This is a genomic window from Pseudomonas fragi (assembly GCF_900105835.1).
In the GTDB taxonomy this organism is placed as follows: domain Bacteria; phylum Pseudomonadota; class Gammaproteobacteria; order Pseudomonadales; family Pseudomonadaceae; genus Aquipseudomonas; species Aquipseudomonas fragi.
Genome location: NZ_LT629783.1, coordinates 3,295,083 through 3,407,314 on the forward strand (window position 1 = coordinate 3,295,083; position 112,232 = coordinate 3,407,314).

The 112,232-nt window shown below is 59.8% G+C and carries 107 protein-coding genes and 1 pseudogene (2 of these 108 cut by a window edge); 59 read left to right on the forward strand and 49 right to left on the reverse strand.

What is annotated here, in order from left to right:
* The 8 genes from BLU25_RS14990 to BLU25_RS15025 form a co-directional block, all read left to right on the forward strand.
* Positions 1 to 295, forward strand: the 3' portion of a protein-coding gene (locus BLU25_RS14990) for a gamma-glutamyl-gamma-aminobutyrate hydrolase family protein (RefSeq protein ID WP_083369700.1). It extends 482 nt beyond the left edge of the window; the window shows 295 of its 777 coding nt (coding positions 483-777); the start codon falls outside the window, past its left edge; its stop codon occupies positions 293 to 295.
* Between the two features lie 36 nt (positions 296 to 331).
* Positions 332 to 1,690, forward strand: a complete 1,359-nt coding sequence (locus BLU25_RS14995) for a glutamine synthetase family protein (RefSeq protein WP_016782817.1) — start codon at positions 332 to 334, stop codon at positions 1,688 to 1,690.
* A 61-nt stretch (positions 1,691 to 1,751) separates the two neighbouring features.
* On the forward strand, positions 1,752 to 3,116 hold the full coding sequence (locus BLU25_RS15000; protein ID WP_083369701.1) for an aspartate aminotransferase family protein: 1,365 nt from the start codon (positions 1,752 to 1,754) through the stop codon (positions 3,114 to 3,116).
* Positions 3,117 to 3,300: 184 nt separating this feature from the next.
* Positions 3,301 to 4,413, forward strand: coding sequence for a polyamine ABC transporter substrate-binding protein (locus tag BLU25_RS15005; RefSeq protein ID WP_016782815.1), 1,113 nt, complete (start codon positions 3,301 to 3,303; stop codon positions 4,411 to 4,413).
* Between the two features lie 237 nt (positions 4,414 to 4,650).
* Entirely contained in the window at positions 4,651 to 5,745 is a 1,095-nt protein-coding gene (locus tag BLU25_RS15010; protein ID WP_029611644.1) for a polyamine ABC transporter substrate-binding protein, read from the forward strand.
* A gap of 69 nt (positions 5,746 to 5,814) precedes the next feature.
* Positions 5,815 to 6,957, forward strand: coding sequence for a polyamine ABC transporter ATP-binding protein (potA, locus tag BLU25_RS15015; protein WP_016782813.1), 1,143 nt, complete (start codon positions 5,815 to 5,817; stop codon positions 6,955 to 6,957).
* Positions 6,954 to 7,874, forward strand: coding sequence for an ABC transporter permease subunit (locus tag BLU25_RS15020; RefSeq protein ID WP_029611643.1), 921 nt, complete (start codon positions 6,954 to 6,956; stop codon positions 7,872 to 7,874). The genes potA and BLU25_RS15020 overlap by 4 nt, the downstream gene beginning before the upstream one ends.
* Positions 7,871 to 8,761 carry an ABC transporter permease subunit gene (locus BLU25_RS15025; RefSeq protein ID WP_016782811.1) on the forward strand — a complete coding sequence of 297 codons (891 nt, stop codon included), beginning with the start codon at positions 7,871 to 7,873 and terminating at the stop codon, positions 8,759 to 8,761. Before BLU25_RS15020 ends, BLU25_RS15025 begins: the two co-directional genes overlap by 4 nt.
* A 251-nt stretch (positions 8,762 to 9,012) precedes the next feature.
* Here BLU25_RS15025 and BLU25_RS15030 read toward each other — a convergent pair whose 3' ends face one another.
* A complete protein-coding gene (locus BLU25_RS15030) occupies positions 9,013 to 9,393 on the reverse strand; it encodes a COG4315 family predicted lipoprotein (protein WP_016782810.1) in 381 nt (126 codons plus the stop codon).
* A gap of 152 nt (positions 9,394 to 9,545) precedes the next feature.
* Between BLU25_RS15030 and phoB the strand changes: the two genes are divergently transcribed.
* From phoB to epsC, 7 genes are all read left to right on the forward strand, one after another.
* Positions 9,546 to 10,238, forward strand: coding sequence for a phosphate regulon transcriptional regulator PhoB (gene phoB, locus BLU25_RS15035; RefSeq protein ID WP_016782809.1), 693 nt, complete (start codon positions 9,546 to 9,548; stop codon positions 10,236 to 10,238).
* A 44-nt stretch (positions 10,239 to 10,282) separates the two neighbouring features.
* Complete coding sequence (phoR, locus tag BLU25_RS15040; RefSeq protein WP_016782808.1) at positions 10,283 to 11,605, forward strand: phosphate regulon sensor histidine kinase PhoR; 1,323 nt, start codon at positions 10,283 to 10,285, stop codon at positions 11,603 to 11,605.
* 99 nt (positions 11,606 to 11,704) lie between these two features.
* A complete protein-coding gene (locus BLU25_RS15045; protein WP_016782807.1) occupies positions 11,705 to 13,045 on the forward strand; it encodes a hemolysin family protein in 1,341 nt (446 codons plus the stop codon).
* Positions 13,046 to 13,311: 266 nt separating this feature from the next.
* The gene (locus BLU25_RS15050) at positions 13,312 to 14,619 is read left to right on the forward strand and encodes a CitMHS family transporter (protein WP_016782806.1); all 1,308 of its coding nucleotides are present in this window, start codon (positions 13,312 to 13,314) and stop codon (positions 14,617 to 14,619) included.
* A gap of 243 nt (positions 14,620 to 14,862) precedes the next feature.
* On the forward strand, positions 14,863 to 16,521 hold the full coding sequence (locus BLU25_RS15055) for a Na/Pi cotransporter family protein (RefSeq protein ID WP_016782805.1): 1,659 nt from the start codon (positions 14,863 to 14,865) through the stop codon (positions 16,519 to 16,521).
* Positions 16,522 to 16,604: 83 nt separating this feature from the next.
* Complete coding sequence (locus BLU25_RS15060; protein WP_016782804.1) at positions 16,605 to 17,987, forward strand: M16 family metallopeptidase; 1,383 nt, start codon at positions 16,605 to 16,607, stop codon at positions 17,985 to 17,987.
* A gap of 88 nt (positions 17,988 to 18,075) precedes the next feature.
* Positions 18,076 to 19,002, forward strand: coding sequence for a serine O-acetyltransferase EpsC (gene epsC / locus BLU25_RS15065; RefSeq protein WP_083369702.1), 927 nt, complete (start codon positions 18,076 to 18,078; stop codon positions 19,000 to 19,002).
* 134 nt (positions 19,003 to 19,136) lie between these two features.
* On the opposite strand, the gene trpA is transcribed toward epsC, so the two are convergent.
* Together trpA and trpB are read right to left on the reverse strand one after the other, a co-directional pair.
* Complete coding sequence (gene trpA / locus BLU25_RS15070) at positions 19,137 to 19,943, reverse strand: tryptophan synthase subunit alpha (protein WP_016782802.1); 807 nt, start codon at positions 19,941 to 19,943, stop codon at positions 19,137 to 19,139.
* Entirely contained in the window at positions 19,943 to 21,163 is a 1,221-nt protein-coding gene (trpB, locus tag BLU25_RS15075; RefSeq protein WP_016782801.1) for a tryptophan synthase subunit beta, read from the reverse strand. Before trpB ends, trpA begins: the two co-directional genes overlap by 1 nt.
* A 113-nt stretch (positions 21,164 to 21,276) precedes the next feature.
* Here trpB and BLU25_RS15080 point away from each other — a divergent pair, with 113 nt between their 5' ends.
* On the forward strand, positions 21,277 to 22,173 hold the full coding sequence (locus BLU25_RS15080; RefSeq protein ID WP_016782800.1) for a LysR family transcriptional regulator: 897 nt from the start codon (positions 21,277 to 21,279) through the stop codon (positions 22,171 to 22,173).
* On the opposite strand, the gene BLU25_RS15085 is transcribed toward BLU25_RS15080, so the two are convergent.
* Positions 22,170 to 22,496: an ElaB/YgaM/YqjD family protein gene (locus tag BLU25_RS15085; protein WP_016782799.1), complete on the reverse strand. Its 327-nt coding sequence runs from the start codon at positions 22,494 to 22,496 to the stop codon at positions 22,170 to 22,172. The genes BLU25_RS15080 and BLU25_RS15085 overlap by 4 nt on opposite strands.
* Before the next feature lie 154 nt (positions 22,497 to 22,650).
* Here BLU25_RS15085 and BLU25_RS15090 point away from each other — a divergent pair, with 154 nt between their 5' ends.
* Both BLU25_RS15090 and BLU25_RS15095 read left to right on the forward strand, forming a co-directional pair.
* Entirely contained in the window at positions 22,651 to 22,866 is a 216-nt protein-coding gene (locus tag BLU25_RS15090) for a dodecin (RefSeq protein ID WP_016782798.1), read from the forward strand.
* Positions 22,867 to 22,986: 120 nt separating this feature from the next.
* Entirely contained in the window at positions 22,987 to 23,211 is a 225-nt protein-coding gene (locus BLU25_RS15095; RefSeq protein WP_083369703.1) for a DUF1161 domain-containing protein, read from the forward strand.
* A gap of 119 nt (positions 23,212 to 23,330) precedes the next feature.
* On the opposite strand, the gene BLU25_RS15100 is transcribed toward BLU25_RS15095, so the two are convergent.
* Positions 23,331 to 24,335: an LLM class flavin-dependent oxidoreductase gene (locus BLU25_RS15100; RefSeq protein WP_016782796.1), complete on the reverse strand. Its 1,005-nt coding sequence runs from the start codon at positions 24,333 to 24,335 to the stop codon at positions 23,331 to 23,333.
* A 215-nt stretch (positions 24,336 to 24,550) separates the two neighbouring features.
* On the opposite strand from BLU25_RS15100, the gene BLU25_RS15105 reads away from it, so the two are divergent.
* Positions 24,551 to 24,982, forward strand: coding sequence for an OsmC family protein (locus tag BLU25_RS15105; protein WP_016782795.1), 432 nt, complete (start codon positions 24,551 to 24,553; stop codon positions 24,980 to 24,982).
* 147 nt (positions 24,983 to 25,129) lie between these two features.
* Complete coding sequence (locus BLU25_RS15110) at positions 25,130 to 25,375, forward strand: DUF1161 domain-containing protein (protein ID WP_029611642.1); 246 nt, start codon at positions 25,130 to 25,132, stop codon at positions 25,373 to 25,375.
* Here the strand turns inward: BLU25_RS15110 and BLU25_RS15115 are convergent.
* Positions 25,367 to 25,783, reverse strand: a complete 417-nt coding sequence (locus tag BLU25_RS15115) for a PA0061/PA0062 family lipoprotein (RefSeq protein WP_016782793.1) — start codon at positions 25,781 to 25,783, stop codon at positions 25,367 to 25,369. The two genes, BLU25_RS15110 and BLU25_RS15115, sit on opposite strands and share 9 nt — an antisense overlap.
* A gap of 182 nt (positions 25,784 to 25,965) precedes the next feature.
* Between BLU25_RS15115 and BLU25_RS15120 the strand changes: the two genes are divergently transcribed.
* Positions 25,966 to 27,012, forward strand: a complete 1,047-nt coding sequence (locus BLU25_RS15120; RefSeq protein ID WP_016782792.1) for an aminopeptidase — start codon at positions 25,966 to 25,968, stop codon at positions 27,010 to 27,012.
* 111 nt (positions 27,013 to 27,123) lie between these two features.
* Positions 27,124 to 29,130, forward strand: a complete 2,007-nt coding sequence (locus BLU25_RS15125) for a M3 family metallopeptidase (RefSeq protein ID WP_083369704.1) — start codon at positions 27,124 to 27,126, stop codon at positions 29,128 to 29,130.
* Between the two features lie 7 nt (positions 29,131 to 29,137).
* Here BLU25_RS15125 and BLU25_RS15130 read toward each other — a convergent pair whose 3' ends face one another.
* Complete coding sequence (locus BLU25_RS15130) at positions 29,138 to 29,779, reverse strand: dual specificity protein phosphatase family protein (protein ID WP_016782790.1); 642 nt, start codon at positions 29,777 to 29,779, stop codon at positions 29,138 to 29,140.
* A gap of 303 nt (positions 29,780 to 30,082) precedes the next feature.
* Here BLU25_RS15130 and BLU25_RS15135 point away from each other — a divergent pair, with 303 nt between their 5' ends.
* Genes BLU25_RS15135 through BLU25_RS15145 form a run of 3 tightly spaced genes read left to right on the forward strand, consistent with a single transcriptional unit; the run spans position 30,083 to position 33,879 of the window.
* On the forward strand, positions 30,083 to 30,823 hold the full coding sequence (locus BLU25_RS15135) for a gluconate 2-dehydrogenase subunit 3 family protein (protein WP_016782789.1): 741 nt from the start codon (positions 30,083 to 30,085) through the stop codon (positions 30,821 to 30,823).
* Between the two features lie 2 nt (positions 30,824 to 30,825).
* The gene (locus BLU25_RS15140) at positions 30,826 to 32,610 is read left to right on the forward strand and encodes a GMC family oxidoreductase (RefSeq protein WP_029611641.1); all 1,785 of its coding nucleotides are present in this window, start codon (positions 30,826 to 30,828) and stop codon (positions 32,608 to 32,610) included.
* 12 nt (positions 32,611 to 32,622) lie between these two features.
* Positions 32,623 to 33,879, forward strand: coding sequence for a cytochrome c (locus tag BLU25_RS15145; RefSeq protein ID WP_016782787.1), 1,257 nt, complete (start codon positions 32,623 to 32,625; stop codon positions 33,877 to 33,879).
* A 101-nt stretch (positions 33,880 to 33,980) separates the two neighbouring features.
* Here the strand turns inward: BLU25_RS15145 and BLU25_RS15150 are convergent, their stop codons facing one another.
* On the reverse strand, positions 33,981 to 34,622 hold the full coding sequence (locus BLU25_RS15150; protein WP_016782786.1) for a transporter substrate-binding domain-containing protein: 642 nt from the start codon (positions 34,620 to 34,622) through the stop codon (positions 33,981 to 33,983).
* 138 nt (positions 34,623 to 34,760) lie between these two features.
* Between BLU25_RS15150 and BLU25_RS15155 the strand changes: the two genes are divergently transcribed.
* A complete protein-coding gene (locus BLU25_RS15155; RefSeq protein WP_016782785.1) occupies positions 34,761 to 35,198 on the forward strand; it encodes a DUF4399 domain-containing protein in 438 nt (145 codons plus the stop codon).
* A 58-nt stretch (positions 35,199 to 35,256) separates the two neighbouring features.
* Here BLU25_RS15155 and serA read toward each other — a convergent pair whose 3' ends face one another.
* A complete protein-coding gene (gene serA / locus BLU25_RS15160) occupies positions 35,257 to 36,486 on the reverse strand; it encodes a phosphoglycerate dehydrogenase (protein ID WP_083369705.1) in 1,230 nt (409 codons plus the stop codon).
* Positions 36,487 to 36,692: 206 nt separating this feature from the next.
* Between serA and BLU25_RS15170 the strand changes: the two genes are divergently transcribed.
* Positions 36,693 to 38,087: an FAD-binding oxidoreductase gene (locus tag BLU25_RS15170; protein WP_016782783.1), complete on the forward strand. Its 1,395-nt coding sequence runs from the start codon at positions 36,693 to 36,695 to the stop codon at positions 38,085 to 38,087.
* A gap of 178 nt (positions 38,088 to 38,265) precedes the next feature.
* Positions 38,266 to 38,931, forward strand: a complete 666-nt coding sequence (locus BLU25_RS15175; RefSeq protein WP_016782782.1) for a fumarylacetoacetate hydrolase family protein — start codon at positions 38,266 to 38,268, stop codon at positions 38,929 to 38,931.
* Between the two features lie 48 nt (positions 38,932 to 38,979).
* Here the strand turns inward: BLU25_RS15175 and BLU25_RS15180 are convergent, their stop codons facing one another.
* The 3 genes from BLU25_RS15180 to BLU25_RS15190 are packed head-to-tail and all read right to left on the reverse strand — an operon-like array spanning position 38,980 to position 41,603.
* A complete protein-coding gene (locus BLU25_RS15180) occupies positions 38,980 to 39,951 on the reverse strand; it encodes a thymidylate synthase (protein WP_016782781.1) in 972 nt (323 codons plus the stop codon).
* 53 nt (positions 39,952 to 40,004) lie between these two features.
* Entirely contained in the window at positions 40,005 to 40,808 is an 804-nt protein-coding gene (lgt, locus tag BLU25_RS15185; protein WP_016782780.1) for a prolipoprotein diacylglyceryl transferase, read from the reverse strand.
* 12 nt (positions 40,809 to 40,820) lie between these two features.
* Positions 40,821 to 41,603 carry a sulfite exporter TauE/SafE family protein gene (locus tag BLU25_RS15190; protein ID WP_016782779.1) on the reverse strand — a complete coding sequence of 261 codons (783 nt, stop codon included), beginning with the start codon at positions 41,601 to 41,603 and terminating at the stop codon, positions 40,821 to 40,823.
* Between the two features lie 129 nt (positions 41,604 to 41,732).
* Between BLU25_RS15190 and BLU25_RS15195 the strand changes: the two genes are divergently transcribed.
* Positions 41,733 to 42,479, forward strand: a complete 747-nt coding sequence (locus BLU25_RS15195) for an NRDE family protein (protein ID WP_016782778.1) — start codon at positions 41,733 to 41,735, stop codon at positions 42,477 to 42,479.
* A gap of 198 nt (positions 42,480 to 42,677) precedes the next feature.
* Here BLU25_RS15195 and ptsP read toward each other — a convergent pair whose 3' ends face one another.
* Both ptsP and BLU25_RS15205 read right to left on the reverse strand, forming a co-directional pair.
* Positions 42,678 to 44,957: a phosphoenolpyruvate--protein phosphotransferase gene (gene ptsP, locus BLU25_RS15200; protein WP_016782777.1), complete on the reverse strand. Its 2,280-nt coding sequence runs from the start codon at positions 44,955 to 44,957 to the stop codon at positions 42,678 to 42,680.
* 21 nt (positions 44,958 to 44,978) lie between these two features.
* Complete coding sequence (locus tag BLU25_RS15205; RefSeq protein ID WP_019828104.1) at positions 44,979 to 45,458, reverse strand: RNA pyrophosphohydrolase; 480 nt, start codon at positions 45,456 to 45,458, stop codon at positions 44,979 to 44,981.
* A gap of 143 nt (positions 45,459 to 45,601) precedes the next feature.
* On the opposite strand from BLU25_RS15205, the gene BLU25_RS15210 reads away from it, so the two are divergent.
* Entirely contained in the window at positions 45,602 to 46,258 is a 657-nt protein-coding gene (locus BLU25_RS15210) for a histidinol-phosphatase (protein ID WP_016782775.1), read from the forward strand.
* Between the two features lie 55 nt (positions 46,259 to 46,313).
* On the opposite strand, the gene BLU25_RS15215 is transcribed toward BLU25_RS15210, so the two are convergent.
* Positions 46,314 to 46,742 carry a DUF2269 family protein gene (locus BLU25_RS15215; protein ID WP_016782774.1) on the reverse strand — a complete coding sequence of 143 codons (429 nt, stop codon included), beginning with the start codon at positions 46,740 to 46,742 and terminating at the stop codon, positions 46,314 to 46,316.
* Positions 46,743 to 46,782: 40 nt separating this feature from the next.
* A complete protein-coding gene (ilvA, locus tag BLU25_RS15220; protein ID WP_016782773.1) occupies positions 46,783 to 48,297 on the reverse strand; it encodes a threonine ammonia-lyase, biosynthetic in 1,515 nt (504 codons plus the stop codon).
* A 141-nt stretch (positions 48,298 to 48,438) separates the two neighbouring features.
* Here ilvA and rpiA point away from each other — a divergent pair, with 141 nt between their 5' ends.
* Entirely contained in the window at positions 48,439 to 49,110 is a 672-nt protein-coding gene (rpiA, locus tag BLU25_RS15225; RefSeq protein ID WP_016782772.1) for a ribose-5-phosphate isomerase RpiA, read from the forward strand.
* Positions 49,111 to 49,215: 105 nt separating this feature from the next.
* Here the strand turns inward: rpiA and BLU25_RS15230 are convergent, their stop codons facing one another.
* The 3 genes from BLU25_RS15230 to BLU25_RS15240 all read right to left on the reverse strand — a co-directional run bounded on the left by BLU25_RS15230 (position 49,216) and on the right by BLU25_RS15240 (position 52,222).
* Complete coding sequence (locus BLU25_RS15230) at positions 49,216 to 50,124, reverse strand: SdiA-regulated domain-containing protein (RefSeq protein ID WP_029611640.1); 909 nt, start codon at positions 50,122 to 50,124, stop codon at positions 49,216 to 49,218.
* A 125-nt stretch (positions 50,125 to 50,249) separates the two neighbouring features.
* A complete protein-coding gene (locus tag BLU25_RS15235) occupies positions 50,250 to 51,164 on the reverse strand; it encodes an SdiA-regulated domain-containing protein (protein WP_029611639.1) in 915 nt (304 codons plus the stop codon).
* A 125-nt stretch (positions 51,165 to 51,289) separates the two neighbouring features.
* A complete protein-coding gene (locus BLU25_RS15240) occupies positions 51,290 to 52,222 on the reverse strand; it encodes an SdiA-regulated domain-containing protein (protein WP_029611638.1) in 933 nt (310 codons plus the stop codon).
* Positions 52,223 to 52,713: 491 nt separating this feature from the next.
* Here BLU25_RS15240 and BLU25_RS15245 point away from each other — a divergent pair, with 491 nt between their 5' ends.
* The 8 genes from BLU25_RS15245 to BLU25_RS15280 all read left to right on the forward strand — a co-directional run bounded on the left by BLU25_RS15245 (position 52,714) and on the right by BLU25_RS15280 (position 60,864).
* Positions 52,714 to 53,478 carry a hypothetical protein gene (locus BLU25_RS15245; RefSeq protein ID WP_016782768.1) on the forward strand — a complete coding sequence of 255 codons (765 nt, stop codon included), beginning with the start codon at positions 52,714 to 52,716 and terminating at the stop codon, positions 53,476 to 53,478.
* A gap of 219 nt (positions 53,479 to 53,697) precedes the next feature.
* Positions 53,698 to 54,939, forward strand: coding sequence for an SfnB family sulfur acquisition oxidoreductase (locus tag BLU25_RS15250; protein WP_016782767.1), 1,242 nt, complete (start codon positions 53,698 to 53,700; stop codon positions 54,937 to 54,939).
* A gap of 14 nt (positions 54,940 to 54,953) precedes the next feature.
* On the forward strand, positions 54,954 to 56,150 hold the full coding sequence (locus BLU25_RS15255) for an SfnB family sulfur acquisition oxidoreductase (RefSeq protein WP_083369706.1): 1,197 nt from the start codon (positions 54,954 to 54,956) through the stop codon (positions 56,148 to 56,150).
* Positions 56,150 to 57,511 (forward strand): LLM class flavin-dependent oxidoreductase, encoded by a 1,362-nt coding sequence (locus BLU25_RS15260; protein ID WP_016783598.1) that lies wholly within the window; start codon positions 56,150 to 56,152, stop codon positions 57,509 to 57,511. The genes BLU25_RS15255 and BLU25_RS15260 overlap by 1 nt, the downstream gene beginning before the upstream one ends.
* Positions 57,512 to 57,643: 132 nt before the next feature.
* The gene (locus BLU25_RS15265) at positions 57,644 to 58,435 is read left to right on the forward strand and encodes a MetQ/NlpA family ABC transporter substrate-binding protein (protein WP_083369707.1); all 792 of its coding nucleotides are present in this window, start codon (positions 57,644 to 57,646) and stop codon (positions 58,433 to 58,435) included.
* Positions 58,436 to 58,437: 2 nt separating this feature from the next.
* Positions 58,438 to 59,559 (forward strand): methionine ABC transporter ATP-binding protein, encoded by a 1,122-nt coding sequence (locus BLU25_RS15270; RefSeq protein WP_083369708.1) that lies wholly within the window; start codon positions 58,438 to 58,440, stop codon positions 59,557 to 59,559.
* Complete coding sequence (locus BLU25_RS15275) at positions 59,549 to 60,193, forward strand: methionine ABC transporter permease (RefSeq protein ID WP_016782764.1); 645 nt, start codon at positions 59,549 to 59,551, stop codon at positions 60,191 to 60,193. The genes BLU25_RS15270 and BLU25_RS15275 overlap by 11 nt, the downstream gene beginning before the upstream one ends.
* Positions 60,194 to 60,234: 41 nt before the next feature.
* Complete coding sequence (locus tag BLU25_RS15280) at positions 60,235 to 60,864, forward strand: class I SAM-dependent DNA methyltransferase (RefSeq protein ID WP_016782763.1); 630 nt, start codon at positions 60,235 to 60,237, stop codon at positions 60,862 to 60,864.
* A gap of 102 nt (positions 60,865 to 60,966) precedes the next feature.
* Here the strand turns inward: BLU25_RS15280 and BLU25_RS15285 are convergent, their stop codons facing one another.
* The 4 genes from BLU25_RS15285 to BLU25_RS15300 all read right to left on the reverse strand — a co-directional run bounded on the left by BLU25_RS15285 (position 60,967) and on the right by BLU25_RS15300 (position 64,752).
* A complete protein-coding gene (locus BLU25_RS15285; protein ID WP_016782762.1) occupies positions 60,967 to 62,196 on the reverse strand; it encodes a nucleoside recognition domain-containing protein in 1,230 nt (409 codons plus the stop codon).
* Between the two features lie 104 nt (positions 62,197 to 62,300).
* Positions 62,301 to 63,620, reverse strand: a complete 1,320-nt coding sequence (gene gltP, locus BLU25_RS15290; protein WP_016782761.1) for a glutamate/aspartate:proton symporter GltP — start codon at positions 63,618 to 63,620, stop codon at positions 62,301 to 62,303.
* 610 nt (positions 63,621 to 64,230) lie between these two features.
* A complete protein-coding gene (locus tag BLU25_RS15295) occupies positions 64,231 to 64,395 on the reverse strand; it encodes a DUF1328 domain-containing protein (RefSeq protein WP_019828122.1) in 165 nt (54 codons plus the stop codon).
* Positions 64,396 to 64,467: 72 nt separating this feature from the next.
* On the reverse strand, positions 64,468 to 64,752 hold the full coding sequence (locus BLU25_RS15300) for a hypothetical protein (RefSeq protein WP_016782760.1): 285 nt from the start codon (positions 64,750 to 64,752) through the stop codon (positions 64,468 to 64,470).
* Positions 64,753 to 65,300: 548 nt separating this feature from the next.
* Here BLU25_RS15300 and algB point away from each other — a divergent pair.
* Together algB and BLU25_RS15310 are read left to right on the forward strand one after the other, a co-directional pair.
* Entirely contained in the window at positions 65,301 to 66,647 is a 1,347-nt protein-coding gene (gene algB, locus BLU25_RS15305) for a sigma-54-dependent response regulator transcription factor AlgB (RefSeq protein WP_016782759.1), read from the forward strand.
* A gap of 7 nt (positions 66,648 to 66,654) precedes the next feature.
* The gene (locus tag BLU25_RS15310) at positions 66,655 to 68,445 is read left to right on the forward strand and encodes an ATP-binding protein (protein ID WP_083369709.1); all 1,791 of its coding nucleotides are present in this window, start codon (positions 66,655 to 66,657) and stop codon (positions 68,443 to 68,445) included.
* 4 nt (positions 68,446 to 68,449) lie between these two features.
* Here BLU25_RS15310 and BLU25_RS15315 read toward each other — a convergent pair whose 3' ends face one another.
* The 6 genes and pseudogenes from BLU25_RS15315 to BLU25_RS15340 form a co-directional block, all read right to left on the reverse strand.
* Positions 68,450 to 69,229: an N-acetylmuramoyl-L-alanine amidase gene (locus BLU25_RS15315; RefSeq protein ID WP_016782757.1), complete on the reverse strand. Its 780-nt coding sequence runs from the start codon at positions 69,227 to 69,229 to the stop codon at positions 68,450 to 68,452.
* 87 nt (positions 69,230 to 69,316) lie between these two features.
* A complete protein-coding gene (locus BLU25_RS15320) occupies positions 69,317 to 71,275 on the reverse strand; it encodes a GGDEF domain-containing protein (protein WP_016782756.1) in 1,959 nt (652 codons plus the stop codon).
* Positions 71,272 to 72,150: an endonuclease/exonuclease/phosphatase family protein gene (locus BLU25_RS15325; RefSeq protein ID WP_016782755.1), complete on the reverse strand. Its 879-nt coding sequence runs from the start codon at positions 72,148 to 72,150 to the stop codon at positions 71,272 to 71,274. The genes BLU25_RS15320 and BLU25_RS15325 overlap by 4 nt, the downstream gene beginning before the upstream one ends.
* Positions 72,151 to 72,165: 15 nt before the next feature.
* The gene (locus BLU25_RS15330; RefSeq protein WP_016782754.1) at positions 72,166 to 72,804 is read right to left on the reverse strand and encodes a thiol:disulfide interchange protein DsbA/DsbL; all 639 of its coding nucleotides are present in this window, start codon (positions 72,802 to 72,804) and stop codon (positions 72,166 to 72,168) included.
* Between the two features lie 200 nt (positions 72,805 to 73,004).
* Entirely contained in the window at positions 73,005 to 73,625 is a 621-nt protein-coding gene (locus BLU25_RS15335) for a c-type cytochrome (RefSeq protein WP_016782753.1), read from the reverse strand.
* A 46-nt stretch (positions 73,626 to 73,671) separates the two neighbouring features.
* Positions 73,672 to 73,919, reverse strand: a pseudogene (locus BLU25_RS15340) (c-type cytochrome).
* A 190-nt stretch (positions 73,920 to 74,109) separates the two neighbouring features.
* On the opposite strand from BLU25_RS15340, the gene yihA reads away from it, so the two are divergent.
* Positions 74,110 to 74,760: a ribosome biogenesis GTP-binding protein YihA/YsxC gene (yihA, locus tag BLU25_RS15345; protein WP_016782752.1), complete on the forward strand. Its 651-nt coding sequence runs from the start codon at positions 74,110 to 74,112 to the stop codon at positions 74,758 to 74,760.
* Positions 74,761 to 75,091: 331 nt separating this feature from the next.
* Here the strand turns inward: yihA and polA are convergent, their stop codons facing one another.
* Positions 75,092 to 77,860 (reverse strand): DNA polymerase I, encoded by a 2,769-nt coding sequence (gene polA, locus BLU25_RS15350; RefSeq protein ID WP_016782751.1) that lies wholly within the window; start codon positions 77,858 to 77,860, stop codon positions 75,092 to 75,094.
* Positions 77,861 to 77,934: 74 nt separating this feature from the next.
* Between polA and BLU25_RS15355 the strand changes: the two genes are divergently transcribed.
* Together BLU25_RS15355 and BLU25_RS15360 are read left to right on the forward strand one after the other, a co-directional pair.
* Positions 77,935 to 78,225 carry a DUF2782 domain-containing protein gene (locus BLU25_RS15355; RefSeq protein WP_016782750.1) on the forward strand — a complete coding sequence of 97 codons (291 nt, stop codon included), beginning with the start codon at positions 77,935 to 77,937 and terminating at the stop codon, positions 78,223 to 78,225.
* A gap of 56 nt (positions 78,226 to 78,281) precedes the next feature.
* Positions 78,282 to 79,232: a homoserine kinase gene (locus BLU25_RS15360; protein ID WP_016782749.1), complete on the forward strand. Its 951-nt coding sequence runs from the start codon at positions 78,282 to 78,284 to the stop codon at positions 79,230 to 79,232.
* Positions 79,233 to 79,379: 147 nt separating this feature from the next.
* Here the strand turns inward: BLU25_RS15360 and BLU25_RS15365 are convergent, their stop codons facing one another.
* The gene (locus tag BLU25_RS15365) at positions 79,380 to 80,309 is read right to left on the reverse strand and encodes a zinc ABC transporter substrate-binding protein (protein ID WP_371836903.1); all 930 of its coding nucleotides are present in this window, start codon (positions 80,307 to 80,309) and stop codon (positions 79,380 to 79,382) included.
* Positions 80,310 to 80,366: 57 nt separating this feature from the next.
* Here BLU25_RS15365 and BLU25_RS15370 point away from each other — a divergent pair, with 57 nt between their 5' ends.
* From BLU25_RS15370 to BLU25_RS15385, 4 genes are read left to right on the forward strand one after another with little or no spacing between them, the layout of a single operon-like run.
* Entirely contained in the window at positions 80,367 to 80,849 is a 483-nt protein-coding gene (locus BLU25_RS15370) for a Fur family transcriptional regulator (protein WP_016782747.1), read from the forward strand.
* Positions 80,849 to 81,637: a zinc ABC transporter ATP-binding protein ZnuC gene (gene znuC, locus BLU25_RS15375; protein WP_016782746.1), complete on the forward strand. Its 789-nt coding sequence runs from the start codon at positions 80,849 to 80,851 to the stop codon at positions 81,635 to 81,637. The genes BLU25_RS15370 and znuC overlap by 1 nt, the downstream gene beginning before the upstream one ends.
* Entirely contained in the window at positions 81,630 to 82,418 is a 789-nt protein-coding gene (gene znuB, locus BLU25_RS15380; RefSeq protein WP_016782745.1) for a zinc ABC transporter permease subunit ZnuB, read from the forward strand. Before znuC ends, znuB begins: the two co-directional genes overlap by 8 nt.
* 37 nt (positions 82,419 to 82,455) lie before the next feature.
* On the forward strand, positions 82,456 to 83,175 hold the full coding sequence (locus tag BLU25_RS15385; protein ID WP_016782744.1) for a PA5502 family lipoprotein: 720 nt from the start codon (positions 82,456 to 82,458) through the stop codon (positions 83,173 to 83,175).
* A gap of 61 nt (positions 83,176 to 83,236) precedes the next feature.
* Here the strand turns inward: BLU25_RS15385 and katE are convergent, their stop codons facing one another.
* Complete coding sequence (gene katE, locus BLU25_RS15390; RefSeq protein ID WP_081481087.1) at positions 83,237 to 85,426, reverse strand: catalase HPII; 2,190 nt, start codon at positions 85,424 to 85,426, stop codon at positions 83,237 to 83,239.
* A gap of 201 nt (positions 85,427 to 85,627) precedes the next feature.
* On the opposite strand from katE, the gene BLU25_RS15395 reads away from it, so the two are divergent.
* The 3 genes from BLU25_RS15395 to BLU25_RS15405 all read left to right on the forward strand — a co-directional run bounded on the left by BLU25_RS15395 (position 85,628) and on the right by BLU25_RS15405 (position 88,160).
* Positions 85,628 to 86,635, forward strand: a complete 1,008-nt coding sequence (locus BLU25_RS15395; protein WP_016782742.1) for a methionine ABC transporter ATP-binding protein — start codon at positions 85,628 to 85,630, stop codon at positions 86,633 to 86,635.
* Entirely contained in the window at positions 86,635 to 87,309 is a 675-nt protein-coding gene (locus tag BLU25_RS15400; RefSeq protein WP_016782741.1) for a methionine ABC transporter permease, read from the forward strand. Before BLU25_RS15395 ends, BLU25_RS15400 begins: the two co-directional genes overlap by 1 nt.
* 80 nt (positions 87,310 to 87,389) lie before the next feature.
* The gene (locus BLU25_RS15405) at positions 87,390 to 88,160 is read left to right on the forward strand and encodes a MetQ/NlpA family ABC transporter substrate-binding protein (protein ID WP_016782740.1); all 771 of its coding nucleotides are present in this window, start codon (positions 87,390 to 87,392) and stop codon (positions 88,158 to 88,160) included.
* 138 nt (positions 88,161 to 88,298) lie between these two features.
* Here BLU25_RS15405 and BLU25_RS15410 read toward each other — a convergent pair whose 3' ends face one another.
* The 9 genes from BLU25_RS15410 to coxB all read right to left on the reverse strand — a co-directional run bounded on the left by BLU25_RS15410 (position 88,299) and on the right by coxB (position 96,651).
* Positions 88,299 to 88,934 carry an SCO family protein gene (locus BLU25_RS15410; RefSeq protein WP_016782739.1) on the reverse strand — a complete coding sequence of 212 codons (636 nt, stop codon included), beginning with the start codon at positions 88,932 to 88,934 and terminating at the stop codon, positions 88,299 to 88,301.
* A complete protein-coding gene (gene cyoE, locus BLU25_RS15415) occupies positions 88,931 to 89,830 on the reverse strand; it encodes a heme o synthase (protein ID WP_029611636.1) in 900 nt (299 codons plus the stop codon). Before cyoE ends, BLU25_RS15410 begins: the two co-directional genes overlap by 4 nt.
* A complete protein-coding gene (locus tag BLU25_RS15420) occupies positions 89,818 to 90,867 on the reverse strand; it encodes a COX15/CtaA family protein (protein ID WP_083369710.1) in 1,050 nt (349 codons plus the stop codon). The genes cyoE and BLU25_RS15420 overlap by 13 nt, the downstream gene beginning before the upstream one ends.
* Positions 90,868 to 90,878: 11 nt before the next feature.
* Positions 90,879 to 91,472, reverse strand: coding sequence for a hypothetical protein (locus tag BLU25_RS15425; protein WP_029611635.1), 594 nt, complete (start codon positions 91,470 to 91,472; stop codon positions 90,879 to 90,881).
* Positions 91,447 to 92,184 (reverse strand): SURF1 family protein, encoded by a 738-nt coding sequence (locus tag BLU25_RS15430; RefSeq protein ID WP_083369711.1) that lies wholly within the window; start codon positions 92,182 to 92,184, stop codon positions 91,447 to 91,449. The genes BLU25_RS15425 and BLU25_RS15430 overlap by 26 nt, the downstream gene beginning before the upstream one ends.
* On the reverse strand, positions 92,181 to 93,068 hold the full coding sequence (locus BLU25_RS15435; RefSeq protein WP_016782734.1) for a cytochrome c oxidase subunit 3: 888 nt from the start codon (positions 93,066 to 93,068) through the stop codon (positions 92,181 to 92,183). Before BLU25_RS15435 ends, BLU25_RS15430 begins: the two co-directional genes overlap by 4 nt.
* Before the next feature lie 11 nt (positions 93,069 to 93,079).
* Positions 93,080 to 93,652: a cytochrome c oxidase assembly protein gene (locus BLU25_RS15440; RefSeq protein WP_016782733.1), complete on the reverse strand. Its 573-nt coding sequence runs from the start codon at positions 93,650 to 93,652 to the stop codon at positions 93,080 to 93,082.
* Between the two features lie 202 nt (positions 93,653 to 93,854).
* Complete coding sequence (gene ctaD, locus BLU25_RS15445; protein ID WP_016782732.1) at positions 93,855 to 95,444, reverse strand: cytochrome c oxidase subunit I; 1,590 nt, start codon at positions 95,442 to 95,444, stop codon at positions 93,855 to 93,857.
* Between the two features lie 82 nt (positions 95,445 to 95,526).
* Positions 95,527 to 96,651: a cytochrome c oxidase subunit II gene (gene coxB, locus BLU25_RS15450; RefSeq protein WP_037001590.1), complete on the reverse strand. Its 1,125-nt coding sequence runs from the start codon at positions 96,649 to 96,651 to the stop codon at positions 95,527 to 95,529.
* A 344-nt stretch (positions 96,652 to 96,995) separates the two neighbouring features.
* On the opposite strand from coxB, the gene BLU25_RS15455 reads away from it, so the two are divergent.
* Positions 96,996 to 97,631: a hypothetical protein gene (locus tag BLU25_RS15455; protein WP_016782730.1), complete on the forward strand. Its 636-nt coding sequence runs from the start codon at positions 96,996 to 96,998 to the stop codon at positions 97,629 to 97,631.
* 115 nt (positions 97,632 to 97,746) lie between these two features.
* Here the strand turns inward: BLU25_RS15455 and BLU25_RS15460 are convergent, their stop codons facing one another.
* Genes BLU25_RS15460 through BLU25_RS15470 form a run of 3 tightly spaced genes read right to left on the reverse strand, consistent with a single transcriptional unit; the run spans position 97,747 to position 99,630 of the window.
* Positions 97,747 to 98,460, reverse strand: coding sequence for a carbonic anhydrase (locus BLU25_RS15460; protein ID WP_016782729.1), 714 nt, complete (start codon positions 98,458 to 98,460; stop codon positions 97,747 to 97,749).
* Positions 98,461 to 98,503: 43 nt separating this feature from the next.
* Positions 98,504 to 98,998, reverse strand: a complete 495-nt coding sequence (locus BLU25_RS15465; RefSeq protein WP_016782728.1) for a 2-thiouracil desulfurase family protein — start codon at positions 98,996 to 98,998, stop codon at positions 98,504 to 98,506.
* The gene (locus BLU25_RS15470; protein WP_016782727.1) at positions 98,995 to 99,630 is read right to left on the reverse strand and encodes a 2OG-Fe(II) oxygenase; all 636 of its coding nucleotides are present in this window, start codon (positions 99,628 to 99,630) and stop codon (positions 98,995 to 98,997) included. Before BLU25_RS15470 ends, BLU25_RS15465 begins: the two co-directional genes overlap by 4 nt.
* 152 nt (positions 99,631 to 99,782) lie before the next feature.
* Here BLU25_RS15470 and BLU25_RS15475 point away from each other — a divergent pair, with 152 nt between their 5' ends.
* The gene (locus tag BLU25_RS15475; RefSeq protein WP_016782726.1) at positions 99,783 to 100,535 is read left to right on the forward strand and encodes a hypothetical protein; all 753 of its coding nucleotides are present in this window, start codon (positions 99,783 to 99,785) and stop codon (positions 100,533 to 100,535) included.
* A 78-nt stretch (positions 100,536 to 100,613) separates the two neighbouring features.
* Here BLU25_RS15475 and bipL read toward each other — a convergent pair whose 3' ends face one another.
* Positions 100,614 to 101,555: a phospholipase BipL gene (gene bipL, locus BLU25_RS15480; RefSeq protein WP_016782725.1), complete on the reverse strand. Its 942-nt coding sequence runs from the start codon at positions 101,553 to 101,555 to the stop codon at positions 100,614 to 100,616.
* Between the two features lie 108 nt (positions 101,556 to 101,663).
* On the opposite strand from bipL, the gene BLU25_RS15485 reads away from it, so the two are divergent.
* The gene (locus BLU25_RS15485) at positions 101,664 to 102,251 is read left to right on the forward strand and encodes a DUF6436 domain-containing protein (RefSeq protein ID WP_016782724.1); all 588 of its coding nucleotides are present in this window, start codon (positions 101,664 to 101,666) and stop codon (positions 102,249 to 102,251) included.
* Positions 102,252 to 102,288: 37 nt separating this feature from the next.
* On the forward strand, positions 102,289 to 104,670 hold the full coding sequence (locus BLU25_RS15490) for a penicillin acylase family protein (RefSeq protein WP_083369712.1): 2,382 nt from the start codon (positions 102,289 to 102,291) through the stop codon (positions 104,668 to 104,670).
* Between the two features lie 133 nt (positions 104,671 to 104,803).
* Here the strand turns inward: BLU25_RS15490 and ubiA are convergent, their stop codons facing one another.
* Positions 104,804 to 105,694 carry a 4-hydroxybenzoate octaprenyltransferase gene (gene ubiA / locus BLU25_RS15495; RefSeq protein ID WP_016782723.1) on the reverse strand — a complete coding sequence of 297 codons (891 nt, stop codon included), beginning with the start codon at positions 105,692 to 105,694 and terminating at the stop codon, positions 104,804 to 104,806.
* A complete protein-coding gene (locus BLU25_RS15500) occupies positions 105,694 to 106,257 on the reverse strand; it encodes a chorismate--pyruvate lyase family protein (protein WP_083369713.1) in 564 nt (187 codons plus the stop codon). Before BLU25_RS15500 ends, ubiA begins: the two co-directional genes overlap by 1 nt.
* Positions 106,258 to 106,460: 203 nt before the next feature.
* Between BLU25_RS15500 and BLU25_RS15505 the strand changes: the two genes are divergently transcribed.
* The 4 genes from BLU25_RS15505 to BLU25_RS15520 all read left to right on the forward strand — a co-directional run bounded on the left by BLU25_RS15505 (position 106,461) and on the right by BLU25_RS15520 (position 108,852).
* Entirely contained in the window at positions 106,461 to 106,628 is a 168-nt protein-coding gene (locus tag BLU25_RS15505) for a rubredoxin (RefSeq protein WP_003437744.1), read from the forward strand.
* 39 nt (positions 106,629 to 106,667) lie between these two features.
* The gene (locus BLU25_RS15510; protein WP_016782720.1) at positions 106,668 to 107,816 is read left to right on the forward strand and encodes an NAD(P)/FAD-dependent oxidoreductase; all 1,149 of its coding nucleotides are present in this window, start codon (positions 106,668 to 106,670) and stop codon (positions 107,814 to 107,816) included.
* 189 nt (positions 107,817 to 108,005) lie between these two features.
* A complete protein-coding gene (locus BLU25_RS15515; RefSeq protein WP_016782719.1) occupies positions 108,006 to 108,281 on the forward strand; it encodes an HU family DNA-binding protein in 276 nt (91 codons plus the stop codon).
* A gap of 190 nt (positions 108,282 to 108,471) precedes the next feature.
* Complete coding sequence (locus tag BLU25_RS15520; RefSeq protein WP_016782718.1) at positions 108,472 to 108,852, forward strand: hypothetical protein; 381 nt, start codon at positions 108,472 to 108,474, stop codon at positions 108,850 to 108,852.
* Positions 108,853 to 108,984: 132 nt separating this feature from the next.
* Here the strand turns inward: BLU25_RS15520 and BLU25_RS15525 are convergent, their stop codons facing one another.
* Together BLU25_RS15525 and recG are read right to left on the reverse strand one after the other, a co-directional pair.
* Positions 108,985 to 110,379 carry an aminoacyl-tRNA deacylase and HDOD domain-containing protein gene (locus tag BLU25_RS15525; RefSeq protein WP_029611634.1) on the reverse strand — a complete coding sequence of 465 codons (1,395 nt, stop codon included), beginning with the start codon at positions 110,377 to 110,379 and terminating at the stop codon, positions 108,985 to 108,987.
* Positions 110,380 to 110,454: 75 nt separating this feature from the next.
* Positions 110,455 to 112,232, reverse strand: the 3' portion of a protein-coding gene (gene recG, locus BLU25_RS15530; RefSeq protein WP_029611633.1) for an ATP-dependent DNA helicase RecG. The gene runs 298 nt beyond the window's last position; 1,778 of the gene's 2,076 nt are visible here — the last part of the coding sequence; its start codon lies beyond the right edge, outside the window; the stop codon is at positions 110,455 to 110,457.

Sequence of the window (112,232 nt, forward strand, 5' to 3'; positions counted from 1 at the left end):
GCCTGGCGGCGTATTGGCCGGCCTGGGCTTGCCAGCGGAGTTCGAGGTCAATTCGATTCACACCCAGGGCGTTGATCAACTGGCCCCCGGTTTACGCGCAGAAGCCATTGCTCCGGACGGCCTGGTCGAAGCCGTGTCGGTCAAAGACGGCAAGGCTTTTGCTTTGGCGGTTCAGTGGCACCCCGAATGGCAGGTAAGCTCTAACCCGATTTACCTCGCCATCTTCCAGGCATTTGGCGATGCCTGCAGACGGCGCGCAACACAACGCGACGCAGACGCGTCAGTAAACGCCTGACTTATTCAATTCAGGACACTCAGCCCAGAGGCATTTATGAGTAACAACCTCGACCAGCTCACCGATTGGTTGAAAGACCACAAGATCACAGAAGTCGAATGCATGATCGCCGACCTTACCGGGATTACTCGCGGCAAGATTTCGCCGACCAACAAGTTCATTGCCGAAAAAGGCATGCGCCTGCCCGAGAGCGTATTGCTGCAAACCGTTACGGGCGACTATGTCGAAGACGACATCTATTACGAACTCCTCGATCCGGCAGACATCGATATGGTCTGCCGTCCCGACCAGAACGCAGTATTTGTGGTGCCGTGGGCGATTGAGCCAACCGCTCAGGTGATCCACGACACCTACGACAAGCAGGGCAACCCGATCGAGCTGTCGCCGCGCAACGTGCTTAAAAAGGTGCTCAAGCTCTACGCCGACCACGGCTGGCAGCCGATCGTGGCGCCGGAGATGGAGTTTTACCTGACCAAGCGCAGTGACGACCCGGATTACCCGTTGCAGCCGCCTGTGGGCCGCTCCGGTCGCCCGGAAACCGGTCGTCAGTCCTTCTCCATTGAAGCGGCCAATGAATTCGACCCGCTGTTCGAGGACGTCTACGACTGGTGCGAGCTGCAGGAGCTGGATCTGGACACGCTGATCCACGAAGACGGCACGGCGCAGATGGAAATCAACTTCCGTCACGGTGACGCCCTGTCGCTGGCTGACCAGATCCTGGTGTTCAAGCGCACCATGCGCGAAGCCGCGCTCAAGCACGATGTGGCCGCCACCTTCATGGCCAAGCCCATGACCGGCGAGCCGGGCAGCGCCATGCACCTGCATCAGAGCATCATCGACATCGAGACCGGCAAGAACGTGTTCTCCAATGACGATGGCAGCATGAGCCAGCTGTTCCTCAACCATATCGGCGGCTTGCAGAAGTTCATTCCAGAGCTGTTGCCGCTGTTTGCTCCGAATGTGAACTCGTTCCGCCGGTTCTTGCCTGATACCTCGGCACCGGTGAACGTGGAGTGGGGCGAGGAGAACCGCACCGTGGGCTTGCGTGTACCGGATGCCGGGCCGCAAAACCGTCGTGTCGAGAACCGCCTGCCGGGCGCCGATGCCAACCCCTACCTGGCGATTGCCGCCAGCCTGCTGTGTGGCTATATCGGTATGGTTGAAGGCATCAACCCGAGCGCACCGGTGGTGGGTCGCGGTTATGAGCGGCGCAACCTGCGCTTGCCGTTGACCATCGAAGACGCCTTGGAGCGCATGGAAAACAGCAAGACGGTCGAGAAGTACCTGGGCACCAAGTTCATCACCGGTTACGTGGCCGTCAAACGTGCCGAGCATGAAAACTTCAAGCGCGTCATCAGTTCGTGGGAGCGGGAATTCCTGCTGTTCGCCGTCTGACACGCTGGAGGGGCGAGCCAGGAAGGCGCCGTCCCTCCTCTACTGACTAAAGGAGAGCCGTATGACCAACAAGAACCCGCAAACCCTCGAATGGCAACAACTGAGCAACGATCACCACCTGGCACCGTTCAGTGACTTCAAACAGTTGAAAGAAGTCGGCCCACGTATCATCACTCACGCCAAGGGCGTGTACCTGTGGGACAGCGAAGGCCACAAGATTCTCGACGGCATGGCCGGCCTGTGGTGTGTTGCCATCGGCTATGGCCGTGACGAGCTGGCTGAAGCGGCCAGCAAGCAAATGCGTGAACTGCCGTACTACAACCTGTTTTTCATGACCGCCCACCCGCCGGTGCTTGAACTGTCCAAAGCCATCGCCGAGATCGCGCCTGAAGGCATGAACCATGTGTTCTTCACCGGCTCAGGCTCTGAAGGCAACGACACCATGCTGCGCATGGTTCGCCATTACTGGGCGATCAAGGGCCAGCCCAATAAAAAGACCATCATCAGCCGCAAGAACGGCTACCACGGCTCCACCGTGGCCGGCGCCAGCCTGGGCGGCATGACCTATATGCACGAACAGGGCGACTTGCCGATCCCGGGCATTACCCACATCCCGCAGCCGTACTGGTTCGGTGAGGGTGGCGACATGTCCCCGGAAGAGTTCGGCATCTGGGCGGCCAACCAGCTGGAAGAAAAAATCCTCGAACTGGGCGTCGACAATGTCGGTGCCTTTATTGCCGAGCCGATCCAGGGCGCAGGCGGCGTGATTGTGCCGCCCGCTACCTACTGGCCGCGCATCAAGGAAATCCTGGCCAAGTACGACATCCTGTTTGTGGCCGATGAAGTGATTTGTGGCTTTGGTCGCACCGGCGAGTGGTTCGGTAGCGATTTCTACGGCCTCAAGCCGGACATGATGACCATCGCCAAGGGCCTGACCTCGGGCTATATCCCGATGGGCGGCCTGATCGTGCGCGACGAAGTGGTGGCGGTGCTGAATGAAGGCGGCGATTTCAACCACGGCTTCACCTACTCGGGTCACCCGGTAGCCGCCGCGGTGGCGCTGGAAAACATCCGCATCCTGCGCGAAGAAAAAATTGTCGAGAAGGTCCACGCCGAAACGGCACCGTATTTGCAAAAGCGTCTGCGTGAACTGAACGATCACCCGTTGGTGGGCGAAGTGCGCGGTGTGGGCATGCTGGGTGCCATTGAACTGGTACAGGACAAGGCCACGCGCAAGCGTTATGAAGGCCGTGGTGTCGGCATGATCTGCCGGCAGTTCTGTTTTGATAACGGTCTGATCATGCGCGCAGTAGGCGACACCATGATCATTTCGCCACCCTTGGTGATCAGCAAAGACGAGATCGACGAGCTGGTGGCCAAGGCGCGTAAGTGCCTGGATCTGACCTTGGAAACTTTGCAAGGTTAACTGCTAGGCTTTTAGCGCAAGAGAACTGCAGTCTTGATGTAGGTAATTGCGCTCGAAGCCTTAAGAATCAAGGCTCTTCCCTTGAAAGCCTGCCCCGGATCTTGCCAGACTAGCCGCCGGCTTTAGTCACCTTGAGATCAGGTCGCTGAATCGGTGGTTTAAAAGAACAATTGGAGCATTACAGATGAAGGCATCAGGTTTTAAAAAAGCTGGCAAGACCCTTCTCGCCCTCTCCTTGATGGGTGTGATGGCCGGGGCAGCTCAAGCAGCAGATAAAGTGCTGCACATCTACAACTGGTCCGATTACATCGCACCTGACACCGTTAAAAAATTCGAAGACCAGACCGGTATCAAGGTGGTCTACGACGTGTTCGACAGCAACGAGACCCTTGAGGCCAAGCTGCTGGCGGGCAAGTCCGGCTACGACATCGTCGTGCCTTCCAACAATTTCCTGGCCAAGCAGATCAAGGCCGGGGTTTACCAGGAGCTGGACAAGTCCAAGCTGCCTAACTGGAAAAACCTCGACCCGGCGTTGCTCAAGGCCGTTGGCGATGCCAGCGACAAAGACAACAAACATGCCTTCCCGTACATGTGGGGCACTATCGGCATCGGTTACAACCCGGAGAAGGTCAAGGCCGCGCTGGGCGTCGATACCATCGATTCCTGGGACGTGCTGTTCAAGCCGGAGAACGCTGCCAAGCTCAAGAGCTGCGGCATAAGCTTCCTCGACTCGCCGACCGAAATGATCCCGGCCGCCCTGCACTACCTGGGCTACCCGACCGATTCGCAAGACAAGAAACAACTGGCTGAAGCCGAAGCCCTGTTCCTGAAGATTCGCCCGTCGGTGGGTTACTTCCACTCCTCCAAGTACATCTCCGACCTGGCCAACGGCAACATCTGCGTGGCCGTGGGTTACTCGGGTGACCTTGAACAGTCCATTTCCCGCGCCAAAGAGGCCGGTGACAAGGTCAAGCTCAAGTACGTGATCCCTAAAGAAGGTGCCGGCAGCTTCTACGACATGGTCGCCATTCCCAAGGATGCCGAGAACGTCGACGCCGCCTATGCCTGGATGAATTATCTGATGCAGCCTGAAGTGATGGCCGAAATCACCAACAGCGTGCGCTTCCCCAACGGTAACAAGGCTGCAACGCCGCTGGTGAATAAAGATATCTCGGGTGACCCGAGCATTTACCCGTCCGATGAAGTGAAGGCCAAGTTGTACGCCATCAGCGATTTGCCGCCGACCACCCTGCGGTTGTTGACGCGCAGCTGGACCAAAATCAAGTCTGGTAAATAACGGCCCCGCCCCTTGTAGCCGCTGCCGCAGGCTGCGATTGAGACCGGAGGGCTCATGCCTTCCGGTTTCACAAAAACCGGCGCAATGGTCGGAAAAACAAGGTGTTAGGGCAATTATTCGCGGAAAACTTTGCTGTGCAGGTTTATCGAGGGTAAGTTGCGCGCCGGTTTTGTCTTTGGCGGTTCGACTGCCGTATGACGCGGGCAACTCAGGCCCAACTATTTAGAGGACCATCACGTGTCTATATCTCTGTTTCGCAAGACCTTGCTGGTCGGAGCTGGTTTGACGCTTGCCGTCAGCGTACAAGCGGCGCCCACGGTGCATATTTACAACTGGTCGGACTACATTGCGCCGAACACGCTGGCTGATTTTGAAGCCGCGACCGGCATCAAGCCCATCTATGACGTTTTCGATTCCAACGAAACCCTGGAAGGCAAACTGCTGGCCGGGCGTACCGGTTATGACGTGGTCGTTCCGTCTAACCACTTCCTGGGCAAGCAGATCAAGGCGGGTGCGTTCCAGAAGCTCGACCTTTCGCAACTGCCGAACTATTCCAACCTCGACCCTGCCCTGCTCAAGCGCCTGCAGGCCAACGATCCGGGCAACCAGTACGCCGTGCCGTACCTGTGGGGCACCAACGGGATTGGCTACAACGTCGATAAAGTCAAAGAAGTACTGGGTGTCGACAGCATCGACTCCTGGGATGCCGTATTCAAACCCGAGAACATGAAGAAGCTGACTAAATGCGGTGTAGCCTTCCTGGATTCGGCTGACGAGATGCTGCCTACTGTCCTTAACTACCTGGGCCTGGATGCCAACAGCACCAACCCAAAGGACTACAAGAAAGCTGAAGAAGTCCTGATGTCGGTGCGTCCATACGTCACCTACTTCCACTCTTCCAAATACATTTCCGACCTGGCCAACGGCAACATCTGCGTTGCGATTGGCTTTTCCGGTGATGTGTTCCAGGCCAAGGCGCGTGCCGAGGATGCAAAAAAAGGCGTGAATATCGCCTATATCGTGCCCAAGGAGGGCGGCGCCCTGTGGTTTGACATGCTGGCCATCCCCAAGGATTCCAGCAACGTCAAGGAGGCCCACACGTTCATCAACTACCTGCTCAAGCCTGAAGTGATCGCTCAGGTCAGTGACTATGTCGGCTATGCCAACCCTAACCCGGCGGCCGACAAGGTGATGGATGAGTCCATTCGTACCGACGAAGCGGTTTACCCAACCCAGGCGGTGCTGGACAAGACATACGTCTCAACCGAGTTGCCCCCCAAGATCCAGCGTCTGATGACGCGTACATGGACCAAGGTCAAAACGGGCAAGTAATCTCGCAAGACCACCTATCCAAGGCCCGACCATCAAGGCCGGGCTGCTAAATTTGTTGGGAGTTACGTAATGGCTGTTGCCTCCGGCGCCTATAAGAAAGCCCTCGAGGGCGACCAGACACCCAAGCAGGTGCTGGTCAAAATCGACCGGGTCACGAAGAAATTCGACGAGACGATTGCGGTGGACGATGTGTCCCTGGAAATCAACAAGGGCGAAATCTTCGCCCTGCTCGGCGGATCGGGATCGGGCAAGTCCACCTTGCTGCGCATGCTCGCCGGTTTCGAGCGCCCGACTGAGGGCCGTATTTTCCTCGATGGCGTGGACATTACGGATATGCCGCCTTATGAGCGGCCGATCAACATGATGTTCCAGTCCTATGCCCTGTTCCCGCATATGACGGTGGCGCAAAACATCGCCTTCGGCCTCAAGCAGGACAAAATGTCCAATGCCGAGATCGATGCCCGCGTGGGCGAGATGCTCAAGCTGGTTCATATGAGCCAGTACGCCAAGCGCAAACCCCATCAGTTGTCCGGTGGTCAGCGTCAGCGTGTGGCCCTGGCCCGTTCGCTGGCCAAGCGCCCGAAACTGCTGCTGCTCGATGAGCCGATGGGCGCGCTGGATAAAAAACTGCGTTCGCAAATGCAGCTCGAACTGGTGGAAATCATCGAGCGCGTGGGCGTGACCTGCGTGATGGTGACTCACGACCAGGAAGAGGCCATGACCATGGCCCAGCGTATTGCGATCATGCATTTGGGCTGGATTGCCCAGATCGGCAGCCCGATCGACATTTACGAAACCCCGGTCAGCCGCCTGGTGTGCGAATTTATCGGCAACGTCAACCTGTTCGACGGCGAAGTGGTCGATGACGCTGAAGGCTATGCGCGCATCAAGTGCCCGGAGCTGGAGAACGACATCTACGTCGGTCACGGCGTGAGCACCTCGGTGGAAGACAAGCACACCACCTACGCCATTCGCCCGGAAAAAATGCTGGTTACCACTGAAAAGCCGACCTGCGAATACAACTGGTCGCGCGGCAAGGTGCATGACATCGCTTACCTGGGCGGGCACTCGGTGTTCTACGTCGAGCTGCCGAGCGGCAAACTGGTGCAGTCGTTCGTGGCCAACGCCGAACGCCGTGGCGCGCGCCCGACCTGGGATGACGAAGTCTACGTGTGGTGGGAAGACGACAGCGGCGTGGTACTGCGCTCATGAACATGCGAAAACTCAAACGCCGACTGCAACGAATAACCCCCGGTGGCCGCCATATGGTCATCGGGATTCCATTCCTGTGGCTGTTTCTGTTTTTCATGCTGCCGTTCTTCATTGTCCTGAAGATCAGCTTCGCCGAAGCGGACGTCGCGATTCCGCCGTACACCGAGATCTACAGCTACGTTGACCAGAAGATTCAGGTACTGCTGAACCTGGGCAACTACGCCATGCTGGGTGACGATGAGTTGTATATCGCCGCTTACCTGGGCTCGCTGAAGATGGCGTTCTTCAGCACGCTGCTGTGCCTGCTGATCGGTTACCCGATGGCCTATGCCATCGCCAATGCGCGCAAAGAGATGCAGACCGTGCTGGTGCTGCTGATCATGATGCCGACCTGGACCGCGATCCTGATCCGCGTTTACGCGTGGATGGGCATCCTCAGCAATAACGGCCTGCTCAATGGCTTCCTGATGTCGATGGGCTGGATCAGCGAGCCCCTGCAGATCCTCAACACCAATATCGCGGTGTATATCGGCATTGTGTATTCGTACCTGCCGTTTATGATCCTGCCGCTGTACGCCAACCTTGTGAAGCACGACACCAGCCTGCTGGAAGCCGCGTCTGACCTGGGTTCGAGCACGTTCAACAGCTTCTGGAAGATCACCGTGCCGCTGTCGAAAAACGGCATTATCGCCGGCTGCATGCTGGTGTTTATCCCGGTGGTGGGCGAGTTCGTGATTCCGGAACTGCTCGGCGGCCCGGAAACCCTGATGATCGGTAAAGTGTTGTGGCAAGAGTTCTTCAACAACCGTGACTGGCCGGTAGCGTCTGCGCTTGCCGTGGTCATGCTGGCGATCCTGATCGTGCCCATCATTCTGTTCAACCGCAGCCAGGCTAAAGAGCTGGAGGGCAAGATATGAATCGCTTCCGTTTTTCTAGCTTCATGTTGGTCGCGGGGCTGTTGTTCATCTACCTGCCGATGCTGATCCTGGTGATCTACTCGTTCAACGCCTCCAAGCTGGTGACGGTGTGGGGCGGCTGGTCGTTGAAGTGGTACGTGGGCCTGCTGGACAACACGCAACTGATGGGCTCGGTAATGCGCTCGCTGGAAATCGCCCTGTACACGGCGATTGCTGCGGTGGCGCTGGGTACGTTGGCGGCCTTCGTGCTGACCCGTATCAGCCGCTTCAAGGGCCGCACGCTGTTTGGCGGCCTGGTGACGGCGCCGCTGGTGATGCCCGAGGTGATTACCGGTCTGTCGCTGTTGCTGCTGTTCGTGGCCATGGCGCAGATGATTGGCTGGCCGCAGGAACGTGGCCTGGTGACCATCTGGATCGCCCACACGACGTTCTGCTCGGCCTATGTGGCGGTGGTGGTGTCGTCGCGTTTGCGTGAACTGGACCTGTCGATCGAAGAAGCGGCAATGGACCTGGGTGCCAAGCCGTGGAAGGTGTTCTTTTTGATCACCATCCCTATGATTGCGCCGTCCTTGGCGGCGGGGGCGATGATGTCCTTTGCCCTGTCGCTGGATGACCTGGTGCTGGCCAGCTTTGTGTCGGGCCCGGGGTCGACGACCCTGCCGATGGAAGTGTTCTCGGCGGTGCGTCTGGGGGTTAAACCCGAGATCAACGCCGTGGCCAGCCTGATTTTGCTGGCGGTATCGCTGGTGACCTTTATGGTGTGGTTCTTCAGCCGCCGTGCTGAAGAACACCGCAAAAAGGCGATCCAGCAGGCCATCGACGAATCGGCGGCCGAGTCCTGGAAGCAGCCGGACGTGCGTCGTCCGCAGTCGACCAGCGCCGTTTAAAGCAGCGTCACAAAAAACCTCGCCCCCCGTGACCGGGAGGCGAGGTTTTTTTATGGATACTCCTTGTAGATACTCGGTTGCCGGTCAAGGGCTCTTTGTAGCAGCTGACTCGCGGAGCGAGGCTGCGTCCGGCTGCGTAGCGGCCGTGAAGCCCGGGGTCGGGTCCAACTGGCACACCGCAGGTGTCTGGTTTTACGACTGCTGCGCAGCCGGACGTAGCCTCGTTCTACTCGTCAACTGCTACAGAAGTCCTAAGGCTTGGCCACCTTCCAGGCCCCGTCCATCTTGCCGTCGCCGGTCATGTCGCCAGCCTTTTTGTCCATCACGAAGGTGTACAGCGGCTTGCCGTCGTAGGCCCATTGCATATGGCCGTCATCGCGCTTGATGGCGGTCCACTTGCCCATGTCCATCGCCGTGCTTTCGGCGGCCAGTGGCGGCCAGTTGGCTGCGCACTTGTCATTGCACATGGATTTGCCGCCCGCATCCTTGGCGAAGGTGTAGAGCGTCATGCCTTTGTGGTCAACGAGCATGCCGTCCTTGGTCATTGCCGGTTCAGCCGCATACGCCAGTCCTGGCAAGGCAAAAGCTGCGGCCAACAGCAATGTCTTTAGGGAAAACGAGCTAGAGGTCATCGGAATCGTCCTTTTTGTGGTTGTACGATTTGAACCTAAAGCGTAGTTCACTAACTGTTAGCGCGCGGCCAATCCCCAAAGCTGTCACACGACTGCAATAATTGCGTTATCTAATGCGCCACAAGACAGTTTAATGACGAGAGGATTACGGCATGGTTGGCAGGAGCATTTTGATCGTTGATGACGAGGCGCCAATTCGCGAGATGATCGCCGTGGCCCTGGAAATGGCGGGCTACGATTGCCTTGAAGCCGATAATGCCCAGGATGCCCATGCCATTATCGTGGACCGTAAACCGGACCTGATCCTGCTCGACTGGATGCTGCCCGGCGGTACTTCGGGCATTGAACTGGCCCGTCGCCTCAAGCGCGAAGAGCTGACCAGTGATATTCCCATCATCATGCTTACGGCTAAAGGTGAGGAGGACAACAAGATTCAGGGCCTGGAAGTGGGCGCTGATGACTACATCACCAAACCGTTTTCGCCGCGTGAACTGGTGGCTCGCCTCAAGGCCGTGCTGCGCCGCGCCGGCCCGGCCGATGCTGAATCGCCGATCGAGATCGGCGGCTTGCTGCTCGACCCCATCAGCCACCGCGTGACCATCGACGGCACCCCGGCCGAAATGGGACCTACCGAATACCGCCTGCTGCAATTCTTCATGACCCACCAGGAGCGTGCCTACACCCGCGGCCAGTTGCTCGATCAGGTCTGGGGCGGCAATGTGTATGTGGAGGAACGCACCGTGGACGTGCATATCCGTCGCCTGCGCAAAGCCCTCGGTGAGGCCTACGAAAATCTGGTACAAACCGTGCGTGGCACCGGTTACCGGTTTTCGACCAAGGCCTGATACCGGCTTTTTCTGACTCAACGGCAAGCAAGGACCCGCGCGACGTGAATCAAAACTGGCATGGCACTCTGATTCGCCATTTGTTGCTTCTGGTCGCTGCCTGCCTGGTGGTCGGCCTGATCAGTGGTTATTACGGCTGGAGCCTGGCCATTGGCCTGGCGTTCTACCTGGGCTGGACTCTCAAGCAGTTGCTGCGCCTGCACGAATGGCTGCGCCAGCACAAACCCGACGAAGCGCCGCCCGATGGCTACGGTCTGTGGGGTGAGGTATTCGACAGCATCTACCACCTGCAGCGCCGCGACCAGCGGGTGCGCGGGCGGCTGCAAGCGGTGATCGATCGCGTGCAGGAGTCCACGGCCGCGCTCAAGGACGCGGTCATCATGCTCGACAGCGACGGCAACCTGGAGTGGTGGAACCTCGCCGCAGAGACCCTGTTGGGCCTCAAGACTCCGCAGGACAGCGGCCAGCCAGTGACCAACCTGGTACGCCACCCGCGCTTCAAGGAATACTTCGAGCAAGGCAATTACGGCGAACCGCTGGATATCCCCTCGCCGGTCAACGATCACTTGCGCATCCAGCTCTACATCACCCGCTACGGCAACAACGAACACCTGATGCTGGTGCGCGACGTGACGCGCATTCATCAGCTGGAGCAGATGCGCAAAGACTTTATCGCCAACGTGTCCCACGAACTGCGAACGCCGTTGACGGTGATCTGTGGTTATCTCGAAACCCTGCTCGATAACGTCGACGACGTGAACCCGCGCTGGAAGCGCCCGCTGTCGCAGATGCAACAACAGGGCGAGCGCATGCAGACCCTGCTCAACGACCTGCTGCTGCTGGCCAAGCTGGAGGCCACCGATTACCCCTCGGACAACCAGCCGGTGGCCGTCGACAGCTTGCTGCGCTCGATCAAGAGCGACGCCCAGGCGTTGTCCGGCCAGCGCAACCAGACCATCACCCTCGACGTCGAAGCCGATTGCGCGCTCAAGGGCAGCGAAGCCGAATTGCGCAGCGCCTTCTCCAACCTGGTGTTCAACGCCGTCAAATACACCCCCGATGGCGGCAGCGTGCGCATTCGCTGGTGGGCAGACAGCGCGGGCGCGCACCTGAGCGTGCAGGACTCGGGGGTGGGGATCGACAACAAGCACTTGCCGCGCCTGACCGAACGTTTCTACCGCGTCGATTCCAGCCGCAACGCCAACACCGGCGGCACCGGGCTGGGGCTGGCCATCGTCAAGCATGTGCTGCTGCGCCACCGTGCGCGGCTGGAGATCAGCAGTGTGTTGGGGCACGGCAGTACGTTCACCTGCCATTTCCCACCCGTTCAGGTGGCAAAACCTCAGCAAAAGTCGCTGGTCGACTAGGCCCTGTAGCCCTTTCCCACTAGGCAAGGGCTACATCAGCCGTTACATTGTTTGGCCATATCTCCCTATCTGTAACGACGGAACCCGTAAAACTCCATCATGGACCCTTCCCCTGGCTTGACCCTCGCGACACTCTTCGCCGACTTCGGCATGATTCTTTTTGCTCTGATCCTGGTACTGCTCAACGGTTTTTTCGTTGCGGCTGAATTCGCCATGGTCAAATTGCGCTCCACCCGGGTTGAGGCAATTGCCGAAGACAACGGCTGGCGCGGGCAAATCCTGCGCACCGTACATAATCAGCTCGACGCCTACCTGTCTGCCTGCCAGCTGGGTATTACCCTGGCCTCGCTGGGCCTGGGCTGGGTCGGCGAACCGGCGTTTGCGCACATCCTGGAGCCGCTGCTGGGCGCTATTGGCGTATCGTCGCCGGAAGTGATCAAGGGCGTATCGTTCTTTACCGCCTTCTTTATCATTTCCTACCTGCACATCGTGGTCGGTGAGCTGGCACCCAAGTCGTGGGCCATCCGCAAGCCCGAGACCCTGTCGCTGTGGACCGCCGTGCCGCTGTACCTGTTCTACTGGGCCATGTACCCGGCGATTTACCTGCTCAACGCCAGCGCCAACGCGATCTTGCGTATTGCCGGCCAGGGCGAGCCAGGTGCCCATCATGATCACGCTTATAGCCGTGAAGAACTCAAGCTGATCCTGCACTCCAGCCGTGGCCAGGACCCGAGCGACCAGGGCATGCGCGTGCTGGCGTCGGCCGTGGAAATGGGCGAGCTGGAAGTGGTCGACTGGGCCAACTCCCGCGAAGACCTGGTGACCCTGGACTCCAAGGCACCGCTCAAGGAAATCCTCGCGCTGTTCCGTCGCCACAAGTTCAGCCGCTACCCGGTCTACGATGCTGACACCAACACCTTTGTCGGTTTGTTGCATATCAAGGACCTGCTGCTGGAGTTGGCCGACCTCGATCACCTGCCCGAAACCTTCAACCTTGAAGAACTGACCCGGCCGCTGGAGCGCGTGTCGCGGCACATGCCGCTGAGCCAGTTGCTGGAGCAGTTCCGCAAGGGCGGCGCGCACTTTGCCCTGGTTGAAGAGGCTGACGGCAAGGTCGTGGGTTACCTGACGATGGAAGACGTGCTCGAAGTGCTGGTGGGTGATATCCAGGACGAACACCGCAAGGCCGAGCGCGGCATCCTCTCGTATCAGCCGGGCAAGCTGCTGGTACGCGGCGACACGCCGCTGTTCAAGATCGAACGCCTGCTGGGTGTAGACCTGGACCACGTTGAAGCCGAAACCGTCGCAGGCCTGATCTACGACACCCTCAAGCGGGTGCCTGCAGAAGAAGAGCAACTGGAAGTCGAAGGCCTGCGCATCATCATCAAAAAGATGAAAGGCCCGAAAATCGTATTGGCCAAGGTCCTGAAGCTGGACTGACCGCCACACAACCTGTGGGAGCGGGCTTGCTCGCGATACAAACGATGCGGTCCATCCGTTGAACCGTGTCGACTCCATCGCGAGCAAGCCCGCTCCCACATGGGTAGTGCAAATATCCCCTCCCTCTCCTGTAAGAATTTTTACAAGCGAAAGCTGGCTGAAAGTATTCCCCTCTAGCATCGAGTCATTACCGGCAACAGACCGGTTGGCCTGCCACGCGTAAAACACGCGGTCAGAGCCTTACTACAACAATAATGGTGACTGTTATGCTGACCTTCCTTGGCTTTGCCATGGTCATTACATTTATGTACCTGATCATGACCAAGCGCCTATCTGCCCTGATCGCCCTGATTCTGGTACCCATCCTGTTTGCCATTTTCGGCGGTTTTGCGCCAAAAATAGGCCCGATGATGCTCGAAGGCATCACCAAGCTGGCCCCGACCGGGGTGATGCTGATGTTCGCCATCCTCTACTTTGCCCTGATGATCGACTCCGGCCTGTTTGACCCGGCGGTGCGCAAGATCCTCAAGCTGGTCAAGGGCGACCCGCTGAAAATCTCGGTGGGCACGGCGGTGCTGGCGCTGGTGGTGTCCCTGGATGGTGACGGCGCGACCACCTACATGATTTGCGTGGCCGCCATGCTGCCGCTCTACAGCCGCATTGGCATGAGCCCGCGGATCATGGCCGGCCTGATCATCCTGGCGGGTGGCGTGATGAACATGACACCCTGGGGCGGCCCGACCGCCCGCGCGGCGAGTGCGCTGCATGTCGACCCGTCGGACATCTTTGTGCCGATGATCCCGGCCATGCTCGCAGGCTGCGCGGCGATCCTGGTTATCGCGTGGTTCTACGGCAAACGCGAGCGTGCGCGCCTGGGTGAGTTGCACCTGCACGGTGACGAAATCGACCACAGCGAAATCAGCGTTTCCCAGTACCCGGATGCCCGTCGACCAAAACTGATCTGGTTCAACGGTGCGTTGACCCTGGCGCTGATGGTTGCGCTCATTGCTGGCCTGCTGCCTTTGCCCGTGCTGTTTATGGTCGCGTTCAGTATCGCGATGATCGTCAACTACCCGTGCCTGCAGCAGCAAAAAGACCGCGTCGCGGCCCACGCTGGCAGCGTACTGGCGGTGGTCGGGCTGATTTTTGCGGCGGGTATCTTTACCGGCATCCTGTCGGGCACCGGCATGGTCGATGCCATGTCCAAGAGCCTGCTGGCGGTGATTCCACCGGCGCTCGGGCCGTATCTGGCGGTGATTACCGCGCTGGTGAGCATGCCGTTTACCTTCTTTATGTCCAATGATGCGTTCTACTACGGCGTACTGCCTGTATTGGCCGAAGCTGCCAGCCACTACGGCATTACCGCCGCCGAAATGGCCCGTGCCTCGATTGTGGGTCAGCCAGTGCATTTGCTCAGCCCGCTGGTGCCTTCTACCTACCTGCTGGTGGCCCTGGCTGGCATCGAGTTTGGCGACCACCAGCGTTTCACCCTCAAGTGGGCGATCCTGGTGTGCCTGGTCATCATGGTTGCGGCGCTGCTGCTGGGGACGTTCCCGGTGTTCAGCACGCTGTAACCCCCCCCTGTGGGAGCGGGCTTGCTCGCGATGCAAGCGACGCGGTGTTTGAGTTAAACCGTGTCGAAGCCATCGCGGGCAAGCCCGCTCCCACAGGTTCAGCATTGTCCAGAAGAGTTTCAACCCTCCGCCAGCTATGCGATGCTGGCGCTCTGCTCATTTGCCGACTACATCTTAAGAAACATCTGTAGGAACGGCCCGCAGCTATCTGATCCTTAGACACATCCAATACAGGGAGCCAGCATGCTGACCCTGCTCAATCTGCTTTCCGCCGTGGCCTTGCTCATCTGGGGCACGCACATCGTCCGAACCGGCATCCTGCGGGTCTACGGTACCAACCTGCGCCATGTCATCGGGCAAAACGTCTCCCGGCGCATGTTCGCCTTTGTCGCCGGGATCGTGGTTACGGCCATGGTGCAAAGCAGCAACGCCACGGCCATGCTGGTCACGTCCTTTGTCGGCCAGGGGTTGATGGCACTGACCCCTGCCTTGGCCACCATGCTCGGCGCCGATGTCGGGACCGCATTGATGGCCCGGGTGCTGACCTTCGACCTGTCGTGGCTGTCGCCGCTGCTGATTTTCCTGGGTGTGATTTTCTTTTTGACCCGCAAGCAAACCCGCGCCGGGCAATTGGGGCGGGTAGGTATTGGCCTGGGCCTGATCATCCTGGCGCTGCAACTGATCGTCGAAGCTGCCACACCCATCACCCATGCCCAGGGCGTGAAGGTGATTTTTGCTTCGTTGACCGGCGATATCCTGCTCGATGCTCTGGTCGGCGCCCTGTTCGCAATGGTGTCCTACTCCAGCCTGGCGGCCGTGCTGCTGACCGCCACCCTGGCCGGTGCGGGTGTTATCAGCCTGCATGTCGCCATCGGCCTGGTGATTGGCGCCAATATCGGCAGCGGCGTGCTGGCGTTTCTCAGTACCAATATGCAGAACGCGGCAGGCCGCCAGGTGGCCTTGGGCAGCCTGCTGTACAAGCTGATTGGCTTGCTGCTGATCATGCCCGTGCTCGACCCGCTGGTGGCCTGGATGGACAGCCTGAGCTACAGCGCCCAGGAGCTGGTGATCGGCTTTCACCTGCTCTACAACACCGCCCGCTGTTTCCTGATGTTGCCCACAGTCGGCCTGATGGCGCGTATTTGTGCCTGGCTGCTGCCCGAACGCGAGCAAGCCAACGGCGTCGCCAAACCGCGCCATCTGGACCCTGCTGCTCTTGATACACCGAGCCTGGCCCTGACCAACGCCGTGCGCGAAACCCTGCGCATTGGCGACCTGATCGATACCATGTTGGTCAATATGCTCGACGTTCTGCGCGGCAAGCAAACCGCCATCACCCAGGAAATGCGCACCTTGAGTGATGAAGTCGAAATACTCTACAGCGCGGTCAAACTGTATCTGGCGCAAATGCCGCGAGAGGACTTGAGCGAACAGGACAGTAGACGCTGGGCCGAAATTATCGAATTGGCGATCAACCTCAAGCTTGCCAGCGATGTGATCGAGCGCATGCTGCGCAAAGTCCAGCAGCAGAAAACCTCGCAGCGCCGCTCGTTTTCAGAAACAGGGCTGGAGGAACTGGTGGGCCTGCAAACCCAGTTGATTGAAAACCTGCGCCTTGGGCTCACGGTCTTTCTCAGCTCCGACCTGCAAAGCGCCCGCCAGTTGCTGCGTGAAAAACGCCGTTTTCGCGCCCAGGAGCGGCGTTTGGCCCACGCCCATGTGAGTCGCTTGCAGCGTAAAGTCACACAAAGTATCGAGACCAGTTCCATGCACCTGGAGCTGATCGCGGATATGAAACGCCTCAACTCGCTGTTTTGCGGCAGCGCTTACGTGGTGCTGGAGACCTCTGAAACCGGGGCCCTGGAGCTGGACGACGCAGCCGACACGCAACATTCGCCTTGAACGTTGTACGTTGGGCTGTTGTCAGCCGTTATGCAGCGACTAAGCTGCACGGGCTCAAGGATTCGAGAATTCAGGGATTTTTTATGCGTTGCCTGCTGTTTATCTGTTTGTTGCTTGGCGCAGCCCAAGGTTTTGCTCTGGATCGTTACAGCGTCGAGGGCTACCAACTGCCCAATGGCCTGCAACTGATCCTCAAGCCCAACAACGATCGCGGACATGTGGCCATCCGTTTGGTGGTGGGCGTTGGCCTGGACGACTTTTCGTGTGCCGATCAGCAATTGCCCCATCTGCTGGAACATCTGCTTTTCAGCGGTATCGATGACACCGGCGAAGGTGGCCTGGAGGAGCGCATGCAGGCCCTGGGTGGCGAATGGAACGCCTTTACCAGCAGCGCCGACACCACCTTTGTGATCGAAGCCCCGGCCAAAAACCAGCGCAAGATCCTCGACCTGCTGCTGGGTCTGCTGACCCGCACGCAATTGACCGAACAACGCATTAACGATGCCAAGCAAGTGGTCGAGCGTGAAGACGGTGGCCATTATTCGCATTTACAGCGCTGGCTCGACCGCCAGGACCTTGGCCACAGTGCCAGTAATCAACTGGCCGTCGAGCTGGGCCTTAAATGCGCCGAGCGGGCCGAAGTCCACGATCTTACGCGTCAGCAACTGGAGGCCGTGCGCCAGAACTGGTATGCGCCCAACAATATGACGCTGATTATCGTCGGCGACCTTGACCGGCTGCTGCCCGCCTATCTGGAGCGCACTTACGGCGCCCTTGAGCCGGTTGAGCCCAGCGAGCACCGGCCACTGGCCGGGATTGATGCCAAGGCTGAGGCCGAGCGCGAACTGGTGCGGGGCGTGGTGGGGGATACCGCGACCTTGCATTGGCTGTTCCCTGAACCTGTGATCGAAGGGCAGTCCGACGAAACCTGGATCCTGCTGCGTGATTATCTGGAGTGGGCGCTCTACAGCGAACTGCGGCTCAAGCATGGCTTATCTTACGGTCCCTGGGCCGAGCGGGAAGTATTTGGTGGCGTGAGCTTTTTAAGCCTCAATGCTGACCTTGAGCGCGAGAACGTGGCGCAAGCCCGGCAGGTGATCGAGCAACTCAAGGCGCGTCTGCTCAAGGACGGGCTGGATCCGCAGATTTTTGCCCGGCTCAAAAACACCGCCATCTCCCGCCAGGCCTGGACAGTGCAAGGCAGCAGCGCGTTGGCCGACTACTACTGGGCATCCCTGGGTGACTACGATGAGGGCCGTTTCGCCGACCCCGCCAGGCAGTTGCAAGCCATCAGCCTCAAGCAGGCCAACGTAGCGCTGCGCGAGCTGTTGGCCGAGCCAGGTTATGTGCGCATCGAAAAACCGCTGTTCAGTTACCACAGCATGAGCCTGGCCATTCTGGGTGGGCTGGCGTTGCTGATTATCGCCGTGGTGAGCTGGCGCATCTGGCGTCGGCCCAAGCGTTGATTGCCCGAGTCGTAAACGTTTTGATACCGTAAAATCATTGCCAATTTGCGGCTGGTCGATCCAGCCGCCAGCGTGCGGAGTATTCATCGTGAGTGATCGTTCCAATCCTTGGCAATTGCAAGCCATCGTCTGCCAGCTGCGCACGGCGCGAAACCAGTGGCGCACGCAGAACGGCCGGGTCAGTGGTGAACAGGGGGGCCGTGAGCTGCCATCCCGTGCGGCAATGGCCGAAATTCTTGAGGCCCTGTGTGGTGCCTTGTTCCCGATGCGTCTGGGCCCGGTGGACCTGCGTGAAGAGAGCGAAGATTTTTACGTCGGCCACACCCTGGATGTGGCGCTCAATGCGCTGCTCAAACAGGCCCGCCTGGAGCTGCGTTATGTGGCTCGCCAGGGCGGGTTGGCCGATGAGGGCGTGGATGCAACCGCGACTTTGCTGATTCAGGATTTTGCCCTGGCGCTACCCGGCTTGCGCAGCATCCTCGACACAGACGTCCTGGCGGCTTATCACGGTGACCCGGCGGCGCGCAGTGTGGATGAGGTGCTGTTGTGCTATCCAGGGATTCTGGCGGTGATTCATCACCGTCTGGCCCATCATCTGTACCGTGCAGGGCTGCCGTTGCTGGCGCGCATCAGCGCAGAGATTGCACACTCGGCCACCGGCATTGATATCCACCCTGGCGCGCAGATTGGCCGTAGTTTCTTTATCGATCACGGCACGGGTGTTGTGATCGGAGAAACCGCGATCATCGGCGAACGTGTGCGGATCTATCAGGCTGTGACCCTGGGTGCCAAGCGCTTTCCGGCAGATGAGTCGGGGCAATTGCAGAAAGGCCATCCACGCCATCCTATCGTTGAGGATGATGTGGTGATTTATGCGGGCGCGACGATATTGGGGCGTATCACCATTGGTCAGGGTTCGACCATTGGTGGCAATGTATGGCTGACCCGCAGCGTACCGGCAGGCAGCAACCTGACCCAGGCCAACCTGCTGCATGATGACGGGACACAGAAGTAAGACTTCGCAGGCCTCTTGCCCTCACCCCAGCCCTGTCCCAGAGGGAGAGGGAGCTGATCTATGGGGATTTTGAGGCCGCGTGCGGTCAGTACCCTCTCCCTCCGGGAGAGGGTTAGGGTGAGGGCGCTCTTGACCTAGCGAGCGCTGCGCACGCCTTCAGCCAGCGCAGCACACAAGCTCAGTACACCATCCACCGCCTGCTCAGGCGTTGCCGCATTTTCGATCTTGTCGATCAATGCCGAACCCACCACCACGCCATCTGCCAGGCGCGCAATGGCCGCAGCCTGTTCAGGGGTACGGATACCAAAGCCTACGCTGATCGGCAGATCGGTATGGCGACGCAGGCGCTCAATGGCCGCGCTCACCTGTTCAGTGGTGGCCGAACCGGCACCGGTCACGCCCGCCACCGAAACGTAATACACAAAGCCCGAGCTGCCAGCCAGGACGGTCGGCAGGCGCACGTCGTCCGTGGTTGGCGTGGTCAGGCGGATAAAGTCCAGGCCCGCTGCCTGCGCCGGGTCGCACAGCTCGCCGTTGTGCTCTGGCGGCATGTCGACCACGATCAGGCCATCGACGCCCGACTCTTTGGCTTCGGCAATAAAACGCGCCACGCCATAGTGGTGGATCGGGTTGAAATAGCCCATCAGCACCAGCGGAGTGTCGTCGTTACCGGTACGAAACTCACGAACCATCTGCAGGGTTTTTGCCAGGTTCTGCTTGGCGCCCAACGCACGGATGTTGGCCAGTTGAATCGCCGGGCCGTCGGCCATCGGATCGGTGAAGGGCATGCCCAGTTCGATCACATCGGCACCCGCCGCCGGCAAGCCCTTGAGGATCGCCAGCGAAGTGTCGTAATCCGGGTCACCGGCCGTGACAAAGGTCACCAGCGCTGCGCGGTTTTGTTCCTTGAGTGCGGTAAAGCGCGTTTGCAGGCGGCTCATCAGTGTTGCTCCTGTTGAGACTGTTCCATGTGGTGCATCACGGTTTGCATGTCTTTGTCGCCACGGCCTGAAAGGTTGACCACCATCAGGTGATCGGCTGGCAGGGTCGGGGCGCGCTTGAACACTTCGGCCAGTGCGTGGGCGCTTTCCAGGGCCGGGATGATGCCTTCAAGGCGGCAGCATTTGTGGAAGGCATCCAGGGCTTCGGCGTCGGTCACCGAGGTGTATTCGACGCGACCGATGTCATGCAACCAGGCGTGCTCAGGGCCGATGCCGGGGTAGTCGAGGCCGGCGGAAATCGAGTGGGCGTCGATGATCTGGCCATCGTCGTCCTGCAGCAGGAAGGTGCGGTTGCCGTGCAGCACGCCCGGCTCGCCACCATTGAGGCTGGCGGCGTGCTTGCCGGTTTCGATGCCGTAGCCGGCCGCTTCCACGCCGATGATTTCAACGCTGGTGTCATCCAGGAACGGATGGAACAGGCCCATCGCGTTGGAACCACCGCCGATGCACGCCACCAGGCTGTCCGGCAGGCGGCCTTCCTGGGCTTGCATCTGGTCGCGGGTTTCCTTGCCGATCACGGCCTGGAAGTCGCGCACCATCGCCGGATACGGGTGCGGGCCGGCCACGGTGCCGATCAGGTAGAAGGTGCTGTCGACGTTGGTTACCCAGTCGCGCAGGGCTTCGTTCATCGCGTCTTTCAGGGTGCCGGTGCCGGCCACCACGGGGATGACTTCAGCGCCCAGCAGCTTCATGCGGAACACGTTGGCCTGCTGGCGCTCGATGTCGGTGGTGCCCATGTAGATCACGCACTGCAGGCCAAAGCGCGCAGCGACGGTGGCGGTGGCCACGCCGTGCATGCCGGCGCCGGTCTCGGCGATGATGCGTTTTTTGCCCATGCGCCGTGCCAGCAGGATCTGGCCGATGCAGTTGTTGATCTTGTGCGCGCCAGTGTGGTTCAGCTCTTCGCGCTTGAGGTAGATCTTGGCGCCGCCACAGAACTCGGTCAGCCGCTCGGCGAAGTACAGCGGGCTTGGGCGGCCCACATAATCGCGCTGGAAGTAGGCCAGTTCCTTGATGAACTCAGGGTCTTTTTTCGCCAGCTCGTACTCGCGATCCAGGTCAAGGATCAGCGGCATCAGGGTTTCAGCCACATAACGGCCGCCGAATGAGCCAAACAGGCCATTGGCATCAGGGCCGGTACGCAAGGTGGATTGAGTCATGTGACGCTCCAGATAAAAAGTTACGAAGGTCTATGGGCCTGACTGTACCCGTGACAGCCCGGGATGAAAACCGATAAGATCGCCACAATCTGTCAGGAAAACTCACACATATCATGAGCCGCGACCTCCCGCCCCTCAATGCCCTGCGCGCTTTTGAAGCCACTGCCCGCCTGAGCAGCGTCAGCCAGGCGGCCGAGCAGCTGCACGTCACCCACGGTGCCGTCAGTCGGCAATTGAAAGTGCTGGAAGAGCACTTGGGGGTGAGCCTGTTCGTTAAGGAAGGGCGCGGGCTAAAGCTCACCGAGGCCGGTATCCGTCTGCGTGATGCCAGCGGCGAAGCCTTTGAACGCTTGCGCAACGTATGCGCTGAACTCACGCAAAGCCAGGTCGACGCCCCTTTCGTGCTCGGCTGTTCGGGCAGTTTGCTGGCGCGCTGGTTTATCCCGCGCCTGGGCCGCTTGAATGCCGACTTGCCGGACTTGCGCCTGCACCTCTCGGCCGGTGAAGGCGATCTTGACCCGCGTCGCCCCGGGCTTGACGCTTTGCTGGTGTTTGCCGAGCCGCCGTGGCCCGCCGATATGCAGGTGTACGAACTGGCCAGCGAGCGCATCGGTCCGGTGGTCAGCCCGCGATACGCGCACTACGAACAATTGCGCAACGCTCCGGCCAGTGCCTTGCTTGGCGAACCCTTGTTGCACACCGCGTCACGGCCGCAGGCATGGCCGAGCTGGGCGCAAAAAAACGCAATCGAGGCGAAGGATTTGCAATACGGGCAGGGGTTTGAGCACTTGTACTACTTGCTTGAAGCCGCCGTTGCGGGGCTGGGTGTGGCGATTGCCCCCGAGCCGCTGGTGGCCCAGGACCTGCAAGCCGGACGCCTGGCTGCACCCTGGGGCTTCAAGGAAACCCCGGCGCAGCTGACGTTATGGCTGCCCAAGCGCGCCGCAGACGGGCGCGCCGGGCAACTGGCGCAATGGCTCAAGGCAGAGCTTGCGCGCAGCGCAGATTAATTGCCGCGCTTGCACAACAGAAAGGCTGCCAGCAGACCCAGTGCGCCGATGGCAACGCCAGCGGTGGCGTACGGGTGCTCTTGCGCGTATTCGCGGGTAGCGATCGCGGTTTCGCGAGTTTTGTCCTTCACTTCTTCCAGCGCATCGCTGAGCAGGTGACGCGAATGCTTGAGCGCGTTCTCGGCGTTGTTCTTGAGGATGCCAAGGGTCTTTTTGGACTCGTCAGAAGCGTCGTGCTTGAGGCTTTCCAGAGACTTGAGCAGGCTCTCGATCTCTGCTTCCATGCTTTGCAATGAGGCTTTACGTAAAGAGTTGCTAGCCATTAGGGCTCTCCTGCATTGGTGAGTGAGGTGCTTGTTAAGTCCGACTCCGCGGTTTCCAGAAAGTGCAGTTGGCCTGAACTTTTCCTTTCAAATTGCCTACAAAGTATTTAGCACAATCGCTGCTAGGCTTTGATTTACGACAAAGGAGAACGTTATGTCTGACCATCACACCTACAAGAAAGTTGAACTGGTAGGCTCGTCCCCGACCAGCATAGAAGACGCCATCAGTAATGCACTGGCCGAGGCCAACAAAAGCATCAAGCATCTGGAGTGGTTCGAGGTGGTTGATACGCGCGGGCACATCAAGGACGGCAAGGTGGCGCACTATCAAGTGACACTCAAAGTCGGCTTTCGCATCGCCAGCAGCTGATCTGAAGCAAGGCTTTTGACCCGCGGACTGGCCGTTTGCCATAAAGTCCGCTACACCGTCTGGGTGCAATGCGGCATGTACGCATTGCACCCTTTTTGTTTTGACCGGGGAATGTGACCGATGAAAAAGATTTTATTGGCTGTAGGTTTGCTGAGTCTGGCAGGAACGGCGTTCGCAGCGGGCAAGCCATGCGAAGAACTGAAAAGCGAAATCGCGGCGAAGATTGAAGCCAATGGCGCCAAGCATTATTCGCTGACTGTCGTGGAAAAAGGTGCTGCCGCTGACGGCAAAGTAGTGGGCTCTTGCGAAGCCGGCACCAAAGAAATCGTCTACAAGCGCGGATAAGTCCAGCGCAGTAGTAATCTTGTGGGAGCGGGCTTGCTCGCGATGTGCACGCCGCGGTGGTTCAGATCAATCGCGTCGATACCATCGCGAGCAAGCCCGCTCCCACACTTCCCTTTGCGTCAGGCCCCTTTCATCACCTGCGACAGCAATTCATACGAATGAATGCGGTCCGCATGCTCATACAAGTCACTAGTGAAGATCAGCTCATCGGCCTGGGTCTGCTCAACCAGCACATCCAGTTTGGCCTTGATTTTCTGCGGGCTGCCCACCATCGCCAGGCCCAGAAAGCTCATGACGGCCTCTTTTTCATGGGGTAGCCACAAACCGTCCATTGTCTCCACCGGCGGGCGCTGTACCAGGCTCTGCCCGCGCATCAGCGCCAGAATGCGCTGGTACACCGAAGTGGCCAGGTACTCGGCCTGCTCGTCGGTGTCGGCAGCCACCAGCGGCACGCCAAGCATCACATAAGGCTTGTCCAGCACCGCCGAAGGCTTGAAGTGGTTGCGATAGACACGAATCGCTTCATGCATAAGGCGCGGTGCGAAATGTGAAGCAAAGGCGTAAGGCAACCCCATTTCACCGGCCAGTTGCGCACTGTACAGGCTGGAGCCCAGCAGCCAGACCGGGACCTGGGTACCGGTGCCCGGCATGGCGATGATCCGTTGGTCGGGGGTGCGTGTGCCCAGATAGCGCAGCAGTTCGGCCACATCCTGCGGAAAATCATCGGCACTGCCCGAGCGCTCGCGGCGCAGGGCGCGGGCGGTCATCTGGTCCGAGCCGGGCGCGCGGCCCAGGCCCAGGTCAATACGGCCGGGGTACAGGCTTTCGAGGGTGCCGAACTGTTCGGCGATCACCAAGGGCGCATGGTTGGGCAGCATCACACCGCCCGAACCGACACGGATGGTCGAAGTGCCGCCGGCGAGATAACCGATCAGCACCGAGGTCGCCGAGCTGGCGATGCCGTCCATATTGTGGTGTTCAGCGACCCAAAAACGGTTGTAGCCGAACTTTTCCACGTGCTGTGCCAGATCCAGCGAATTACGCAACGACTGGGCTGCGCTGCCGTTTTCGCGCACAGGGACCAGGTCGAGGGTCGAGAATTTGATGTCAGACAGTCGTTTCATCAGCCGGCTACTCCAGGTGGGATGCAGGTCAGAGTGCTCGCATGACCTGCCAGTGTTTACAGCAATATGGGCATATACCCGAGTTTCAATGGTTGGCTGGGAATTGAGCGACTAAAAATGACGATTGGTCCGATAGGGTGAACTTTGTGGCGCGAACTACCCTCACTAGTTCATTCAAGGCGTGAAACCTTCGCGCCGTTCTTCAGGAGGCACGCATGAGTATCAAAAAGAAAGCATCGGCTCATTGGGCAGGCGACCTTAAAACCGGCATCGGCTCCATCTCCACTGAAACCGGCGTACTGCGTGAAGCGCCGTATGGCTTCAAGGCGAGGTTCGAAGGCGGTAAGGGCACCAACCCCGAAGAGCTGATTGGCGCAGCCCACGCAGGCTGTTTCTCAATGGCCTTGTCGATGATTCTCGGTGATGCCGGGCTCAAGGCTGACAGTATCGACACCACGGCTGAAGTAACCTTGGATCAAGTGGAGGGTGGCTTTGCCATCACTGCCGTGCATCTGGTGCTCAAGGCCAAGGTGCCCGGTGCCACCCAGGCGCAATTCGACGAACTGACCACCAAAGCCAAAGAAGGCTGCCCGGTGTCCAAGGTGCTGAACGCCAAAATCACCCTCGACGCTACGCTGGTGAGCTGACGACACCCCTGTACCCCGCTTGCCGCAAGCGGGGTACAGTTGATGCCCGGCTGCGACAGATCAGTCCTGCACTGCGCCAAATGTGATCGAATGGTCGCCACTGGCGTCAGATCATGACTTTGCGTTCTGCCTCAAGGGAGTCTCACCATGAAACGTTTCGCTCTAGCTGTTGTTTGCTGCGCCATGGCCACATCTGTACTGGCAGCCCCCAAGCCATGTGAAGAACTCAAGACCGAAATTGAGGCCAAGATCCAAGCCAATAACGTGTCGTCCTATACGCTCGAAATCGTGAGCAATGAAGAAGTTCACGATGAGAACATGGTGGTAGGTTCGTGCGAATTCGGTAGCAAAAAAATCATCTACCAGAATAATGACCGCCAGGCGTCACGGTAAGCAGTTGACCAGCCGCTCCTCGGCCACCACCTTGCCCGTTGCGTTGTACAGCCGGGCGTAGGCATTGAAGCCCAGAGAGCGGGCTTGCAGGCGGTAGCGCTGGCCGGCCTCGAAGCCCGGATAATTGAGCGTGATGTAGCACAAGCGCTCCTGGGGATCGCTGAACATGCCCATGCCGCCGACAAACACCTCGAAATCAAAACGCACCATCAACTCGTGGCTGCCCGGCGTCACCTGAAAATAACGGCCGTCGGTCAGGCGTTGGTTGTCCAGGCGCTCGGCCATTACCAGCTTGCCGGTTTGGGTTTCAAGGTCGACCCAGGCCATGCTGGGGTTCGCCGGGGGGATCGGCGTGCTGGCGCAGGCGCTGAGCAGGCACACGGTCAACACAAGCAAAAAAGTGCGCATGATGATTACCAGATAATTTGTTGCACAAGCATAGCGCGCAATGCCGCTTCGCAGCTCAGCCCTCTGTGGGAGCCGGGCTTGCCCGCGATGGCATCGATGCGGCTTGTCTGAAGGACTGTGCTGGCTGTATCGCGAGCAAGCCCGCTCCCACACCATTGTCACTTTGCCGCCGGGATCGCTTTATGACGCCGCGTGTTCGCTGCCTGCTTGCCATTGCCCTGATACCGCTGATCAATGGCTGTTCCAGTGCTTCGTATTACTCGCAACTGGCGGGAGGGCAGTGGCAGTTATTGCAGGCCCGCGAGCAGGTGAGCACGGTCATTGCCGACCCGCAGCGCCCGGTTGAACTGCGAGACCAATTGGTAAAAGCCCAGGCCGCACGAAACTTCGCCAGTCAGCATTTGCACCTGCCGGACAACCAGAGCTATCGCCTGTACGCCGACCTCAAGCGGCCTTATGTGGTGTGGAATGTCTTCGCCACCCCGGAGTTTTCCCTCAACCCGGTGACCCATTGCTTCCCCATCGCCGGGTGCGTGGCCTACCGGGGTTATTACAGCCAGGGTGCGGCGCGAGGTGAAGCTGCCCTGCAACACCAGCAGGGCATGGATGTGTTTGTCAGCGGCGTCGAAGCCTATTCCACCCTGGGCTGGTTTGATGACCCGATCCTCAACAGCATGCTCAATTGGGGTGATGAGCGTTTGGCCACGCTGATCTTTCACGAACTGGCCCATCAGCGGTTTTATGTGAAGGACGACACTGAGTTCAATGAGTCTTTCGCCAGCTTCGTTGAACAGGAAGGCACCCGCCAATGGCGCGCCAGGCAAGGCCTGCCACCCTCCGGCAGCAGCAACCTGCAGCAACGCGAGCAATTTATCACCCTGGTGCTCGACACTCGCCAGCGCTTGAAATCTCTTTATGCACAGTCGTTGCCAGCAGCCGAGATGCAACAGCGTAAAGCCGCTGAATTTGAACGAATGCGCCGTGATTATCGTCAGTTACGGGATCAGCAATGGGCGGGAAATCCGCGCTATGACGCGTGGGTCAATGGCCCGCTGAATAACGCCAAACTGCTGCCCTTCGGCCTGTACGATCAATGGGTGCCCGCCTTCGCGGCCTTGTACAAGCACGTCGGCAATGACTGGCCAAGGTTTTATGCCGAAGTCGAACAGCTGGGCAAATTGCCCCCCGGGCAGCGCAAGACCGCCTTGCAGCAATGGGCTGGCCGCTGAGGTTTGATTCGCTGCACTACATAGATAGTGCCCTTGAAAGTTCTGCTTCTTTAGGCTGAAACCCCACAGTTACTCAGCCCGAAATGAAGCAGAACTCTCAAGGAATACAGCATGGAGCCAACCAACCCGCTGTTGAGCACTACCCTCCTGCCCCTTTACAGCGAGGTGCGTCTCGAACACCTCAAGCCGGCCATTGAACACATTGTTGCCGACAACCTGCAGACAATTAGCCGTATCGTCGCCACCCAGTCCCGGCACCCCACCTGGTCTGGACTGATTTTGCCGATGGAGACTTTGACGGCGCGGCTGGACGACGCCATAGGCGTCATCATGACGCTGGGGCAGGTATCCCGGGACGTGCCCTGGGAAACCACCATCGGCGATTGTTTCCGCGCGGCCCACGACTATAAGACCCAGGTGCTGCAAGATCGCGGTCTTTACCTTGCCTGCAAGGCGCTGGCCCACAGCCCCGAGGCCCTGGAGCTGGATCGTGCCCAGCAGGCGTTGCTGCACAAGATCCTGCTGGACTACCGGTTGGCCGGGAGTGAGCTGCCCGCCGCAGACCGAGGCGAACTGGCTCGGCTCAACCGTGAAATTTCCAGGCTGGAATGGGTGTTTTTCGAAAATGCCCGGCAATCCCGAAAGGCCTGGCGGCGGCTGGTTCACGATGAGTCATTGCTGGCGGGCCTGCCCGCTGCACTCAAGGCACAGCTGGCGCAGACGGCCAGGGCGGCCGGTCTTGAGGGCTGGCTGATTACCCTCGAAGAGCGTGACACTTACACTGAAATCATGAGCTGTTGCCAGAACAGGGCGTTGCGCGAAGAACTGTTCACCGCCTACAACACGCGGGCTTCCGAGCTGGGCCCCGCTGGCGGGCAATATGACAATGGTCCGGTGCTTAACGATCTGCTCAGCTTGCGCCATCAGAAGGCCTTGCTGTTGGGGTACGGCAACCATGCCGAGCTGAGCATCCAGAACAAGGCGGCCTCGACGGATGCAGTGCTGGGTATGCTGCGCACCCGCATTGCACAAAAATCAGCGCGTTTTGCAACGCAAACGGCGGCGTTGCATGCCCTGGCGGCCACGCTGGGGTACGACAGGCTCCAACCCTGGGATCTGTTGTTTCTGGCCCGCAGGCATGGCCGGCAGCCTGGCGCACTGAGCAACGATCAGTTGCGCGCCTGGTTCCCTTTCAATCGCGTTTTCGAGGGCATTGTGCTGGTCGTCAAGCGCCTGTTTGCGGTCGATCTGGTGGAGCAAACGTCATTCAACACCTGGCACCCGGATGTTCGCCTGTTTGAGGTAAACGAAGCCGGTGTGCTGCTGGGGCATCTTTTTATCGACCCTTATATGCGTGCCCCCAAAATCAATGGCTGCTGGATGCAGTCGGCACGCAGCCGTCGAGTCAATGCACAGGGGGAGCTGATCACCCCGGTGGCCATTGTGCATGGCAACTTTACCCCCGAAGCCGAGGGCGCGCCTGTGCTGCTGACCCATGTGCAGATGGGCACGTTGTTCCATGAGCTGGGCCATTGCCTGAAGTTGCTGCTGACCCGCAGCCCCTACAGTGCGTTTTCCCGGGTGGACAGCCTGGGCTCCGTAGCCTCGCGATTTGCAGGCAAGTGTGCAGAGCAATGGTGCTGGTCGCGGGACAGCCTGCGCTGGTATGCCCGGCACCATCAACACGACAGTGAACTGACCTATGAGCAGGTTGACCAGGCCTTGAGTGCCCGTGATACCGAGCGTTGGCTGGAAGAGGTGCAGGAACTGTCGCGTTCGCTGTTTGATTTTGAACTGCACCTGACTTGGGGCGATGGTCGCAGCGTGGAGGCGGTTTGGCGTAGCGCACAAAATCAGGTCCAGCCTTTACCCCAGGCTGAACATGAGCGTTTTGCCAATACGTTTGACTATATGGTCGCGGGGCATGACGCCAACTACTACCTGCGCGAGCAGGCCGCAGCGCTGGCCGAGCAGGTTTTTGCGCGATTCGAGCAGGAGGGTGTGTTCAGCCCGCAAGCGGGCATGGCCTACCGCGAAGCGTTTCATGCACCGGGCAGTGAATACCCGCTATCAGAGTCGTTCACATTGTTTATGGGGCGACCGCCAGCGGGTATTTGACCGTTAATCAGGATTTGGCAGATTTGAGCCAGTTTTTTACCACGCAGGTTGCAAACGGGCTGGTGCTGCACGCCCCGCTGCTCAAGGCTGTACGCAACTGTGGGATATCGGCCTTCATCATGTAGCTCTCGCCATCCTTGTGGTGCGAGTTTTCGCCAAAGCCGCCCTGGGTCATTTCCTTCAGGGCGTCTTCCTTGCTCCAGTCCTGCACCACCACGCGGTACATCGCCGCCATCAGCCCGGTGCGGTCCGAACCGTGCTTGCAATGCATCAACACCGGGCCTTGGGCTTGCGCGGTCTGAATGGCGCGCAAGGCGGCCAGCACATCAGCGTCATCCACATGGTTGGTGCGATAAGGCAACTGGACTTGTGCGACACCTGGGGTATTGAGCCAAGAACTGTCGGCATCGGGCAGGAAGTTGATCACGGTGGCGATATGCAGTTTATCCAGCAACGGCTGCGCGGCGCTGTCAGGCAATGCGCTGCGGTACAGGGTCGGGGACATTTGATACAGGTTGTACTGGGTCGCGATGGGCTGTGCCCACTGGGCTGGTCGGGCCTGGGTGGTTTCGTCGGCCTGGGCCTGAGGCAGTGCAAATGCTGCCAGCAAGGTCAGGCACAGAGCAGGAAAAAACCGGGCTTTGGGCATGTCAGTTCGACCATTAACAAGGTGTTGGGAAGGTGAGGCGCAAGATTGCGTGATGCCGAATCAAAACTATGTCGCTCAATTGTCAAAAAAACGTGATGGCGTCAGCGTAGATGGCGCTATGCCAGTAGTGCGGCAAATTTACGCATGAAACGATTCATCTGCGCGCCCGGCCTGTTAGTATTTGTAACCAAACTTTGCATGCGTGCCTGTTCCCTGGGTCGATAACGCCCTGTACCGCTGCCAAAACGAAAAGCTGCCCATGAGCGGCTGTAATCCGTGACTGCCTGATGAGGTGCCCCCTGCATGTCTGAGCAAGACAACCCCCGGCGTGAGTTTTTGCGCAAAACCCTGACCCTGATTCCAGTGGTCACTGTTGCGAGCACGGGCCTTGGTGGTTCCGTCCTGATGGCCACGCCTGACGTGCAGGCCGCCCCTGCCCCTGCGCCGTCCGTTGCCACAGCAGGCACGGCTTATGAGCCGACCTACTTCACCGCCGAAGAGTGGGCGTTCGTCAACGCCGCCGTCGCGCGCCTGATCCCGGCCGACGAGCAGGGCCCGGGCGCTCTGGAAGCCGGTGTGCCGGAATATATCGACCGTCAGATGAACACCCCTTACGCCAGCGGTGCACTGTGGTTTATGCAAGGCCCGTTCAATGCCGACGCAGCACCGGAAATGGGCTGGCAGAGCAAACTGGTGCCAAAACAGATCTACCGCCTGGGCATCGCTGCCACGGAGGAACTGTGCAAAAAGGCCTATAACTCAACATTTGCTGGGCTAGACAGCGCTACCCGAGACGAAGTGCTCAAACAGCTGGAAGCTGGCACACCGAAATTCGATAGCGTTCCGGCCAAGATGTTTTTCAGCTTTTTGCTGCAAAACACCAAGGAAGGTTTCTTTTGCGACCCGATTCACGGTGGCAACAAAGGCATGGTCGGCTGGACCATGATCGGCTTCCCCGGCGCGCGCGCTGATTTCATGGACTGGGTTGAACGCAACGAGCAATACCCCTTCCCGGCAGTTTCCATTCGCGGCGAGAGGGCTTGAGCATGTCGACCGTTATGAAAAAAGTTGATGCAGTTATCGTCGGATTCGGCTGGACCGGCGCGATCATGGCCAAAGAACTGACCGAAGCTGGTCTGAATGTTGTGGCCCTCGAACGTGGCCCGATGCAGGACACTTACCCGGACGGTAACTATCCACAGGTAATCGACGAACTCACCTACAGCGTGCGTAAAAAGCTGTTCCAGGACGTCTCCAAGGAAACCGTCACCATCCGCCATAGCGTCAATGACGTGGCTTTGCCAAATCGCCAGTTGGGCGCTTTTTTACCCGGTAATGGTGTGGGCGGTGCAGGCTTGCACTGGTCTGGGGTGCACTTTCGGGTCGACCCGATCGAACTGCGCATGCGCAGTCATTACGAAGAGCGCTACGGCAAGAACTTTATCCCCAAGGACATGACCATCCAGGACTTCGGCGTCAGCTACGAAGAACTGGAGCCGTTTTTCGACTATGCGGAAAAGGTCTTTGGTACTTCGGGCCAGGCCTGGACCGTCAATGGCCAACGGGTCGGTGAAGGCAAGGGTGGCAACCCTTACGCACCGGATCGCTCCGACCACTTCCCATTGGTGTCGCAGAAGAACACCTACTCCGCACAGCTGTTTCAGAAAGCGGCTAATGAAGTGGGCTACAAGCCTTACAACCTGCCCTCGGCCAACACCTCGGGGCCTTACACCAACCCCTACGGCGCGCAGATGGGCCCGTGCAACTTCTGCGGTTTTTGCAGCGGTTACGTGTGCTACATGTATTCCAAGGCATCGCCCAACGTCAATATTCTTCCTGCCCTGAAGCCGTTGCCGAACTTCGAGCTGCGCCCTAACGCCCATGTGATCCGGGTCAACCTGGACAGCACCAAAACCAAAGCCACTGGTGTGACCTATATCGATGCCCTGGGCCGCGAAATCGAGCAGCAGGCCGATCTGGTGATCCTTGGTGCGTTCCAGTTCCACAATGTGCGTCTGATGTTGCTGTCGGGCATTGGCAAGCCGTATGACCCGAAAACCGGTGAAGGCGTGGTGGGCAAAAACTTCGCTTACCAGAACATGGGCACCATCAAGGCCTACTTCGACAAAGACGTTCACACCAACAACTTTATCGGTGCGGGCGGCAATGGCGTGGCGATTGACGACTTCAACGCCGACAACTTCGACCACGGCCCCCACGGCTTTGTCGGTGGTTCGCCAATGTGGGTCAACCAGGCCGGTAGCCGACCGATTGCAGGTACGTCCAACCCGCCGGGTACGCCGGCCTGGGGCAGCGCATGGAAGCGTGCAACCGCCGATTACTACACCCACCAAGTGTCGATGGACGCCCACGGTGCGCATCAGTCCTACCGTGGCAACTACCTTGATCTTGACCCGGTTTATCGCGATGCCTACGGCCAACCTCTGCTGCGCATGACGTTCGACTGGCAAGAAAACGACATCAAGATGAACCGCTTCATGATGGAAAAAATGGGCAAGATCGCCGAAGCGATGAACCCCAAGGCCATTGCGCGTATCGGCAAGCAGGTAGGCGACCACTTCAATACGTCGTCGTACCAGACCACCCACCTCAACGGTGGCGCGATCATGGGCACCAACCCGAAAACCAGCGCACTGAACCGCTACCTGCAAAGCTGGGACGTTCACAACGTATTTGTGCCGGGCGCATCGGCTTTCCCACAAGGTTTGGGCTACAACCCCACAGGTCTCGTGGCGGCATTGACGTACTGGTCGGCGCGGGCAATCCGCGAGCAGTACCTGAAAAACCCCGGCCCGCTGGTTCAGGCATAAGGAGCGATGACCATGAAAGCATTTGTTATCGCGACCCTGGCCTTGTTCGCCAGCTTCTCGGCTGTGGCTGAAGAGAGTGACCCGCAGGCGCTGATCAAACAGGGTGAATACCTGGCTCGCGCCGGTGACTGCGTGGCGTGCCACACCGCCAAGGGCGGCAAGCCGTTCGCCGGTGGCCTGGCGATGGAAACCCCGATCGGTACGATCTACTCGACCAATATCACGCCGGACAAAAACGGCATTGGCAGCTACAGCTTTGAAGACTTCGACAAAGCCGTGCGCCACGGCGTCGCGCAAAACGGCAGTACCTTGTACCCGGCCATGCCGTACCCCTCGTATGCGCGGGTCAACGAGGCGGATATGCGAGCGTTGTATGCCTACTTTATGAAGGGCGTAAAACCTGTCGAACAAGCGAATCAGGAGGCAGACATTCCGTGGCCGCTGAGCATGCGCTGGCCGCTGGCGATCTGGCGCTGGCTGTTTGCCCCGGCGGTTGAAGACTTCAAGCCCGACGCCGGCAAAGACGTGGTGCTTAACCGTGGCGCCTATCTGGTGGAAGGCCTTGGGCACTGCGGCGCATGCCATACGCCACGCGCCCTGACCATGCAGGAAAAAGCCCTGAGTGCCAGCGACAGCCCGGCATTCCTGTCAGGCAGCGCACCGCTGGAAGGTTGGATCGCGAAGAACTTGCGCGGTGATCACAAGGACGGGTTGGGCAGTTGGAGCGAAGAGCAACTGGTGCAGTTCCTCAAGACCGGGCGCAGTGATCGCAGTGCGGTATTTGGCGGCATGAGCGATGTGATCGTACACAGCATGCAGTACATGTCCGACGCAGACTTGACGGCTATCGCTCGTTACCTGAAGTCGTTGCCGGCAGTGAATCCGGCGGACAAGCCCCATCAGTACGATCCGGCTGTAGCGGATGCCCTGTGGAACGGTGATGACAGCAAGCGCGGCGCGGCGGTGTACATCGACAACTGCGCGGCCTGCCATCGCACTGACGGTCACGGCTATACCCGAGTGTTCCCGGCATTGGCGGGTAACCCGGTATTGCAGTCGGCCGACCCGACATCGCTGATCCATATTGTGCTTAAGGGTGGGACATTGCCTGCGACGCATACGGCGCCGTCAACGTTCACCATGCCGGCTTTCGACTGGCGCTTGTCGGATCAGGAAGTGGCCGATGTGGTCAATTTTATCCGCACCAGTTGGGGCAACCAGGCGGCTGAGGTCAAGGCCGGGGATGTGAAGGCAATTCGTCAACCCTGAGTATTCGGTGGGAGCGGGCTTGCTCGCGATGCAAACGACTCGGTATGCCTGAATGACCGAGTCGCTCCCATCGCGAGCAAGCCCGCTCCCACATTGGGTATTCAGGGCTGTCTTGCAGCCGCCCCGAACCATTTCTGCGACAACGCCTCCAGCCTCCCGTCTGCCTTGATCCGCTGCAACGCCTTGTCCAGGCTGGCCTGGAACGCCGGGTTGCCTTTCTGGAAGGGGATCGCCAGGGCAACTTCCTCATCGGTATCTGGCGCTTTCTGCGCCACCGTCACCAATGGCCCGCGGTCGACAAACGTGTTGCCCTGAGCTACGCCTAATGTCTGGCCCTGCAACATGGCAAGGCTGCTGGGTGAGCGCGGCTGTTCCTGCCGGGCAATCGCCTGCGCTTGCAGGTGGCTGTAAGGCTCGCTGAAATCGAACCGATCCTGCAGCGCAGGGGTCAAAGCCACATGATTGATGGCGACATCGTATTTGCCGCTCTCAACCCCTGACAGCAGGTCATCGCTGTCGGTGACTAGAATGGAGGCATGCACTTCCAGTTCCTGGGCCAGCAACTCACCCAACTCGACGTCAAAGCCTGTCAGGCGCCCGTCCTGTTTGAAGCTGAACGGTGGCATATCGGCTTCAAGGGCGATGCGCAGTTCGCCACGGTCATTCACGTCGTCGATCAGTTCGGCTTGAGCAAAAGGGCTCACCAGTGGCAGTAAAAGCATCAGGCCCGGCAATAAACGCATGGTCACTCCTTTGGTTGGGATGCAAGCGAATCGCATTTAACGTTCGCTTTGCTTTATGTTGGTCACTTGCGGCGTTGGACAACGCTTTGGCTCAAAGTTGTCCGACCCTGAAGATTTTTGCAAAAACCGGAGAAAAAAATGAAAGCTCTACTGTCTCGTGTTGCGTTGGCTTCTGTGTTGATGGGCGCTTCGGTCATGGCCACGGCGGCCGGCCTGGAGTCGGAAGCGGCTCCAAAAGGCGCCAAAGTGTTTATCGTCGAACCTAAAGACGGTGCCACGGTTGATCAAACCTTCACCGTTAAATTCGGCATCGAAGGCATGCCGCTGGCGCCTATCACCGAGGCCACGCCACATGCGGGCCATCACCACCTGCTGATCGATGTCGACCAGTTGCCGGCCGAGAACGCACCGATCCCGGCTGATGCCAACCATATCCACTTCGGCAAGGCTCAGACCGAAACCCAGGTCACCCTGCCACCTGGCAAGCACACCTTGCAACTGGTGCTGGGCAACCAGGTGCATGTGCCGTTCAAGCCAAGCATCGTGTCGGAAAAAATCACGGTTAATGTGAAATAAGCGTTTTCGACGCATAAAAAAGGGAGACCCGAGGGTCTCCCTTTTTAGTGAAGCGCGTTTAGAACAACACGCGGCAACGAATGGTGCCGTTGATGGTCTGCAGCTTCTCTTGCGCCAGGTCTGAGGACTCGGCGTCGACGTCGATCACTACATAGCCAACTTTCTCGTTGGTTTGCAGGAACTGGCCGGAGATGTTGATCCCGTTTTCGGCGAAGATCTTGTTGATTTCGCTCATCACGCCCGGGATGTTCTGGTGGATGTGCAGCAGACGGTGCTTGCCTGGGTGGGCCGGCAGGGCCACTTCCGGGAAGTTCACAGACGATACCGAAGTACCGTTGTCGCTGTACTTGACCAGTTTTTCTGCCACTTCCAGACCGATGTTGGCTTGCGCTTCAGCGGTGGAGCCGCCGATGTGCGGGGTCAGGATCACGTTGTCCAGGCCACGCAGCGGGCTTTCGAACACGTCGTCGTTGGAGCGCGGCTCAACCGGGAACACGTCGATGGCGGCGCCGATCAGGTGCTTGTCCTTGATCGCGTCAGCCAGGGCGTCCAGCTCAACCACGGTGCCACGCGCGGCGTTTATCAGAATGCCGCCCTTTTTGATGGCGCGGATTTCTTTCTCGCCGATCATCCACTGGGTGGCTGCGGTTTCCGGTACGTGCAAGGTGACGATGTCGGACATGCCCAACAGCTCGTGCAGATTGCCCACCTGAGTCGCGTTGCCCAATGGCAGCTTGGTCACGGTGTCGTAGAAGAACACCTGCATGCCCAGGCCTTCAGCCAGAACCGACAGTTGGGTACCGATCGAGCCGTAACCGACGATGCCCAGCTTCTTGCCGCGGATTTCGAAGGAGTTGGCCGCGCTCTTGATCCAGCCACCACGGTGGCAGGAAGCGTTTTTCTCAGGGATGCCACGCAACAACAGGATCGCTTCAGCCAGCACCAGCTCGGCCACCGAACGGGTGTTGGAGTAAGGGGCGTTGAAAACAGCGATACCGCGTTCGCGAGCAGCGTTGAGGTCGACCTGGTTGGTGCCGATGCAGAAACAACCAACAGCGACCAGTTTCTTGGCGCAATCGAACACTTCTTCGGTCAGCTGGGTACGAGAACGGATGCCGATAAAGTGGGCATCAGCGATCTTTTCCTTCAGCTGGGCTTCAGGCAAGGAACTGGTGATGTACTCAATGCTGGTGTACCCGGCGGATTTGAGCACTTCAACAGCGGATTGGTGGACGCCTTCCAAAAGAAGGAACTTGATCTTGCTCTTATCGAGAGAAGTCTTGCTCATCTGCGTAAACCTGTGTCCCAGAGAAAAAATGGCAGGGAATGGACAGCGCGAGCTGACCTGGCCGGCGTGAAGACCGGCACCGAGAATCGTCCAGTGGCTCGATTCTGCGGGGGGGTCGTATGCTAGCATAAGCGCCCCGCTAAACACCCATTCCTGCGACGTGAAGCGTTCTCAGGATGACCATGAATTGTTCGAGAGTTCTGTTGATGACCCATCCTGCCTTGATTGATGAGCTGAAGACCCTGGTAGAGCCTGGCAAGGTTTTGACCGACGCCGACTCCCTTAATGCTTACGGCAAGGATTGGACCAAGCATTTCGCCCCAGCCCCGCTGGCCATCGTGTTCCCGAAAACCACCGAGCAAGTGCAGGCCATCGTGCTGTGGGCCAACGCCCATAACGTGGCGCTGGTGCCTTCGGGCGGCCGCACCGGTTTGTCTGCTGCAGCCGTAGCTGCCAATGGCGAAGTGGTGGTGTCGTTTGACTACATGAACCAGGTGCTGGACATCAACCTGACCGACCGTACCGTGGTCTGCCAGCCAGGTGTCGTGACTGAACATCTGCAGAACCTGGCCGAAGAAAACGGCCTGTACTACCCGGTGGATTTTGCTTCGGCAGGTTCCAGCCAGATTGGCGGCAATATCGGCACCAATGCCGGCGGGATCAAGGTGATTCGCTACGGCATGACCCGCAACTGGGTGGCCGGCATGAAAGTGGTCACCGGCAAGGGCGACGTGCTGGAACTGAACAAGGACCTGATCAAGAACGCCACCGGCTACGACATGCGCCAGCTGTTTATCGGCGCCGAAGGCACCTTGGGTTTTGTGGTGGAAGCCACCATGCGCCTGGACCGTGCGCCGAAAAATCTGACGGCGATGGTGTTGGGCACGGCAGATTTCGATTCGATCATGCCGGTACTGCACGCCTTCCAGAACAAGCTTGATCTGACGGCTTTCGAGTTCTTCTCCGACAAGGCGCTGGCCAAGGTCATGGACCGTGGCGACGTGCCTTCGCCGTTCGAGACCGACTGCCCGTTCTACGCCCTGCTGGAATTCGAAGCGACCACCGAAGAAGTGGCCAACGCTGCTCTGGAAACCTTCGAACACTGCATGGAAGAAGGCTGGGTGCTTGATGGTGTGATGAGCCAGAGCGAAACCCAGCTGCAGAACCTGTGGAAACTGCGCGAGTACATCTCCGAGACCATCTCCCACTGGACGCCGTACAAAAACGACATTTCGGTCACTGTGTCGAAAGTCCCGGCATTCCTGAAAGAAATTGACGCGATCGTCGGTGAACACTACCCGGACTTCGAAATTGTCTGGTTCGGCCATATTGGCGACGGCAACCTGCACTTGAACATCCTCAAGCCGGAAAACCTGAGCAAGGACGAGTTCTTTGCCAAGTGCGCGACGGTGAACAAGTGGGTGTTTGAAACCGTCGAGAAGTACAACGGTTCGATCTCGGCCGAGCATGGCGTGGGCATGACCAAGCGTGATTACCTGACCTACAGCCGCTCGCCGGTGGAGATCGAGTACATGAAAGCACTGAAGGCCGTGTTCGACCCTAAAGGCATCATGAACCCCGGCAAGATTTTTGCGGTTTAATTAACCACACATAACCCGTAGCAGCTGCCGCAGGCTGCGTCCGATTGCGAAGCGATCGTAAATCCTGAATACGCGGTTTGCCTGGCAAACCGTAATCACCGACTTTACGACGGCTTCGCCGCAGGACGCAGCCTGCGGCAGCTGCTACGGGATCATTAGTTATCAGCGGAGTCGGTCCATGAGCTATCAGCACCAGTATGTCGACGGTACCCGGATTCACTTTCCCATCGGTAAGGTGGTGTGCATCGGCCGTAACTACGCCGAACACGCCAAGGAACTGGATAACCCGATCCCGACCGAGCCCCTGCTTTTCATCAAGCCGGGCAGTTGTGTAGTGCCTCTGGAAGGCGGCTTTGCGATCCCCACCGAACGCGGTTCGGTGCATTACGAAGCGGAAATTTCGGTGCTGATCGGCAAGCCCCTGTCGAACAACCCGAGCGCCGAGGAAGTGCTGGACGCGATCTCCGGTTTTGCCCCCGGCCTGGACCTGACCCTGCGTGACAAACAGGCCGAACTCAAGAGCAAGGGCTTGCCGTGGGAAATTGCCAAGTCGTTCGATGGCGCCTGTGTGCTGGCCCCTTTCGTGCAGAGCAGCACCTTTGCTGACCTGGCCGATATCGGCATTCGTTTGACCATCAATGGCGAAGTGCGTCAGGACGGCAACAGCGCCCTGATGCTCAATCCAATTGTGCCGATGATCCAGCACATGGCCGCATGCTTCTCGCTGCAAGCCGGTGACGTGATCATGACCGGCACACCGGTAGGCGTAGGCCCGCTGAATGTGGGGGATGAGCTGGTGCTGGAGCTGACAGGCGTGAGCCGCTTCGAGAGTATCGTTCGCTAGCTCGGCCTGACGCGTTGATACAGCCTGTGGCAGCCACAGGCTGTTGTATTACACCGCCATCGGTGCGGTCATGGGCGCGTGGTGCTGGTAGCCTTCGAGGCTAAAGTCACTCGGCTCGATCAGGCCCAGCCATTCTGGCTGGTACACGCCGGTCTTGGCGAATTCCGGCACGCGGTCCGAGATCACCAGTTTTGGCATCGGGTACGGCTCGCGGGTCAGCTGTTCGTTGAGCATGTCCAGGTGGTTTTCATACACATGGGCATCGCCAATAAAGTAGGTGAACCAGCGCGGCGTGTAGCCGGTCAGGCGGCCGATCAGGCTCAGCAGCGCTGCGCCTTCGGTCAGGTTGAACGGCGTACCCAGGCCCAGGTCATTGGAGCGGATGTAGAGGGTCAGGGAAATTTCCTTGGTCTCGACATTCGGGTGGAACTGGTACAGCAAGTGGCACGGCGGCAGGGCCATTTCGTCGAGCTGGGCGCAGTTCCAGCCGTGGAACAGGATGCGGCGGCTGCCCGGGTCATTGATGATGGTGTCGACGCACTGGCGCACCTGGTCGATGGCCTTGTACAGCACCACATAGGCCTGGCCGTCTTCTTCGCCTTCGGCAATCTGGCGGTAACCCTGGCTCAGGCACAGTTCGATGGCGGCCGTGTTGCTGCGCTCGACTTGCTTGTAGGCTGGCCATTTGCGCCATTGCACGCCGTAGATTTCGCCCAGGTCGTCTTCGCCCTGACGGAACGGGTTGGCCAGCCACTGGGCGTTTTCGTTGGCATTCTGGTCCCACACCTTGCAACCCAGTGCACGGAAGTCCGCGGCACTGTTGACCGGGCGCAAGAAGCCGCACATCTCGCCAATGGCCGATTTGAACGCCATGCGCCGGGTGGTGATGGCCGGGAAGCCTTCCTTGAGGTCATAACGCAACATGGCGCCGGGCAGGCTGATGGTCTTCACGCCGGTGCGGTTGGCTTGCAGGGTGCCGTTTTTGATGACGTTGGCAACGAGGTCGAGATATTGCTTCATGGTTTTCCTACCGTTTGAATGCGGGGCTTTGTAAGCCCCGCCATTCGAATGTATTACGCAGCTTTTTGAGCCGCCGGATCGCGGTTATAAGCCCACCAGATAAGGAGCAGGCCGCCCGCGATCATCGGGATGCAGAGGATTTGCCCCATCGTCACCCAGCCGAACGCCAGATAGCCCAGTTGGGCATCCGGTACACGGACGAATTCGACGATAAAGCGGAAGATGCCGTAGAACAGGGCGAACATCCCGGAAACCGCCATGGTTGGCCGTGGTTTGCGCGAGTACAGCCAAAGAATCAGGAAGAGTGCCACACCTTCGAGGGCGAACTGGTAAAGCTGCGACGGATGACGCGCCAGTTGTTGTGGGTCTGTCGGGAAAATCATCGCCCACGGCACATCGCTGGCCTTGCCCCACAGTTCGGCGTTGATAAAGTTGCCAATGCGCCCCGCACCCAGGCCAATCGGCACGACAGGGGCGATAAAGTCCATGATCTGGAAGAACGACTTGCCGTTGCGCTTGCCAAAGCCCCACACCGCCAGCATCACGCCGATCAGGCCGCCGTGGAACGCCATGCCGCCCTTCCACACTTCAAAAATCAGCAGCGGGTTGGCGATGTAGGCGCTCAGGTCGTAAAACAGCACATAACCCAAACGGCCGCCGACAATCACGCCCATGGCCACCCAGAACACCAGGTCGGAGAGCTTCTCCTTGGTCCAGGTCGGGTCGAAGCGGTTAAGGCGTCGCGACAGGATCAGCCAGGCAGCGCCAATGCCGATCAGGTACATCAGGCCGTACCAATGGATTTTCAGCGGGCCGATGGCCAGTGCCACCGGGTCAATCTGCGGGTAAGGCAGCATTGCGACTCCTTGTTAGATCAGGAAACTCAAACCGACACAGAACAACAGTGCGGCAAACAGCCGTTTCAGCAGGCGTGGCGAGAGCTTGTGGGCCAGTCGCGCACCGAAACGGGCGAAAAACATGCTGGTCAGGGCAATCCCGAGCAGCGCGGGCAAGTAGACAAACCCGAGACTATGCGCGGGCAGGTCGGGGTTATGCCAGCCTATGATCATGAAACTTAATGCACCTGCCAGTGCAATCGGCAACCCGCAGGCCGATGACGTGGCTACAGCCTGCTGCATCGGCACGCTGCGCCAGCTCAGGAACGGCACGGTCAGCGAGCCGCCGCCGATGCCGAAAATCGCCGATGCCCAGCCAATAACGGTGCCGGCCAGGGTCAGCCCGACCTTGCCAGGTACTGTGCCAGTGGCCTTGGGCTGCAAGCCCAGGGCCATCTGGAGGGCGATCACCACGGCAAACACACCGATGATTTTCTGCAAGTGGGGGCCGGCAATGGCTTCTGCGGTCAGCGCGCCGATGCCGGCGCCGATCAGGATACCCAGGGTCATCCAGAGCACCAGCGGCCAGCGCACGGCGCCTTTACGATGGTGTTCGCGGATCGAGTTGATCGAGGTAAAGATGATCGTGGCCAATGAGGTGCCGACGGCCAGATGGGTCAGCACCTCGCTGTCAAACCCCTGCAAGGTGAAGCTGAACACCAGCACCGGCACGATGATAAGCCCGCCGCCGACCCCGAACAGCCCGGCCAGCACCCCCGCAAAACCTCCCAGTACCAGATAGAGCAGAAATTCCATGACGCCCCCCCAAATTTGACCCGCATGGTAACGGAGCAAGGGCTTTGGCTCCACTGCGCTGCACGGTATGGCGCGAGCCGCCTGATCAATCTATAAGTAGTGTGGTTAAAAAAACATTAAGGACTGCCCATGTGTCTGATTGTCTTCGCCTGGCGCCCCGGCCATGCACAGCCTTTGGTCGTTGCGGCCAACCGCGATGAATTCTATGCGCGCCCTGCCAAACCGCTGGCGCAGTGGGTCAATGCGCCGCAAGTGTATGCCGGGCGCGACCTTGAAGCGGGAGGCACCTGGCTGGGTATTGGTGCCGATGGACGCTTTGCGGCCCTGACCAACATCCGCGAGCCGCACAAGCCGCCTTCACGGCGCTCACGGGGCGAGCTGGTGGCAGACTTTCTCACCGGCAACCAGTCAATTGCCGAGTATTTCACCCAGGTTGGCCGACGTTCTGTCGACTATGCCGGTTTTAATCTGCTGTTGGGCACCGCAGATCAGCTCTGGCATTTCAACTCCAGGGACCTGGCGCCGCAACCGCTGAGTGCGGGGATTTATGGTGTGTCCAACGGCGGGCTGGATACGCCCTGGCCCAAACTGCTCAAGGCCAAGGCTGCGCTGGCCGAGGTGCTGGACAACCCGCAGCCACAAGCGCTGCTGGCGTTGCTCAAGGATGCGCAGACGGCCCCGTTCAGCGAACTACCGGACACCGGCGTGGGGCTGGCCACGGAGAGTTTGCTGTCGAGCGTGTTTATCGCCAGCCCAAGTTATGGCACTCGTGCCAGTACCGCGCTTATTGTGAATGCAGACGGCTCAAGGGTGATGGTGGAGCACAGCTTCGGGCCGCATGGGGGGCGGTTGGGAGAAGTAAGGATAGAGGCATGAACACGGTGTGCCTGCCAGACCGCGTCGCCTGCATCGCAGGCAAGCTAGCTCCCACAGGTTATGCATGGCCAGCAGAATTCATGGCTTGCCAGGATCCTTTGTGGGAGCGGGCTTGCTCGCGATGGCATCGCTGGGGTGTGCCTGCCAGACCGCGTCGCCTGTATCGCAGGCAAGCCAGCTCCCACATGTGACCACTTTTCAGTAAGGCTTGATCGCCGCCGGGTTCATCATGCGGGTCAGGCCCATGTTCTTCAGCGCCAGTTGAATGGTGCTGCGAATAACCTGCGGGTTGTCGATGGTCATGACTTCGGCCAGCAGTTCCTTGGCGCGACTCAAACTTACCTGACGCAGCATCCATTTCACTTTCGGCAAGTTGGTGGCGTTCATCGACAAGCTGTCAAAGCCCATCGCCATCAACAGGATCGCCGCCGCCGGGTCACCAGCCATTTCACCGCAGATGCTCGCCGGCTTGCCTTCGGCATGGGCATCGCGCACCACCGACTGCAGGGCCTGCAGCACCGCCGGGTGCAGGTAGTCATACAAGTCCGCCACCCGCGGGTTGTTGCGGTCTACAGCCAGCAGGTACTGGGTCAGGTCGTTGGAACCCACCGACAGAAAGTCGACCTGACGCGCAAGCTCCCTGGTCTGATAAACCGCCGCCGGGATTTCGATCATCACGCCAATCGGCGGCATGGGCACGTCGGTGCCTTCGTCGCGCACTTCGCCCCAGGCACGGTGCAGCAGGTGCAGGGCTTCTTCGAGTTCGTGGGTGCCGGAGATCATCGGCAACAGGATACGCAGGTTGTTCAGGCCTTCGCTGGCCTTGAGCATGGCCCGGGCCTGCACCAGGAAGATTTCCGGGTGGTCGAGGGTGACGCGGATCCCGCGCCAGCCCAGGAACGGGTTGTCTTCCTTGATCGGGAAGTACGACAGTGACTTGTCGCCGCCAATGTCCAGGCTGCGCATGGTCACCGGTTGCGGATGGAAGGCGGACAGTTGCTCGCGATAAATCGCCAGCTGCTCCTTTTCACTCGGGAAGCGCTGGTTGATCATGAACGGCACTTCGGTGCGGTACAGGCCCACGCCTTCGGCGCCCCGCTGCTGCGCCCGCGCTACATCAGCCAGCAGGCCGGTGTTGACCCACAGCGGCATGCGATGCCCGTCCGGGGTGATGCACGGCAGCTCGCGCAGGGCATCGAGCCCTTGGGACAGCTGGCGTTCTTCTTCGACCACTTCAGCGTATTGCTTGCGCAGCACTTCGCTGGGGTTGGTATAGACCTCGCCGTGGTAGCCGTCGACGATCATCTGGATGCCGTCGACCTTGGAGTACGGCAGGTCAACCACGCCCATCACGGTCGGAATGCCCATCGCCCGCGCCAGGATCGCGACGTGGGAGTTGCCCGACCCCAGTACCGACACCAGGCCCGCCAGCTTGCCCTCAGGCACTTCGCCGAGCATGGTGGCCGTCAGCTCTTCGCTGACCAGAATGGTGTTGTCGGGGTAGACCATGGTTTGCTGGCGATCATGCTGCAAATAGGCCAGCAGGCGCCGGCCAAGGTCGCGCACATCCGACGCCCGCTCGCGCAGGTAGTCGTCGTCCATCAGTTCGAAACGGTTGACGTGATCGGTCACCACCTGGCGCAGCGCGCCCTGGGCCCACTGACCGGTCTTGATCACATTTTTGACTTCGCTGCCCAGCGACGCATCGTCGAGCATCATCAGGTACACGTCGAACAGTGCCTGTTCTTCAGGGCGCAGTTGGGTGGCGAGCTTTTTCGACACCGCGCGCATGTCGTTGCGCACGCCTTCAAGGGCGGTCTTGAACAGCGCGATTTCGGCCGGGATATCGGTGATGGCCTTGTCGGGCACCACGTCCAGATCCGCCGGGGGCAGCATCACCACGGCGGTACCCACCGCGGCACCCGGCGAACCCGGCACGCCGACGAACTTGGCTTCCTGGATGCCCTTGCCCTGACGGCCCAGGCCACGAATCGAGCCCGTGGCTTCCGCGTGGGCAATAACCCCGGCCAGCTGGGCGCTCATGGTCACCAGGAAGGCTTCTTCGCCCTCGTCGAACTGACGGCGTTCTTTCTGCTGGATGACCAGAACCCCGACCACGCGCCGGTGGTGGATGATCGGCGCACCCAGGAAGGAGGCATAGCGCTCCTCACCGGTTTCGGCAAAGTAGCGATAGCGCGGGTGATCGGCGGCGTTTTCGAGGTTCAGAGGCTCTTCACGGGTGCCCACAAGGCCCACAAGGCCTTCGTTGGGCGCCATGCTGACTTTGCCGATCGAGCGCTTGTTCAAGCCCTCGGTGGCCATCAGGACAAAGCGGTTTGTCTCTGGATCAAGCAAATAGACCGAGCAGACCTGGCTGCTCATGGCCTCTTTGACGCGCAACACAATAATCCCCAACGCCGCCTTGAGATCCTTGGCGGAGTTAACTTCCTGGACGATCTTGCGCAGCGTATTGAGCATGGCTTGGGGTCGAACTCCGTGTCAGGCGCGCGTTAAAAGGCGCGGGGCAAGCTCTTTGAGAGCGCGACGGTAGACCTCGCGCTTGAATGTCACCACCTGGCCCAACGGGTACCAATAACTGACCCAACGCCAGCCATCGAACTCCGGTTTACCGGTCAAATCCATCCGCACCCGCTGCTCGTTAGAGACCAGGCGCAGCAAAAACCACTTTTGCTTCTGGCCGATGCACAGCGGTTGGCTGTGGGTACGAACCAGGCGTTGCGGCAAACGATAACGCAACCAGCCTCGCGTGCAGGCGAGTATTTCTACATCTTCGCGTTCAAGGCCAACTTCTTCGTTCAGCTCGCGGTACAAGGCGTCTTCCGGCGTTTCATCAGGGTTGATGCCTCCCTGTGGAAACTGCCAGGCGTCTTGATTGATACGGCGAGCCCAAAGTACCTGACCAGCGTCATTTGTCAGAATAATCCCGACATTAGGGCGGAAACCATCGGGGTCGATCACGGCAACAACCTCGCAAACGCATGTCATCGCATTGTTCCACAAAGGTTGTTAAAGCAGCAACGCGCCTTCCTGCCTTATGTGCACTCTTGTTAAAAGACCGTATTCTGGTGGCCTTTTTTAAGGCAACTCAACGGGTAACCTCAATGCGTCTGGCTTTATTCGACTTGGACAACACCCTTCTGGGCGGTGACAGCGATCACGCCTGGGGCGATTACCTGTGCCGCCGGGGCATTCTCGACGGCGACGCCTACAAGGCGCGCAACGACGCGTTCTACCAGGACTACCTGGCCGGCAAGCTCGACAACGCTGCCTACCTTAATTTCAGCATGGAAATCTTTGGCCGCCATGACATGGCGCAACTGGATCAATGGCACCGCGAATTCATGTGCGACTGCATCGATAGCCTGATGCTGCCCAAGGCCCAGGCCCTGCTGGCCAAGCACCGGGAAGCAGGCGACACCCTGGTGATCATTACCGCCACCAACCGCGTGATTACCGGCCCCATTGCCGAAAAACTCGGCGTGGAACATTTGATTGCCACCGAATGCGAAATCGTCGATGGCCGCTACACCGGTCGCAGCACCGACGTACCGTGCTTCCGTGAAGGCAAGGTGACACGCCTGAACCGCTGGATCGAAGAAAACGGCTACAGCCTGGAAGACAGCTACTTCTACAGCGACTCGATGAACGACCTGCCGTTGCTGGAGCAGGTTGACCACCCGGTGGCGGTCGACCCTGATCCGAACTTGCGGGCCGAGGCATTGAAGCGTGGCTGGCCGGTTATTTCGCTGCGCGACTGAAAGCAACAGCCCCTCACCCTAGCCCTCTCCCAGAGGGCTGGGGTGAGGGCGCGCCTTAAACCGGCTTGGCGCCCATCAACCCGGCGATGGCGATAAAGCACACTGCACAAAAAATCGCCAGCACCAGGGTAAACCACGGGTACCTGGCCACTCGCCCCAACCGCAGGCGATTGAGCCGCACCACCAGCCACACCCAGCTCAGGCTGCCCAACAGATACAAACAGCTGCCCGCCAGCAGCCACATCTGGCTCAATGGCCAACCGGCCAGATGCACCAGAAACCAGCCACTGACCGGCAACGCCAGCAAACACAGGCCCATCAGCGCCCAGACAAAGCTCCAGGGCCGTTGCACGACCCCGCCCGCCAGGTTTTTATCCCCAGCCCGCCAACGGCGGACAGCCACCACCAGCAAGGTAACGGCGCAGACAAACAACAGCAGTGTCGCTGCGCCATGCAGCAGTTTTAACGCTGTGAACGTTTCCATTTGATTAATCCCTTGAGCCGTTCAATCAGCGTAGCGCCTATCAGCCAAGAAACAGCTGGTAGGCCGGGTTATCGCTCTCATCCCAGTACGGATAACCGATTTCAGCCAGCGCTGCCGGCACCAGGTGGCGCTCATCGGCCGGCACTTGCAGCCCGGCCATGACCCGGCCATCCGCCGCACCGTGGTTGCGGTAATGGAACATCGAGATATTCCAGCGCCCGCCCAGCTTGTTGAGGAAGTTGAACAGCGCACCCGGGCGCTCCGGGAACTCGAAACGAAACAGCAATTCGTCGCTGACCTTGGCCGCGTGCCCGCCGACCATATGACGAATATGCAGCTTGGCCAGCTCGTTCTCGGTCAGGTCGACCACCGGGAAGCCCTGCTCAGTCAGGCTGGCCAGCAGCGCGCTGCGCGGGTCGTTCTCGGGGTGGGTCTGCACGCCAACGAAAATGTGCGCTTCGCTGCCGGTGTGGTAGCGATAGTTGAATTCAGTGATCTGACGTTTGCCCACTGCCTGGCAGAACGCCTTGAAGCTGCCCGGCACTTCCGGGATGGTCACGGCGATAATGGCTTCGCGCCCTTCACCCAACTCGGCGCGCTCGGCTACATGGCGCAGGCGGTCGAAGTTGACGTTGGCACCGGAGTCGATTGCCACCAGGGTCTGGCCGCGCACGCCGCGCTGCTCGACGTACTTCTTGATCCCGGCCACGCCCAACGCGCCGGCAGGTTCGGTGATCGAGCGGGTATCGTCGAAGATATCCTTGATCGCTGCACAGATCTCGTCAGTGCTGACGGTGATCACTTCATCCACATAGTCCTTGCAGATATCGAACGTGTGCTGGCCAATCTGCGCCACGGCCACGCCGTCGGCGAAAATCCCCACGGTTGGCAGCACCACGCGCTCGCCCGCCGCCATCGCGGCTTGCAGGCAGTTGGAGTCATCGGGCTCGACGCCGATGATCTTGATGTCCGGGCGCAGGTACTTCACATACGCCGCAATACCGGCGATCAGCCCGCCGCCGCCCACCGGTACGAAGATCGCATCCAGCGGCGCCGGGTGCTGGCGCAGGATTTCCATTGCCACGGTGCCCTGCCCGGCAATGGTGTGCGGGTCATCGTAGGGGTGAACGTAGACGTAGCCTTCTTTCTCGACCAATTGCAGGGAGTAGGCCAGCGCTTCGGGGAAGGAGTCACCGTGCAGCACCACAATGCCGCCACGGGAACGCACGCCTTCAACCTTGATCTCGGGGGTGGTCTTGGGCATCACGATAGTGGCCTTGACCCCCAGTACCTTGGCTGCCAGCGCCAGGCCCTGGGCATGATTGCCCGCAGACGCCGTGACCACGCCGCACGCGCGCTCGGCGTCGGTCAGGTGCATCAGCTTGTTGTAAGCGCCACGAATCTTGAACGAGTACACCGGCTGCAGGTCTTCGCGCTTGAGCAAAATCTGGTTGCCCAGGCGCTCGGTGAGCTGGTTGGCAGCTTGCAGGGGCGTTTCGACGGCAACGTCATAAACGCGCGAGGTGAGGATCTTCTTAACGTACTGTTCGAGCATCGGAAAGCTTCACTGGCGGGTTGGCAGGGACCAAAGAGTCTACCCCAGCGTTTACGCAGGCGACCATACGAATCCAAAGGTTTTAAAGGCTTGGGTTATACTCAGCGCCTTTCTGTTTACCCTTCCCGCCCCGGAGCCCGCATGACCCAGGATCAACTCAAACAGGCCGTAGCCCAGGCTGCTGTCGACTTCATCCTTCCAAAACTGGATGACAAGAGCATCGTCGGGGTCGGCACCGGCTCCACTGCCAACTGCTTTATCGACGCCCTGGCCCTGCACAAGGGTGCCTTCGACGGCGCCGTGGCCAGTTCCGAAGCCACCGCCGCGCGCCTCAAGGGCCACGGTATTCCGGTGTATGAACTGAACACGGTCAGCGACCTGGAGTTCTATGTTGATGGCGCCGATGAAAGCGACGAAAACCTCAACCTGATCAAAGGCGGTGGCGCAGCCCTGACCCGCGAGAAGATCGTCGCAGCCGTGGCCAAGACCTTTATCTGCATCGCCGACGCCAGCAAGCTGGTACCGGTGCTGGGCGCATTTCCGCTGCCGGTTGAAGTGATCCCGATGGCGCGCAGCCATGTGGCCCGCGAGCTGGTCAAACTGGGCGGCGACCCGGTTTACCGCGAAGGTGTGGTGACGGACAACGGCAATATCATCATCGACGTGTTCAACATGCAGATCACCAACCCGGTTGAGCTGGAGCGTCAGATCAACGCCATTGTCGGCGTTGTAACCAATGGCCTGTTCGCGGCCCGCCCGGCCGACCTGCTGTTGCTGGGCACCCCTGAAGGCGTGAAAACCCTGAGCAAGTAACCCCGCCTTACACGTGTGGGAGCGGGCTTGCTCGCGATTGAATCGCTGTGGTGTGACAGGTACACCGCGTCGTTTACATCGCGAGCAAGCCCGCTCCCACAGGCTCTAGGGTTTTTTGAACACATAAAACAGGTTCGGCTCGCTCACCACATAAATAGTCCCTTCATCGTCCATCGCCACGCCTTCTGCCTGTGGCACTGAGCGGGTCAAACCGTGTTGACCCTTTTTCAGCGACAGTGTGCTGATTGGCTTCCCGTCCAGGCCCAGCTCAAGCAGCAATTTCGACTCGTCCGATAGCGCCAGCAAATGCCCGGTGCGCTCGTCAAACTGCAAACTCGACAAGTCCCGCACAAACAACCGCGCGTCCCGTCGCGGGTTGCTCACTACATGGGTGGCATAGGGTTTCTGGGGGTTGCTTTGAGGGAAGCCCCGCACTTCGTAAATCAGCATGGGGTCGCGCTCCTTGGCGACAAACAGGCGCTTGCCCACCGAATCGTAGGCCAGGCCTTCAAAGCCCTTGTTGCCCGACGGGTTGATCCCCAGCGTCAATTGCTCGGCATCGCGGGCATCCAGAACCCGGGTGTTGTCATCGACCTTGACCTTGATCAGGCGCTGTTGACGCTCATCGGTAATCACATAGGTATTTTCACCAATAAACTCCACCGCTTCGGCATCACCAAACCCGACCAGTGCGATACGGCGCAGGATCTGGCCATCAAGGGACAGTTCGATCAGCTCGGCTTTCTTGTTGGTTACAGTGAACAGGCTTTTACGAATCGGGTCGAAGGTCAGTGCCGAAACATCGTCCTCGAGCCCTTCGATGGCCTTGCCTTGCAATACCGCGCGGTACTCGCCCAGATTGATCGCATCCGGGTTGACCGGTTGCCACTGTTGGCTGAGGTGAAACCAGATGCGTTCAGGCATCCGGAAATGCTGCGCAGCCACCCCGCAAGCCAGTAATGCCACCAGCACGATACAAAGAGTAAAAACGGTAGAACGACTGACAGGTCGCATTGAGGCTAACTCTAAATTAATCAGGCGGTTTAAATACCAGCACTGCATGAATTTAAACTTAATCCTCAATACTTAAGAGGGCAAAGATTAATCTTTGGGATTTTCCTGCACGGCTTTTGCCGGAATCACTGCTTAAGCTTCTCGAAACGATAAAACAGGTTAGGTTCGCTCACCACATAAATAGTCCCTTTATCGTCCATCGCCACGCCTTCTGCCTGCGGCACTGAGCGGGTCAAACCGTGCTGACCCTTTTTCAGCGACAGTGTGCTGATCGGCTTTCCGTCCAGGCCCAGCTCAAGCAGCAATTTCGACTCGTCCGACAGCGCCAGTAAATGCCCGGTGCGCTTGTCATGCTCCAGATCCGACAAATCCCGTACAAACAAGCCCGCATCCCGTTGTGGATGAGTCGCCACATGAATGGCAGACGGTTGCCTGGAAGTGTCCAGGGGGAAACCTCTCACTTCATAAATCAGCATCGGGTCGCGCTCTTTGGCCACAAACATGCGCTTGCCTACCGGGTCGTAGGCCAGGCCTTCGAAACCCTTGTTGCTGGGTTTATGGAGCCCCAGCGTCAATTGTTCAGCATCACGGGCATCCAGGACCCGGGTGTTGTCATCAACCTTGACTTTAAACAGCCGATGTTCACGCTCGTCGGCAATGACGTAGGTATTTTCGCCAACAAACTCGACCGCCTCGGCATCGCCAAAGCCGATCAGCTTTATACGCCGCAAAATTCGACCATCCAGGGACAGTTCAAAAAGTTCGGCATCTTTATTGGTCACGGTAAACAGGGTTTGGCGAATGGGATCGAAGGTCAGAGACGAGGCATCGTCTTCAATCCCCTTGATCTCCATGCCTTGCAATACGACGTGGTATTCGCCCAGTTTGATCGCATCTGGTTCGACAGGTTGCCACAACTGGCTGACGTTAAACCATAGGCGTGCCGGCAAACGATCATGCTGCGCTGCAACGCTACAAACTATGAGTAATACGAGTACGATACAAATAATAAAAACTGTAGAGCGGCTGACAGGACGCATTGGGGATAACTCTAAATTTAACAGGCAGCTTAAATGCCAGCGGTGCCTGAATTTAAACTTAATCCCCAATGCGCAAATAGATAGAAACTAGCGTTTAAGCCTTTTCCTACTTGATTTAAAGAAAATCACTTCACTGTCTTTTCAAAACGATAAAACAGGTTCGGCTCGCTCACCATGTACAACGTGCCGTGTTCATCAATCGCAACACCTTCGGCCCGGGGAATGGTGTTCTTCAGGCCATTGAAGCCGCCGAGCAAGGTAATGAAGCTGACTTGTTCACCCAGTTCGTCCAGTTCCAGCAGCATATGCGAATCGGCCGACAGCACCAATGTATGGCCCGTACGCGGATCAACGCTCAGGGCCGAGAGGTTGCGCAGGTCCAGCTCATCGCTGGGCACTTTCTGCTTGCTGCCGGTGAGCACCTGGCTGCCGTCGCTCTTCCATACAAACAACTGCGGCGGACGCTCCTCACCCAGCAACAACTGTTGGCGGCGCGGGTCCCAGGCAATGGCTTCGAAGGCCTTGTTCTGGTTTTTCGAAGGCCCCAGGTCGTACTTGGGGAAGTCGGCAATATTCAGGCTTTTGGTGTTGGCATCGATGTTGACGATGCTCAGCATATGTTCACGCTCATCGACAATGGCCAGCAGGCCGTTCTCCATGACGGTCAGGCCTTCCGGGTTGCTCCAGCCCACCAGCGGGATTTTGCGCAGCACGTCGCCATTGAGGGTCAGTTCCACGAGAAACGGGTTTTTGCCCATCACCGAAAACAGTGTTTTGGTCAGCGGGTTATAGGCCAGGTCCGACGCTTCGTCCTTTTCCATCCCCGGCAACACCTTGGCATCAATCACCGCCCGATAGTCAGGTAGCCAAATGCTTTCATTCTGCTCGGACTGGCTTTCAAACCGCTCCAGTACCCACAGCGCACCGCGGTCATCCCAATGCATGATCCATGCGAGCCCATAGAACAATGCACCCGCCAGCAACACCCAGGAGTACCAGCGCAGGCTGAAACGTGAGGGCCGGGGAACAGGCGGTATCAACTGTGGGTTTGTTGCCATTTGAGTGGGCTTCCGAAAGGTTGGGCCAGAACTAAATATCACAAAGCGGGCAAACCGGCTGCCTCGCCTCTGGCGATTATGCAGACGGAGTGTGAAATAAATGGCAAAAACGCAAAAAAACTCATCATGCCCCAGGCCCTGAGTGATTCAACCCCTCCAGGCGCTCGGCGATAGCAGGCCATTAAGCATGCGACACACTTATACGACGGATGAGTCGACAACCCTGTATCCGCGTAACTTGCGGCGCAATGTTAAAGCGCTCTATCAGTAGGAACTTTCTGAATAATACAGGGACATTTATATTAGCTATGTTCGCCCTTGACACCCATCCCCGCGGACTCTTATCTAATAAATACAAAGCCACCCAGTCACTTCTTCAAGTCAATATTTATTGCGTTATCAATGTGCCGCCAGCACGCGTGACTGCGCGCGAGGGCCGGCCTGCGCAGACGCGTAGCGTTCCCTTACATACTGGAAAGGAATCTTTAAATATGCCCTTTACTTCATGCATCAACAAACTGGCCGCCCCTGCACTGTCGAACCCTGCCAGGCATACTGTTTGCGCGCGCGCCGCCGAGCACTTGCTTATTACAATAAATCCGTACACGAACATGGAAGAAGGCGACCTGGTCGAGTTGTTCTGGGACGGCTGTTATGTTGCCTCGCAGCAGATCATCAAAGCCGATATTGGCCAGCCTGTCCTTTTAAGAGTGCCGCACAGTTTTATTCAAAATGGTACGGCGCGCCTCTATTACCGGGTGATGCATATCGGCAGCAGCCCGGCTCTTTCTGCGCAACTTAAAATCTTTGTCAAACTTGACTGCCCTGGCGGCGAAGCCATCGGCGAGGAAAACCAGGGCCTTGCGCCGCTGGTGATTCCGCTGCCGATCCAGCGTTATGGGGTAAACCCCAGCCAGATGAAGCGCGGCGTGCCGCTGACGATCGAACCCTATCGCAACATGGCCTGCGATGACGCAATCACCCTGCTCTGGGGCGATGTACGCCTGGACGTGCCGAAACTGCGCAAGGTGGATATCGACAAGCCCGTCAGCGTGTTTGTGCCCCCGCATATTATCCAGGAGGCTGGCGAAGACGCCCGGCTGGAGGTGACTTACTGCGTGATCGACCGCGTGGGCAACAACTCGCGCTGGGCACCGGCGCGGGTACTCAAGGTCGGCGTCCCCAGGCTCTACCTCAACCCTGCTCCAAGGGAGGTGCTGCAGGCTGCAGAGCCGCGGCCCAACTGGCGCAACTAGGGCCGGGCGGGCGATGGAATCGTCTATTCATATTCCTAAAAGTTAGTTCTTTAAATTTTTATACTCGATTAGGGTATATGCACCGGACCACCGGACTCTCGGCTTTTATCCGCGCCGCACAAGCGGCGCCCCCATGAAACGTGAGGTAGGTATGGTCCGTAACACAATCACCCTTGTGCATAACGCCAGGGCATTGAGTGCAGCCAAGGAGCGCAACTAATGTCCAACTTGGCCAATGCACACCTGCAAAGCGACCAGGATGTCGCGCCTCTGTTGCTGGCAGCGCAGGTTCTGCGCACCGACAACGAAGCCCTTGAAGCCGCGCGTAGCCTGGCGGCCAATGCCCGCGAACACGCTGGCAAGCGCGACCTGCAGCGCAAGTTGCCCTGGTCGCTGGTGGAAGAATTCACCCGTAGCGGGCTGGGCAGCCTCTCCATTGCCCGGGAATTTGGCGGGCCCCAGGTGTCATTCGTGACCCTGGCTGAAGTGTTCGCCATTATTTCGGCGGCCGACCCGGCGCTGGGGCAGATCCCGCAGAATCAGGTGGGCATTCTCAGCCTGATTGCTGCCACGGCCACCCCGGCGCAAAAAGAACACCTGTTCGCCAGCGTGTTGCAAGGCTGGCGCATCGGCAATGCAGGCCCCGAACGCGGCAGTAAAAACACCCTGGAATTGAAAGCGCGGATCACCGCCGATGGCGATGATTTCGTCATAAACGGTCAGAAGTTTTACTCCACTGGTGCCCTGTTTGCCCACTGGATCGCGGTCAAGGCGCTCGACGATAACGGCAAGCAGGTCATGGCCTTTGTACGTCGCGGTACGCCCGGCCTGCGGGTAGTGGATGACTGGTCCGGCTTTGGTCAGCGCACTACTGCCAGCGGCACCGTATTGCTTAACAACGTGCGGGTTGAAGCTGAACTGGTAGTCGACAGCTCTCGGCTCAACGATGCCCCGAACATTCAGGGCGCCGTATCGCAACTGATTCAGGCCGCCATCGATCTGGGCATTGCACGCGGCGCCATTGCCGACACTATCAGTTTTGTCCGCGAGCGCTCGCGCCCGTGGATCGACGCCAAGGTCGAACGCAACAGTGATGACCCCTATGTAATTGCCGATATCGGCAAGCTGAACATTGAGCTGCATGCAGCCGAAGCCTTGCTGCGCAAAGCCGGTCGCGTGCTGGATGAAGTCAGCGCTGCACCGATTGACGCTGCTGGCGCTGCCCGCGCCTCGATTGCGGTAGCTGAAGCCAAGGTGCTGAGCACCGAGCTGTCGCTGCTGGCCAGCGAAAAGCTCTTCGAACTGGCCGGTAGCCGCGCCAGCCTGGCCGAATTCAACCTCGACCGCCACTGGCGCAATGCCCGGGTCCACACCCTGCACGACCCGGTGCGCTGGAAGTACCACGCCATCGGCGCCTATCGCCTCAACGGCGCCCTGCCTGCCCGGCATTCCTGGATCTGACCCTGGAGATACCCATGTCACTGATATCCAAACAGGTCCCGGTTATCCACAGCGATGCCGAGGCCCTGAGCGTAGCGCGTGAACTGGCCGCACATTTCAAGCGCGACAGCGCCCTGCGCGACCGGGAACGGCGCCTGCCTTATGATGAACTGGAGCTGTTTTCCCACACCGGCCTGTGGGGCATCAGCGTGCCCAAGGCCTATGGCGGCGCGGGGGTGTCCAACGTCACCCTGGCCCAAGTGATCGCGCTGATCGCCGCGGCTGACGCCTCCCTGGGACAAATCCCGCAAAACCATTTTTATGCACTCGAAGTGTTGCGGGTCAATGGCAGCCACGAGCAAAAACAGCGGCTGTATGCCGAAGTGCTGGCCGGGGAGCGCTTCGGCAATGCCCTGGCTGAAATCGGCACTAAAACTGCCCATGACCGCACCACTCACCTGGCCAGGGCCGAACACGGTTACCGCATCACCGGCCGCAAGTTCTACGCCACTGGCGCGCTGTATGCGCAGCGGATTCCTACCTCGGTCGTAGACGATGACGGTATCCAGCATCTGGCGTTTGTGCGCCGCGACAGCGACGGCCTGAACGTGATCGACGACTGGAGCGGGTTTGGCCAACGCACCACGGGCAGTGGCTCGGTGGTGTTCGACAATGTACTGGTCGCCGCCCAGGACGTGATCCCCTTCCAGACCGCCTTCGAGCGCCCGACCCCGGTAGGCCCGCTGGCGCAGATTCTTCACGCGGCTATCGACACCGGTATCGCCCGAGCGGCCTTTGAAGACGCCCTGCACTTTGTGCGTACAAAAACCCGGCCCTGGATCGACGCCACCACGGATATCGCCAGCGAAGACCCCCTGACCCTCAAAAGCTTCGGCCACTTGAGCGTACGGTTGCATGCCGCCGAGGCCCTGCTGGAGCGTGCTGGCGAGTTCCTCGACATTGCCCAGGCCAACCCCAATGCCAGCACCGTGGCTGCGGCCTCGATTGCCGTTGCCGAAGCGCGGGCCCTGAGCACCGAGATTTCCCTGGCCGCCGGCAGCACCCTGTTTGAACTGGCGGGCAGCCAGGCCACCCTGGCCGAGCACGGCCTTGACCGCCACTGGCGCAATGCCCGGGTCCACACCCTGCACGACCCGGTGCGCTGGAAGTACCACGCGGTGGGCAATTACTACCTCAACGATGCCAACCCGCCGTTGCGGGGGACCATCTGATGAGCAAAAAGAAAATCCTCATCAATGCCTTCAACATGAACTGCATTGGCCATATCAACCACGGGTTGTGGACCCATCCACGGGACAACTCGACCCGCTTCAACACCCTGGAGTACTGGACGGAGCTGGCGCAGCTGCTGGAGCGCGGGCTGTTTGACGGGCTGTTTATCGCCGACATCGTGGGGGTGTACGACGTCTATCAACAATCGGTTGATGTGCCACTCAAAGAGGCCATCCAGTTGCCGGTCAACGACCCGCTGCTACTGGTTTCGGCGATGGCTGCCGTCACCAAAAACCTCGGCTTTGGCCTGACGGCCAACCTGACCTACGAAACGCCGTATCTGTTCGCACGGCGCATGTCGACCCTGGACCACCTGACCCGTGGTCGTGTGGGCTGGAATATCGTCACCGGCTACCTCGACAGCGCCGCCAAGGCCATGGGCCTGACCGAACAGGTCGAGCATGACCGGCGCTACGATCAGGCCGATGAGTACCTGCAAGTGCTCTACAAGCTCTGGGAAGGCAGCTGGGAAAACGACGCCGTGCTCAACGACCGGGTACAACGCATCTACGCCCGACCCGACAAGGTGCACAAGGTCAAACACGAAGGTGAGTTCTATCAGGTGGAGGGTTATCACCTCTGCGAACCGTCACCGCAACGCACCCCGGTACTGTTTCAGGCCGGCAGTTCGGACCGCGGCCTGGTGTTTGCCGGGCGCCATGCCGAGTGCGTGTTTATCAGCGGGCAGACCAAGGCCGCGACCAAAGCCCAGGTCGACAAGGTGCGTGCCAGCGCCGTGGCAGCGGGCCGCAACCCGGACGACATCAAGCTGTTTATGGGCCTGAACGTGATCGTGGCGCCCACCGAGGCCGAGGCACTGGCCAAGCGTGATGAGTATTTGAGCTACGCCAGCGCCGAGGCCGGGGTGGCGCACTTTTCCAGTTCCACGGGTATCGATTTTGCCGATTACGAACTGGACGAACCGATCCAGTACGTGAAGAGCAACGCGATCCAGTCGGCCACCAAAGTGCTGCAAAACAACGACTGGACCCGGCGCAAGCTGCTCGAACAGCACGCCCTGGGCGGGCGTTACATCACCTTGGTGGGTTCACCTGAGCAAGTGGCCGACGAGCTGGAATCCTGGATTGCAGAAACGGGCCTGGACGGGTTCAACCTGACCCGCATCGTCACCCCAGAAAGCTACGTCGATTTTATCGACCTGGTGGTCCCCGAACTGCAGCGCCGGGGTTCCTATAAAACCGCTTATGACACCGGCAGCCTGCGGCAAAAGCTGTTTGCCGAAGGCGATGCGCATTTGCCACAACGGCATACCGGCGCGGCCTTCAGGCACACCGTTTAGCTGATTTTTTGTGGGAGCGGGCTTGCTCGCGATACAAGCGACGCGGTCTTTCAGGCAAGCCGCAGCGCTGCCATCGCGAGCAAGCCCGCTCCCACAGGGTTCAAATTCCGACTCTTTGACTGGGCAATTCTTATGAACAAAAAACACGCACTGGTGCTGGCCCTCGGGCTGTTTAGCGGTTTGCTCCACGCGGCCGACAAGCCGCTCAAAGTCGGCACTACCGCCGCTTTCGCCATCCCTCTGGAAACCGCCGTGGCCGAGGCCGACAAGCAAGGGCTCAAGGTCGAACTGGTGGAGTTCACCGACTGGATCGCACCCAACGTCAGCCTCGCCAGCGGTGATATCGACGTGAACTACTTCCAGCACATCCCGTTCCTGGAAAACGCCAAGGCCGCCGCCGGCTTTGATCTGGCGCCCTATGCCAAAGGCATCATCAACAACGTGGGCCTGTATTCGAAAAAGTATAAAAGCCTCGACGCACTGCCTGAAGGCGCCACCGTCGCCATCGCCAACGACCCGATCAACAGCGGGCGCGGCCTGCAACTGCTGGCCAAGGCCGGGCTGATCACCCTCAAGCCGGGTGTCGGCTACAAGGCCACCGAAGAAGACATCATCGCCAACCCGAAAAACATCAAGATCCTGCAGGTTGAGGCCGTGCAACTGGTACGCGCCTACGACGATGCCGACCTGGTGCAGGGCTACCCGGCCTACATCCGCTTGTCCAAAACCTTCGATGCCGAGTCAGCCTTGCTGTTCGACGGCATTGACCACCCCGAGTATGTGATTCAGTTCGTGATCCAGCCCAAGAACAAGGACGACCCGCGTCTGGCCAAGTTCATCGATATCTATCAGCACTCGCCTGTCGTGAAAGCTTCGCTGGATAAAACCTACGGCACCCTGTACCAGCCTGGCTGGGGAGGCTGACCATGAATGTGGCTATTGCTCGCGAGCGGCTCGACCAGCCGCAGCCAGGCGCCAACCACACCGAGCTGCACCCTGGGCTGAGCCACGCCCATGTGCGTTTTATCGGCATCGGCAAAACCTATGACGGTCGCCAGGGCCCGGTAGACGCCCTCAAGGGCATTGATCTGGCGATCCAGCGCGGCGAAATTTTCGGCATTATTGGCCGCAGCGGCGCCGGCAAATCGTCGCTGATTCGCACCATCAACCGTCTTGAGCAGCCCAGCAGCGGCCGCGTGCTGATTGATCAGGTGGACATCGCCGGTTTTGACGAAGACCAGTTGGTGGCGCTGCGGCGCAAGATCGGCATGATCTTCCAGCACTTCAACCTGATGTCGGCCAAAACCGTATGGCAGAACGTTGAACTGCCGCTCAAGGTGGCGGGCGTACCCAAGCTGCAGCGCGAGCAAAAAGTGCGCGAGCTGCTGGAACTGGTCGGCCTGCAAGGCAAGCACACGGCTTATCCGGCGCAATTGTCGGGCGGGCAGAAACAGCGCGTAGGCATTGCCCGCGCTCTGGTTCACGATCCGGCGATTTTGCTGTGCGATGAAGCCACCTCGGCGCTGGACCCCGAAACCACTCAGTCGATCCTCGGCCTGCTGCGCGAAATCAATCAGCGCCTGGGCCTGACTATTATCCTCATCACCCATGAAATGGCCGTGATCCGCGATATCTGCCAGCGCGTGGTTGTGCTGGAGCAAGGCCGCGTGGTCGAGCAAGGCCCGGTATGGCAAGTGTTCGGCGACCCGCAGCATGACGTCAGCAAAACCCTGCTCGCGCCCTTGCAAGACACCCTGCCCGCCGCGCTGCAAAGTCGTATCACGGCCCAGCCCCTGTCGGCGCAGGCCAGCGTGGTCCTGCGCTTGCGCTTCACCGGTAGCCAGGCACAAGAGCCCGACCTGGGTGCGCTGTTCAGCGCACTGGGGGGGCAGGTGCGGCTGCTGCACGGCGGGGTCGAACATATCCAGGGCCATGCCCTGGGCCAACTGCTGCTTAGCGTGACCAGCACTTCGCTGGGCGCTGAAGAGCTGCGTAAACGCGCCGGACAATGGGCACAACAGGTCGAGGTGGTGGGCTATGGGGTTTGATCGTTTGTGGCAGGGGGTGATCGACACCTTCCTGATGGTCGGCGTGTCGTCGCTGATTGCGCTGGTGCTGGGCATTCCGCTGGCGGTAATCCTGGTTACCAGCGGCAAGGGCGGAATCTATGAGGCCCCAAAACTGAACAAGGCACTGGGCGCGTTTGTGAATCTGTTTCGCTCGATCCCGTTTCTGATTTTGATGGTGGCATTGATCCCGTTTACCCGCCTGATCGTGGGCACTACCTACGGCGTATGGGCCGCGGTCGTACCGCTGACCATCGCCGCCACGCCGTTTTTTGCGCGTATTGCTGAAGTCAGCCTGCGCGAAGTGGATCACGGCCTGATCGAAGCCGCCCAGGCCATGGGTTGCAAGCGCCATCACATCATCTGGCATGTACTGCTGCCCGAAGCTTTACCGGGGATTGTCGGCGGTTTCACCATCACCCTGGTGACGATGATCAACTCGTCGGCGATGGCCGGTGCGATTGGTGCTGGCGGGCTGGGCGACATCGCGTACCGTTACGGTTACCAGCGTTTTGACTCGCAGGTGATGCTCACGGTGATCGTCCTGCTGGTGATTTTGGTGGCCGTGATTCAGCTGGGCGGTGACCGCCTGGCCCTGGCACTGAACAAACGCTGAGGTATAGTCGGCGGCCAGCCCCGCCGCCGACTGAACTTGCCATGACCCTCGATGCAAAAACCCTCGAACAGATTGCCGCCATCACTCTGGGCCACTATCAACAAAGCGCAGAAGGCTTCCGTGAAGGCACCCGCGACCACGATGTAAGCCAGAACATCGATGCCCTGCTGCGCCATATCCCGGGCACGGCACCGTTCACGATTCTGGATTTTGGCTGCGGGCCGGGGCGCGACCTGCAGGCCTTCACCCGCCTGGGTCATGTGGCCATCGGCCTGGACGGCACCGAACGCTTCACCCAAATGGCGCGTGAAGACAGCGGCTGTGAAGTGTGGCACCAGGACTTTCTTAAGCTCGACTTGCCCGCTGAACGCTTCGACGGGATCTTTGCCAACGCTTCGCTGTTCCATGTGCCGACCCAGGAACTGGGCCAGGTCTTGGGCAAGCTGCACGCGGCCTTGAAACCCGGCGGCGTACTGCTCAGTTCCAACCCGCGCGGCGACAACCGTGAAGGCTGGAACGGTGAGCGGTATGGGGCGTATCACGACCTGGAGCACTGGCGGGCGATGCTGACGGCTGCAGGGTTTGCCGAGCTGGAGCACTACTATCGCCCGGCGGGCCTGCCCCGTGACCAGCAACCGTGGCTGGTGAGTGTGTGGCGTAAAGCGCTGTAAACCTGTGGGAGCGGGCTTGCTCGCGATGGCATCACTGCGGTTTGGCAGGTAAACCGCGGTGCCTGTATCGCGAGCAAGCCCGCTCCCACAAAGGCCCCCGGGTTAACCGAAGAACCAGTAGCACACCAGTATCGCCGCCACGACCCCCGCCAGTTCCGCCAGCAGGGCGCAACCCACCGCATGCCGGGCACGCTGGATGCCCACGGCGCCGAAGTACACCGCCAGCACATAGAACGTGGTTTCCGTGCTGCCCTGCACCGTGGCCGCTACCAGCGCCGGGAAGCTGTCCACGCCCTGGGTCTGCATGGTTTCGATCAGCAAGGCCCGCGCCGCACTGCCCGAGAAGGGTTTGACCATAGCCGTTGGCAATGCATCGACAAAGCGCGTATCCCAACCCAGCCACTCAACCACATGGCGGATGCCGTCCAGGCCAAAATCCAGTGCTCCGGAAGCACGCAGCACGCCCACCGCGCACAGCATCGCCACCAGGTATGGCAGCAGGTTTTTCGCCACGTCGAAGCCTTCCTTGGCCCCTTCGACAAACGCTTCGTAGACCTTGACCTTGCGCAGCGCACCGATCACCAGAAACAGCATGATCAGGCCGAACAGCGTGAGGTTGCCCAGGATCGACGACAAGCTGGCCAGCGCCGTGGCTGACAGAGTCGCCAGCAACGCCATGAAGCCGCCCAGGATCAACGCGCCAGGCACCAGGTACGCCAGCACCACCGGGTCCCACAGGCGCAGGCGCTGCACAATGGCCACCGAGAGCAGGCCGACCAGGGTCGAGGCGCTGGTGGCCAGCAGGATCGGCAGGAATACCAGGGTCGGGTCCGGTGCCCCTTGCTGGGCGCGGTACATAAAGATGGTGACCGGCAACAGGGTCAGGGACGAGGCGTTGAGTACCAGGAACAGGATCTGCGCATTGCTCGCGCTGGTCGGGCTCGGGTTGAGCTCTTGCAGGGCCCGCATGGCCTTGAGGCCGATGGGCGTGGCAGCGTTATCCAGCCCAAGGCCATTGGCGGCGAAGTTCAGGGTGATAAAGCCCAGTGCCGGATGACCGGGCGGCACTTCCGGCATCAGGCGCTTGAACAGCGGCCCCAGCGCCTTGCCCAGCCAGTCGACGATGCCGGCTTTTTCGGCAATGCGCAGAAAACCCAGCCATAACGTCAGGGTGCCGAAGAGCAAAATCATCACTTCGACCGACAACTTGGCCATGGCGAAGATGCTTTCCACGATCGCCGAGAAGATCCCTGCGTTGCCCCCCACCAGCCATTGGGCGAGCGCCGATACCGTAGCGACGACGAAAAAGCTGAGCCATAGGCCGTTGAGCATCAAGAAAACTCCTGGAAGATGGTGCGAATGATAGCGGCCTACCCCCAGAAACAACAAACCCCGGCCAAGGCCGGGGTTTGTGGGGGTTGCGCTACCAGGCGAGGTTACTCACCTTTTGGCAGGGCTTCCTTGCTGCGCCAGTGCGGCAGCGAGTTCCAGTAGCGCTCGCCCTTGGCGCTGTCGTACATGCCTTCCCAACGGGAGATCACCAGTACCGCCAGGGCGTTACCGATCACGTTGAGGGCCGTGCGGGCCATGTCCATCACACGGTCAACACCGGCGATAAAGGCCAGGCCTTCCAGCGGGATACCCACGCTGCCCAGGGTGGCCAGCAGTACCACGAAGGACACGCCCGGTACACCGGCGATGCCTTTGGAGGTCACCATCAGGGTCAGGACCAGCAGCAGTTGCTGGCTGATCGACAGGTCGATGCCATACAGCTGGGCAATAAAGATTGCCGCGATGCTCTGGTACAGGGTCGAACCGTCAAGGTTGAACGAGTAGCCGGTCGGTACCACAAAGCTGCAGATCGCTTTCGGGCAGCCGTAGGCTTCCATCTTCTCGATCACGCGCGGCAGCACGGTTTCGGAGCTGGCGGTGGAGTACGCCAGAACCAGTTCATCCTTGAAGATGCGGATCAGCTTGAACACCGAGAAGCCGAACAGCTTGGCGATCAGGCCCAGCACCGCAACGGCGAAGAACAGGATGGCGCCGTAGACCAGCAGCACCAGCTTGGCCAGTGGCACCAGCGAGGCGAAACCGAAGTTGGCGACGGTCACGGCGATCAGGGCAAACACACCGATTGGCGCGTAGTTCATGATCATGTGAGTGACTTTGAACATCGACTCGGACACGCCCTGGAAGGTTTTCACCAGCGGGTCGCGCAGTTCGGCGTTCAGGCTCGACAAACCGAGACCGAAGAGCACCGAGAAGAAGATGATCGGCAACATCTCACCGCGCGCCATGGCTGCGAAGATGTTCGATGGAATCAGGTTGAGGATGGTCTCGATAAACGCATGCTCATGCGTTACTTCGGCAGCCGTGGCCGCGTACTTGGAGATATCGACCGTGCCCAGGGTGCTCATGTCGATCCCGGCACCGGGTTGGAACACGTTGGCCAGCACCAGGCCGACCAGGATCGCGATGGTGGTGACCACCTCGAAGTAAATGATGGTTTTAAAACCGATACGACCGAGTTTCTTCGCATCCCCCACGCCTGCAATCCCGACAACCAGTGAAGAAATCACGATTGGGATTACGATCATCTTGATCAGACGGATAAAGATATCGCCGGCAGGTTGCAGAACGTTACTGATCCACCAGGCCTTTTCAGCACTGAAATGGTTGAGCAGCGCGCCGATTGCAATCCCGAGGACCAGACCAATCAGGATCTGCCAGGCGAGGCTAAGTTTTGCCTTCTTCATGTCATTACCCTTACTTCAAGTGGACTCGGGCGCAGGCTCAGGCTAGAGCGCTCGAAAGCGCAAAAGAGAGAAACCTGCACCCCCGTAGAAGGTCGCCCAAACCGAGCCCGAAAGGCTCTTTGGCAGGCGAAAAAAGGCGCAACTATTCCCATGCAGGAGGTGGCCGTCTAATGCCGTAAACGCCTACCCTATGCCGAATCGGCATGGGTTTTGTCCGACAAGACCTCAAATCGCCCCTCCTGAGATTCCACAGAATAGACGACATAAGTGCCGTAGACCGGCTGTTTCAAGGTCATTTTGGTCAGGTAGGGGGTGGCATAAAGCCGCTTATATCCAAGAAATATCCGACAACACAAATCAGATATAAGTCCCGGCTATTTTTCTACAAGTCGATATACGGTCGACGTTCCGAAGCACCGTTCAGGCCACATTTGTTTTTAAAAAAATGAACCCTGATAAGGCATTACGCATGCCGGGTGGTTTTCTTCAGGCGTAAAAAAACCAAGGTAAAACCTTGGCCGCAACACGTGATGTAACCGGTTTCATGCCCCGCGGTCGCCACCCGATAACGGGGTAGCAACCGCTGCCTTAAAGGAGGGGGCGAACATGGCTAGCCTCGACCGCGACGACCGAAGATAAACGACACCACAAACATCACCAGGAACACGACAAAGAGAATCTTGGCGATGCCGGTAGCGGTGCCCGCAATACCACCGAAGCCCAGGACTGCAGCGATGATGGCGATAATCAGGAAGGTAATGGCCCAACTCAACATGGTGATTCTCCTTATTACAGTGTGAAACAGGGTGGTGCTTGACGCCCATCAGGGCTTCAAGGCTGTAAACACTTAAAACACCCAGCGTTCCGGCAGGGGCTGGGTGTTGGCTATCTGGGTGTCGTCGGAAGCGGCCAGCGCGTAATGGCCAGTGCCTTCAATGACCGCGCCCAATGCCTGGAAATGCTGTTGCGGGGCAGCGGCATGCACCACCGTGGCAACGGGCTGCGCTGCAGTCTCCCAGCGTGCCCACTGCTGACCACCGATCAAGGTCACCGACAACGCCAGGCTGGCAAACAGGCCTTGTTGCAGATGCAATGACGTAACACGCATGTTGGAGAATTCTTGACGATTCATGTTCAAACTCCTGCCACCCGGTGGTCAATGTGAGGTTGTGCCGCGAGTTGCGACGCTCTGTACAAGGGTAATTGCAGGGGTCGTGCCACTTTCTTGAGTCGAATAAAATCCTTATAAATCAATAGTTTATAAATAGATGAAAACAGATTTTGCACGCATCCTGCACGATGCCCGGCAAGGCTGTCGTGCGTTCTGCACGATCACGCAGCCACGTAAACCCCGTAGCAGTTGCCGAAGGAACGAGGCTGCGTTCGGCGGCGTAGCCGTCGTAGAACCGGAGCTCTATGGTGTACCAGGAGAACCGTTGACTCAGGATTTACGACGGCTACGCCGCCGAACGCAGCCTCGCTCCGCGAGTCAGCTGCTACGAGGGTAAATTCCCACGATTGATCAAGACCTGATTTCCAGCCTAATCAGCTGCAAAATCAGCCAGTTACTTCATGCAGCCCAGCACCTTCGGTGCTAGCCTCGGAATCAATCCGAAAAATCATGCAACTTGCCCGATTATTCCGACACTAACCAAGACCACATATAAAGGAACGTAGGAAATGGAGTCAGCCAAAGAGCAACAGGGCCGCATTCTGCTGGTCGACGATGAGTCCGCCATCCTGCGTACATTCCGCTATTGCCTCGAAGACGAGGGTTACACCGTCGCCACCGCCAACAGCGCAGCGCAGGCCGACGCGTTGTTGCAACGCCAGGTGTTCGACCTGTGCTTCCTTGATCTGCGCCTGGGTGAAGACAACGGCCTGGATGTGCTGGCCCAGATGCGCATTCAGGCGCCGTGGATGCGGGTGGTGATCGTCACCGCCCACTCGGCCGTGGATACCGCCGTGGATGCGATCCAGGCAGGTGCAGCAGATTATCTGGTCAAGCCGTGCAGCCCCGACCAACTGCGCCTGGCCACCGCCAAGCAACTGGAAGTGCGCCAGTTGTCCGCCCGCCTTGAAGCCCTTGAAGGTGAGGTGCGCAAACCCAAGGAAGGCCTCGACTCCCATAGCCCGGCCATGATGGCGGTGCTGGAAACCGCCCGCCAGGTTGCCGGCACCGATGCCAATATCCTGATTCTGGGCGAATCGGGTACCGGTAAAGGCGAACTGGCCCGGGCCATACACGGCTGGAGCAAGCGGGCGAAAAAGTCCTGCGTGACGATCAACTGCCCGTCACTGACGGCCGAGCTGATGGAAAGCGAATTGTTCGGCCACACCCGCGGTGCCTTTACCGGCGCCAGTGAAAGCACCTTGGGCCGGGTCAATCAGGCCGACGGCGGTACCTTGTTCCTCGATGAAATCGGCGATTTCCCACTGGCCCTGCAGCCAAAACTGCTGCGTTTTATCCAGGACAAGGAATACGAACGCGTCGGCGACCCCGTCACCCGCCGCGCCGATGTACGGATTCTGGCCGCCACCAACCTCAACCTCGAGGACATGGTGCGCGATGGCCGCTTCCGTGAAGACCTGCTCTACCGCCTCAACGTGATCACCCTGCACCTGCCGCCGCTGCGCGAGCGCAGTGAAGACATCCTGACCCTGGCCGACCGGTTCCTGGCCCGTTTCGTCAAGGAATATGCTCGCCCTGCCCGCGGTTTCAGCGAAGAAGCCCGCCGCGCGCTGGCCAATTACCGTTGGCCGGGCAATATTCGTGAGCTGCGCAACGTGGTTGAGCGAGCGAGTATCATCTGCCCCCAGGAAGTGGTCGAGGTCAGCCATCTGGGGATGGCCGAGCAAGCCACGCCCAACGCCCCGCGCATTGGTGCGGCACTGAGCCTGGATCAACTGGAAAAAGCCCATATCGGCGCCGTTCTGGCCACCAGCGAAACCCTGGACCAGGCAGCCAAGACGCTGGGCATCGATGCTTCGACGCTGTACCGCAAACGCAAGCAGTACAACCTGTGAGTAGCCGATGAAACTTGCGATCAAGCTGCGTACCCGTTTGTTCCTGAGCATTTCGGCGCTGATTACGGTGGCGCTGCTCGGCCTGCTGCTTGGCGTCGTCAGCGTGATGCAAATGGCCAAAACTCAGGAAGCGCTGATTCGCAACAACTTCATTACCCTCGACCTTGGCCTTAAGCTGCGCCAGTCCCTGGGCGATCAACTGGTCATGATGTTGCACAACCAGCCAGACCCCCAGGCGCTGCAGGCATCGGCCCAGCAGTATCTGAAGCTGCTCGACGAGGGCATTGAGCATGAGCGCAAAAACGATCTGCACAGCGGTTTTGCCCAGGCCCGGGAGGATTACAGCAGCTTTTTGCTGGCCTTCAACAAGGCCCACGACGCGCAACTGAACCTGAGCAATGACAAGGAACTGACCAGCCGATTCAATCAGCTGCGCAACGGCCTGATTACCGAACACCGCCGCGCGCTCGATACCATCTATGCCGCCCAGGCCGCAGCCCGGGATCGCGCTCTGGTCATTGCCGCCTTGCTCGGCCTGGTCGGCCTTGCCGTGCTGATCATCGGCTTTATTACTGCCCACGGTATTGCCAGGCGTTTTGGCGCGCCGATCGAAGCCTTGGCCAAAGCCGCCGACAATATAGGCAAGGGTAACTTCGAGGTGGTGTTGCCGCTCTCTTCGGCCACGGAGATGAACCTGCTGACGCGGCGCTTTGGCATTATGGCCGAGGCTTTGCGTCAGCATCAGGCCACCAATATCGACGAGCTGCTGGCGGGCCAGCAACGGCTGCAGGCCGTGCTCGACAGCATCGATGACGGGCTATTGATGATCGACCAGCAGGGCCGCCTTGAGCACTTGAACCCTGTTGCGCAGCGCCAGTTGGGCTGGGACGAGAGCCGCCTGGGCCAGTCGCTGGGGGACGTGATGCAGCGCCCCGAACTCGACCAGCAACTGCAGACGGTCTTGCGCGGCGGCAGCCTTGAGCGCCTGCCGGAGGATCTGAGCGTCGATATCGAGGGTGAAACCCGCCTGCTGACCTACAGCCTGACCCCCGTCAGCCAGCCCAAGGGGCCGATCCTCGGCGCCGTGATGGTGTTGCATGACGTTACCGAGCAGCGCGCCTTTGAGCGGGTACGCAGCGAATTTGTGCTGCGCGCCTCCCATGAATTGCGCACCCCCGTCACCGGCATGCATATGGCGTTCGGGCTGTTTCTGGAGCGTTCGCGCTTTGACCCGCAGTCGCGGGAAACCGACCTGCTCAACACCGTCAACGAAGAAATGCAGCGTCTGATGCAGTTGATCAATGACCTGCTGAATTTCTCCCGCTATCAAAACGGCATGCAAAAACTGACGCTGGCCCCTTGCAGCGTCGAGCACATGCTTGAAGACGCCCGCACCCGCTTCGCAGACCTTGCCGCGGCGAAAAATATCGAGCTGCTGGTGGAACTGCAGCAGCCGCTACCCGAGCTGCGGGCCGATCAGGTGCAGCTGGAGCGAGTGCTGGACAACCTGCTGGACAATGCTTTGCGCCATACCGCCAGCGGCGGGCAGATCCGCCTGCAGGCCCGGCGTCATGGCGAGCGGGTGATCATCAGCATCGAGGACAATGGCGAAGGCATTGCCTATAGCCAGCAGGGGCGGATTTTTGAACCCTTTGTACAAGTGGGGCGCAAAAAGGGCGGCGCCGGCCTTGGACTGGCGCTGTGCAAGGAGATTGTGCAACTGCATGGCGGGCGTATCGGGGTGTATTCGCGCCCCGGGCAAGGCACGCAATTTTACATGGCCTTGCCGTTGCTCTAGCCCGTCAGTGCTTTTGTGTGTTTAGCACTTTCAAAATGGCCGCACTTTCAGCATCGGGGGTGCCATCGAACCGCGACGGCCTGAAATGCATCTGGAAGGCGGCCAGAACATGGCGAGTGGCTACATCCAGCTCGCCGGTTTGTGGGGTCTCGTAGCCCAGTAGCGCCAGTTGCTGCTGGAACCAGGTAATGCTTGGCAAGTTGCTGGCGTACAACGCTTGCTCGCGGGCAACGGCCTGGGCGTTTGGCCAGATGCCAAAGCCGGCATCGGCCAGGCGCTTCCAGGGAAACAATGGGCCGGGGTCAAGCTTGCGCAAGGGTGCGATATCGCTGTGGCCAATGATATTGCGCGGATCGATCTTGTAGCGTGTGGAAATGTCCTTGAGCAATGCAATAACGGACTGGATCTGGCCTTCAGTGTAGGGGTACCAGACTCGGCCTTCTGGCGTATCGCGAAAGCCCTTGTTGACGATTTCAATGCCGATGGAGCTGGAGTTGAGCCAGGTGCGGCCCTTCCACTGGCTTTCACCGGCGTGCCAGGCGCGCTGGTTTTCATCCACCAGTTTATAAATGGTCGGCGGGGTATCGCCCACCAGGTAATGGCTGCTGACCGGGCCGCGGGTCAACAGCTCCAGGGAGCGCTCCAGCGAGGTCGACGTGTAGTGCAACACCACAAACTGCACGCGGCTGTCGTGGTTGACCGAAGGATGGCTGGTGTCCATGCGCAGGCCGTTGCTGCAACCGGCCAGCAGGGCAAGGGACACGATCAGGGCGGAAAATTTCATGGGCAGGCACAACACGACTGAACAGTTAATCAGCAAGCATACCTTAAGGGCCTTGTTGTGCAGTGGGATGGACGAATTATGTCGTCGTTACAGCGGCGCTGTCTCCACGCAATTGCGCCCACGGTGCTTGGCCTGGTACAGCGCTTCATCTGCGCGCTTGAGTACCTGATCACTGCGATCCCCCGGCCTGAACGCCGACACCCCTATGGACAGGGTGATGGTCACCGGTTCGCCCTTGAAGTGGAAGGGGCAGGCTTCAATCGCCGCCCGCAGTCTCTCGACCCCCTGCACACCCGCCGCCAGCGGTGTGTCGGGCATCAGCAGGACAAATTCTTCGCCGCCAAAGCGGGCAATAAAGTCGACCGGGCGCAGGTGCTTGCGCAACTGCGCGGCAATGATCTTGAGCACCTTGTCGCCCGCCAGATGCCCATAACCATCATTGATACGCTTGAAGTGATCGAGGTCGAGCATGGCAATCAGTAGCGGTTTGCCGTGGTTTTGCCACTGTTCGACTTCATCGTGCAGACGTTCGCCCCAGGCCGCCCGGTTTGGCAGGCCGGTCAGGGGGTCGATCAGGGCTTTCTGGCGCTGTTCTTCAAGGTGCTCGCGATAGTCCTGGGCCTGCTGCTCCATCTGCGCAATGCGCTCGGCCAGCCCTTGCAGGTGGGCTGAAACCTCCTGTTCGCGGGCATTGCGCTGCTGCTGGTGCTGATCCATCGCACCCAGCAGCCCTTCAAGACGGTTTTCCAGCAGGTGCTTGAGGCTGTTGAGGTCGACGGCGTCTTGCACGCTGTTTTGCAGGCCGTCGACGTGTTCGCGCAGTTGGCTGTGCAGGTCGTCGGCAGCGCTGCGACCTTCGGCATGGCCTTCGCTGGCGGCCTGAAGATTATTCTGGAATGCCTCAAGACGCTCATTGAGCTGTTTGAGATAAGCCCCGAATTCATGCTGGCCGCTGTCGGTAATGGCCAGCATCAAAACCGCAAGATCGTCGAGTATCGGCAGCAGCTCGTACCAGTTCAGCCCCTTTTCCAGACGTTTGCGCATGGCCTCGGCCTGGGGGCGATGATGTTCGGGCAACGACAGGTCGTTCAGCAGGCCGAGCAGGGTGGATTCAATATGCTCCGCAACGCTGCTGTAAGTGGGCTCGGGGGCCTCGGGCAGGGCATAGACGGCATCAATCTCGGCGGGCTCGTACTCGGGTTCAGGCCACGGTTCAGGCTCGGGACTTTCAGGGGCCCGGGCCTGGTCATTCTCTGCCTCGACCAGCGCCACCACGGACTCCAGCGCACCACTGGATGCCTGCTCATCAGGCACGTTTATGGCTACCACCTCTGGTGCGACCAGCACTGGCGCCTGGGCATCGTGCAAGGCTGGCGGGGGCGAGGGCTGCGGCGCGACTTCGGCGATGACAGGCTCAGCCGGCGCGATGATCACGGCCGGTTTGACCACAACCGGTGCAGCTACGGGTTTTTCCGCCGCGGGCTGCGGCAGTGGCGTGGCTTCTGTGGCCGGGGGGTCGCTGTCCTGGGTGCCGAACAGGCGCTGCAGCAGGCCCGGTTTGGGCGGTTCTGCATCCTTGAGCTGTGGTGCCAGCGCCTGCCCCTGTAAATGGCTTAGCTCATCGAGCAGCAGCGGTATTTCCCGGGCATGGGACACCCGGTTGTCGAGCTGCTTGGCATAGGCCTTGAGCGGCTTGCTGACCTCGCGGGGCAAGGGCAGGGCCTGCAACTGCGCGACCAAGGTATTGAGTGCCACGCTGACTTGCTCAACCCGGGTTTCACGCCGTTGTTCAGAGTCGAGCACGGCTTTTTCAAGGCGCGGCAGCAGGGCGGCAAGGGCGGCGTCCATCTCATTGGTGCGCACCACTTCGCGCATCTCTTTCATGCACTGGTCGACCGTGCGGTCGCTACCTTCAGCGGCCAGGGTGCTGCGCACAAGGCCACGGCGCAGCAAGTCGAGGCGGGCATTCCAGCGGCGCTCAAGCTTGTCTTGCAGCTCAACGCTTTTAAGGTATTTCTCTTTCCAGCGCGCGGCCTCGTCTGTCATGCCTGCGGCTCGTTGTCAGGCGGACGTAACGCTAGCTGTGAGTCGACGCCGACAGAACCTGGCAGGCGGATATCCACAGCCACCGGCAGATGGTCCGAGATTGGCTGGTCCAGTACCTGCACGCGTTCGAGGGTCAGGCTTGGGCTGAGCAAAATATGATCAAGGCAACGTTGCGGACGCCAACTGGGGAAGGTGGCCTCCATTTGCGGTGCCAGCAACCCGAGGTCACGCAGTGGCGAGGTGTGCAACAGGTCGTTGGCGTGGGTGTTCATGTCGCCCATCAACACCTGATGCTGATAGCCACCAATCAACTCGCGAATATAGGCCAACTGCCGGGTGCGGGTTTTTGTCCCCAGCGCCAGATGCATGATTACCACCACCAGTGCGTCAGGGCCTTCGCCAAAACGTACCAGAATCGCACCGCGACCCGCAGGCCCGGGCAAGGGATGATCCTCAATCACGGCAGGGCGCAGTCGGCTGAGCAAACCATTGCTGTGCTGGGCCAGACGCCCGAGATTGCGATTGAGTTGTTGATACCAGTAGGGGAATTCGCCCTGCTGGGCAAGATACTTGACCTGATTGATGTAGCCGGAACGATGACTACCACCATCGGCTTCTTGCAGGGCAACCAGGTCGAAGTCGCCGAGCAAGTCGCCAATGCGCTCCAGGTTACCGGCCCGGCCTTTGTGAGGCAGTACATGCTGCCAACTGCGGGTCAGGTAATGCCGGTAACCCTGGGTGCTGTTACCCACCTGGATATTAAAACTGAGCAGTCGTAAACGCCGATCATCCGGTATCCCGCAGGACGCCAGATGATCTTCGTTGATCTGCGGCTCATGCAGACCAACGGTTCGCTCGCCTTTCCAGCGGAGCATGGGCGAGGGCGCCGCTTAGTTTTTTGCGCCCGCTGCACGCTCTTTGGCGATCAGCTGGTCAGCCACGCTCAAAGCGCCTTCAGGGCCACCGGCAGTGCCCAGGTCGAAGCGGTACTTGCCGTTGACGACCATGGTCGGTACGCCGGAGATTTGATAGGCCTGGGCCTTTTTCTTGGCGTCTTCAACCTTGCCTTTGACGGCGAACGAGTTGTAAGTGCTCAGGAACTTGTCTTTGTCGATGCCTTCGCCGGCCAGGAAATCAGCCATTTCCTCTGGGGTAGCCAGCTTCTTGCCGTCGTGGATGGCCTGGAACACGGCTTTGTGAACCTTGTTTTCAACGCCCATGGCTTCAAGGGTGATGAACAATTGGCCATGAACATTCCAGATCCCGCCAAACATGGCAGGGATACGTACGAAGCTCACGTCGGCCGGCAGTTTTTCTGCCCACGGATTGATGGTTGGCTCGAAGGCGAAGCAATGCGGGCAGCCATACCAGAACAGCTCGACGACTTCGATCTTGCCAGGCACGGCAACCGGAACGGCGCTGCTCAGCTCTACATATTGTTTGCCCGCTTCAAGCGGCTCGGCAGCTTGAGCGGTCATGCCAAACAGGCTGGCACTGACGAGAGCGGCGCTGAGAATCAGATTACGCATGCTTTACTCCTGGACAGATAAGGTCATATCAACGTGACCTGTATTCAGACAGGTCCATGCTGGCTTGAGTTCGATAGTGTAACTGTAGACGCGATGCAAAAGGGCAGCCGAAGCTGCCCTTTGAGGTTCACATTCAAGGATTAAACGATCGTTAACGTGACCACTGGTTTCAAGACCTGGCCCCGCCGACCGTGCTGACCTTAGTGCAGGCCTTGAATATAGCTGGCCAGCGCCTTGATGTCCTTGTTGCTCATTTTAGCCGCGATGCCGCGCATGATCATCGAGTCGCCATCGTTGGTACGATCGCCTTCGCGGAAGTCTGTCAGCTGTTTCTCGATATAGCTGGCATGTTGGCCGCCCAGATGTGGGAAACCGGCAGCGGCAAGGCCCTGGCCGTCTGGCGAGTGGCAGCCGATGCACGCTGGCATGCCTTTCTCAAGGTTGCCACCACGGAACAGGGCTTCGCCCTGGGCAACCAGTGCCGGGTCTGCAGCGCCGACCGAGCCTTTCTGGCTGGAGTAGTAGGCAGCGATGTCGGCAAGGTCCTGATCGTTCAGGTTCGCCAGCAGGCCGGTCATTTCCAGCACCTGACGCTTGCCATCCTTGATTTCATGCAACTGCTTGAGCAGGTAACGATCACCTTGCCCGGCCAGCTTGGGGAAGTTTGGGGCCATGCTATTGCCGTCCGGACCGTGACAAGCGCCACATACAGCGGTTTTTGCCTGACCTGCAGCAGCATCACCTACCACAACGGCGCCTGCAGCCTGGGCAATACCGCTGACGCCCAAGGTCAACAGCAGACTCACGAGTAATTTGTTCATCAGCTAATCCAACTACGGCTAAGGGTTAAAGAGTTCTGGGCCGGGCTCACTCGCTTATCCACTGTAGGACAGTTCGGTGATCCTCGACACTGCAGTCCATGCACAAACCACGCGGCGGCATCGCCTTGAAACCCTGGGTCACGTGTTGCACCAGCGCTTCCATACCTTGCTCTAACCTTGGCCGATAAGCTGACCTGCATGGCAGACAATACAAACGCGGTTGTACACGGCTTCCGGATCCTGTGTAGCCTGAATGCTGTAACGTGGCATCAAGACACCGGCACCAGCAGTCATAAAACGACCTTTTCAGGGTTGGGAGCCTGCTGCGTTCTAATGCGCAACCTGGGTTTTTCGCTCCCGTGTTCTTCATCCTACGCTGGGACAAAGCGCACACAAAATCTGCGGCATTATATACTGGCGTCACTGAAACGGAAACGACACGCTCGCCGCGTCCATTCCTGACGCCGCTCACATCGGAAATCCCATGCAACTCAAGAACCCCATTCTCGGTCTGTGCCAACAGGCCACCTTCATGCTCAGCGCTGCCAAAGTCGATCAATGCCCCGATGACGAGGGCTACGAAGTCGCGTTTGCCGGGCGTTCCAACGCCGGCAAGTCCAGTGCCCTCAACACTTTGACCCACGCCAGCCTGGCGCGCACGTCGAAAACTCCGGGCCGTACCCAGCTGCTGAACTTCTTCAAACTGGACGAAGAACGTCGTCTGGTCGACCTGCCGGGTTACGGTTATGCCAAGGTGCCGATCCCGCTGAAACTGCACTGGCAGCGTCACCTTGAGGCGTATTTCGGCAGCCGTGAAAGCCTCAAAGGCGTGATCTTGATGATGGATATCCGTCATCCAATGACCGATTTCGACCTTTTGATGCTGGACTGGACCGTGTCCAGCGGCATGCCGATGCATATTTTGCTGACCAAGGCCGACAAACTGACGTACGGCGCTGCAAAAAATACATTGCTTAAAATCCAGTCGGATATTCGCAAGCAATGGGGCGATGCCGTCACCATCCAGTTGTTCTCCACGCCCAAGCGCATGGGCCTGGAAGAGGCGTACACCGTGCTGGCGCGCTGGATGGAACTGCCGAACAAAGGCGAAGAGCTGGTCGAGGCTGACGAGTAACACATCGCAGGCAAAAAAAACCCCGGACTTCGCATGGGGGGAAGGAGGTCCGGGGTTCAAGTACTGAACCGCTAGGGCGTGGTTCAGATATCTGCCAACACTTAACACAACATTAGGAGCTTTGAAGGGCTTCACCACCCATTCAATAAATCTGAGTGGTGTTGGCAGATTTAGTTCCGGGAGCCTAAAAACTCTTTGGAATAAGCCCGGTCTCTGCAGCAGCAATAAATTTTTAGTGTGGGAGCGGGCTTGCTCGCGATGGCATCAACGCGGTCATTGCGACAGACCGCGTCGCCTGCATCGCGAGCAAGCCCGCTCCCACATCCCCTCATTAATGCGCCTCATCCCAGTTGTTGCCCACGCCTACTTCAACCACTAGCGGCACATCCAGCTTCGCCGCTTCGCTCATGTGTACCCGCACTTCATCACGCACCTGGTCCACCAGGTCTTCGCGTACCTCCAGCACCAATTCATCGTGTACTTGCAGGATGACACGGGCATCGAGGCCTGATGCGCTGAGCCAGTTATCCACAGCCACCATCGCTTTCTTGATGATATCGGCCGCCGTGCCCTGCATCGGGGCGTTGATCGCCGTGCGTTCTGCACCTTTACGCAGGGCCGGGTTTTTCGCGTTGATTTCCGGCAGGTACAAGCGACGACCGAAAATGGTCTCGACATAGCCTTGCTCGGCAGCCTGGGTGCGCGTGCGCTCCATGTAGTCCAGCACGCCCGGGTAACGTGCGAAATAACGGTCGATATAGGCCTGTGACTGCTTGCGGTCGACGCCGATCTGTTTGGCCAGGCCAAAGGCGCTCATGCCGTAGATCAGGCCGAAGTTGATGGCCTTGGCACTGCGCCGCTGGTCGGTAGTCACGTCCGCCAGCTCAACCCCGAAGACCTCGGCCGCTGTGGCGCTGTGCACGTCCAGGTTGTTGCGGAAGGCATGCAGCAAGCCTTCGTCCTTGGCCAGGTGGGCCATGATCCGCAGTTCGATTTGCGAGTAGTCGGCCGCCAGCAGTTTGTAGCCTTTTGGGGCAACAAATGCCTGACGGATCCGACGACCTTCGGCAGTACGGATCGGGATGTTCTGCAAGTTCGGGTCACTGGAGGACAAGCGCCCGGTAGCCGTCACCGCCTGATGGTAGGACGTATGAATCCGCCCTGTACGAGGGTTGATCTGCTCAGGCAGGCGATCGGTGTAAGTGCTCTTCAGCTTGCTCATCGAACGGTACTGCATCAGCACCTTGGGCAGCGGGAAGTCCTGCTCGGCCAGCTCCGCCAGCACGGCTTCGGCCGTCGAAGGCTGGCCCTTGGCCGTTTTGCTGATAATCGGCAGGCCGAGTTTTTCGTACAGGATCACGCCGAGTTGCTTGGGTGAGCTCAGGTTGAATTCTTCACCGGCAATGGCAAAAGCCTCACGCTCAAGCGCAACCAGCTTGTCACCCAGTTCAACACTCTGGATGCCCAGCAGGTTGGCATCCACCAGCGCGCCCTGGCGTTCAATGCGTGCCAATACAGGCACCAGCGGCATCTCGATGTCCGTCAGCACGCTGTTGAGGCTGGGGATGGCTGCCAGTTTTTCGTGCAGCACATGGTGCAGGCGCAGGGTCACGTCGGCATCTTCGGCCGCATACGGCCCGGCCTGTTCCAGGGAAATCTGGTCAAAGGTCAGTTGCTTGACGCCCTTGCCGGCAATGTCCTGGAAGCTGGTGGTGGTGTGGCCCAGGTACTTGAGCGCCAGGCTGTCCATATCGTGGCGGCTGCCGGTGGAGTCGAGCACATAGGACTCCAGCATGGTGTCGTAGGCAACGCCCTGCACCATGATCCCGCACGCTTGATCACCACCGATGGCGCAGTTGGCCAGAATATTCATGTCGTACTTGGCGTGTTGTCCGACCTTGGCTTTGCTCGGGTCTTCCAGCAGCGGCTTGAGGGCACGCAAGACGGTGTCGCGGTCCAGTTGCTCCGGCACGCCCATATAGGAGTGGGTCAACGGGATGTAGGCCGCTTCGCCGGGTTTGACCGCGAACGACAAACCCACCAGTTGCGCTTGTTGCGCGTCCAGGCCGGTGGTTTCGGTGTCAAAGGCAATCAGCTTGGCGTCATTGAGCTTTTGCAGCCATACGTCAAACCGCGCCTGATCGAGGATGGTTTCGTATTGCTGCTCGGCCTCGGCAGGCGCCTCGGGGGCTTCGTGCACGATCACCTGGCCAGCACGCTTGGCCTCGCGCTCGACCTCGGCGATCCAGCTTTTGAACTCAAGCTCGGTGTACAGCTCGATCAGTTTTTCGCAGTCAGGCGCCTTGAGGTGCAAGTCTTCCAGGCCGATATCCAGCGGCACATCGATCTTGATCGTCGCCAATTGATAGGACAAAAACGCCATTTCCCGGTGTTCTTCGAGTTTGGCAGGCAAGTTTTTGGCACCGCGAATGGGCAGGGTCGGCACGATATCGAGCTTTTCGTACAGATCGACCAAACCACCGCCTACGCCCACCAACAAGCCGGAGGCTGTCTTGGGGCCAATGCCCGGCACACCTGGGATGTTGTCAGACGAATCGCCCATCAACGCGAGATAATCGATGATCTGCTCGGGCGAAACGCCGAATTTTTCTTTGACGCCTTCGACGTCCATCACGCTGCCGGTCATGGTGTTGACCAGGGTGATATGGCCATCGACCAGTTGGGCCATGTCCTTGTCACCGGTGGAGATGACCACTGGTCGGTCTGCTGCCGCGCTGCTGCGGGCCAGCGTGCCAATCACATCGTCCGCCTCGACCCCTTCAACGCATAGCAAGGGGAAGCCCAGCGCGATTACGCTGGCGTGCAAGGGTTCGATTTGTACGCGCATGTCATCGGGCATGCTCGGACGATTGGCCTTGTATTCGGCGTACATGTCATCGCGAAATGTCCCGCCCTTGGCGTCGAAAACTACCGCGAACGGACTGTCCGGGTACTGCTTGCGCAGGCTTTTGAGCATGTTCAACACGCCCTTTACGGCGCCGGTCGGCAGCCCCTTGGACGTAGTCAGCGGCGGCAGCGCGTGAAAGGCGCGGTACAGATATGAAGAACCGTCCACCAGGACGAGGGGAGCTTGGCTCATGAGCAGGATCAACCTTTTCGGCGAGTCCGGCGCTAGAATGTCCGGACCAATGACGACAAAGGGACAAGGTTATCATGCGCACACTCAATCGCCTGTTGCTGACCGGTTTGTTTGCACTCACTCCGCTGGTAACCTTCGCAGCAGATGAAGCAGTCACCGCCGATCCAGATGTAACCATTCGCACGGAAGGCGATAAAACCATTCAGGAGTACCGTCAAAACGGTTTCCTGTACGCCATCAAGGTCACCCCAAAAGGGGGCAAACCGTACTTCCTGGTACGCGCTGATGGTACTGATGCCAATTACATCCGTTCCGACCAGCCGGATATGCTGATTCCTTCGTGGAAAATCTTCGAATGGAAGTAGCGTCTTAACTTTAATTGGCGCCGCCTGGGGCGGCGCCCGTACTGGCAATTTAAATCATGTCTGTATTCACCCCACTGACTCGCAGCGAGTTGGAAACCTTCCTTGCGCCTTATGAACTCGGGCGTTTGCTCGATTTCCAGGGGATTGCTGCGGGCAGCGAAAATACCAACTACTTCATCAGCCTGGAGCAGGGTGAGTTTGTCCTGACCCTGGTTGAACGCGGCCCGGTCAAGGAAATGCCGTTCTTTATCGAGCTGCTGGATGTGCTGCATGACGCCGATCTGCCGGTGCCTTTCGCCTTGCGCACTGTTGACGGCCAGGCCCTGCGCGAGCTCAAGGGCAAGCCGGCGCTGCTGCAGCCGCGCCTGGCGGGCAAGCATATTCGTGAAGCCAACGCCCAGCATTGCGCCCAGGTGGGTGACTTGCTCGGCCACTTGCACACCGCTACCCGCAACAAGGTGCTGGAGCGCAAGACCGACCGCGGCCTGGACTGGATGCTGACAGAAGGGCCAGCCCTGATGGCCGGTTTGTCGCCTGATTCGGCACAATTGCTGCAGAAGGCATTGCAGGAAATTACCGAGCGCAAGGCACAGATTCTGGCGTTGCCTCGGGCCAATCTGCACGGTGACCTGTTTCGCGATAACGCGATGTTCGAAGGCACTCATTTGACCGGGCTGATCGACTTTTACAACGCCTGCTCGGGCCCGATGCTGTACGACGTGGCCATTGCCCTGAATGACTGGTGTGCCGACGAAGACGGCCAGATCGACGCCCCTCGCGCCCGTGCGCTGCTGGGCGCTTATGCTGCGCTGCGCCCGTTCACTGCGGCTGAAGCCGAGTTGTGGCCGACGATGCTGCGTATTGCCTGCGTGCGGTTCTGGCTGTCGCGCCTGATCGCAGCCCAGACCTTTGCCGGTCAGGACGTGCTGATTCACGATCCGGGCGAGTTCGAAAAGCGCCTGGCTTTGCGCCAGACAGTAACCGTACAGCTGCCGTTCGCGTTGTAACAAACGCTGAAATCAACGGTGGGAGCGGGCTTGCTCGCGATGGTAGCGACGCGGTGTATCTGAACAACCGCGTCGATCCAATCGCGAGCAAGCCCGCTCCCACAGAGGTTCTGGCATGCAGTACAGCGCAATACCAGCGGAGCTGGTTTACAAACTCTCCAGGCAACCCGCCAGGTCGTTGCCGAGTTTTTCCAGCAACTGCTCATACCCCTGTGCTGTCGCCGGGGTGTAGCCGCCCAGGGCATCCAGCTCTGCCAGCTTGACCGGCAACCCGGCGGTCAGGGTGTCCGCCAGACGCGGACGCAGCGGCGGGTCGCTGAATACACAGGTCTTGCCCACTTCCTGCAAACGCTTGCGCATGGCCGCTACATGCTGGGCGCCCGGCTGCACTTCCGAAGCCACACTGAAGGTCCCGGTGTGCTTGAGGCCGTAAGCACTTTCAAAATAGTCGTAGCCTTCGTGGAAGACGAAGAACGGCTTGTCGGCAATCCCGGCCATACGCTGCTTGAGGCGCGCATCCAGGGCATCGAGACGCTCATTGAAAGCCTTCAGGTTGCTCTGGTATTTGCCTGCGTTGGCAGGGTCTTTTTCGCTCAGGTCCGCGGCCATTTTTGCCGCAATCACCCGGGCATTGTCCGGGGCCAGCCACAAATGCGCATCCAGGGTGCCGGGGCGATGATCGTGGTCATGTTCGGCGGTATCTTCTTCGTGGGAATGGCTATCTTCGGCGAAATGACGCAGTTTCAAGCCCGGCAGGGTTTGTACCGTCACCGATGGCAGGGTCCGGCCCTTGATCACCCGTGGCAGAAACCCTTCCATGTCCGGGCCGATCCAGTACAACAGGTCCGCCGACTGCACACGCCGTACGTCGGATGGGCGCAGTGCATAATTATGCGGCGAGGCATTGGGCGGCAAAAGCACCTCCGGATGCCCCACGCCGTCCTGCACGGCAGCAGCAATCAGCTGCAGGGGTTTGATGCTGGTCAGCACGTTGACCTCGGCCCGGGCCGGGTTGATCACAAGCAAACTGGCGCTTAGAGCAAGAAAAAGAGACAAAAAACGGGGCACGATGAGCACTCATGTGGGCTGAAACAGGTAACATAATAACGTCTCTCTCAATAATCGTCGCCGCCCATGCCTATTACACCGCTTGCCAGCCGTCCCCATGACCACTCTCATTGTGTCCACAGTGCGCTGACCGAGGCCGATACCCTGTGCGCACAAAAGGGCCTGCGCCTGACCGCATTGCGTCGTCGGGTGCTGGAGCTGGTGTGGCAGAGCCACAAGCCGCTGGGCGCCTACGACATTCTGGCGGTGCTGAGCGAGCAGGACGGCCGCCGCGCCGCGCCACCGACCGTTTATCGGGCACTGGACTTCCTGCTCGATAATGGCCTGGTGCATCGTATTTCGTCGCTCAATGCCTTTGTCGGCTGCAGCCACCCTGAACATCCGCATCAGGGTCAGTTCCTGATTTGCCGCAACTGTCATGCGGCCATCGAGCTTGAGCAAAAAGCTATCAGCGACGCGATTGTGCAGAGCGCCCGCGATGTCGGCTTTACTGTCGAAGGCCAGACCGTCGAAGTGGTCGGTTTGTGTTCGGGTTGCCGGGAGGCCTGATGAGCGCAGCATTGATTCGCCTGCAACACGTCACGGTGACGTATGACGGGCAAAACGTCCTCGACAATATTGAGCTGAGCGTTGAGCCGGGCCAGATCGTGACCCTGATCGGCCCCAATGGCGCCGGCAAGACCACGCTGGTCAAGGCCGTGCTCGGCCTGCTCAAGCCTACCCGTGGCAGTGTCTGGCGCAAGCCCAAGCTGCGGGTGGGCTATATGCCGCAAAAATTGCACGTCGACCCGACGCTGCCGCTGTCGGTGTTGCGCTTTTTGCGTCTGGTACCCGGCGTGGACCGTGCCCAGGCCCTTGACGCACTCAAGGAGGTGGGCGCTGAAAAGGTCATCGACAGCCCGGTGCAAAGCGTGTCCGGCGGTGAGATGCAGCGGGTGCTGCTGGCCCGCGCACTGTTGCGCAAACCTGAATTGCTGGTGCTCGACGAGCCGGTACAGGGCGTGGACGTGGCCGGCCAGTCGGAGCTGTATGCCCTGATCACCCGTTTGCGCGACCGCCACGGCTGTGGCGTGCTGATGGTGTCCCACGACTTGCATCTGGTGATGAGCACCACCGACCAGGTGGTGTGCCTCAACCGCCACGTCTGCTGTTCCGGGCATCCTGAGCAGGTGAGCGGCGACCCGGCCTTTGTCGAGCTGTTTGGCAAAAACGCACAAAGCCTGGCGATTTATCACCACCATCACGACCATGCCCATGACTTGCATGGCGCGGTGGTCAGTGAAGACGCCCCGGCTGCACACACTCATGTACATGGAGAAGGCTGCAAGCATGGCTGATTTTCTGCTTTACGCCCTGCTGGCAGGTCTGGCTCTGGCAATCGTTGCAGGCCCTCTGGGGTCCTTTGTGGTGTGGCGTCGCATGGCCTACTTTGGCGACACCTTGTCGCACGCGGCTTTGCTGGGCGTGGCGATGGGCTTTTTGCTGGATGTGAGCCCGACCATTGCCGTGACCGTGGGCTGCCTGTTGCTGGCCGTGTTGCTGGTTACGCTGCAGCAGCGTCAATCGCTGGCATCCGACACTTTGCTCGGAATTCTCGCCCCCAGCACCTTGTCCCTCGGGCTGGTCGTACTAAGCTTCATGCATGAAGTGCGGATCGACCTGATGGCGTATTTGTTTGGTGACCTGCTGGCCATCAGCCCAACCGACCTGATGTGGATCCTGGGCGGCAGTGCGGCGGTACTGGCCTTGCTGGTTGCCCTGTGGCGGCCATTGCTGGCGATTACTGTGCATGAAGAGCTGGCGATGGTTGAAGGCCTGCCCGTGGCGGCGTTACGCTTGGCCTTGATGCTGTTGATCGCGGTGGTGATTGCCGTGGCGATGAAAATCGTCGGCGTGCTGCTGATCACGTCCTTGCTGATCATTCCGGCGGCGGCGGCCCAGCGCCATGCCCGCTCTCCGGAGCAAATGGCACTGGGCGCCAGCGCGCTGGGCATACTGGCCGTATGTGGTGGCCTGGCACTGTCATGGTTCAAGGACACGCCGGCAGGGCCGTCGATTGTGGTGTGTGCCGCTGCACTGTTTTTGCTGAGTTTTGTTCTGCCCCGTCGAGGGGTGTAGACTTGCTTGTTTTTTGCGCACTTAGAGAGCCGCAGGAATGAAGCTGTTCAACTCCCGTTACTTGCTCCTGGCCGCATTTTCCTTGCTGCTGGGCGCCTGCCAAAGCACGCCGTCGGCCGATACTACTGCCGCCGACGCTCGCGCTACGGCCATCGCACAGCTGGAGCAAAACCTGGCCAGCAGCGAACTCGCGACCGCTGAAGACCAACTGAGCGCCTTGCAGGCTCAAACCCCGGATGATCCGCAATTGGTGCAGTACCAGCGCCAACTGGCCGAGGCCTACCTGCAACGCAGCCAGATCGTTCTGCAAAAGGGTGATGTCAATGCTGCAGCCACTGCCCTGAGCCGTGCCCGCGCGCTGATGCCCAAGGCCCCTGCGCTGACCGGTGGCGTCAACAGCGCCATCACCCAGGCCCGCAAGGCCGAGCTGGACAAGGCCGAAGCTGCGCTCAAGGCTGCTGAAGCCCGGCCGCCTGCCAAGGTGATCGACCCGGCGGCCGAAAGCACCACCGTTGCACTGAACATCAACGATATTGCCAAACTTCGCCATCAACTGGATTTGATCGCTCAAGATATCGTTAATTACCAGTGTGCTGTCAGCCTGCAGGTTCCGCGTACCGCGGACTACCCCTGGCTGGCCACACTGATCAGCAAGCGGGTCAAGAAGCTCGACCCCGGGTTTGACCTCAAGCTGGAGCGTCAGATCATTCGCCATGTGCCTGCACAAATGGTGCTGATCCCTGCCAAGGCGGAGTAAATCGCCCGGGCATAAAAAAACCCGTAGTAGCCACCGGCTGCTACGGGTTTTTTATTGAAGACTAGGCCGGTATTGCCTTGGCCCTGGCCTCACGCGCCCATACACGATGTTGCCCGATTGCCGCAAAGAAGCCCTTCAGGTCCTTGGCTTCCTTGAGCACCAGCAGCCCTTCATCCGCCTGCAAATGCAGCACGTCCAGCAGTTGTCCGGCTTCGCCGTGCAAGGCGATGGCCTTGAGGTGTTTGTAGGCTTCCAGCAGGTAGTGCAAAGCCACGCCGTCGCCGCTCAAGGCCTTGATCGACGCTGCGCCGCCCGGCACATACACCGCGTCGAACGCCACCGAGGGCAAGCCTTCCATCGACGCATCCACCGCGAGCAAATTGCCTTCAGCTGTCTTGACCGGTGCCGAGGTCGGCCCCAGTAATTTGCCGTGGGCACCCTCGGCGGCCAGCGCCTGTTTCAGGGCATCGATCGCTTTGCCATCCACCCCGTTGGCGGCCAGAATCGCGACCTTGCGGGTTTTGATATTGCCCGGCAACAGATTGGCCTGACTCAAGGCCGGGGACTTGGCGATACCGGTCTTGCGCTCGGCCACTGTGCCGGCCTTGGGCGCAGGCAACCCCAGGTTCTGCGCTACGCGCCCGGCCAGGCCCAAATCGATATTGGCCAGGATTTCGTCCACTTGGCGCGCCCGGATATGCTCGCGCTCCACCTTGCCCAGCTCGAAACTGTAGGCGGCGATGATGTGCTCTTGCTCGTGTTTGCTCATGCTGTTGAAAAACAGCCGCGCCTGGGAGAAATGATCGCTGAACGACTCGCTGCGCTGACGGATTTTGTTGGCATCGATACGCTCCGGGTAGCTCTCGAAACCGCCGTCCCTGGCGGCGGGTGGCGTTTCTTTTGGCCAGCCCCCGTCAATGGAGTTGGGTTCGTAAGCCGCACGGCCCTTGTGGATCGTGCTGCGGTGCTGGGCATCGCGCTGGTTGTTGTGGAACGGCGCGACCGGACGGTTGATCGGGATTTCATGAAAGTTCGGCCCGCCAAGACGGCTGATCTGCGTGTCTGTGTAGGAAAACAGGCGCCCTTGCAGCAACGGATCGTTGGAAAAATCGATCCCCGGCACGATATGCCCCGGGCAGAACGCAACCTGCTCGGTTTCTGCGAAGAAATTGTCCGGGTTGCGGTTGAGCACCATTTTGCCCAAGGGTGTGATGGGTATCAGTTCTTCGGGAATCAGCTTGGTGGGGTCAAGAATGTCAAAATCGAACTTGTGTTCGTCTTCCTCCGGGATGATCTGCACCCCGAATTCCCACTCCGGGTAATCGCCCGTTTCGATGGCGTCCCACAGATCACGGCGATGGAAGTCAGTGTCTTTGCCTGCGAGCTTTTGCGCTTCGTCCCACACCAACGAGCAAGTACCTGCGCTCGGCCGCCAGTGGAACTTGACGAAGTTCGCCTGGCCTTCAGCGTTGATAAAGCGAAAGGTATGCACGCCGAAGCCTTGCATGCTTCTCAGGCTTTTCGGAATGGCCCGGTCGGACATGGCCCAAATAACCATGTGAGCAGATTCCGGCACTAGTGAGACAAAGTCCCAGAAGGTGTCATGAGCCGAGCCTCCGGTAGGGATTTCATTGTGCGGCTCGGGTTTTACGGCATGAACAAAGTCAGGAAACTTGACCGCGTCTTGTATGAAAAAGACCGGCATATTGTTGCCTACCAGATCGAAGTTGCCTTCGTCGGTGAAAAACTTGACCGCAAAACCGCGAACGTCACGCACCGTATCCCCGGAGCCCCTCGGGCCTTGCACGGTGGAGAAACGCACAAACACCGGGGTTTGCTTGCCCGGATCCTGCAGAAAGCCCGCCTTGGTCAGGGCGCTGTGGGACTTGTACGCCTGAAAATAGCCATGCGCCCCGGTGCCTCGCGCGTGCACGATGCGCTCGGGAATCCGCTCGTGGTCAAAATGCGTGATTTTCTCGCGCATGATGAAGTCTTCGAGCAACGACGGACCGCGGGAGCCGGCCTTGAGGGTGTTTTGATTATCAGCAATCTTCACCCCCTGGTTGGTTCTTAATGCCTGGTCCGTGGCGTCATCGCGAAAGGTTTCAAGGCTTTGCAATTTGACGTTGGTGTTGCCACGATCCAAGGTGTCGGTGCCGGCCATCTGGCTCTTGTTGGAAGACGGTTTTTTGCTGCTCATCAGACTAAACTCCTTGTTTGCGAAGCCCTGTGCATCAGGCCCTGTCGACAAATACCGCCGAGGCGGATGCGAGTTGCCTAAGTACTGACGCCTGGCCTCTACCGTCGTTCCTTTTTTCTGACCTTTAGTCGTCTTATTGCCAAATCAAAGGTTTGCGCGCAAATAAATGCTAAGTGCATCTATACGGACAGGCTAAAATGCGCGCCCGGCTTACCGCTGTACTTCTATTTACGCGCCCACAAGGTTCGCTACGTGATTGAGTTTCATAATGTTCATAAAACTTACCGGGTTGCCGGTAAGGACATTCCCGCGCTGCACTCCACCAGTTTGCGTGTTGAGAGCGGCCAGGTGTTCGGCCTGATTGGTCACTCCGGTGCGGGTAAAAGTACATTGCTGCGCCTGATCAACCGCCTCGAAACCCCGAGCGGCGGCAAGATCATCGTCGATAACGAAGACGTGACCGCAATGGACGCCAACGGCCTGCGCCGTTTCCGTCAGCAGGTCGGCATGATTTTCCAGCACTTCAACCTGCTGGCCTCCAAGACCGTGGCCGATAACGTCGCGATGCCTCTGACACTGGCAGGTGAATTGTCCCGCAGTGCCATTGATAAGCGCGTTGCTGAGTTGCTCGAGCGCGTGGGCCTGTCAGATCACGCCAAAAAGTACCCGGCGCAACTGTCGGGCGGCCAGAAACAGCGCGTGGGCATTGCCCGCGCCCTGGCCACCAAGCCAAAAGTGCTGCTGTGCGATGAAGCCACCAGCGCCCTCGACCCGCAAACCACGGCCTCGGTGCTGCAACTGCTGGCCGAGATCAACCGCGAGCTGAAGCTGACCATCGTGCTGATCACCCACGAGATGGATGTGATCCGTCGTGTGTGTGACGAAGTGGCCGTGATGGACGCAGGTGTGATCGTCGAGCAAGGCCCGGTAGCCGATGTGTTCCTGCACCCCAAGCACCCGACCACCAAGCGTTTTGTGCAGGAAGACGAGCAGATTGACGAGAGCGAGCAGCGCGACGATTTCGCTCATGTGCCTGGCCGCATCGTGCGCCTGACCTTCCAGGGTGAAGCTACCTACGCACCGTTGCTGGGTACCATTGCTCGCGAAACGGGTGTGGACTACAGCATCCTGGCCGGTCGCATCGACCGCATCAAAGACACCCCTTATGGGCAACTGACCCTCGCCATCACCGGTGGCGATATGGAAGCGGCGTTTGCCAGCTTCGTTGCCGCTGACGTTCATATGGAGGTGCTGCGCTAATGGAAACCCTATTGAGCTTCTTCTCCAATATCGACTGGTACGAAATCTGGTTGGCCACCGGCGACACGATGGTCATGCTCGGCGGTTCGCTGCTGTTCACCGTATTGCTCGGCCTGCCGCTGGGCATCCTGCTGTTCCTGTGCAGCCCGCGCCAGCTGCTGGAACAGAAAACCCTGTATGCCGCGCTATCCTTTATCGTGAACATCCTGCGTTCACTGCCGTTCATCATCCTGCTGGTGGTGATGATCCCGTTGACCGTCGTGATCACCGGCACATCCCTGGGTGTGGCCGGGGCGATTCCACCGCTGGTAGTGGGCGCCACGCCATTCTTTGCGCGCCTGATAGAGACGGCCTTTCGTGAAGTCGATCGCGGCATTATCGAAGCCACGCAGGCCATGGGCGCCACGACACGTCAGATCATTACCAATGCGTTGCTGCCTGAAGCACGCCCCGGCATCTTTGCCGCGATTACGGTGACAGCCATTACGCTGGTGGGCTACACCGCGATGGCAGGTGTTGTCGGTGCCGGCGGCCTGGGCGACCTGGCTATCCGCTTCGGCTACCAGCGTTTTCAACCTGACGTGATGATCGTCACAGTGGTGCTGTTGCTGATTCTGGTGCAAATTCTGCAGACCGTTGGCGACAGGCTGGTGGTGCACTTTTCGCGCAAGTAAACGCAAGCCGATTCTATAAACGTAACCGCCAGCTCCGGCTGGCAGATACCTGAGATCAGGTATTCACAAGGAGTTGCTGCATGAAGAAGTTATTTGCTGCTGTGGCCGCTGTTGCGGCGTTTTCGGCCCACGCGGGCGATCTGTCGGTTGCGGCCACCCCGGTGCCCCACGCGGAGATCCTGGAGTTCGTGAAGCCTGCACTGGCCAAGGAGGGCGTCAACCTCAAGGTCAAGGTGTTCACCGACTACATCCAGCCAAACGTACAAGTGGCCGAAAAGCGCCTGGACGCCAACTTCTTCCAGCACCAGCCGTACCTGGATGAGTTCAACAAGGCCAAGGGCACCCATCTGGTCAGCGTTGCCGCTGTTCACCTGGAGCCGCTGGGCGCTTACTCGAGCAAGTACAAAAAGCTGGATGAAATCAAAGACGGTTCTACCGTGGTGATCCCGAATGACGCCACCAACGGCGGCCGTGCGCTGTTGTTGCTGGATAAGGCCGGGCTGATTACGCTCAAGGACAAGAGCAACATCCTGTCGACCCCCAAAGACATTACCGCCAACCCCAAGAATCTGAAGTTCCGCGAGCTGGAAGCGGCCACCATTCCACGGGTGCTGACCCAGGTTGATCTGGCGCTGATCAACACCAACTACGCGCTGGAAGCCAAGCTGAACCCGGAAAAAGACGCACTGGTCATCGAAGGCAGCGATTCGCCTTACGTGAACATTCTGGTTGCACGCCCGGATGACAAAGACTCGGCTGACATGCAAAAGCTGGTTGCAGCGCTGCATACCCCGGAAGTGAAAGCGTTTATTCTTGAGAAGTACAAAGGCGCCATCGTTCCGGCGTTCTGACACCCTCTGTCGGAGCAATCCCGCCCCTCTGTGGGAGCGGGCTTGCTCGCGATGGCATCCTTGCGGTTTTTCTGAAAGACCGTGTCGCCTGTATCGCAGGCAAGCCAGCTCCTGCAGATTAATCTGCCCCTCTCCCTCTTACTTGCGCTCAACCAACCCCGGCAACTGGGCAACCATCTTCTGGTTGTTGAACGGTGCGCGGATAAAACCCCGCTGAGTACCGTCCGGGCCGATCAGCGCAAGATTGCCGCTGTGATCCACGGTGTAGTTCGCCTTGCTGGTATCGGCCGGAATAAAAGGGATGCTCACCGCGTTGGCCAGTGTCTGCAGCTCATCGATGGAGCCCGGCGTCAGGCCCACAAACTGCGGATCGAAATAGCCCAGGTACTGCTTGAGCTGCTGCGGCGTGTCGCGATGGGGATCAACGCTGACCAGCACGATCTGCAGCTTGTCCTGTACCTCCTTGGGCAGCTCGCTTTTGATCTGGCGCAGCTGGGCGAGGGTGGTCGGGCAAATGTCCGGGCAGAAGGTGTAGCCAAAAAACAGCATGCTCCACTTGCCTTTCAATTCATTCATCACCACCGGCTGACCGTCCTGGTTGGTCATCGTCACGTCCGGCAGCTGGCGGCTTTGCGGCAGCAAGATGATCCCGGCATCGATCAGCGACGTGTTGTCACCCTGGCTCTTGCCCGACATCATTTTGTTAAACGTCAGGCCCATGACCAACGCCACCAGCGCAACGAGGATAAAGACGGTTTTTTGAGTTTTAGTCATAGGTTCAACATCAGATAGTGGTCGACAAGCAGCGCGATAAACAGCAGGAACAGGTAGTAGATAGAGTACTTGAACGTGTTGATCGCCGCGTGCGGCTGGGTGCCACGGTACAGCACCCACGCCCAATGCAGAAAGCGTGCGCCCAACCCTAGCGCACAGCCCAGATAGAGCAAGCCGCTCATGTGGATCACAAACGGCAGCAAGCTCACTGCCAGCAGGACGAAGGTGTAAAGCAGGATATGCACCTTGGTGTAGTGCTCGCCGTGGGTGACCGGCAACATCGGGATATCGGCCTTGGCGTATTCCTCCTTGCGATAAATGGCCAGCGCCCAGAAATGCGGCGGGGTCCAGGCGAAGATAATCAGCACCAGCAGCAGTGGCTCGGCGGTGACCTGCCCGGTGACGGCCACCCAGCCCAGCAGTGGTGGTGCTGCCCCGGCCAGCCCGCCAATGACGATATTCTGCGGCGTGGCCCGCTTCAAAAACCCGGTGTAGATCACCGCATAGCCGAGCAGCGAGGCCAGCGTCAGCCAGGCCGTCAGCGGGTTGGTAAATACCAGCAACAATGCCATGCCCGCCAGCGCCAGCAGCAGGGCGAAGGTCAGCGCAGCCAGCGGCGACACCCGCCCCCGGGCCAGCGGACGCTTGTGGGTGCGGGCCATGACGGCGTCAATGCGCCGGTCCACCACATGATTGACCACCGCCGCGGCCCCGGCACACAGGCCAATACCCAGATTGCCGAAGATCAGCACGGGCCAGGGCACGCCGGCGCGGGTCGCGAGAAACATGCCTATCAGCGAAGTGATCAACATCAGCACCAGCACTTTGGGCTTGGTCAGCTCCAGATAATCGCGCCACAACGCCCGCTGTACGTGCTCGCCCATTACGGTCGCCACGGCTGCTCTCCTTTAAGGCTGAAGCTCCAGCGGGCAAAGCGCGGGGCCTTGACCCGCACCAGGGCCGTACGCGTGTGGTAATTGACCAGTACCAGGGTCAGCAGCAATGCCGCGCCCCCGGCGTTGTGGGCCACCGCCACGGCCAGTGGTAACCCCAACAGCACATTGCTCAGGCCCAGGCTGATCTGCGCTGCCAGCGCCACCAGCAGCAACCCCGCCAGCCGGGTCATGCCGACCTTGCGCAACTGCCACGCCAGGCCCAGCAACACCCCGGTCAGCAGCACGGCGCCCAAACGATGGGTGAGGTGAATCGCCGTGCGGGCCTCGCTGTCCAGTTGCCCGCCCAGGTAGTTGGGGCCGATGTGCTGGGTCAGATGAAAGCCATTGGCGAAATCGGCCTCAGGCCACCATTGGCCATGACAGGTCGGCACATCAACACAGGCCACGGCGGCATAGTTGGAACTGACCCAGCCCCCCAGCGCGATCTGCAGGATCGCCAGCACCAGCCCGGCGGTGGCCCAGCGCTGCAGGCGCCGCGGCACTGCCAGCGCGGGCAATACGCCAGATAAGCGCAACGTCAGCAAAAACAGCAGGCTCAAGGTCGCGAAGCCGCCCAGTAAATGCCCCGTAACCACCTGCGGCCAAAGCTTGAGGGTCACCGTCCACATGCCAAAGGCGGCCTGGGCGATCACCACCAGCAAGATAAACAGTGGCAGCTTGAGCGGCTGATCGGGCAAGTGCCGCTGCCGCCAGGCCCGGGCCGCCAGCAACACGATCAACAGGCCCAGGGTGCCGGCGAAATAACGGTGGGTCATCTCGCTCCAGCCTTTGTCGGCTTCCACCGGGGTATCGGGAAAATGCAGCTCGGCATGGGCCAGTTGCGCCTCGGTCTTGGGCACGCTGATAAACCCGTAGCAGCCGGGCCAGTCCGGGCAGCCGAGGCCGGCGTGGGTCAGGCGGGTATAGGCACCGAGCAGCACCACCACCAGCGCCAGCAGGGTGGCAAGCAGGGCAAGACGAAATCCGGCTTTGGCCATGACATAGCCCTCTATCCGATATTGGACAGCTTCAGCAGCAGGCGCAGGTCGTTGAGCACGTCCTTGCCGACCACTCCGGGGCCGTAGCGCAGCACCAGATTGCCGTGGGGGTCGATGATCCACAGTTGCGCCGCACCGTTGCCCTCGGCGCCCTGTGTATAAGTCGGCAGGTCCAGGGTGTAGCGCTGCAATTGCGGGTATTCGAGCTGCAGTGTCGCGGCGTAGGCGGCATCCACCGGTTGTGCCGACGCCAGGGCGTGGCTGGCGCGGGAGGCATCGCGGCCCAGGCCAATCTGCAGTTGCCGGGCCAGGTACACCAGTTGCTGGCAGTCCGCCGCGCAAGCTTGTGGCGCGGTCACCAGCAGTTGCCAGCGTTGTTCATCAGCCGTCACCCCAAGGGCGGCGCGACTTTGCCCGTTGCCGAGCAACTCGCCGTGGTAGCTGCGGCTTTCGGGCAGCCAGAACTTGAGTTTGTACATGCCCGTGGCCAGCACCATCGGGCCGACGGTGAGCAGCAAAATAAGGACCAGCTGCAACCGCCCGCGCCGTCGTGTAACCGGCGACGGCGCGGGCGCGGAGTCAGGCGGATTGATGGCCGTTCCCATGGCGTTTCTCCTGTGCAGTGTGCCAACCGAGGTACAGATAGAGGCCGAGCAACGCGAACGCCAGGGCAAACCATTGCACGGCATAGGCAGTGTGTTTTTCCGGGCCCATGCCCGTGGCAATCAGCGGCCAGTCGGCCTGATACGCTGCCGGGCCGGGGGCGATGCGCACCTCGTCGGCAAAGCCTTCACGGCCCAGTTCGGCCCACAGTTTGGCGGGCATGACGGCCGTCACCAGCCGTGGCCAGGGGGCGTCCAGCGGGTCGGCGTGTAGCTGGAAGGGCGTGCCCGGCGACTCATAGACCCAGGCCTGAATATCCAGGATTTGCCCGGGGGTGCTGAACTGCGGCGGGGTGCGGCGGCTTGGCCACGGCAACCAGCCGCGATTGAGCAACAGCCACTGGCCGCTGGCCTGATCCTGAAACGGTTGCAGCAGCTCGACACCGACCTGGCCGTCACGCACGCGGTTGTCCAGCAGCAGGCTGTGTTGCCCGTCGAAATGGCCGCGCAACTGCACGCGGCGAAAGGCCGGGTCGGCAAGCCCGTGCAATTGCCCGACCGCTACCGGTGCGGCCATCTGGCGTTCGGCGTAGTTGTCGAGCAATACGCGTTTTTGCTCTGCGCGGCCCAACTGCCAGAAGCCCAGAAACAACAGCAGTGGCAGCAATGCCAACACCGTAAGGGTGGGCGCGATACCGGGGCGAAAGTGAGTCATAGCACATAAACAAACAAGAACAGGCCGAGCCACACCACATCCACAAAGTGCCAGTACCAGGTTGCGGCCTGAAAGCCGAACTGATGCTCGGCATTGAAATGCCCGCGCACGATGCGAATCAGCATGATCAGCAAGATCAGTGCGCCGATGGTGACGTGGGCGCCGTGAAAGCCGGTGAGCATAAAGAATGTCGCGCCATAGATCCCCGAGCCCAGGGTCAGGCCCAGCTCCTTGTAGGCGTGGACATATTCCTCAGCCTGGAACCCCAAAAAGCCTGCGCCCAGCAACACCGTCAGTCCCAGCCAGAACTTCAGCGCGCCACGATGGCCCTTGTTCAGTGCGTGGTGGGCGATGGTCAGGGTGACGCTGGAACTGACCAGCAATACGGTGTTGAGCAGTGGCAAGCCCCAGGGGCTGATGGTGCCCTTGGGTGGCGGGTACAGGGCAGGGTCGGGGGTGTGCAGCAGTGGCCAGGCGAACTGAAAGTCGGGCCACAGCATATGTGCCACCGCCTTGCTGCCTTCACCGCCCAGCCATGGGCCGGCAAAGTGGCGCACATAAAACAGCGCGCCAAAAAAGGCGAGAAAGAACATCACCTCGGAAAAAATAAACCAGGTCATGCCCCAGCGGAACGAACGGTCCAGTTGTGAGCTGTAGAGCCCGGCGCGGCTCTCTTTGATCACGGCGCCAAACCAGCCGAACATCATGTAGGCCACAATCAGACCGCCGACGAAAAAGATCAGCGGCCCGTGGGACTCAGGCCGCGCCGCCTTAAGATCGTTAAACCATGTGCCCAAGCCATACACCGTGACCAGCAAGCCGATAGTGGCAATGATCGGCCACTTGCTCTGTGCCGGGACGTAGTACTGATCGTGAGTTGCCATGAGGCGTTCTCCTATCGGGAAGGCTGGTCAGCGTCCTTGCCGGCGACAGCGGCGACGGGCGGATGGCGAGCGGTGATATCGAACAGCGTGTAAGCCAGCGTCAGGTGTTTCACATCCTTGGGCATGGCCCGATCGACAATAAAGCGCATCGGCATTTCGATCCGTTCACCCGGTTGCAGCACCTGTTGGGTAAAGCAAAAACACTCGGTTTTGTGAAAATACTGAGCCGCTTCGGCGGGAGAAATGCTCGGCACTGCCTGGGCCGACATCGGATGGTCAGTGGGGTTGTAGGCAACAAAGACCATCTCGTTGACTGCCCCGGGGTTGACCACCAACTGATCCCTCTTGGGGTAGAAGTCCCACACCATGTCGATGGCGTTGGTGGACAAAAACTGCACCCGCACCTGACGGCTCGGGTCTACCACCTGCTCGCCTTCGTACTGCCCGGCGGTCTTGCCGTTGATGCCGAAGGCCTTGCACATCACGTCGTAGATCGGCACCAGGGCAAAGCCAAAGGCAAACATCACCACCACCAGCAGCGACAGGCGCAGGACCAGGCGTTTGATGGGGGTTGAGTTGTTCACCCTTGATCTCCCTGGAGCCAAAAGCCCCTCACCCTAACCCTCTCCCAAAGGGAGAGGGGACTGACCGCATGCGGTTTCGAGAGCACCCCCAATCTGCTCCCTCTCCCAAAGGGAGAGGGACTGACCGCATGCGGTTTCGCGAACACTCCCAATCTGCTCCCTCTCCCTCGGGAGAGGGCTGGGGTGAGGGGCCTTTGACCTTTCATTTGATTTCCGGCGGCGTGGTAAAGGTGTGGTACGGCGCGGGCGAAGGCACGCTCCATTCCAGACCTTCGGCGCCGTCCCACGGTTTGGCCGGTGCTGGCGGGCCGCCGCGAATGCATTTGATGACAATAAACAGGAACAAAAACTGCGTAGCCCCAAACATGAACCCGCCAATCGACGACACCATGTTGAAATCGGCAAATTGCAGGTTGTAGTCCGGAATCCGCCGCGGCATGCCCGCCAACCCCACAAAGTGCATCGGGAAGAACGTCAGGTTCATGCCCACAAATGACAGCCAGAAATGCAGCTTGCCCAGGGTTTCGTCATACATGTGGCCGGTCCATTTCGGCAGCCAATAGTAGGTCGAGGCGAAGATGCCAAAGATTGCCCCCGGCACCAGCACATAGTGGAAATGCGCCACCACAAAATAGGTGTCGTGGTACTGGAAATCCGCCGGGGCAATGGCCAGCATCAACCCGGAAAACCCGCCGATGGTGAACAAAATCACAAAGGCCACGGCAAACAGCATCGGCGTTTCAAAGGTCAGCGAGCCTTGCCACATGGTGCTGGCCCAGTTGAATACCTTGACCCCGGTGGGCACCGCGATCAGCAGCGTGGCGTACATAAAGAACAGCTCGCCCACCAGCGGAATGCCCACCACAAACATGTGGTGCGCCCACACGATAAACGACAGGAAGGCGATGCTGGCCGTGGCGTAGACCATCGAGGTGTAGCCGAACAGCGGCTTGCGCGAGAAGGTCGGGATGATCGCGCTGACGGCGCCGAAAGCCGGCAGGATCATGATGTACACCTCGGGATGGCCGAAAAACCAGAACACATGCTGGAACAGCACCGGGTCACCGCCACCCGCAGCGCTGAAAAAGCTGGTGCCGAAGTGAATGTCCATCAACATCATGGTCACCACGCCCGCCAGTACCGGCATCACCGCAATCAGCAGGAAGGCGGTGATCAGCCAGGTCCAGACAAACAGCGGCATTTTCATCAGGGTCATGCCGGGGGCGCGCAAATTGAGAATGGTGGCGATCACGTTGATGGCCCCCATGATTGAACTGATGCCCATCAAATGAATGGCAAAAATAAAGTAAGTCACGCTTTCGGGTGCATAGGTGGTGGACAGCGGGGCGTAGAACGTCCAGCCGAAGTTGGGCCCACCCCCGGCGGTGAACAGCGTTGAAACCAGCAGCAGGAACGCCGCGGGCAACAGCCAGAAGCTGAAGTTGTTCATGCGCGGCAGGGCCATGTCCGGCGCGCCGATCATCAGCGGGATCATCCAGTTGGCCAGGCCGACGAACGCCGGCATCACCGCGCCAAAGACCATGATCAGCCCGTGCATGGTGGTCATCTGGTTGAAGAAGGCCGGGGCCACGATCTGCAGGCCGGGCTGGAACAGCTCGGCGCGGATCACCATCGCAAACGAGCCTCCGAGCAAAAACATGCAGAAGCTGAACCACAGGTACAAGGTGCCGATGTCCTTGTGGTTGGTGGTCAATACCCAGCGCATCAGGCCTTTGGCCGGGCCGTGAGCCTGGCCGTCTGCATGGCCGTGGTCATCGATAACAGCACTCATGTCCTGACTCCTGCAAGCAGCTGGACCAAGAAGTCGGCGGCACAGTGCCCCCGACCGTTGCGTGGGCACACCCTCGAGCGGCTCATTTGCCTTGCGCCTGTTTGAGCGCCAGCACGTCTTTTGGCGTCACCATGTCGCCCTTGTTGTTACCCCAGGCGTTGCGCTCGTAAGTGACGACGGCAGCGATGTCGACTTCCGACAGTTGCTTGCCAAACGCGGCCATTGCCGTGCCAGGTTTGCCGAAGAACACGCGGTGCAGGTGATCGGCGGCAGGCCCGGTGGCAATCGGCGACCCCTTGAGTGCCGGGAACATGGGCGGCAGGCCCTGGCCCTGAGCCTGGTGACAGGCCACGCAAGCGGTGTGGTAGACCTTGTCACCCCGCGCCACCAGTTCGTCGAGGGTCCACTCCTTGCTGGTCAATTCCTTGAGTTGCGCGGCCTGGGCCTTGCGTTCGGCTAACCAGGTGTCGTAATCGGCCCTGGTTTTGACATCGACCACGATCGGCATGAAACCGTGGTCCTTGCCGCACAGCTCGGCACATTGGCCGCGATAGATGCCGGGCTTCTCGACGCGGGTCCAGGCTTCGTTGATAAAACCGGGGATGGCGTCACGCTTGACCGCGAAGGCCGGCACCCACCAGGAGTGGATCACGTCGGCCGACGTCACCAAAAATCGCACCTTGGCGCCAATGGGCAACACCAGCGGTTCATCGACTTCGAGCAGGTAATGCTCGCCCTTGGGGGCCTGGTTATGGATTTGATCAGCGGGGGTGGCCAGGTTGCTGAAGAACTCGACGTCCTGGCCCAGGTATTTGTAATGCCATTTCCACTGATAGCCGGTGACCTGGATATCCACATCCGAGTCACTGCTGTCATAGATATGGATCAGGGTGCGGGTCGCCGGTACAGCCATGGCGATCAGGATCACCAGGGGGATGATCGTCCACAGGATTTCGACTTTGGTGCTCTCGTGGAAGCTGGCGGCCTGCTGGCCGGTGGAGCGACGGTGAACGATCATCGACCAGAACATGGCCCCGAAGACGATGATGCCGATCACCACACAGATCCAGAAGATGGTCATGTGCAGGTTGAAGACCGCATGGCTGACTTCGGTTGCACCCGGCGCCATATTCACGGTCCAGGCCGCTTGTGCCTGGCCGAACACTGACCACAACAGCAGGCCCATCCATAGGTGTGGATGTCGCATCGCGGTGTTCCCCTTTGTTTTTCTTGTTATTGCGCCGGTCTGCATCAGTACACGGGCAGCGCTACAAGGGGGCGGTGTTCAAACCAGCTGTCTATTACCGCCGAGCCTCGTCTGCTCAAGCAGTCGGGCGTCATCGAATAACGGTTACAGAAACGAGTATAGACACCGGGCCCAACCCCGCAATACGAGGGGCCAAAACAATGAAATAAGGGACCATCGACAAATGGCACTCACTGCCTGGTCACAAAATGAATAACAATACTCCCCCTGAAAAAGCCCTTTCCTTGACTTGAGAAGGCTACTTTTAAAGTACCTCCCTGCCTGACACCCCCCCTGGAGTTCCCATGAACACCGCCGCCATCCGCGTGCAGATCTCGCGTGCCCAAGAACATGAGGCCAGCACGGGCCTGCTCGCCAAGCATCTGGCCGCTCAATTGCCACACCTGCACACCGCTATTCAACTGCCTGAAGTCGACCGTAATGTGGTGATGACGCGTTTTGTCAGCGCCTATATCGACCAGGTGCCCGACTTGCTTGATGCGGCCAATGAAGTTGCCCGCGAAGCCGGTATCGAGTCGCAGATCACACCCATCCTGAAAATCGCCGAGCAGTTTTTTGCCCAGCCACTGCCGCTGCTTGATGGCCACGAAGGGCTGGAGGGTTTGCTGGACGAGGCTTACCTGGCGCACCGCCTGGTCGAAGAGGTCAACGATCTTTATATCAAGCACTTCCAGCAGCCGCTGATTCCGCTGGACATGACCGTGGCCAACCTGATTGCCCACCAGTTGATCGGCGAAGACTTCGCCAACCAGCTGGACGCCGCCGTGCATCATGCCGTTGACCTGATGCTCAACGAAGAGAGCTTTGCCCTGGAGTCGGTCGAGGCCTACCGCGAGCGCCTGACCAGCCCCGAGACCGGCGCTGCCTGGAAGCGCTGGCCGTGCCTGTCCAAGCAATTGGGCGTTGGCCTGGCGTTGTAAGATTTTTGCAGGCTTTTTGTGGGAGCTGGCTTGCCTGCGAAGCAGTCGCTGCGGTTTAACTGACGGACCGCGTTGAAGCCATCGCGAGCAAGCCCGCTCCCACCGATCATGCCGCTTAAAACCGCGCTTTGGGCGTCGCGCTCGGGATCGGGCTGGTGCCGTCCAGCGGCAGGAAGGCGCCCTTGTCGGCATCGTAGGCCTTGATGGCGCTGGTTTCGATGTCGTACACCCAGCCATGAATAAACAGATGCCCGTTGGCCATGCGTGACGCCACCGACGGGTGCGTGCGCAAGTGCTGCAGTTGGGCAATCACGTTTTCTTCGGTCAGCACATGCATGCTTTCCGATTCATTTGCGCAGTTGCAGTTGTCCTGCACCATGGTCTTGGCCACTTCCACGTGGTGCAACCAGGCTTTTACCGTCGGCATTTTTTTCAGGCTGGCGGGGTTGAGCACGGCGCGCATCGCGCCACAATCGGAATGCCCGCAAATGATGATGTGCTGCACGCCAAGTGCCAGTACCGCGTACTCGATGGCCGTGGAAACACCCCCGTTCATCTGGCCGTAAGGCGGTACAACGTTGCCCACGTTACGGGTCACGAACAGATCGCCCGGTGCGCTCTGGGTGATCAGCTCCGGCACGATGCGCGAATCGGCGCAGGCGATAAACATCGCCCGCGGGTTTTGCGCCGTGGCGAGTTTTTTGAAAAAAGCTTCTTGTTCAGGGAAGATTTCGTGATGAAAGTGCAAAAAGCCATCAACGATATGGTGCAGTGCTGTGTCGGCACTTTCGGCCGCGGCCGAGGCCTGTGGTTTAGGCTTGTCAGTCATCGTTGTATCCCTGGGCAAAAGTGGTAGCGGATGTTACCTGAAGTCATTTCTCCGTCAAAATACCCAGTGCTTTGGCCGCTTCTTCCAGCTCCAGCTCACTGAATACCTGTACTCCGGCACGGGTCAACAAGGCCGCAGTTACGCCCTGCCCCTCGACTTTTACCCCACTAAAGCTGCCGTCATAGGTTAGCCGGTTGCCGCAGGACGGGCTGTTGGCCTTGAGAATAGCAAGGCGGATGCCATGACGCTCAACCAGCGCCAGAGCCTGACGCGCCCCGGACACAAACGCCTCGGTTACGTCTTCGCCTTCGGTGGTGATGACCGCAGCCTTGCCCGCGAGCACCTCGACGCCCTGGCCACCAGGGATTTCTGCTGCGGCGCGTGGCGTGGGCAAACCCCCCGCGACTTCCGGGCACAGGGCTATCACCCGGCCTTCAGCCTGCCATTGCGCCAGTTGTGCATAGGGGCCGCTGGCGCCGCCGTCGTAACGCACACGGTGGCCCAGCAGGCAACGGCTGACCAATACTTTGGGGCTCATACAAACACCTCGGTGGCGCGACGGCGAAACCAGCCGGTCAACGACAGGCGGTCACGGGTGGCAGGCATCACTTCGTGGGGGATTTCGCCGGAGAGAAAGACCACCAGGCAACCGCCTGTCGGCAACACGTCATAGTCGACATTGCCGTCCAGGTACATGCGCAAATGCCCGCCATGTTCTGGCAACCAGCCTTGATTGAGATAGACCACGGCCGAAACCATGCGCCGGTCATCATCACGGAAACGGTCCAGATGCTTGAGGTAAAACGCCCCGGGCGGGTACAGGGCAAAGTGGCTTTCAAAGTCCTCCAGGCCCAAAAAAAGCCTGCGATTCATGGCGATTCGCAGGCTTTCCATCAACCCCAGGTAACTGTCGCAGGCCAAAGCCTCACCCGGCTCCAACCATTGAATATGGTCCCCGCGAATACCTTCGCGGACCTCCTGCGTCACGCCGCGCCCTACCGCTGCCGGGGTCAGTTCGCCCTCGGCAGAACGTTTATGGCACTCAGCCGCCAGTTCGAGGGTCAGAGCCTCGGGCAGGAAGATAGTTTGCTGTGACCATCCCTGCGTATACAGGTCGTCGACGATGCGTAGCAACAGCGGGTGATCAGAGGGTATGTGCATGGCGCGCATAGTATCGAGCCGCCTCAAAATCTGACAGCTCCGTCTGGCTGCCAACGTCGAAAAAAAACACTTGGGCATTTTAAGCCTACAAGAGCGAGAGGAATTCTCGACAAGTCCTACGCCACACCCGGACAATAGCGCCCTGCAGACAGGAGCCCCCCATGCACCGCTTGTTTTTACTGTTAATGATGTTTTGTACGTTACCCGCATGGGCAGATAACCTCGATGATCTGTTTACGGTCGCCGGCTGGCCACAACAACGTGCGCACTTCAATGACGCACTGAGCGCTGCCCAGGAACGCTACCGCAACAATTTGCCGCCTGCGGTCTATCAAGCGCTGGTCAATAACAGCAACCAGCGCTTTGAAGCTGCGGCGATGGACAAGCGTGCCAGGGACCAGATGCGCAGCAATTTGCCTGACCCAAAGCCGGCCTTGATGTTTTTTCGCTCGCCCCTGGGCGGCAAGATTGTCTCTGCCGAGTTGCTGGCCACCCGCCGCGACCAATTGGCCCAGCACGCCCAGGGCCTGCCGCGCATGGAGGCTGACGCCACCCGCCAGTTGCTGATCAATCATTTGTCCCGTGCACTGCCTGCGCGGGAAGCCGGGGCCGAGGTCAGCCTGGCAATTGCCGGTGTTGCCGCTGACAGCTTGAGTTCGATGATCCCCGGGCTACTGGGCGGCGGGCAAGCGCAAAGCATGTTGAACAGCCAGCGCCAACGCCTCATGGATCAGATCGGCGGTGAGCTGGATAACACCTTGCTCTATGTGTATCGCGACCTGTCTGACCCGGAACTGGAAGAGTTCGTCACCTTCGCCCAGTCGCCTGACGGCAAGACCTATTATCAGGCTGCTCTGGCTGCAGTTCGCGCCGGATTGGCGGTGGGGCAAAGCACTGCAAGCCTGAACCCATAAAACTACGGTGCCCTTGGGGGAGCGGCCTTGCTCGCGATGGCATCGCAGGCAAGCCAGCTCCTGCAGCAAGAGTCAGTCTCAGAGATACTGGTCCAGAAAGCCGAAATACTGCTCGCGTATTGCGGCCGTTTCATTCGCCAGATGGTGCCGCGCTTCAGGCAACAACAGCACCCGGGGCTGATTGAACCGGGTTTTGAGCACTTCAAGGTTATGTTGCCAATCCACGGTTTTATCAGCCTGGCCCTGAACCACCAAAGGCTGACGCGCACTCGGCGACGCGTTCTCTATTCGCGGGATCCAGCGCGCCAGCGCGCCCACCCAGGCCGTGGGCAAACGCAGCGGTTGCAGCGGGTCGGCTTGCAGGAACGGCAAGAAAGCCGGGTCGTTGGAGTTCTCGCTAAAACGCCGGGCAATGCCTTTTACGAACGGGCGCAGCAGGTAGTAGCTGAGTTTTGACCAGCCCCAGTCTTTGGGCCGCACCAGCGGCGAGAGCAGAATGGCCTTGCCCTGGGCCGGGCTTTGCTCGCCGTAGCGCAGCAGGTGATCGAGCACAATGGCCCCACCCGTACTCTGCCCGCACAAGTGCCAGGGCTGCGGTAATTGCAATGATTGAGCTTCGATAAACAGACCTTGCAGCACCGCCTGGTATTGGGCGAAATCATCGATGCTGGCCCGTTCGCCACTGGACAGGCCGTGCCCTGGCAGGTCGCAGGCAATCACCACAAACCCGCGGTTCAACCCCCACTCGATCACATGCCGATACAGCCCCATGTGATCGTAAAAACCGTGAATCACAAACAGCGTGGCCACTGGCGGGGCATCAGGCCACCACACCTGGCTGACGATTTCATAACCGCCCGCATTGAAGCGCCCCAACTGGCGTTTGACTGCCGGTGAGCGCTGTGCGAAATCCAGCCCGTAAAAACGCTGGTACGCCAGCGCCTCACTCGATAGCGGCTGCCCGGCGGCCAACGGCTGCAGGCTGGCACGCAAGGAATCGGGAGAAAACGGGGCAGGCATAGGGGCTTCCAGACAGGGCGCGGGCGCGCAAAACAGGCTTTATAGACCATCGATATTCATCTGTCAGGTCAGGCATGGCAAGCTACGCGGCCTTCAAGGAGCTTTTGCATGCCGCTGCCCACGCCCAAAACCCTGCTGGCCTGCCTGCTGGCGCTGATCTGCGCGGCGGGGCTGTGGGCCGCTTACGACTGGTTCCAGGGCCGCTACATTCGCGCCTTCAGCGAGCAGACCGCGGTATTTGCCGGGGACATCCTCAGCCTGCCCGCCGAGCTGTCCGGCCCCGGGGCAATCCGCGTGGTGCACTTCTGGGACCCGGCTTGCCCGTGCAACGTCGGCAACCAGCAGCACCTCAGCGAGCTGCTGGCTCATTACGCGCCCCAAGGCGTCGAGTTCTATTCGCTGCAAAAGCCCGGCAGCCGCGGTCAGCTCCCCGCCACCCTGGGCGCCATCAAACCCCTGCACAGCCTGCCCGGCGCCGAGCGCCTGAGCGCCAGCCCGGCGGTCGCCATCTGGGACCGCAGCGGCCAGTTGGCCTACTTCGGCCCTTACAGCGAAGGTGCCACCTGCAATGCCAGCAACAGCTTTATCGAGCCGATCCTGCAAGCCCTGAGCGAGGGGCGCCCGGTCAAGGCCACGCACACGATGGCGGTGGGCTGTTACTGCGCGTGGCAGGACGAGCGCTCTGCCCGGCCATAACGCTGTGGCGCCCACGACCCGAACAAGGAATTGCTCCATGAAACGCAGCCTGACCGTTATCGCCGTTGTCGTTGCCGCCCTCGCGGGTGGCGGGTTCTGGTATGTGCAAAGCAAACTGCCCACGCGTCAGGGCCAGGTTGCGCTGGCGACGCTGCAAGGGCCGGTGACGGTGCGTTATGACGAGCGTGGGGTGCCGCATATCCGCGCAGGCAACCAGGCCGACATGTACCGCGCTCTGGGCTATGTCCAGGCGCAAGACCGGCTGTTTCAGATGGAAATCATGCGCCGTCTCGCGCGGGGCGAGCTGGCAGAAGTGCTGGGGCCAAAGCTGGTCGATACCGACAAGTTGTTTCGCAGCCTGCGGATCCGTGAGCGGGCCGCCAGCTACCTGGCTGAGCTGGACCCGCAGTCGCCGGCATTCCTGGCCTTGCAGGCGTACCTGGACGGCATCAACCAGTACCAGGCCCACCACGCCAGGCCCGTGGAGTTCGACCTGCTGGGCATCAAGCCACGGCCCTTTACGGCCGAAGACACCATCAGCGTCGCCGGGTACATGGCCTACAGTTTTGCCGCCGCCTTTCGCACAGAGCCATTGCTAACCTATGTGCGCGACCAACTGGGCAGCGATTACCTGAAGATTTTTGACCTCGACTGGCAACCCCAGGGTGTATTGGCCCCGGCGCTGGCGGCCAGTGACTGGAAAACCCTGGGGGCGTTGGCGCAACTGAGCGATCAGGCCCTGAGCCAGGCAGGCTTGCCGCAGTTTGAAGGCAGCAACGCCTGGGTGGTGTCGGGCAAACGCACGCCAAGCGGCAAGCCGCTGCTGGCGGGTGACCCGCACATTCGCTTTGCCGTGCCATCCGTGTGGTACGAGGCCCAGCTCTCGGCCCCGGACTTTGACCTGTATGGCTACCATCAGGCGCTGGTGCCGTTTGCGTTTCTAGGCAACAACCGCGATTTTGGCTGGAGCCTGACCATGTTCCAGAACGACGACCTGGACCTGATCGCGGAAAAGACCAACCCCGCCAACCCCAACCAGGTGTGGTACCACGGCCAGTGGGTCGACATGACCCGCAGCGACCAACAGATTGCCGTCAAGGGCGAGGCGCCGGTGACCCTCACCTTGCGCCAGTCGCCCCACGGGCCGATTATCAATGACGTGCTGGGCGCCACGGCGGGCAACACCCCGATTGCCATGTGGTGGGGCTTTCTGGAGACGAAAAATCCGATCCTCGAAGGCTTCTACCAACTCAACCGCGCCGACACCCTGAGCAAGGCGCGTACGGCAGCGACGTTTATTCAGGCGCCGGGGCTGAATCTGGTGTGGGCAAACGCCAAGGGGGATATCGGATGGTGGGCAGCAGCGCAGTTGCCCAAACGCCCGGCGGGGGTCAACCCGGCATTCATCCTCGATGGCAGCACCTCACAGGCCGATAAAAACGGTTTTTACCCGTTCAGCGCCAACCCCCAGGAAGAAAACCCGGCGCGGGGCTTTATCGTGTCGGCCAACTTTCAGCCGCTGTCGCCTGCCGGCATCGAGATTCCCGGTTATTACAACCTGGCCGATCGCGGCCAGCAGCTTGATCGCCAGCTCAGCGATGCCAGCGTGAAGTGGAACCTGAAAAACAGCCAGGCCCTGCAGTTGGGGACTGCCACGGGCTACGCGCAGCGTGTGCTCAAGCCCCTGTTGCCGGTGCTGCGCGAAGTGGTCACGGACCCGGGCGAACGCAAACTGGTGGAGCAACTGGCACAGTGGAAGGGCGATTACCCGCTGGACTCAACTGCGGCGACCTTGTTCAACCAGTTTTTGTACAGCCTCACAGAGGCCACCATGCGCGACAAACTGGGCGACAGTTTTTTTGATGCCATGCTGACTACGCGTGTGATCGATGCTGCCTTGCCGCGCATGGCGGCCAGCCCGGATTCACCGTGGTGGGACAACCGCAGCACCGCGCGCACAGAAACCCGCGCCGATACGGTCAAGGTGGCGTGGCAGGCCAGCATCGCCCATTTGAAGGCCACCCTGGGTGACGACCCCGGGCAATGGCGCTGGGGCGTGGCCCACACCCTGACCCATGAACACCCGCTGGGGCGGCAAAAGCCCCTGGACTGGCTGCTCAACGTCGGCCCCTTCGCCGCCCCCGGCGGCCACGAAGTGCCCAACAACCTCAGCGCCAAACTGGGCAATGCCCCGTGGCCAGTGAGTTACGGCCCGTCTACCCGGCGCCTGATCGACTTTGCCGAGCCGTCCCACGGGCTGACCATCAACCCGGTCGGGCAAAGTGGCGTGCCGTTCGACAAACACTACCGCGACCAGGCTGAGTCCTACATCGAGGGTGATTACGACAAACCGCATATGGACGAAAACGAAATCCAGCTCAATACCCGCAGCACCTTGCGGCTGGTGCCAGCGGGGTAAGGCCGATGTGGGAGCGGGCTTGCTCGCGACTGGATCGTCGCGGTCTTGCAGCGCCACCGCGCTGTCCGCATCGCGAGCAAGCCCGCTCCCACAGGGGTTGGGTCAGCGTTGAAAAAACTCGCGGGGCAGGGGCTCAAGCCACCGCATAATTGAGCACGATGCCCACAAAAATCGCCAACCCTGCCCAGTGGTTGTGCAGGAAGGCCTTGAAGCAGCGCTGCGGGTCGCGGTCGCGGGTATACCAGAATTCCCACACAAAACAGCCCGCCGCTGCCAGCAGGCCAAGGTGGAACCAGCCACCCAGTTCAAAGTGCGAACCCGCCAGCAGCAGGCAGCCCAAGGCCAGCCCCTGCAAGCTCAGGATAATCACACGGTCGGCATCGCCAAACAGGATGGCGGTGGATTTGACGCCGATCTTGAGGTCATCTTCGCGGTCGGTCATGGCGTAGTAGGTGTCATACCCCACGGTCCACAGCAGGTTGGCGATGTACAGCAACCACGCCGCAGCCGGCAGGCTGCCGGTCTCGGCGGTGAAGGCCATCGGTATGCCCCACGAGAACGCCGCGCCCAGTACCACCTGCGGGTAGTAGGTGTAACGCTTCATGAACGGGTAGGTGGCCGCCAGCGCCAGCGCGCCGAATGACAGCCACACGGTCTGGGCATTGGTACACAGCACCAGCAGGAAACTGATCCCCATCAGCAGCGCAAAGAACACCAGCGCTTCTTTACTGCTGATTTTTCCGCTGGCCATCGGCCGTTGTTCGGTCCGCTTGACGTGACCATCCACCTTGCGGTCGGCAAAGTCGTTGATCACACAACCCCCGGCGCGGGTCAGGATCACCCCGAGCACGAAGATCAGCAGGTTGCCCAGCGAGGGCACGCCCTTGGCCGCCACCCACAGCGCCCACAGGGTCGGCCACAGCAGCAGATAGATGCCGATGGGCTTGTCCATGCGGGTCAGCTGGATAAAGTCCCAGGCGCGAGGGTTGAGGCGATTCAGGGATTTGAGCAGGCGCGTGTACATCAGTTGTTCTCCGACCGGGCACCCAGGGCGGCCCACAGTTTGGGTAAAAACACTTCGGCCACCAGCACGCTCAGTTTTGCGCGCACAAAGCGCGAGCGGCGGGCCCACAGGTGATCGGCCTGATCGGCCGGCGGCAGCCATTCACGCGGGTAGTGGCAGACCTGCAACGCGCCGCGTGCAAAGGCGTGGTCGCTGAACAGCAATTCGCCCAGCGAGCGGGTGCCCAGTTCGTCCATGTTCAGCCCGCCATCTTCCAGCGAGCTTTTGCCCGCGACGCTGCGGGCAAATACCCAGGGCTCGCCGCGCCCGCGCAAATATACTTCACGCACCCAGCCTTGTTCGCCTTGTGGCAGGGCCAGAGCTGCGCATTCGTCCGGGCGCAACACCTGCCAGCCCTCAAATAGCGGAAGTACGCTGAAGGAGTTATCTGAAACTATAGTGAGACGCCGAGTTAGCGAACCTTCGTCAAACAGCCAGTCCAGGGTCTGTGCGTCCGGCAACGCAGGCAACTGGCCTTGCTCAAGCCAGACGGGGGAGATAAGCGGAGACGTTAAGTGCGGCACGGTGGGTCATAATTGGCAGCCATTGAGGCCAGCGAGCTTATCACGCTGCTCCTCGAATGAGCGGCCAAGGGACTTTTGCCAGCATTGGTGCTTGCATCTGCCTGTGGTCATCAGTACAAAACGCCCTGAATTTGACGAGCAGCCCGGCCCGCATCGAGAAGTTCGCGGCCTCGTCCATGCCTGAACCTGTAGGAATTACCCCGATGAAAAAGTGGCAATGCATTGTATGTGGACTGATTTATAACGAAGCCGACGGCTGGCCGGATGATGGCATCGCCCCCGGCACCCTGTGGCAAGACGTTCCGGAAGACTGGCTGTGCCCGGATTGCGGCGTCGGCAAAATGGATTTCGAGATGATTGAAATCAACTGATCGACCCTTTTAAAACCTGATTGACCCTTGGAGATTGGAATGAACGCACCTGTCGTGATCGTTGGCACCGGGCTGGCTGGCTATAACCTGGCCCGGGAGTTTCGCAAGCTGGACAGCGAAACCCCGCTGCTGCTGATCACGGCCGATGACGGGCGTTCTTACTCCAAGCCGATGCTGTCCACCGGCTTTGGCAAGAACAAAGAGGCCGACGGCCTGAGCATGGCCACGCCCGAGGCAATGGCCACGCAGCTCAAGGCCCAGGTGCGCACCCACACCCGTATCAGCGGTATCGACCCGGGCCACAAGCAATTGTGGATCGGCGAAGAGGCCGTGCCCTATCGCGACCTGATCCTGGCGTGGGGCGCGCAAACGGTGCGGGTGCCGGTGGAGGGTGATGCTCAGGACGCCATCTACCCGATCAACGATCTGGAAGATTACGCACGCTTTCGCGCTGCAGCGGCCGGCAAGCGCCGCGTGTTAATCCTTGGGGCCGGGCTGATCGGCTGCGAATTCGCCAATGACCTGATCGCAGGCGGCTACGAGGTCGACCTGGTCGCGCCCTGCGAGCAGGTGATGCCCACCCTGTTGCACCCTGCTGCTGCCGCGGCGGTGCAGGCCGGTCTGGAAGGCCTGGGCGCGCGCTTTCACCTGGGCCCGGTGCTGACCCGCCTGCAACGCACTGACTCCAGGCTGGAGGCGCATTTGTCCGATGGTAGTGTCGTGCCGTGCGATGTGGTGGTGTCGGCCATCGGCCTGCGCCCGCGCATCGATATGGCCGCGGCGGCGGGGATCAAGGTCAATCGCGGGGTTGAAGTAGATCGTCAGCTTAAAACCTCTCACGCCAATATCTATGCATTGGGCGATTGTGCCGAAGTTGACGGCCTTAACCTGCTGTATGTGATGCCGCTGATGAGTTGCGCCCGTGCACTGGCGCAAACCCTGGCAGGCAATCCGACCGCCGTCAGCTACGGGGCCATGCCCATTACGGTGAAAACCCCAGTGTGCCCGCTGGTGGTGTCACCTGTGCCGCGTGGCTGCGAAGGGGTGTGGACCGTGGAAGGCCAGGGTGGCGATATCAAGGCGCTGTGCCGCGACGCAGAGGGCAAGTTGCTCGGTTATGCCCTGACGGGGGAAGCCGTTCGCGAAAAATTGGCGCTAAACAAAGAGCTACCTGCACTTTTGGCGTAAACACAGCCTACTCTGTCGTATATGGCATTGCCTTGACTCAACAAAGCCTGTGCAGAGGCTGGCGCCGACCTTGGGCGCGTGCCATTCTCACACCGGTCTGCCGCAGTTTAGAGCCTGCGGCGCCTTGGGCGCTGTTCCGTAGAGAGCAGCACGGACATAACAACAAAAAACCGTCAAAGAGGCTTCATCATGCGTAAACCCGATCTCGCCGCAGCTATCGCTGAAAAGGCCGACCTAACCAAAGAGCAAGCCAACCGCGTTCTTAATGCAGTGCTGGAAGAAATCACCCAGGCCCTGCATCGCAAGGACAGCGTCACGCTGGTCGGCTTTGGCACCTTTATCCAGCGCCATCGCGGTGCCCGTACGGGGCAAAACCCGCAAACCGGTCAGCCGGTCACCATCAAGGCCAGCAACACGGTCGCGTTCAAGCCGGGCAAGTTCCTCAAGGACAGCGTGAACCCTTAAGGCGCTGGCGGCATGAAGAATGGGCAAGCTGGCCCTGCCAGCAGCCCATTCTTGATAAAACACGGGTCGATTGTGCGGCCATAAGTGGCAAAATCCAGCCCATCTGCGCCTATCTATTCAGAAACATGGCGTTCTTCGCTCAAATCGTTACACTGCGCCGGCCATTTTTTAATTCCCCGAGGCCGCGTAAATGAAATTTCGTTTTCTGCTCTGGATGCTGGGCTTTTTGATGGGCAAAGCCAGCCGCAACAATCCTGCTTTCCAGCAACAATTGGTGGACAAGGATCTGGTGTTCCAGCTGCAAACCCTCGACGGCAAAGTGGCCCGTCATTTCAAGGTCAAAGACCAGCGCATCACCAGCCACGGCGGCCTGTACCCGGAGCCGGCGTTTGCCATCGCCTTTAAAGATGCCGCCTACGGCTTCGCCACGCTGCAGGCAAAAAACAAGCAACTGGCGTTTATGACCGGGATTCAGGACAAGTCGATTCAGATCAAGGGCAATCCGGCGCTGGTGATCTGGTTCCAGGGCCTGACCAAGTACCTCAAGCCGCGTAAAAAGGCCAAGGTTTAGATCAAGAGCCCCTCACCCTGGCCCTCTCCCAGAGGGAGAGGGAACTGACCGCGCGCGATTTCAAGAACACCGACAATCAGCTCCCTCTCCCTCCGGGAGAGGGTTGGGGTGAAGGATTGTGCTTTTAGCTCTTCAAGCCTGACCGAACTGCGCCGCCATTTCGCGCAGCAGCACTTCAGCTTCCAATACTTTGCCCACCACCGCCTCAGCCTTTTCTCGTGGCACGCCAAGACGCTCGAACAACGCATCCGGCAACGGCGCACAAGCCCCGTGACCGATTCCGCGGCTGCGCAACAAGCCCAGGGCTACGCACACAAGATTCGGATACTGCGCATCCACCCCCACATAAGCTGGGTCGTGTTGATAGCGTACGGCAATCGCCAACTCATCCGGCATCCCCCAAAAGCGCATCAGCCAGGCGCCCATCTGTTCACGGCTGATACCCAACAGATGCTGCTCGATCAGGCTGTGGCTGACATGAGGGTTGACCTCAAGATGACGGCAGATCAGCGAGAAATGCGGCGGAAATACATGGGCCAGCAGCAGGTAACCAAAGTTGTGCAACAGCCCGCCCAGGTAAGTCATGCCGACTTCGGGGCGCTGCTCCCGGGGCATGGCCCGGGTCAGCCCTTCAATCACCGCCGCGGTGTAGATCGACTGCTGCCAGTAAGGAGTACTCGATTGTGGGTGGTCCTTGGGCAGGCTCAAGGTTTTGCCCAACGACAGGCTGAGTGCCAGGTTGATCACCAGATCAACCCCCAGCACGCGCACAATGGCGTCTTCGACCGAGCGAATCTTGCTCTGCGAGGCGTAAAACGATGACGATGCCCAGCTCATGACCTGCGCCGCCAGCGCCGGGTCAGTTTCCACTACGCTGGTGATTTCATCGATGGTCACATCAGGGTCGGAGCGCAGCCGCATGATTCTGCGCACACTCTCGGTCAGCGGTGGCAGCTCGATGGTGGCCTCCAGCCGTTGCTGGATACGCCGCGCCGTGAAGGCCTGCACCGCCCGGGTAATGGCCTCGCCATCGTCCCCGCCGAGATCAGGCGTGATGGCGCCCAGGGGCTCGCCAAAACGGCCGGCGCTGGCATTTTTGAGCAGAGGCCTGAAGTCTTGCTGGGTAATCTCCAGCCACAGGTCCGGCTCGCCCGTGCTGATCAGTAGCGAGGGTTGTTGCAGCAAGTGTTCTTCGTACAGGCAGGGTGAGTTGACCAGCGCCGGCAAGCCCGGCAGCTGGCTCAGGCCATGCTTGTCCAGCAAGACCTGCAGGCGCTCCGGCGCAACGGCGGTCATGCGCCGCCCGGTCAAGTCGGCCAGGCGGTTAAGATCAAGTAAATGGTTCTGGGTGAACAGCACCAGCAGGGGGCCGATCGAATCGTCGAGCAGTACGGCATGCACCTTGCGCGCAGGGTCGAGCCCCGGGTGATCCGGGACTTTGCGATAGGCAACAGCCAGGTCACCGAGCAAGCGCCCGATAACAGATGGCGTGCTTGCAGCAGCAAGGGCACTGGCAACTTCAGTCATGGTCTGCATCCGTTCTGTACAACTCGATTTTGATTAGCTCTTGATCGGCCGCCGGGCCATTTACTGAATGGTCTTTTACACCTGACCATATTGCTGACCGTGGCGCAGCCAGCGATCAAGCAGGGGGCTGACATGGCCGGGCCAGCGTTCGATCAACGCCTGGGCGGCCTCGCGCACGGCGGGCAGCAGGTCGGCGTCGCGCATCAGGTCGGCGACCTTGAATTGCAGAAGTCCGGTCTGGCGGGTGCCGAGCATTTCGCCGGGGCCGCGCAGTTCGAGGTCTTTTTCGGCGATCACAAAGCCATCGTTGGTCTCGCGCATGATGCCCAGGCGCTGACGGCCGATTTGTGACAGCGGCGGGTGATACAGCAGTACGCAATGGCTGACGGCGCTGCCTCGGCCTACGCGCCCGCGCAACTGGTGCAGCTGGGACAGGCCGAGACGCTCGGGGTTTTCGATGATCATCAGGCTGGAGTTGGGCACGTCGACCCCCACTTCAATCACCGTAGTGGCCACCAGCAGTTGCAGCTCGCCGGCCTTGAACCGGGCCATGACTTCGGCTTTTTCTGCGGCTTTCATGCGCCCGTGGATCAGGCCGACGCGCAGCTCGCCCAGGGCGCTGGAAAGGTCCTCAAAGGTGGTTTCAGCTGCCTGACAGGTCATCTCCTCGGACTCTTCGATCAAGGTGCAGACCCAATAGGCCTGACGCCCTTCGGCACAGGCGGCGCGCACCCGTTCGATCACCTCCAGGCGCCGGGTATCGACCACCAGCACGGTGTTGACTGGGGTACGGCCCGGCGGCAACTCGTCGAGGATCGAGGTGTCGAGGTCGGCATAGGCGCTCATGGCCAGGGTGCGCGGGATCGGCGTGGCGGTCATGATCAACTGGTGCGGGCACATCACCCCGCCGACGCCCTTGTTGCGCAGGGCCAGGCGTTGCTGCACGCCGAAGCGGTGCTGCTCGTCGATGATCACCAGCGCCAGGTTCTTGAACTGCACGTTGTCCTGGAACAGGGCGTGGGTGCCAACCACCATCGGCACGCCGCTGGCGATTTGCTCCAGCGCAGTAACCCGTGCCTTGCCTTTGAGCTTGCCGGCCAGCCACGCCACTTCAAGGCCCAAAGGCTCGAGCCAGCGCTTGAAGTTGATGAAGTGCTGCTCGGCGAGGATTTCCGTGGGCGCCATCAGGGCCACCTGATAACCCGCTTCAAGCGCCTGCAGGGCCGCCATCGCCGCGACCACGGTCTTGCCGGAACCCACGTCGCCCTGGATCAGGCGCAGCATGGGTTCGGGCTGGCTGAGGTCGTAGGCAATCTCGTTGCCGACCCGGGTCTGTGCGCCAGTCGGGGGGAAGCCCAGGTTGGCGAGGAACTGCTTCGGTAGTTTTTTCGCCTTGGGCAACGCCGGGGCTTGTTGCGAGCGCAAGCTCTCGCGCAGGCGCTGCTGCGACAGTTGGTGCGTCAGCAGCTCTTCAAAGGCCAGCCGGTGCTGGGCCCAGTGATGGCCCAGGGCGAGTTCTTCAACGTCGGCATCGGCGGGGGGCTGATGCAGGTAGCGAATGGCCTCATCCAGCGGGGCCAGCTGATAGTCCTTGGCCAGCTCCGGCGGCAGCCAGTCGGGCAGGCTGCGCGGGCCAAGCATGGCCAGGCTCTGCTGGCTGAGCTGGCGCAAACGCTGCTGGGTCAGGCCTTCGGTGGTGGGGTAGATCGGCGTCAGGGTGGTGTCGACGGGTGGTGGCTCATCGCCGGTAATGGCGCGGTACTCGGGGTGGTAGATCTCCAGCCCCGAGGCGCCGGGGCGGGCCTCGCCATAGCATCGCACTTCGGTGCCGCGCTTGAGGCTTTCCTTTTGCG

What these genes read in the sequence shown, in the direction of transcription:
- BLU25_RS15250 (WP_016782767.1), top strand. Translation starts at nt 53,698, where the DNA reads ATGTCCAACTTGGCCAATGCACACCTGCAAAGCGACCAGGATGTCGCG.
- BLU25_RS15505 (WP_003437744.1), top strand. Translation starts at nt 106,461, where the DNA reads ATGAAAAAGTGGCAATGCATTGTATGTGGACTGATTTATAACGAAGCC.
- trpB (WP_016782801.1), bottom strand. Translation starts at nt 21,163, where the DNA reads ATGACTCAATCCACCTTGCGTACCGGCCCTGATGCCAATGGCCTGTTT.
- ubiA (WP_016782723.1), bottom strand. Translation starts at nt 105,694, where the DNA reads ATGTACACGCGCCTGCTCAAATCCCTGAATCGCCTCAACCCTCGCGCC.
- BLU25_RS15510 (WP_016782720.1), top strand. Translation starts at nt 106,668, where the DNA reads ATGAACGCACCTGTCGTGATCGTTGGCACCGGGCTGGCTGGCTATAAC.
- BLU25_RS15055 (WP_016782805.1), top strand. Translation starts at nt 14,863, where the DNA reads ATGCTGACCCTGCTCAATCTGCTTTCCGCCGTGGCCTTGCTCATCTGG.
- BLU25_RS15310 (WP_083369709.1), top strand. Translation starts at nt 66,655, where the DNA reads ATGAAACTTGCGATCAAGCTGCGTACCCGTTTGTTCCTGAGCATTTCG.
- yihA (WP_016782752.1), top strand. Translation starts at nt 74,110, where the DNA reads ATGCAACTCAAGAACCCCATTCTCGGTCTGTGCCAACAGGCCACCTTC.
- BLU25_RS15245 (WP_016782768.1), top strand. Translation starts at nt 52,714, where the DNA reads ATGCCCTTTACTTCATGCATCAACAAACTGGCCGCCCCTGCACTGTCG.
- BLU25_RS15465 (WP_016782728.1), bottom strand. Translation starts at nt 98,998, where the DNA reads ATGAGCCCCAAAGTATTGGTCAGCCGTTGCCTGCTGGGCCACCGTGTG.
- phoB (WP_016782809.1), top strand. Translation starts at nt 9,546, where the DNA reads ATGGTTGGCAGGAGCATTTTGATCGTTGATGACGAGGCGCCAATTCGC.
- trpA (WP_016782802.1), bottom strand. Translation starts at nt 19,943, where the DNA reads ATGAGCCGCCTGCAAACGCGCTTTACCGCACTCAAGGAACAAAACCGC.
- BLU25_RS15215 (WP_016782774.1), bottom strand. Translation starts at nt 46,742, where the DNA reads ATGGAAACGTTCACAGCGTTAAAACTGCTGCATGGCGCAGCGACACTG.
- BLU25_RS15095 (WP_083369703.1), top strand. Translation starts at nt 22,987, where the DNA reads ATGAAAAAGATTTTATTGGCTGTAGGTTTGCTGAGTCTGGCAGGAACG.
- BLU25_RS15425 (WP_029611635.1), bottom strand. Translation starts at nt 91,472, where the DNA reads ATGGGAACGGCCATCAATCCGCCTGACTCCGCGCCCGCGCCGTCGCCG.
- rpiA (WP_016782772.1), top strand. Translation starts at nt 48,439, where the DNA reads ATGACCCAGGATCAACTCAAACAGGCCGTAGCCCAGGCTGCTGTCGAC.
- BLU25_RS15295 (WP_019828122.1), bottom strand. Translation starts at nt 64,395, where the DNA reads ATGTTGAGTTGGGCCATTACCTTCCTGATTATCGCCATCATCGCTGCA.
- BLU25_RS15230 (WP_029611640.1), bottom strand. Translation starts at nt 50,124, where the DNA reads ATGCGACCTGTCAGTCGTTCTACCGTTTTTACTCTTTGTATCGTGCTG.
- BLU25_RS15110 (WP_029611642.1), top strand. Translation starts at nt 25,130, where the DNA reads ATGAAACGTTTCGCTCTAGCTGTTGTTTGCTGCGCCATGGCCACATCT.
- BLU25_RS15435 (WP_016782734.1), bottom strand. Translation starts at nt 93,068, where the DNA reads ATGGCAACTCACGATCAGTACTACGTCCCGGCACAGAGCAAGTGGCCG.
- znuC (WP_016782746.1), top strand. Translation starts at nt 80,849, where the DNA reads ATGAGCGCAGCATTGATTCGCCTGCAACACGTCACGGTGACGTATGAC.
- BLU25_RS15270 (WP_083369708.1), top strand. Translation starts at nt 58,438, where the DNA reads ATGAATGTGGCTATTGCTCGCGAGCGGCTCGACCAGCCGCAGCCAGGC.
- BLU25_RS15335 (WP_016782753.1), bottom strand. Translation starts at nt 73,625, where the DNA reads ATGAACAAATTACTCGTGAGTCTGCTGTTGACCTTGGGCGTCAGCGGT.
- BLU25_RS15190 (WP_016782779.1), bottom strand. Translation starts at nt 41,603, where the DNA reads ATGGAATTTCTGCTCTATCTGGTACTGGGAGGTTTTGCGGGGGTGCTG.
- ctaD (WP_016782732.1), bottom strand. Translation starts at nt 95,444, where the DNA reads ATGAGTGCTGTTATCGATGACCACGGCCATGCAGACGGCCAGGCTCAC.
- BLU25_RS15300 (WP_016782760.1), bottom strand. Translation starts at nt 64,752, where the DNA reads ATGAATCGTCAAGAATTCTCCAACATGCGTGTTACGTCATTGCATCTG.
- BLU25_RS15155 (WP_016782785.1), top strand. Translation starts at nt 34,761, where the DNA reads ATGAAAGCTCTACTGTCTCGTGTTGCGTTGGCTTCTGTGTTGATGGGC.
- BLU25_RS15405 (WP_016782740.1), top strand. Translation starts at nt 87,390, where the DNA reads ATGAAGAAGTTATTTGCTGCTGTGGCCGCTGTTGCGGCGTTTTCGGCC.
- BLU25_RS15370 (WP_016782747.1), top strand. Translation starts at nt 80,367, where the DNA reads ATGCCTATTACACCGCTTGCCAGCCGTCCCCATGACCACTCTCATTGT.
- gltP (WP_016782761.1), bottom strand. Translation starts at nt 63,620, where the DNA reads ATGAAGAAGGCAAAACTTAGCCTCGCCTGGCAGATCCTGATTGGTCTG.
- BLU25_RS15400 (WP_016782741.1), top strand. Translation starts at nt 86,635, where the DNA reads ATGGAAACCCTATTGAGCTTCTTCTCCAATATCGACTGGTACGAAATC.
- BLU25_RS15460 (WP_016782729.1), bottom strand. Translation starts at nt 98,460, where the DNA reads ATGACTGACAAGCCTAAACCACAGGCCTCGGCCGCGGCCGAAAGTGCC.
- BLU25_RS15240 (WP_029611638.1), bottom strand. Translation starts at nt 52,222, where the DNA reads ATGGCAACAAACCCACAGTTGATACCGCCTGTTCCCCGGCCCTCACGT.
- BLU25_RS15455 (WP_016782730.1), top strand. Translation starts at nt 96,996, where the DNA reads ATGAACACCGCCGCCATCCGCGTGCAGATCTCGCGTGCCCAAGAACAT.
- serA (WP_083369705.1), bottom strand. Translation starts at nt 36,486, where the DNA reads ATGAGCAAGACTTCTCTCGATAAGAGCAAGATCAAGTTCCTTCTTTTG.
- polA (WP_016782751.1), bottom strand. Translation starts at nt 77,860, where the DNA reads ATGAGCCAAGCTCCCCTCGTCCTGGTGGACGGTTCTTCATATCTGTAC.
- znuB (WP_016782745.1), top strand. Translation starts at nt 81,630, where the DNA reads ATGGCTGATTTTCTGCTTTACGCCCTGCTGGCAGGTCTGGCTCTGGCA.
- BLU25_RS15280 (WP_016782763.1), top strand. Translation starts at nt 60,235, where the DNA reads ATGACCCTCGATGCAAAAACCCTCGAACAGATTGCCGCCATCACTCTG.
- BLU25_RS15180 (WP_016782781.1), bottom strand. Translation starts at nt 39,951, where the DNA reads ATGAAGCAATATCTCGACCTCGTTGCCAACGTCATCAAAAACGGCACC.
- potA (WP_016782813.1), top strand. Translation starts at nt 5,815, where the DNA reads ATGGCTGTTGCCTCCGGCGCCTATAAGAAAGCCCTCGAGGGCGACCAG.
- BLU25_RS15145 (WP_016782787.1), top strand. Translation starts at nt 32,623, where the DNA reads ATGAAAGCATTTGTTATCGCGACCCTGGCCTTGTTCGCCAGCTTCTCG.
- BLU25_RS15490 (WP_083369712.1), top strand. Translation starts at nt 102,289, where the DNA reads ATGAAACGCAGCCTGACCGTTATCGCCGTTGTCGTTGCCGCCCTCGCG.
- BLU25_RS15235 (WP_029611639.1), bottom strand. Translation starts at nt 51,164, where the DNA reads ATGCGTCCTGTCAGCCGCTCTACAGTTTTTATTATTTGTATCGTACTC.
- BLU25_RS15060 (WP_016782804.1), top strand. Translation starts at nt 16,605, where the DNA reads ATGCGTTGCCTGCTGTTTATCTGTTTGTTGCTTGGCGCAGCCCAAGGT.
- BLU25_RS15025 (WP_016782811.1), top strand. Translation starts at nt 7,871, where the DNA reads ATGAATCGCTTCCGTTTTTCTAGCTTCATGTTGGTCGCGGGGCTGTTG.
- BLU25_RS15125 (WP_083369704.1), top strand. Translation starts at nt 27,124, where the DNA reads ATGGAGCCAACCAACCCGCTGTTGAGCACTACCCTCCTGCCCCTTTAC.
- BLU25_RS15515 (WP_016782719.1), top strand. Translation starts at nt 108,006, where the DNA reads ATGCGTAAACCCGATCTCGCCGCAGCTATCGCTGAAAAGGCCGACCTA.
- BLU25_RS15000 (WP_083369701.1), top strand. Translation starts at nt 1,752, where the DNA reads ATGACCAACAAGAACCCGCAAACCCTCGAATGGCAACAACTGAGCAAC.
- ilvA (WP_016782773.1), bottom strand. Translation starts at nt 48,297, where the DNA reads ATGCTCGAACAGTACGTTAAGAAGATCCTCACCTCGCGCGTTTATGAC.
- BLU25_RS15050 (WP_016782806.1), top strand. Translation starts at nt 13,312, where the DNA reads ATGCTGACCTTCCTTGGCTTTGCCATGGTCATTACATTTATGTACCTG.
- BLU25_RS15420 (WP_083369710.1), bottom strand. Translation starts at nt 90,867, where the DNA reads ATGGCCAAAGCCGGATTTCGTCTTGCCCTGCTTGCCACCCTGCTGGCG.
- BLU25_RS15135 (WP_016782789.1), top strand. Translation starts at nt 30,083, where the DNA reads ATGTCTGAGCAAGACAACCCCCGGCGTGAGTTTTTGCGCAAAACCCTG.
- BLU25_RS15385 (WP_016782744.1), top strand. Translation starts at nt 82,456, where the DNA reads ATGAAGCTGTTCAACTCCCGTTACTTGCTCCTGGCCGCATTTTCCTTG.
- BLU25_RS15430 (WP_083369711.1), bottom strand. Translation starts at nt 92,184, where the DNA reads ATGACTCACTTTCGCCCCGGTATCGCGCCCACCCTTACGGTGTTGGCA.
- BLU25_RS15170 (WP_016782783.1), top strand. Translation starts at nt 36,693, where the DNA reads ATGACCCATCCTGCCTTGATTGATGAGCTGAAGACCCTGGTAGAGCCT.
- BLU25_RS15275 (WP_016782764.1), top strand. Translation starts at nt 59,549, where the DNA reads ATGGGGTTTGATCGTTTGTGGCAGGGGGTGATCGACACCTTCCTGATG.
- ptsP (WP_016782777.1), bottom strand. Translation starts at nt 44,957, where the DNA reads ATGCTCAATACGCTGCGCAAGATCGTCCAGGAAGTTAACTCCGCCAAG.
- BLU25_RS15080 (WP_016782800.1), top strand. Translation starts at nt 21,277, where the DNA reads ATGAGCCGCGACCTCCCGCCCCTCAATGCCCTGCGCGCTTTTGAAGCC.
- coxB (WP_037001590.1), bottom strand. Translation starts at nt 96,651, where the DNA reads ATGCGACATCCACACCTATGGATGGGCCTGCTGTTGTGGTCAGTGTTC.
- BLU25_RS15030 (WP_016782810.1), bottom strand. Translation starts at nt 9,393, where the DNA reads ATGACCTCTAGCTCGTTTTCCCTAAAGACATTGCTGTTGGCCGCAGCT.
- algB (WP_016782759.1), top strand. Translation starts at nt 65,301, where the DNA reads ATGGAGTCAGCCAAAGAGCAACAGGGCCGCATTCTGCTGGTCGACGAT.
- BLU25_RS14995 (WP_016782817.1), top strand. Translation starts at nt 332, where the DNA reads ATGAGTAACAACCTCGACCAGCTCACCGATTGGTTGAAAGACCACAAG.
- BLU25_RS15520 (WP_016782718.1), top strand. Translation starts at nt 108,472, where the DNA reads ATGAAATTTCGTTTTCTGCTCTGGATGCTGGGCTTTTTGATGGGCAAA.
- BLU25_RS15330 (WP_016782754.1), bottom strand. Translation starts at nt 72,804, where the DNA reads ATGCGTAATCTGATTCTCAGCGCCGCTCTCGTCAGTGCCAGCCTGTTT.
- BLU25_RS15285 (WP_016782762.1), bottom strand. Translation starts at nt 62,196, where the DNA reads ATGCTCAACGGCCTATGGCTCAGCTTTTTCGTCGTCGCTACGGTATCG.
- BLU25_RS15105 (WP_016782795.1), top strand. Translation starts at nt 24,551, where the DNA reads ATGAGTATCAAAAAGAAAGCATCGGCTCATTGGGCAGGCGACCTTAAA.
- BLU25_RS15355 (WP_016782750.1), top strand. Translation starts at nt 77,935, where the DNA reads ATGCGCACACTCAATCGCCTGTTGCTGACCGGTTTGTTTGCACTCACT.
- BLU25_RS15485 (WP_016782724.1), top strand. Translation starts at nt 101,664, where the DNA reads ATGCCGCTGCCCACGCCCAAAACCCTGCTGGCCTGCCTGCTGGCGCTG.
- BLU25_RS15150 (WP_016782786.1), bottom strand. Translation starts at nt 34,622, where the DNA reads ATGCGTTTATTGCCGGGCCTGATGCTTTTACTGCCACTGGTGAGCCCT.
- BLU25_RS15130 (WP_016782790.1), bottom strand. Translation starts at nt 29,779, where the DNA reads ATGCCCAAAGCCCGGTTTTTTCCTGCTCTGTGCCTGACCTTGCTGGCA.
- BLU25_RS15115 (WP_016782793.1), bottom strand. Translation starts at nt 25,783, where the DNA reads ATGCGCACTTTTTTGCTTGTGTTGACCGTGTGCCTGCTCAGCGCCTGC.
- BLU25_RS15470 (WP_016782727.1), bottom strand. Translation starts at nt 99,630, where the DNA reads ATGCGCGCCATGCACATACCCTCTGATCACCCGCTGTTGCTACGCATC.
- BLU25_RS15265 (WP_083369707.1), top strand. Translation starts at nt 57,644, where the DNA reads ATGAACAAAAAACACGCACTGGTGCTGGCCCTCGGGCTGTTTAGCGGT.
- BLU25_RS15175 (WP_016782782.1), top strand. Translation starts at nt 38,266, where the DNA reads ATGAGCTATCAGCACCAGTATGTCGACGGTACCCGGATTCACTTTCCC.
- BLU25_RS15120 (WP_016782792.1), top strand. Translation starts at nt 25,966, where the DNA reads ATGACGCCGCGTGTTCGCTGCCTGCTTGCCATTGCCCTGATACCGCTG.
- BLU25_RS15475 (WP_016782726.1), top strand. Translation starts at nt 99,783, where the DNA reads ATGCACCGCTTGTTTTTACTGTTAATGATGTTTTGTACGTTACCCGCA.
- BLU25_RS15090 (WP_016782798.1), top strand. Translation starts at nt 22,651, where the DNA reads ATGTCTGACCATCACACCTACAAGAAAGTTGAACTGGTAGGCTCGTCC.
- BLU25_RS15255 (WP_083369706.1), top strand. Translation starts at nt 54,954, where the DNA reads ATGTCACTGATATCCAAACAGGTCCCGGTTATCCACAGCGATGCCGAG.
- BLU25_RS15325 (WP_016782755.1), bottom strand. Translation starts at nt 72,150, where the DNA reads ATGCTCCGCTGGAAAGGCGAGCGAACCGTTGGTCTGCATGAGCCGCAG.
- BLU25_RS15085 (WP_016782799.1), bottom strand. Translation starts at nt 22,496, where the DNA reads ATGGCTAGCAACTCTTTACGTAAAGCCTCATTGCAAAGCATGGAAGCA.
- BLU25_RS15020 (WP_029611643.1), top strand. Translation starts at nt 6,954, where the DNA reads ATGAACATGCGAAAACTCAAACGCCGACTGCAACGAATAACCCCCGGT.
- BLU25_RS15100 (WP_016782796.1), bottom strand. Translation starts at nt 24,335, where the DNA reads ATGAAACGACTGTCTGACATCAAATTCTCGACCCTCGACCTGGTCCCT.
- BLU25_RS15045 (WP_016782807.1), top strand. Translation starts at nt 11,705, where the DNA reads ATGGACCCTTCCCCTGGCTTGACCCTCGCGACACTCTTCGCCGACTTC.
- BLU25_RS15210 (WP_016782775.1), top strand. Translation starts at nt 45,602, where the DNA reads ATGCGTCTGGCTTTATTCGACTTGGACAACACCCTTCTGGGCGGTGAC.
- BLU25_RS15320 (WP_016782756.1), bottom strand. Translation starts at nt 71,275, where the DNA reads ATGACAGACGAGGCCGCGCGCTGGAAAGAGAAATACCTTAAAAGCGTT.
- BLU25_RS15410 (WP_016782739.1), bottom strand. Translation starts at nt 88,934, where the DNA reads ATGACTAAAACTCAAAAAACCGTCTTTATCCTCGTTGCGCTGGTGGCG.
- BLU25_RS15195 (WP_016782778.1), top strand. Translation starts at nt 41,733, where the DNA reads ATGTGTCTGATTGTCTTCGCCTGGCGCCCCGGCCATGCACAGCCTTTG.
- BLU25_RS15315 (WP_016782757.1), bottom strand. Translation starts at nt 69,229, where the DNA reads ATGAAATTTTCCGCCCTGATCGTGTCCCTTGCCCTGCTGGCCGGTTGC.
- BLU25_RS15005 (WP_016782815.1), top strand. Translation starts at nt 3,301, where the DNA reads ATGAAGGCATCAGGTTTTAAAAAAGCTGGCAAGACCCTTCTCGCCCTC.
- bipL (WP_016782725.1), bottom strand. Translation starts at nt 101,555, where the DNA reads ATGCCTGCCCCGTTTTCTCCCGATTCCTTGCGTGCCAGCCTGCAGCCG.
- BLU25_RS15360 (WP_016782749.1), top strand. Translation starts at nt 78,282, where the DNA reads ATGTCTGTATTCACCCCACTGACTCGCAGCGAGTTGGAAACCTTCCTT.
- BLU25_RS15260 (WP_016783598.1), top strand. Translation starts at nt 56,150, where the DNA reads ATGAGCAAAAAGAAAATCCTCATCAATGCCTTCAACATGAACTGCATT.
- BLU25_RS15140 (WP_029611641.1), top strand. Translation starts at nt 30,826, where the DNA reads ATGTCGACCGTTATGAAAAAAGTTGATGCAGTTATCGTCGGATTCGGC.
- lgt (WP_016782780.1), bottom strand. Translation starts at nt 40,808, where the DNA reads ATGCTGCCTTACCCGCAGATTGACCCGGTGGCACTGGCCATCGGCCCG.
- BLU25_RS15525 (WP_029611634.1), bottom strand. Translation starts at nt 110,379, where the DNA reads ATGACTGAAGTTGCCAGTGCCCTTGCTGCTGCAAGCACGCCATCTGTT.